Source organism: Paenibacillus woosongensis (assembly GCF_009725165.1).
Taxonomy (GTDB): domain Bacteria; phylum Bacillota; class Bacilli; order Paenibacillales; family Paenibacillaceae; genus Fontibacillus; species Fontibacillus woosongensis.
The window spans coordinates 1-98,484 of the sequence record NZ_WNZW01000017.1; the positions used below are offsets into that span (position 1 = coordinate 1).

Consider the following 98,484-nt stretch of genomic DNA (forward strand, 5'->3'; position numbering starts at 1 on the left):
CATGCGGCGAAATGATTTATCCGGTATTAGCTACCGTTTCCGGCAGTTATCCCAGTCTTACAGGCAGGTTGCCTACGTATTACTCACCCGTCCGCCGCTAAGTTATTTCGGAAGCAAGCTTCCAAAATAACTCCGCTCGACTTGCATGTATTAGGCACGCCGCCAGCGTTCGTCCTGAGCCAGGATCAAACTCTCCAATAAAGTTTGACTTGCTCATTTTGAATCTGACGAGATCAGATTTGCATCTGACTCTATTATTTAGATTTCACTTCCGTGAAACCCGCTCACTCGTTGTTCAGTTTTCAAAGATCAACCTTGTTTTGCGTGTTGCCGTTGTTTCAGTGGCAACTCTTATAATATAACACTTGCTGCGGATAATTGCAAGAGTTTTTTTAAAAAACTTTTTAGATTCTGAAATCTCTACTCTCTACTATCTCTGCAGCAAGTATTACTATATCCTATTTCCTATCCTAAAAGCAAGACTAGGAAAGAACTTCCTCAATATGCAAACTGGTGTCCTGCATCAAATTATAAATTTCACCGTTAACCGATACCATCGGCCGGGTAGGATGATTGCGGTCGGAGAATACAATTTCACCCGTTTTACCGTTGCTAAGGAGCACCTTCATGCCATTATGGAACTGCGTAACCTTTTCGACGAAGGTTTGTACGATACTCGGATCCAGCTTGCCAAATGCTTCAGACTTTAACTGCTCCAGAACCAAGTATGGGGATTGCGCTTTCCGGTACCTCCGGTTAAGGGTCATTGCATGAAAAATATCAGCTACCGCTACAATCCTCGCATAAATATGTATTTTGTCTCCCATCAAATGAAACGGATATCCGGAACCGTCCATCTTCTCATGATGCTGCAGCGCGGTGAGACGAACACCTTCATTGATGGCTGACGTTTTTCGAAGTTGTTGATATCCGTACGTCGTATGCATACGCATTTCTTCGGCCTCGCTCTCCGTAAGAGAATTCGGGTTATACAGAATGAGTGGATCAATCTTCGTGTTCCCGATGTCATGCAGCAGACCGGCAAAGGCGACCTGCATCCAATCCTTTTGCGGCAGGCCATGCCACTGGGCAAGCAAATAAGACGTCATTGCAGAAAGAATGGCATTATGGTACAGGTAATCATATTCATTTATATTACGCGGCGTAAACGTCAATACTTTATAATACTTCAATTGACTGAGTAAAACCTCCAACTGACGCCGCAGCTCATATATGGGAAGCTCGGCAGCCAATACGGACTGGAAGGCACTTTTCGTTAAGTGCAGCATCCGGTCATACTCTTGATGAAGCATGCTGATCGTATGTTCATTTTCTGACTCTCCAGGAGCCGAGGGGGCCTTTCCTGCCTTTCCTGCCTTTGCTCTCGCCTGAGCGGATTTATCCGTATTAGCCTCACTCAAGTTCGAGGACTCAAACGCTCCCTCGATTTCTACCGCCGAAATTAGGAACGCGCGTAAAATATCCAAATCCCTCGGCAACAGCACCTTCCCCTTTTGCAGTAATAATCCGCCTAAGGGACTGTATACGTTGTTTACGATTTTTAATCCGGGCTTCAGTTCTGTCACAGGGATCTTATTCATTACACATTCTCTCCTCAACTCTCTACTTAGGATATACTCCCTATGTATTTAGTAAGAAATACCAACAAAATAGTACTATTGTCATTATTATAGTATGGCTCGATTGCCCCAACAATCTCCTTTTCATAAAAGATATCTTAATAGGTTAATTATTTAAATTTAATGCGTAACAAAACATGGTTTTCCGCGCTATTTACCAAAAGGAGGGAATTGTTTTGGTTAAAAGATGGGGGATATCGGTATTTTTGATTTTGATCGTTGTTACGATGACGGGCTGTATGAAAAGTGCGGACAACCTGAGTAGCGAATCACAACCCTGGGAGGAAAGCCCGCTCTTTCAATCGAATGGCTACTCTATGATTGGAGAAGAAGGCCGAATTGGATTTCTATATGAGGATTCAGATGTTATGAGATTCAAACCTAATAAGGTCCAGAAATACATGTGGCATTTATGGGGCGATGAACAGGAACTGAACGGAAAATTCAAAGTGGTTGCACGCCCTGAAAACGGCGGTGAATCCGTAACCATGTTAGAGGATATTTCTCTGGGCTCAGCTAACAATGGGGCAGATCGTCATATTCCATCGCAAATGTCATTGCCCGCGAAGGGGATGTGGAAGTTGGACGCTTATGTTGGAGATTCTCTATTCGGAACGATATTTGTGCAAGTACATGAGAGTTAAATTGTTTTTATTGTTTTAAACACAAATAAGCGGCACCCCGTCGGGGTACCGCTTATTATAATTATGCTGCGAGAAGCAGCCTGTTTATTCTTCAGATGAATCCATATCGCCATTTGTATCTGCTGCGTCTAATTCATCTACCCCGCCATGATCTTCGGCGTTTGCCGTTTCTGGGCTTAATGCACCTTCCAGGCTATCCTCATCATTCTCATGACTGTCCTGCTCTTCGCTCTTGTCCGAGCGGCAGACGGTAGCAACAGCATCGTCCTCGCGAATATTGATCAGCTTCACGCCCTGCGTATTACGTCCCATGGTTGAAATGCCTTCCATGCTCGTGCGGATGAGCGTACCGCTGCTGGTAATAATCATCAAGTCCTCATCATTTTTAACAACCTTCAGGCCGACGACTGGACCATTCTTCTCCGTAACGTTAATCGTCTTGATTCCCTTACCGCCACGGCTCTGAATCCGATATTCGGAGACAGGGGTGCGCTTACCGTAACCTTTGGTCGTTACAATCAGGATATCCTGATCAGGGACGATAACATCCATACCGATTAGCGTATCTCCCTCATCAAGCGTGATGCCTTTCACCCCGGTAGCTGCTCTGCCCATAGAGCGGACATCGCTTTCCGGGAAACGAATGGACATCCCTTGGGCCGTCCCCATAATCATTTCTTGCTCGCCATCGGTAAGTCTTACGTCGATCAGCGTATCGTCTTCCCGCAGGTTCACGGCGATCAGCCCGCCTCTGCGGATGTTGACATAGTCCTCCAGTGGCGTCTTCTTGACGATCCCCTGGCGTGTCGCGAAGAAAAGGTACTTTTCCTCATCGAACTTCTCTACCGGAATAACTGCGTTAACCGTCTCCCCTTGTTCGATCTGGATTAGGTTAATGATCGGCGTCCCGCGAGCTGTCCGGCCGAGCTCTGGAATTTCGTAGGCCTTCAGGCGATACGCTTTGCCTCGATCCGTAAAGAACATCAAGTAATGATGCGTATTCGTTACGAACAGATGCTCCACGAAGTCATTATCCTTCGTATCCATGCCCACGACACCCCGTCCGCCGCGCTTCTGACTCCGATAAGTGGTCAATGGCAGACGTTTGATATAGCCGGTGTGTGTAATCGTAATGACGACATCTTCCTGCGGAATCAAGTCCTCATCGAGAATGCTCTCTGCACCGACCGTGATTTCCGTACGGCGCGGATCGGCAAAGCGTTCGCGAATCTCTTGAAGCTCGTCGCTGATGATTTGCAGAACGAGTGATTCGTTCGCAAGAATCTCGCGATACTCGGCGATTTTCTGCAGAAGCTCATTATATTCTTCCTCAATCTTCTCGCGCTCCAAGCCAGTCAGGCGTTGCAAACGCATATCGAGAATCGCTTGGGCTTGCTCCTGGCTGAGCCCGAACCGCTCCATTAACCCTGTACGGGCAATTTCCGTCGTACGCGATCCGCGAATCAGGGCAATGACCTCATCCAAATTATCAAGTGCAACTCGCAATCCTTCCAGAATATGAGCACGCGCTTCCGCTTTCTTCAGCTCGAATTCCGTCCGGCGGCGAATAACATCCACTTGATGCTGCAAATAATGATGAAGAACTTCCTTAAGGGTCAGAATCTTCGGCTCATTGTTTACAATCGCAAGCATGTTAATGCCAAAAGTACTCTGCAAGGACGTATGCTTATATAAATTGTTCAGCACGACATTCGGATTGACGTCACGGCGCAGCTCAATGACTACGCGCATCCCGTTACGGTCGGATTCGTCCCGCAAATCGGTAATTCCGTCGATCTTCTTCTCGCGAACGAGTTCAGCGATTTTCTCAACGAGTCTGGCCTTATTCACTTGGTAAGGAAGCTCGTCCACAATAATGCGTGCTTTATTGTTATTCTCTTCGATCGTCGTTCTGGCTCGCATGGTCACGGAACCGCGACCAGTGGTGTATGCCTGGCGAATGCCTGAGCGCCCCATAATATAACCGGCAGTTGGGAAATCTGGGCCTTGGATATAATCCATCAGCTCTAGCGAGTCGATATCCGGATTCTTGATCATCGCCTGAACTCCGTCGATGACCTCGCCTAGATTATGCGGCGGAATATTCGTCGCCATACCAACAGCAATACCGGACACCCCGTTGACGAGCAGGTTCGGATACCGTGCCGGAAGCACGACAGGTTCATGCTCTTCACCATCATAGTTTGGCATGAAATCGATCGTTTCTTTATTGATATCGCGCAGCATCTCCATCGCAATCTTGGATAAGCGCGCTTCGGTATATCGCATTGCCGCAGCAAAGTCACCATCTATAGAACCGAAGTTGCCGTGACCTTCTACAAGCATGTAACGCATAGAGAAATCCTGGGCCATCCGGACCATCGTTTCATATACTGCCGAATCCCCGTGCGGATGATATTTACCAATAACTTCGCCGACGATTCTCGCCGACTTCTTATACGGCTTATCGGGATACATCCCAAGCTCGGACATCGCATATAGAATACGACGATGCACCGGCTTTAAGCCATCCCTAACATCTGGCAGAGCACGGCTGACAATAATGCTCATCGCATAATCCATAAAGGATTCGCGCATTTCCACATTAATGTCCCGATCTATGATTTGCGAAAATTTTTCTTCCGCCATGCTGGACCTCCTTCAAATTCTATCCAAATGCCTATGTTCGGGAAAACCTTGAAAAAACCGGTAAGCCACTAGTACCTATTATATTACTTTCACATTTTAAGCACAATTAAACGTATTTGTTTTCCCGGTAATCTACCCGTTATGACTGAAAAATAGTGATGTGTCCACTCCCATTGCTGCTTTCGTTCATATACTACGGATATAGGCATTTTCTTTACACGCCAATGAACTAACAAGATTCCTACATCACATAATTATATCATTTTTTATCTCTTCTGTCCTATGTTTTCATCCATGAAGAAAATGTACAACAAACCTTTCAAGAAAGGAAGGAAGATGAATTGGCGATTCAGCGAGTTGCAAGCAAATGGGAAAAGACCAAAGCATTGAACAAAAAAGATCATATTCTGCCCTATATTCCGGAGACACGTAAATACTCCCTTGCCCACCTGCAAGACATGCTAGGCGCCTATAATATGGTGTACATCAAACCGGATTGCGGAACTTACGGCATTGGCGTTATGTGTGTAGAAAAATGGAAAGATGATGCTGACGAGAACGCTGCCCTGTCGTACAAACTGAAGTTTGAGACCCAAACCGAAACTTATCCAAGTATAGAAGCCCTTCATCAAGCCATCAAAAAGAAAATCGGTCAAAAAACATATTTGCTCCAAAAAGGAATTTCGCTATTAACCCATAGGCGCCGAAAATTTGATATCCGCGCCCTTGTGCAAAAAACGCCCCAGAAGACATGGGAGACTACAGCATTCATTGGTCGCATCGCCGCCCCCAATAAAATTGTTACCAATCATCATAGCGGAGGAACGGTTCTGCCGATCGAGGATTTGCTGGGTCCTTATTTGACGCCTGCACAGTTCAACAACCTATACAAGGAAATGAAAGCTCTCGGAGTTAGCGCAGCATCGCAGCTATCGCGCAAATATCCCCGCCTTAAGGAGATTGGCCTTGACCTTGCCATCGATGAGAATTTCCGGGTGTGGATACTGGAGGTCAATACGAAGCCTGCACTATTTCCCTTCAAATGGCTGCAGGATAAAGGGATTTACAAAAAGGTTCGGCGATATGCAGTAGCCTACGGAAGGCTTAAATCCGCAAAGTAAGGCATGGCAGAGCGGCTAATAATCACGACCACCTATCCACCTAAAAAAGGTGCTGTCCATGACAAGACAGCACCTTGTATTCTGCTTATATATCCAGATTCGTCACGTACTTAGCGTGCTCATTAATGAAATCACGGCGAGGTTCAACGTTATCGCCCATCAGCGTATCGAAGATCGCATCGGCCTGAATCGCGTCGGAAATGGATACCTGCTGCATCGTACGGCTCTCGGGATCCATCGTTGTCTCCCAGAGCTGCTCAGCATTCATCTCGCCTAGTCCCTTATAGCGCTGCACGTTGACTTTGGCATTCTCACCGAACTCAGCAATGATTTCATCGCGCTCCTGTTCCGAGCCGGCATAGCGTATTGTTTTGTTCCGCTCAATCTTGAAGAGCGGTGGCTGTGCGATATAAATATAGCCAGCCTCAATCAGCTTTCGCATGTAACGGAAGAAGAAGGTTAAGAGCAAGGTACGGATATGCGCACCGTCAACATCCGCATCCGTCATGATGATCACCTTGTGATAACGAGCCTTGGCAAGATCGAACTCTTCGCCGATCCCCGTCCCTAGCGCCGTAACAATCGCCCGAATTTCCGCATTACCGAGAATACGGTCCAAACGGGCCTTCTCTACGTTAAGAATTTTACCTCTCAGCGGCAGAATCGCTTGGAAATGCCGATCCCGTCCCTGCTTGGCTGATCCGCCGGCGGAGTCCCCTTCGACGATGTACAGTTCGCTGATCGAAGCATCCTTAGAGGAGCAGTCTGCTAGTTTGCCTGGAAGTGCGCTTACTTCCAGCGCGCTCTTCCGGCGCGTCAGCTCACGGGCCTTCCGTGCCGCCTCGCGAGCTCTTGAAGCCTGCAGCGCTTTCTCTAGAACCCGGCGTGAGACGGCTGGATTCTCTTCCATGAACTCCTGCAGCTTTTCAGCAAATAACGATTCAACGATTCCCCGGACTTCGCTGTTCCCAAGCTTCGTCTTCGTCTGGCCTTCGAACTGAGGCTCAGGGATTTTGACAGAAATAATCGCCGTCAGGCCCTCGCGCACATCGTCGCCGGTCAGGTTGGAGTCGTTATCCCTGATCATATTGTTCTTACGGGCATAATCATTGATGATCCGGGTCAATGCGCTCTTAAAACCGGATTCATGTGTCCCGCCTTCATGCGTATTGATGTTGTTCGCGAAGGAGTGGATATTCTCCGTATAGCTGTCATTGTATTGCAGCGCTACCTCCACGACGATCATATCGCGCTGTCCTTCGACATAAATTGGCTCTTCGTGAAGAACTTCCCTGTTCTGGTTCAAATATTTCACATATTCGATAATTCCGCCCTCATAGTGGAACCGTTCGGATTGTCCCGTTCGCTCGTCCGTTAAAGACAGATTGATGCCTTTGTTCAAGAAGGCCAGCTCGCGAATACGGGTCAGCAAAATATTATAGTCATATACCGTCGTCTCTGTGAAAACCTCAGGATCTGGATAAAATGTCGTCTTCGTTCCGGTATGCTCGCCCGCTTCACCGATGATGCGAAGATCAAACTGCGGCACGCCGCGGTGATATTCCTGCATGTATACATGGCCGTCCCGCCGTACCTGGACGATTAGCTTCGAAGAAAGGGCGTTAACAACGGATACGCCGACGCCGTGCAGACCGCCGGACACTTTATAGCCGCCGCCGCCAAACTTTCCGCCGGCATGCAGGACAGTCATGACAACCTCAAGCGTAGAGCGCTTCATTTTCGGATGCTCCCCGACAGGGATGCCGCGCCCATTGTCCGATACGGTAATGCTGTTATCGGGATGAATCGTTACGTCGATCGTATCTGCATAACCGGCAAGCGCTTCGTCAATACTATTGTCCACGACTTCCCACACCAAATGGTGCAGTCCACGGGAGCTGGTTGAACCAATGTACATACCGGGCCGCTTACGAACGGCCTCCAGGCCTTCGAGCACCTGTATCTGACTCTCGTCATACGATTGTTCGTTCATCGACATGCCTTCATTCACCTACTTCTATAGATTCAAATCCCCGCAAAGCGGGGCAGTTAAATTGCAAAAGATATATTGGCCTTCTTCTTCAGCGTCGCGGAAGAAATTGGCGAATAATAGACCGTAGATTTCGTTACTACGATCGACTTGGCTTCTTCCTCTCCGATTCGCTGCACATTCTTCTCCTTGATCGCGTGGCTAACGAACTGCTTGGAAATCTTCGAGGATTTCTCAATGGAAATATCGAAGATGGCAACCAGCTCTGAAGAGAGAATTACTTTCTCACCACCTAAGTGAATGTACATCTCTTTCCCCCGCCCATTATGAATTGACTTGTCCTTCCTGCACATGAAAAATGCTGGCGTCCTGCAGCCGGCCCGCATTGATGCTCTCAATGCCCGTTGCCGTGATGAACGTCTGCACTTTACTCTGAAAAGTCTCGATCAATTGAGTCTGCCGATATGGATCAAGTTCAGACAACACATCATCGAGCAGAAGGATCGGATACTCCCCAATCTCTTCATGGATCAACTCGATTTCTGCTAACTTTAGCGACAATGCCGTCGTTCTTTGCTGTCCCTGGGAGCCGTATACCTGGGCTTCGTTCCCGTTGATATGAAACGCCAAATCATCGCGGTGCGGCCCGGAAAGCGTCATGCCACGGCGTATTTCCTGATCTTTCATTTGTGATAACTTTATCATAAATTGCTCCATTAGGACAGCTTCATCTTCTTCCTCGGCCTCTCCGAAGGAAGGCAAATAGGATAATTCCAGCTTTTCGAGGCCTCCTGTGATGCCTTCATGAATCTGCTCCGCCCATTTTTGCAGCTTTCTTATAAATTGTTTCCTTCTTTTGATAATTTTAACACCATGCTCCGCAAGCTGTTCATTCCAAATCTCCAGCATCGTCAGCATTTCGGGCCCGGCTCCATAAGCCTGCTTAAGCAAATTGTTTCTCTGCATCAGCACCTTCTGGTACTGCTGAAGATGGAACAGATAGCTTGGCTGAACCTGGCCGATTTCCATATCGAGAAACCGTCGGCGAATTCCTGGCGTTCCCTTGACGATCTCCAAATCCTCCGGAGCGAACATGACGACGTTCAAGGCGCCGATGAAGTCACTGAGCTTGCGCTGCTCCAGACTGTTTAGCCTGGCCCTCTTCCCCTGCTGAGACAAGCGGAGCTCTAGGTTCAGCGTGCCATATTTCTTCTCCACCTCTGCGGCGATGACCGCATGGTCGCTGCCGAAGGCGATCAGCTCTTTGTCCTTCGAGGTGCGATGCGATTTGGTCAATGCCAGCACGAAAAGAGATTCCAGCAAATTAGTCTTCCCCTGCGCATTGCGGCCAATTAGCAAATTGACATTACCGAAGCCGTTCAACTCAAGCGCCGTATAGTTCCGGTAATGCTCCAATCGCAGATGATTCACGTACATGCGGTCTTAAGCCCCCTTCCTTCCCGCTGCACCATATGAACGAATATGGCATGCAGTCAAGGGACTTTATTGCTTGGCCACCTGAAACACGCCGCATCCTTCTACATCTACCGTATCCCCGGGATACAGCTTGCGGCCCCGCCGATCCTCCGGTTCTCCGTTCACCTTCACGGCTGCCTCCTGCAGCAGTGCTTTGGCCATGCCTCCCGTAGGTACGCAATCCGCCAGCTTCAGAAACTGATCGAGCTTAATGTATTCGGTCGATATTCCGACTGTCTTCATGTCTAGGTTCTTCCTTTCTCTTCATCGTGCTTGGCGTTAAGACTTTGAAGGACTTTGAAGCCCGCCCTGATCAGCCATTAATTCGTCGTGCGGTAAGGAAGGATCAGGTACAGGCTTTGGCTGTCGTCCAAAGGCTTGATAATAATTGGGCTCATGGCGCCCGTAAAGCCGATATGCAGCTGCTGGCTCTCTACCACCTTCAGCACGTCGAGCATATATTTTGAGTTAAAAGAAATCCGCAGCGGGTCACCTTCAAATTTAGCAACATCTAGCTGCTCCGTAACTTTTCCGAGCTCGGACGAGCTGGAGGAAATTTCGATCGTTCCGTCATCCATCGTTTGCAGGCGAACAATATTCGTCTTCTCCTCACGGGAGAGCAAATAGGCGCGGTCGATAGAATCGCTCAATTTCTTCGTATCGAGAACGAGTTCTGTTTTATAAGTTGTCGGAATAATCTTGGAAGTATCCGGATATGTCCCATCCAAAATACGGGTATAAAACAATATACGGTCGATTTTAAACAGCACTTGGTTATCTGCGACGACAATTTCGATCATCGTGTTCTGATCAGGGATAATTTTGCTCAGCTCACTCAGCGTTTTACCCGAAATGACGATGTTGCTGAACCGGATATTATCAGCATCAGCTAACACAGCTGTACGGCTGGCGAGCCGATGACGGTCTGTAGCGACGAATTTAAAATGGCTGTCACTTAAGTTCCAGAGTATACCGGTCAAGATCGGCGATGTTTCGTTCGTTGAAATCGAAAAAGCCGTTTGCTTGATCATGTTCTTGAGCAGGTCGCCCGGAATCATAATGACTTGATCCTCTTCGATGCTTGGCAACACTGGGAATTCCTCGGGATCTAATCCAACCATTTGGATATCTGTGGAGCCTGAACGGATTAGGGTCTGAAAGCCCTCTTTGACCTCCATTTCAATTTCTTGGGAAGGAAGCTTCTTAATGATCTCTACGAAAAACTTAGCCGGCAAAACGACACTGCCCGGACGTTCGATTTGAACGATTTGCTTATCGTGATCTTCGGCTGGAATGAAGGCTTGAATCGAAATATCAGTATCGCTCGCAGTTAGAGTCATGCCTTGAAAATTTACCTCTAACTTGATGCCTGTCAATATGGGAATCGTTGTCCGGCTGGAAATCGCCTTGGAAACGTGTTGAATGGATTCGTTTAATTCATGTTTAAGAATACGGATTTTCATAATTTCAACTCCTAACAAAATTTTATGTAGCCAGTCATGTCATAAAAGTTGTCCCCAAAGCATACATTTTCAATATATATCGACAAAAAGGGTGAGAAATTTGCGGAGCTTTGGTTAGACGATGAAGTTTTGGCTCTGTTTCGCTTGCGGCTTAAAGCCGCTTATTTATGATGATATATCTTTATAAATTAATAGAAGAAGTAGTAGGGGCACTGAATATGTGGATAACACCCTTACTTATATGAAATGAAGCCTATCCACATGTGCATAGAATGTGCATAGGCTTAAAGCTTATTCAGGATAAATTTTTAATTTTTTCGATCAGGTTGTTCACGATTTTGTATAACTCCTGGTCTGTCTTCAGAGCTTGGGAGATTTTGTCATGTGCATGGATGACGGTTGTATGGTCTCGGCCGCCAAAGGCGTCGCCAATTTTCGGCAATGAGAAATCGGTAAGCTCCCGCGATAGATACATGGCGATTTGCCTCGGAAAGGCGATCGCTTTGGTTCGTTTACGCGCCTTGAAATCTTCGATTTTCAAATTGTAGTATTCGCCGACTTTTTGCTGAATGTCTTGAATGGTAATCATTTTGGGACGACTGGATGGGATAATGTCTTTCAATGCTTCAGCGGCCAGATGGGTGGTCACGTCCTGGTTAATCAGGGAAGAGTAGGCAACAACCCGTATTAAAGCTCCTTCAAGCTCCCTAATGTTCGTGTCGATTTGATTGGCGATGTACATCATCGCTTCATTCGGAATGTCTAAATTCTCCGCTTTCGCCTTCTTGCGCAGAATCGCAATCCGCGTCTCCAGATCCGGCGGCTGAATATCGGTGATTAATCCCCATTCGAACCGGGATCTTAACCGTTCCTCCAGCGTAGGAATTTCCTTTGGCGGCCGGTCACTGGAAATGATAATCTGCTTGCGTTCTTCATGCAGTGCGTTGAAGGTATGGAAAAATTCCTCCTGCGTAGATTCCTTGCCCGCCAAAAATTGAATATCGTCAATGAGCAGAATGTCGATATTCCGGTATTTATTGCGGAAACTCTCGGCTCTGTTGTCCCGAATCGAGTTGATGAATTCATTCGTAAATTTCTCCGAGGAGATATAGACCACTTTGCTGCTGGGACTATGCTCCAAAATATAGTGGCCGATGGCATGCATCAGATGGGTCTTGCCGAGACCAACGCCGCCGTATAGGAAAAGCGGGTTATAAGCACGGGCTGGCGCTTCCGCAACGGCAAGGGAGGCGGCATGAGCAAAACGGTTGCCCGATCCAATCACGAAGGTGTCAAACGTGTATTTCGGATTAAGCATATGGGAAATGGGCTCTTCCATCGCGATCGGTGCCGGCGTCTCCTTCTGCTTCTGGGTCTGCTCTGCAGGGGCCGATTCCTCAATGACAAAGGAGACATCGACCTGCCTGTCGAGATATTCATATACAGTTGTCGCAACCAGCTTGGTATACCGGCTTTCCAGCCATTCTACGGCAAACGTCGTCGGGGCGGATATTACGATCGAGTCGTCGGTGAGAGACACCACCTTCGTTGCTTTGAACCAGGTGTCGAAGCTGGGTTTGCTTAGCTTGGAATTGATAATAGATAAGATATGCTGCCATATTTCGGAGGTATGGCTGTCCACAGACTGTCACTCCTTTTAAATCTCACATTTGTGGCTTGAGCCATGCAGAACGAGTCGAAAAAAAGCATAAATAAAGGGGACTGTTATCCCCATTAGTCAGAAGGCTATAATAATTATAAACGTGGATAATTTAAAATTGTTCACAATGTTATCCACAGTCTGTTGATAATTATGTTGTTAACATATAGATATTCACATCAAAAGCAATCTAATCATAGCAAAATAAGCCTTGTATTTCAATGTTCAGCACCAAATTATCCACAAATTCAATAACTTGTGTATAATTTTAATCCACACCACTACATATTGTTTATAAATTGTTCAGTATTCGACATAATGAGTGAATTATCGCTAAAAATTATGCACAAGTTGTTAAATAAAAGGTTGGAATTTGTGGAATCAATTTCTGGGGAACTTGTGAGTTACTTTAAATGATCCTCTTTTACATATGAATGTCGGGGAAAAAAATAGGGAATGAGCAGGGGGGAACCCTGATTCATTCCCTATTTTGCGTGTACTGGTTTTGTTAGCTATCAGACGGGTTTGAAGAGCAATTTCTTTGAAAACGGGCGATCGCCTCGTAATCCTCCTCCAGCTTGCGTGAAATGCGGATATAGATCGGCAGCAGCTCCTTATACACGGCAGCATGGTCTCTATTAGGCGCATGTTCATGCGTGTCACCGATCATTTCTTTGACGACGTCGAAAGAATCGATTTTGCCCAGAGCATATAAACCGAGAATTACAGCGCCCAGGCAGGAGCTTTCGATGCTTTCCGGGATAACAACCTTCTGGTCAAAAATATCGGCCATCATTTGCCGCCATAGTGGAGAACGCGCGAACCCGCCAGTGGCCTGAATTTTCTGCGGCTGGCCGATTTGTTCTTCCATAGCGAGCAGAACTGTATATAAGTTGTAAATAACGCCCTCTAGTACGGCCCGGATCATATGCTCCTTCTGATGATTGAGCGTTAGGCCAAAGAAAGAGCCGCGGGCGTTCGGATTCCACAGCGGAGCCCGTTCCCCGGACAGGAAAGGGTGAAAGAGCAGCCCGTTTGACCCTGGACTTACCCGTTCGGCAATTTTCGTCAAGACATCGTATGGGCTGATCCCCAGCCGGTTGGCTGTTTCGATTTCCGAGGCGGCAAACTGGTCGCGTACCCAACGGAAAATGACGCCGCCATTGTTGACCGGGCCGCCGATGACCCAATGTTTGTCCGTCAGCGCATAGCAGAAAATCCGTCCTTTGGGGTCCAACACAGGCTGATCGACAACGGTGCGGATGGCTCCGCTTGTGCCGATCGTAACTGCTACGACCCCAGGGTCAATCGCATCGACGCCGAGATTGGACAATACTCCATCGCTTGCGCCGACAATAAATGGGGTAGAAGCGGAAAGGCCCATCTCCTGTGCATAGGCTTCCGACAGTCCCTGGACCACATGCGTGGTCGGCACGAGCTCGGAGAGGCGGTCGGCCGTAATTCCGGCCAGGGCAAGTGCTTCGGCATCCCAGTCCAGCTTGTGCAAATTCAGCAGTCCTGTTGCCGAGGCGATGGAATAGTCCACAATATATTGATTGAACAGCTTCTTAAATACATATTCTTTAATAGAAATAAATTTATCGGCCGCTTGAAAAATTTCCGGCATATCATGACGAAGCCACATCAGCTTTGTCAGCGGCGACATCGGATGAATTGGTGTTCCGGTACGCATATAGATGTCGTGACCGCCTAGCTCGCTCTTCAGCTTATCGGACCAAGGCTGGCTGCGGTTGTCAGCCCAGGTCAAGCAGCGCATAAGCGGTTTACCGGCTTGATCTACCGGAATAACGCTGTGCATGGCTGAACTGAACGAGACGAACATGATCTGATCGGAGGAGATTTGACTGTCCGCCATAATTTGCCTGACGGATTGAATGACAGCCGCAAAAATCTCCTCGGGATCCTGCTCTGCGACGGAAGCGGATGGGGTATAGAGGGGGTACCCCTCGTTGCTGGAAGCGGTAATCCGGCCATTTTGCTCGAATAAAACAGCTTTGGTGCTAGTTGTTCCGATATCTATACCGATCATATACAAGGGATGATCCATAACTATTACCTACCCTCTATTATTAATGACTTCAAAACTGGAAAATCAGTTCTTTCTAATTAGTATTCCCCTTAATGCTAGCCTGCAAGGTTCGCCGCGAATCTGCGAAATAGTCCTCAATGCCGGACTGAATGACGGACTTGTCCCGGGTCTGCAAGCTGCTTAGCAACTTCCGGTGCTTGCCGATTACATATTTCGTCTGTTCTTCGCCGCGCGAGAGTACTTCCTCATTTGTGATCAGCATGACCGTAAGGACGATAGGGCGAATGCTCGCCCATAAGTGCATAATTCGGGCATGCTGTGAAGCCTGAATCATCGTCTCATGGAAGCTGATATCCTGGGAGGTAAATTCTACGTAGTCCTGGTGCTTTGCCGCAAGCTCCATTTTGTCAATCATTTGTGCCATGCGGGACAGAAGATCCGCGGAATTCGTCAGGTCCGGCTGCTGCCAGGCAAAGCTCTCGATCAAGTAACGCACATCATACAGCTCGATAATATCTTTGAGCTGAAGGCCCGCAACGACGGCACCCATCCGCTGCAAGGCAATGAGGCCTTCTGCGGATAGCGTCCTTAATGCTTCACGCACCGGGGAGCGGCTCGTTCCGAAATCGGAGGCAATGCGGTTCTCGGATAGAATCTCGCCACTTTTGATTTGCCCCCGGATAATTTGCAGACGAAGTTGGCTGGCGATGGATTCGCCCAGTGAATTTCCTTTTAACCAAGCAGCAGGATATTTCATCATACATTTAACCCCTATCTTAAAGAGAAAATTTCCATTTTAAGCATTCTTAAGCTTAATCATAGCATGGTTTTCCTTAAGCGGGCCGGCATATTTATGGTTTGTCGGCGGTTATTACTGCATGTCCACCGAATTCATTGCGGAGTGCAGCTACTACTTTGCCATGGAACGCATCCTGATCAAGGGAACGGTAGCGCATAAATAGGGACAGGGCGATGACGGGTGCGCTTGCCTGCAAATCCAGGGCGGTTTCGACCGTCCATTTGCCTTCGCCGGAGGAGTGCATGATGCCGCGGATATTTTCAAGTTTGGGATCTTTGGCAAAAGCTTGCTCCGTGAGCTCCATCAGCCAGCTGCGGATGACCGAGCCGTTCGACCAGACTTTGGCGACTTGTTCGTAATTGAATTCGAAATCGCTTTTGTCCAGAATTTCGAAGCCTTCGGCGATGGACTGCATCATTCCATATTCGATCCCGTTATGCACCATTTTGAGAAAATGCCCGCTGCCGGCTTTGCCGGCATATAAATAGCCGTTTGAAACGGCAATATCTTTAAATATTGGTTCAATATTGCGAAAAATCGCTTCATCGCCGCCTATCATGAAGCAAGCCCCGTGCTCGGCGCCATCCACTCCGCCGGAAGTGCCGACGTCGAAGAAATGAATTCCGTGCTGCGATAGCCTGGCGGCTAGCTTTACGGAATTTTTATAATGAGAGTTACCTCCATCGATCACGATATCTCCTGGACTCAACAGGGGAGTTAGCGCAGTAATGGTAGATTCCAGCGGATCGCCGGCGGGAACCATAATCCAAATAATGCGCGGAGTCTGAAGAGAAGCGACCATATCTTCTAAAGCAGACGCAGGAATAGCTCCATAGTCGGCCGCTTTTTTAACCGCCTGTTCATTTACGTCGTAGGCTACAACCTCATGCTGATGCCGCAGCAGATTAAGCACCAGATTATATCCCATTTTGCCAAGACCGATCATGCCAAGTTTCATTGTTGTATTGCTCCCTTCCTCAATTGGTATACTTGTATACAACTTGAATCTGATTATACTTCTCCATCTGCGAAAGTGTAAACATCATTTCAAAATAGTTTTCCACATGTGCATAACTATTATTCTAAAAATGGAGGATTTGAAGCTGTGGACAAGAATTTTTTGTTTCGGGCTTGGGGATTGTGCATAATTAAAAAATAGCTCAAAAAAGATGATCAAAAAGAAATGCCGGGCCCGGTTGACTTTACTCAGGGTTTTATGGTTAAATGAAAAAAGGCATTTTCTGTGGATAATGAAAATGGTGAATATAGAAGTTAGACCTGTAAGGGGGTGCAATAAATGAAACCGACTTTCAAACCGAATGTGAGCAAACGTAAAAAGGTTCACGGTTTCCGTAAGAGAATGAGCACGAAAAATGGCCGTAAAGTTCTGGCTGCTCGTCGTCAAAAAGGCAGAAAAGTACTCAGTGCGTAATGACAGCGTGAAGACCACTACGGTGGTCTTTTTTTAAAATTTAATGCGCTGGATCGCTGAAGAGTTTATGGTGAAGTATATTGCTCGTTAAGGCTCCCTGCAGTGAACGTTCCGCTTGTTCGTTTCCGTCCTTCGGTTGTGGTACCGCATGAATTTGCCGGAAGTGATTTCGAAGCGCTTGTTACTGCGGGGTATTTTTGTTGCTGCAATCTCGCACATAGACATATGATACTTCCTTCGGGATCCTTTGGCATTTCGATGAACGTTATGATTTTCACGTGCAGGAATCAGGAATATGGTTTATTCATGGAACGGGACACCTATTTCAAAATGAGGTTTACCGTTTTTGGCGTTGGTTTATAATACAAAGAAAGTGAAGCCCTGCATTCTCTTTCGCAGGGTTCAAAGCAAGGAGATTGTCGTGCATAAGAAGCTGCGATTAAGGAACCGGGCTGATTTCAGCCGAGTGTATCGGTTCGGGAAGTCATTTGCGAACCGCCAGCTTGTCGTTTATTGGTCGAACAAACCGGAGGTAGAGCGATTTCGGCTTGGCGTCTCAGCCAGCAAGAAAATCGGAAACGCGGTCGTCCGCAATCGGATGCGCCGTTTGATCAAAGAAATCGTTAGACTGCATGAATCAAAGATCAGGGATCATGTGGACATTATTTTCATCGTGAGAAAAGGCGCTGTCGGAATGGAGTATCAGGAACTGGAGAAAAGCGTGCTTCATGCTCTGCGTAAAGCCTCGCTGCTCAAGCCTTTCAGACCTTAGGGATGCTTGTTTATTTGTCCTTTTAAATATGTTATGATTTACGATGAATGGATAGGTTAAGAGAGGGGTTTTGAAGTGTCGCGTTTTAACAAGAACAGAAGCAAGTGGCTTCTCCTCATTTTAGCGATCGGCCTGGTTGTCGTGCTTGCCGGTTGCGGACAAGTTACGAATAATGCTACGACGACTGAAAATATGCGTACCAGCGGTTCCTGGTGGACGGCGAATGTCGTTTATTACTTCTCGCTTGCTTTGGATACGTTTGCGGATTGGTTTGGCGGGGAATACGGGCTAGCGATTCTCGTTCTTACTATTATTGTACGTACGCTGATTTTGCCGCTTACGCTCAAGCAGGTCAAGAGCTCGAAAGCGATGCAAGCCATTCAGCCTGAATTGACGAAGATTAAGGAAAAGTATAAAGATAATCCGGAAATGCAGCAGCAGGAGACGATGAAGCTGTTCCAGGAGCATGGCGTTAACCCGATGGCCGGCTGTTTCCCTTTATTGATCCAAATGCCGGTATTTATCGCGCTGTATAATTCGATTTACAATAACTCGGCGATTTCGACACATTCATTCTTGTGGCTGCAGCTTGGGGAACCAGATAAATTATTTATTCTGCCTGTCATTGCAGCATTAACGACATACATCCAAACGAAAATGATGTCGAGCATGAACCCAGCAGGCATGCAAGGGCCGATGCAGTTCATGATGCTGGTCTACCCAGTGTTGATTTTCATCATGGCTTATAACTTCCCTGCAGCACTCCCTCTTTACTGGGTGTACAGTAACCTATATACGATTGCGCAAAACTATTTCATTTATCGCAAGAAAGACCCTGTCGTTGCTACAGCGGGTAATCAAGGCGGCGGCGGAACGAAGTCGAAAAAGGGCGGTTCCAATTTGAAAGCCGGTCATCCCGGCAAAGGAGCCAAGGAGGCCAAAAAGTCGAAATGAATAAAATTGTGACGTCGGGAAAAACCGTTGAAGCAGCTGTAAAACAAGGATTGGCCAAGCTCGGCACTACCGAGGATAAAGTCGCCGTGAATGTGTTGGAGCAGCCGTCAAAAGGATTCCTGGGGCTGATCGGTGTCAAGGAGGCCAAGGTAGAATTGACCTTGCTGGAGGAGACCGTTTCAGAACCGCTTCAAGGAAGCCGTTCAAGCCATACTGTTCCTGTAGCTGCTCTAGAGGATGAGGTTAGCAACGAACGGGATCCTTATGAGGAGGCGGCGTCATTTGTTCGAGACGTCGGCGAGAATATGGGTCTTCAGGTAAATGTGGAAATTGAACATAAGAAGGATAACACCGTATTGAACATTTCCGGCAGTGACTTGGGATTACTGATCGGGCGGAGAGGACAAACCCTTGATGCCCTGCAATATTTGGCGAATATTATCGCTAACCGTTATTCCGATAGCTTCGTTCGTATCGTGCTTGATGCGGAGAATTTCCGGGAACGCCGGAGAAAGACGCTCGAAGATTTGGCCGTCAGGCTTGCTGGCCGGGTGGTTCGAACCCGAAAAGAGCTAGCGCTTGAACCGATGTCGCCGCAAGAGCGCAAAGTGATTCATTCCAAACTTCAGGACCATCCGGAGGTTAAGACTTACAGTAAAGGTGAGGAGCCTAACCGGCGTGTGGTGATCGCCCTGAAGCAGAGCAAATGAATGGGGACGCAATGACGTTGTTTCGGCAAATGTCATTGCGTCTTGTTTTTGTCTCAACCCACCCAAACCCTCCCTTACCGTAAGGGAGGGCCCCCAGGGCTTGGCAGCCCTCGGGACTCCCGCAAACTGGAGTAACGTGGAAGGTACAGAGGCGCTCCTGCATCGCTGTTCCCTTCGGGAATGCGCTTAGGTTTGTTCGAGGCACGCTTTTCCCCCTTCGGGTACGTCTTACTTTTGGAGCACCTGGGCAACCTGAAAACACACTGCAGGCACTACTGCTGTTGGCACACCCGAGTAGAGGTGGTGGGAGGATTCGCTTTCGCCCTAACGGGCACGCTCTACTTGAGGCGCAGCGGGCGGCGGGCGTGGGAGTGGGGTTGGTGGTGTATGTGGGCAGTGCGTGCAAGGAGACGCTGTTTCCTGCGGAAATGCGCTTAAGCTGGTGCAAGGCATTGTTGGGGAGCATTTATTGTTGTGGGCTGCAAGGAGACGCTGTCCCTTCGGGATGCGCTTGAGTTGGTACGGGAATTATAGTGTTTGAATGTGGTAGGTGAAAAAAGTAGCAGAGCTGGCCGTTTGAATTCGGAGAAGCGGTAGCGGTCGCCTTTGTCGGCGGACTATAACCTCTTACGAATTTATCAGATCATCATAATCAGGCGACAACAGCGATTGAAGGATCAAACGGAATGCGGCACGACTGAAATTTTTCACCACGGGTTTTAAATTTTATTCTATAAATCATGAGGTGAATGAACCATGTTGAGCGATACAATTGCTGCCATATCGACGGCAGTAGGTGAAAGTGGGATTGCGGTAATCCGGGTCAGCGGGCCGGAGTCGATTGCTGAAGTGGGAGCATTGTTTCGCTCCAGGAAGCCGCTGACTGAGGCAGAAAGCCATACCGTTCATTATGGATTCATTATCAATCCCAAAACACAGGAGAAGCTGGAAGAGGTGCTGGTTTCGGTGTTCCGTGCGCCTCGCTCGTTCACGACGGAGGATGTCGTGGAGATCAGCACGCATGGCGGGATTATTTCCGTGAAACGGGTGATGGATCTGCTTCTGCTGCAGCCGAATATCCGGCTGGCCGAGCCAGGGGAGTTCACGAAACGTGCATTCTTGAACGGGCGGATCGATTTGTCGCAGGCAGAAGCGGTCATCGACTTGATCCGCTCAAAGTCGGATCGGGCGTTCTCGCTTGCTCTCAAGCAGGTGGAGGGTAATCTGTCCCGGAAAATTACGGCGCTGCGCCATACATTGGTGGAGACGCTGGCACATATCGAGGTGAATATTGATTATCCCGAACATGACGTAGAGTCGATGACGACGCAGTTCATCAAGTCGAAATGCGCGGAAGTGACGGAGGGGATCGACGAGCTGCTGAGGACGGCCAACCAGGGTAAAATTTTGCGGGAAGGTATTATGACAGCGATTGTCGGACGGCCCAATGTCGGCAAATCATCATTGCTGAATGCATTGGCTAGAGAGAATAAAGCAATTGTCACCGATATTCCGGGGACTACCCGGGATGTGATTGAGGAGTACGTGACGATTAACAATATTCCGCTGAAGCTGCTGGATACGGCGGGCATCCGCGAAACGATCGATGTTGTCGAGCAAATTGGGGTGGAGCGTTCTCGGGCTGCGGTGCATGAAGCAGATTTGATTTTACTTGTACTAAACAATGCTGAGCTGCTGCATGAGGACGAGATCCATCTGATGGAGCAGCTTAGAGGGCGGCAGACGATCGTGTTAATCAACAAAATTGATTTGCCTTCGCAGTTGAACAGGGAAGTAGTCAACCGATATTTTCTGGAGGAAGCGATCGTAGAATTGTCAGTGAAGACGGAGGAAGGCCTCAATCACCTGGAGGATGCCATTTCGAAGCTATTCTTCGGCGGACAGCTGGAGTCGGGAGATTTGACCTACGTCAGCAATGTGCGTCATATTGCGTTGCTGAACAAGGCGAAGCAATCGCTTGCGGACGCTTACGAGGCAGCTGATACGGGTATTCCGATTGATATACTGCAAATTGATGTGCGGCTGGCTTGGGAGCAGTTGGGTGAGGTGATCGGCGATGCTGCACCGGATGCGCTGATCGATCAAATTTTCTCCCAATTTTGTCTCGGAAAATAAGTTCACTTACGTATGGACGGCGTTCATTCATGGTATGATGAAAAAGAACGTTTTAAATAGTTAAAATTTTAATGAATATGACGTTTCTCTACTATATAATCATGGATTTTAAAGGGGGTTTTAGGATGGGATTTGAAGCAGCAGAATACGACGTCATCGTCGTCGGTGCTGGACATGCGGGCAGTGAATCTGCCTTGGCCGCAGCACGCATGGGCTGTAGAACATTACTGGTGACGATTAACCTGGATATGGTGGCATTTATGCCGTGCAACCCTTCCATTGGGGGGCCGGCCAAAGGCCATGTCGTTAGAGAAGTGGATGCCATCGGCGGGGAGATGGGCCGCAATATCGATAAGACATTCATCCAAATGCGGATGCTGAATACGGGAAAAGGTCCCGCTGTTCATGCGCTTCGCGCACAAGCGGACAAGGTGCTGTATCAGCATACGATGAAAGAGACGTTGGAGAAGCAGGACAACTTGACGCTGCGTCAAGGCATGGTTGAGGATTTAATTGTAGAGGATGGCAAGTGCGTTGGCGTCATTACCCAATCGGGGGCGAGATACCGCAGTAAGGCAGTCGTCTTGACGACGGGAACTTATTTGCGCGGCAAAATCATCATGGGCGAACTGGCCTATGAGAGCGGGCCGAACAATCAGCAGCCGGCCGTAACGTTGTCTCATAGCCTGAAGAAGCTTGGCTTCGAGCTGGTTCGCTTCAAGACGGGAACGCCGCCGCGGGTTCATCGCGATTCGATTGATTTTTCCCAGACGGAAATCCAGCCGGGGGATGACAATCCTAAGTTTTTCTCATATGAAACGAAAAGCTCGGATAATGAGCAATTGCCATGCTGGCTGACGTATACTTCGCCTGAGACGCATGAAATCATCAATGCCAATTTGCATCGCGCGCCGATGTTTTCGGGGATTATTGAAGGAACGGGAGCCCGGTATTGTCCGTCCATCGAGGACAAAATTGTTCGATTTGCCGATAAGCCGCAGCATCAGGTTTTCCTTGAGCCAGAAGGCAAGAATACGGCGGAATACTATGTTCAAGGTTTGTCGACGAGCATGCCGGAAGAGGTGCAGGAGCAAATCGTTCGCTCGGTTCCTGGGCTGCAGAATGCCAAAATTATGCGAAACGGCTATGCGATCGAATATGATGTTATCGTTCCGACGCAGCTATGGCCGACGATGGAGACGAAGCAGCTTCCCGGTTTGTTTACAGCAGGACAAATTAACGGAACGTCAGGTTATGAAGAGGCGGCAGCTCAAGGCGTCATGGCGGGCATCAACGCCGCTCGCAAGGTTCAAGGCAAGGAAGGCGTCGTGCTAGATCGCTCCCAAGGCTATATCGGGGTGCTGATCGACGATTTGGTGACTAAAGGCACCAATGAGCCATACCGCCTGCTTACCTCGCGTGCAGAATACCGTCTCCTGCTTCGCCACGATAATGCGGATTTGAGATTAACGCAAATCGGCTATGAAATCGGATTGATCTCACCGGAGCGGTATGCGGCATTCCTCGACAAGAAGGAAAAGGTAGAGCAAGAGGTAGAGCGTCTGCGGACGAGCAAGGTACGCCCTGCTGATATCAATCCTTTGTTGGAAGCAATCGGTTCGGCGCCAATTCAGGATGGCAGCAATTTACTGGCGATTTTGCGCCGTCCAGAAGTGACCTATGATCTGATCCATCAATTTTCCCCAGCCGGGGTGGACTTGGATGAGGAGATGAGGGAGCAGGTCGAGATTCAAGTGAAGTATGCCGGATACATCGAGAAACAGCTGCTTCATGTTGAAAAATTGAAGAAAATGGAAAAGAAAAAACTGCCTGAAAATATTAAATATGAGGATATTCAAGGTTTGGCCATCGAAGCTCGCCAAAAACTGGCCAAGATCCGACCGCTTTCCATCGGGCAAGCCTCACGAATTTCCGGAGTTTCGCCAGCTGACATTTCCATTTTGCTCGTCTATTTAGAACATTATAATCGGGTTACCGCTGCAGGAGGATAAGTGATTGGATCAAGTACAATCTGAATTTCAATCCATGCTCCGCGATCATGGGATCGAGGTGAATGCGGAGCAGTTGACCCAGTTTGAAACGTACTTTAAGGAATTGGTGTCTTGGAATGAAAAAATGAATCTGACGGGAATCACCGAACGTGAACAGGTATATGTGAAGCATTTTTATGATTCGATATCCTTGGCATTTCATATGAATATGAGGGATATTCAATCTTTGGCAGACATCGGTTCTGGAGCAGGCTTTCCAGGCATTCCTTTAAAGATATGCTTTCCTCAATTGAAGCTGACCATCGTAGACTCGCTGAATAAACGAATTCATTTCTTGCAAAACATCGTGGATCAGCTGTCGTTAGATGGTGTAGAGCTCATCCATGGCCGGGCTGAGGATATTGCACGAAAACCACAATATCGTGATCAATTCGATTTAGTTACAGCCCGTGCTGTTGCTAGGATGGCTGTACTAAATGAGTTCTGCCTTCCCTTTGTTAAGGTGGGCGGCGTATTTGCAGCAATGAAGGGAAGCGATCCCCGAGAAGAGGTAGAGGAAGCAGCGCGAAGCATGAAGGTGCTTAACGGGAAATTGATTGGCAGCCACCACTTTACGTTGCCCATGGAAGACTCTGACCGCCATATTATTCTCGTCAAGAAAACTGCTGCTACACCAAAGGCTTACCCTCGGAAGGCAGGCACACCTTTAAAATCACCGATTGTTTAGTTTAATTGGTTTTTTATTACGTATTTTGATCCTTCCAGTGAATTGTTCCACGTGAAACAATCTATGCTGGGGGATCTCTTATTCATGTCAAGAAGAGCAAAAAAATGCTGAATAAGAGAATAGGATTATAGAGAAAAAAGTGGTAGAATAGATATATCGATCATCATTTGCCCGATGTAGTTGAATTCTATGATCAAGCACCATTCTATCTGTTTATTGTAGATTGAATTTTTCTGAGAATGTTGCTCGAGAATTCATCTTGAAATATAACCAGCTATGAGATAATTCACCTTGAAGGTATACATAGGTGATCGATTTTCTCGGTGGGACTATTTCAAGAAGAAAATTACCGTTACTTGCGGTTCTGTCTTCTTAGAGAGTACGTCGATAGACGTTTTTCTCCGTTTATTGTGCAGCTTTCCCGTTATTTTTGAAGATTATAGAATTAGCAGCTTAGCAGTTATACTAATCCTCTATGATCGAAAGGAACACAACCGCAGTAGCGGTCTGTCTTCTTAAGCAAGGAAATGCAGCCCATAAGGCTTCGCCTTATGACACTATCAAATTAGGTGGTAATTTACGGAATGAAAGAACAATTTTCGAAATTGTTTGGTTTTACCGAACGAAGCAGCGGAGATGAAGTGAAACAAATTCCGGTTGGTGAAATCGTAAGCAGTCCATACCAACCCCGGACTATTTTTGACGATGAGAAAATCGAAGAGCTGTGCCAAACGATCAAGACGCATGGGGTAATTCAACCTATCGTAGTTCGTTACCGAAATGATAAATATGAACTGATCGCAGGGGAGAGACGCTGGAGGGCAGTCATAAAGTTAGGCTATGAAACAATTCCGGCTATTTTGCGGGATTTCAATGACTCACAAGCTGCTTCGATTGCTTTGATCGAGAATTTACAGCGGGAAGGGCTCACATCAATCGAAGAAGCTCTGGCTTACCAGAATTTGATTGATCTGCATCAGCTCACCCAAGAGAGTTTGGCTCAGCGGCTGGGGAAAAGTCAATCGACGATTGCCAACAAAATTAGGCTGCTTCAATTGCCTGAACAAGTAAAAACTGCGCTAATGGAACGTAAAGTTACAGAGCGTCATGCACGGGCACTATTGTCTCTGGATACCGAGGAACTGCAATTGAAGGTATTGGATGAAATCATCAGCAAAGAGTTGAATGTGAAGCAGACCGAAGCCCGGGTAGCCTTTTACAAAGAGGTTGCCAAGAATAAGAAGTCGCCAAGACGAATTTCGTTCTCGAAGGATGTCCGGCTCGCTCTGAATACGATCCGCCAATCCATTGATATGGTGACCGGATCGGGAATGGAGATTAAGACTTCGGAGAAAGACCATGAAGATCACTATGAAATCGTGATTCAAATTCCTAAAAGATAATGTATGTTGCTCGCTGACCATGACCGCGAGGTTAAGAGGTCAGCTTCTTTTTCGGCAAAATGGCTTGAGTCTTCCAGGGTCATTTCCATCTAACCGAACTCGCAGCTAGCGGGAATGATCATTCATGCAGAGTGCATGGCATAGGATGACTTTGTTGTCTTTTTGTAGCTTCAGCTTAGTTGTAACTGCCTAGAAATACACTACAAGAAGATTTTTAACGGATACTGAGGTGAAATAGATTGTCTAAAATCATTGCCATTGCTAACCAAAAGGGAGGGGTCGGTAAAACGACGACTTCCGTCAACCTCGGGGCAGGACTTGCTGCGATCGGTAAAAAAGTGCTGCTCATTGATATTGACCCACAAGGAAATACGACAAGCGGTGTCGGGATCAATAAAGCTGATGTTGCCAATTGTATTTATGACGTGCTGATTAATGAAGTGAATCCAAAGGAAGCCATCGTTTCGACGGAGGTTGAAGGATTGGATATCATTCCTGCTACTATTCAACTAGCAGGGGCGGAAATCGAGCTTGTGCCTACGATCTCGCGGGAGGTCCGGCTTAAGAAGTCGATTCAACAAGTGAAGCATATGTATGATTATGTGCTTATTGATTGCCCGCCATCGCTTGGTATTCTGACCATCAATTCGCTTACGGCGGCTGACTCTGTGTTGATCCCGATTCAATGCGAATATTATGCCCTGGAGGGTTTGAGCCAACTTTTAAATACGGTTCGTCTCGTTCAGAAGCATTTAAATACGTCTCTGCAAATTGAGGGTGTGCTGCTTACGATGTTTGATGCCCGTACTAATTTGGGGATTCAGGTCATTGAAGAGGTCAAGAAATATTTTCAGCAAAAAGTTTACAAAACAGTTATTCCACGTAACGTTCGCTTAAGTGAAGCGCCATCGCACGGTCAATCCATTATAACCTACGATCCCCGGTCTAAGGGAGCGGAAGTATATTTAGAGTTGGCAAAGGAAGTGGTCTCTTATGAGTAAACGATTGGGGAAAGGTTTGGATGCGCTGATACCATCGCTCTCCATTCAAGAGGATGATAAGGTGGTAGATATTCCACTGAATCAGCTCCGTGCCAACCCGTATCAACCACGCAAAACGTTTGACGAGGATGCAATTCGTGAGTTGGCGGAATCGATTCGCCAGCATGGTGTAATTCAGCCAATCATCGTTCGCAGTGTGTTAAAGGGATATGAAATTATTGCCGGTGAGCGGAGATTTCGGGCTTCTCAATATTGCGGCAATGAAACGATTCCGGCTGTTGTAAGATCTTTTTCCGATCAACAGGTTATGGAGATTGCTTTAATAGAGAACTTGCAACGCGAGAACTTGAACGCCATGGAAATAGCGGTGGCTTACCAAGGGTTAATGGATCAGTTCCAGCTTACCCAAGAAGAACTGTCGATGAAGGTTGGCAAATCCCGTTCTCACATTGCAAACTTCCTAAGGTTGTTGTCTTTGCCGGAGGAAGTGAAGGAATATGTTTCACGTGGAACATTATCTATGGGACATGCCCGGGCTTTGGTTGGATTGAAGGATTCGGCAATGATTAAGGACCTTGCCAAGCAATGTATCGATCATGAGTGGAGCGTAAGAGAGCTGGAGGATGCTGTCCAACAGCTGGATCGTAAGAAAAAGGACAAACAGAAGCCGGCAACGCAAAAACGTGATCCTTACATTGAAGAGGTTGAAGGAAGCTTAAGAGAAAAGTTCAAGACAACAGTAAAAATCAAAGCGAGTAAAGAAAAAGGTAAAATAGAAATCAACTATTATAGTCAACAGGATCTGCAAAGATTACTTGATTTACTCTCTTAATTCAGGGTTCATTGCGAATGACATATTCGTCTTGCCTGAGGGATGATTAATCTCTGCAGCAGAGGGATATGTCATTTTTTGATCTATAGGAAAATATTAATTAGATGGTGAATGAACATATACAGCTTGATTTAGGAGGGGAGTTCACTGAAAAAGCAAACCGTCATATATTTGGATCATGCGGCAACGTCGTGGCCTAAGCCGCCAGCCGTAGGGGAGGCCATGATGTCGATTCTAAATGGCCAGGCCGCCAGTGCCGGGCGAGGAAATCATAATATGGCGCTTCAAGCAGGGCGGATTATGTTTAATGCTAGGCAAGCACTGGCGACGTTGTTTCATGTTTCTAATCCAAACGATATCGTATTCACCTCCAATACGACATCCGCTTTGAATTTGGCCATCAAAGGATGGCTGAAACCCGGAGATCATGTAATTGCAACAATGGTGGAGCACAATTCGGTTAGAAGGCCGTTGGAGTTTTTGAAAAGAACCATCGGGATTCAAGTGGATTATATAACAATAAATGAATGGGGACAGCTTGATTTGAACGAGGTAAGGAATTCGTTCCGCCCGGAGACGACGCTGGTTGTTTGTTCACATGGATCAAACTTGCTGGGCAGCATCTTGCCGCTGCAGGAGCTTGGGCATCTTGCTCACGAGCATGAGGCGATTTTTCTAGTTGATGCAGCTCAATCTGCAGGGACGTATCCGATTGATATATCCGAGATGGGAATTGATTTGCTGGCTTTTCCTGGACATAAAGGTTTGCTCGGTCCACAAGGCACAGGAGGGTTATACATCTCTCCCCAGGTAGAATTGGAGCCTTTGCTGCATGGAGGGACAGGAAGCCAATCCGAGGAGCTTGAACAACCTGCTGTGCGTCCTGATCGCTTTGAAGCCGGGACGGCAAATACGGTCGGCATAGCGGGGTTAGCTGCAGGTGTACATGCTGTGCTTGAATATGGGGTAAAACAAATTTATGAACGGCAATGGATGCTTATCCAGACGATGATGAAGGGATTAGCAGAATTGCCAGGTATGTCCTTGATTGGGCCAAAGCTTGGAGAGCCGCGAATGGGGCTTGTGTCCTTTAATTTGGAAGGCCGGGATGCTGCGGAGATTGCTTTTTTATTGGATAGAGAATATGGAATAGCTGTGCGCGCCGGTTATCATTGTACGCCCTTAGGACATATGACAGCGGGGACATCGGCCGGCGGGGCGGTTAGAGCCAGCGTAGGGTTTGATACGACGGAGGAAGAGGTTGAGTCATTCGTACTAGCCATGCGGCAAATTTCGGCTCAATGATTTGAACATAGGGGAGAGGAAGCATGCAGGAATGGAATGAGCTCATTCTGGAGCAGTTGGTTTGGGTTGTAATCGGGTTAGTTATCGTCGTGGTTTGGCTGCTCATATGGAATTTGCTTCAAGGCAGCAAGCTCCGGAAGATCCGTCGGAAATATGAATTAATGATGCAGGGAACAGGTGTTGAGGATTTAGAGGGCTTGCTCATCGATTTGAAGCTGCAGCAGGGCAAGCTGGAGGATGCACAGGAACAGCAACAACAGATACTCAAAAAGCTTCAAAGTCTGGTGCCAAAACAAAAGGCAAAAATCGGCATAAAGCGTTACAATGCTTTTGCCGAGCGTGGAAATGACCTGAGCTTCTCCATCGCATTTATCAATGATGAGAAGGACGGGGTGGTCCTTACTGGTATTTATAATCGGGAAGGCTCTTATGTATATGCCAAACCGCTGACCAAAGGGGAATCTCCGCATGCTCTCTCAACGGAAGAGCTCGAGGTTATTGCTCTTGCCGCGCAAGGGGAATAAACCCTTTGTTCCACTCTTTAATAGCGGAATAGAGGCTGCTGGCAATGATCTCAGATAAACGCATGACCAGGCTGAGCCTTGTATTCTGTAATACAAAATATTCCATGAAACCGCCGACGTTAACGATGCCTGTCAGATGGATATCGCCAACCGGCGGTAATTCTTTATTTACGCCCGCACCAGGGCGAAGCGGCCCTTGAACGACTTGAATGGACCCTACGCTGGTCGTCTGGCCAAGGCAAGCGTCAATGCCAATGATATAAGGGTCTATAAATGTGGTATTAATTTGGTGGAGGGTATCCTTCAAATTCATGGCATGGACCGGATCTTCCAATGTACCATACAAGTGAAAGTATGGGCATTTGTATTTAGCTAAGGCAGTTCCTACAAGAGGACCAAGGCAATCGCCGGTTGACCGGTCGGTGCCAATACAAACGACAACGATTTCTTGACCAGGCTCGACCTGGGCTAGATGAAGCAGCAGTCGATGAATAATGGCGGAATGTATGCCCGGTTCGGTATGGGGTATTTTTAAATAGGGAATTTCTTGTCCTGAGAAAGAAGGGTTTAGCTGAGACATAGAAATCTTCCTTTCCGCTTGAAATTATCGTTATAGCTGCCGGGTTCGGTATATCTGCTATAAGGAATAATAGATAGTATATGGAAAAAAGGGCATTTCTATACTCCGACTAAAGTATCGCTTATATATTAGGGGAGGGACTAAAAGCTGTGGACGCATGGTTAGTGATGGCATTTGATTCGACGCAGCAAGCATTGCGAGCTGAGATGCTGCTGGAGTATGCAGACATAGAAATCGATTTGTTTCCAACGCCGAAGGAAATCACGGCAGGCTGCGCTCTATCGATTCGTTTTCCTGAGGAGTCCTTATCCGCCGTAAAGGGGATTGTGATTCAGGAGAACGTAGTCATTCGGGGGATCTACTCCCAATCGGAATCAGGTTATGATAACATCGAATTATAGGAGGGAGCAGATGACATTTCTAACTATGGAAACAGATAATGCTATTGATTCCCCCGAAGATGCAATTAAAGCCGCAATAACCTGGAAAGATAAGCTGTGGGCGTGGGTGACGAACATCGATATGTGGGAAATGGTCATGTTCTCGGCCTTGCGGATCATTCTTATTTTCATCCTTACTCGAATATTTATAAAAGTCATATATCGGATTATCGACCGTTCTCTGGAGAAGAGGGAGAAAAGCCGCTTAAAGGTTAATCCTCGGAGGTTCATAACCGTAGGCGAGCTTCTGAAAAATGTTACCTGGATTACTAGCAACTTCATTATGGTGATGCTCGTGCTAGGTGAAGTTGGCTTCCAGCTTGCGCCGCTGCTTGCTGGGGCCGGGGTGCTGGGGCTGGCTATCGGTTTTGGCGCTCAGAGCCTGGTGAAGGATGTGATAACAGGGTTCTTTATTATATTGGAGGATCAGTTTGCAGTAGGCGATGTTATTCAAACCGGCAGCCTCAAAGGCACGGTCGAGATGATCGGACTCCGTTCTACGCGGCTTGTCAGCTGGACAGGGGAGGTGCACATCATTCCAAATGGCATGATCACTAATGTGACGAACTATTCGTTGAACAATGCGATGGTCGTTGTGGATTTTCCATTCAGCAATGCTAAGAAATTGGAAGAAAGTATTGGCTTGTTGAAAAGGGCGATGCTAAAAATGAAGGAGGATCATCCCTATTATCCGGAAGTGCCGCATGTGCTTGGCATTCAATCGCTGTCAGCCAGCGAATTCGTCATCCGCATAGCGATGGAATGTCTGCCTGCGGCCAGGGAAGAAGTCGAGCGGCGAATACAAACTTATGTTAAGCAGGCACTGGAAGAAGCTGAAGCGGATAATCCGGCTTTGACTGAGGGCGAATAAATCACAGAGTTAAGCTGTTATGCAGCATGGGAACGATTTAGTCAATCCAAATTGACTGATGGGATAGAATAATTATGGAAGAAGTAGGAGAGGGATATACATGGAGCGTAAATCGTTTGGGCTGGGCGATATTGTATTGATGAAGAAAAATCATCCTTGCGGCAGCAATGAAATGGAAATCATCCGAATGGGTATGGATATCCGAATTAAATGCGTGGGCTGCAAGCATAGCGTACTCGTTCCAAGAGTAAAATTTGAGAAAAATATGCGAAAGGTGATTCACTCGGCAGCATCAGCCGGGGAAGAGGCCGCGGACACGTAGAACCAGTCAAACCTGTGAAGTGACGGATAACTCGAATAGCTGACCATGTTGAGGCTCAGCATTATACCGATCAAAGGAACGTAAGTTCCCTTGATCGGCGATGTGTTTTATGATATACTCAATTGTGCTGTGGAAAGGTACCCAAGAGGTCCAAGGGGGCTGACTCGAAATCAGCTAGGCGTGTCAAAGCGTGCGTGGGTTCGAATCCCACCCTTTCCGCCATCATAGTCCAATGACTATGATTAGCCGGGATGAGAACCCACGAGAGTGGGGGCGTCGGAGCCTAAGCTTCGATAGCATAATCATCGCAGTCCCGTAATGAAATGGAGGGTATCACACCCTTTCCGCCATCATAGTCATCAATCGAAAACAAGAATAAATCCAAGAATCCCCTGATATATGTAAGGGGATTTTTTTGATGTTAAATTTAGGACTGTAGACCTGTCTTAACAACAAAGGAGAACCCATTCGGGTTCTCCATTTGCAGACGGGATGCGGATTGGAATTCTTCTCTCACGACTAAGAAACATCTGATCTTCGCCTAGGCTTTAACGAAGTGATAAAGAGGGGTCTTTCTCAATTCGCGATCGTTTGCTTCTAACGGGTAGTGAATAAGACTCCAGGCAGCTGTGTTGCTCGTGGATGATCCAACGGAACCACACCTCTCTTTGCATCGCCGTCTGAGTGTATTATGTGCAAAGACTTGTGTTTTATACACCGGATTTGTAATTAATATTTCCGTGACTAAGGGCTGGTACGATTGGATTAGTGAACGCGGGCTTTTTCGGCTTTTTTCCACTTGCGGTTTTTGTTCGTCGTTTCGGGGAATGTGTCGCCGCGTTCCAATTTAACTCGCTTGGGATTGTTGATTTGCGTATGGAAGCTGCGCGCCTCGCCTACCTCCGTATAGATGCCGGGATTTGGCGCTTTGTCCCCAGGCTCGAATTCGGTTTGTTCACCCATGGGTAAGGCCTCCTTTCGGTTTAAAATGGGGAAGCTGCGATAAAAGGCATGAAGCACGTTTATTGTATGGAGTTCCTTTAGGTTTCATACTTGCAGGGAGTACGCGGATTTGATATAATATTTTGGTGCGAGTTGAAGCTCGCTCCTTGCTCCCATGGGTAAGAAGGTGGGGGCCATAGTCCAAGAGGAGGTGACATATATGCGCAAATATGAAGTGATGTACATCATTCGTCCTGAACTTGAACAAGAAGCTGTTCAAGCCGTAGTTGACAAATTCCAAGGCATCATCCAAAACGGCGGTGAAATTACAAAGCACGACCTAATGGGCAAACGCCGGCTTGCGTATGAGATCAACAAAATCCGTGACGGTATCTACGTCCTGGTGAACTTCACAGCGACTCCTGACGTCGTTGCTGAGCTCGAGCGGATTCTGAAGATTTCCGACGAGGTTATCCGTTATCTCATTACGAAAGACGTAGCCTAATTTTAGGGAGTTCAAGAGGTCTTTGGGACTTGTTAGAACTCTGAGTACTTTGTAAGCATTAGCCCGGAGGAGGGGATTGGATTGTTGAACCGTGTCATTCTGATCGGACGTCTAACTAGAGATCCCGAGCTGCGTTACACGCCGTCTGGCGTAGCGGTTACTCAGTTCACGATAGCCGTGGACAGACCGTTTACATCGCAGGGAGGAGAACGCGAAGCGGATTTTATTCCGGTCGTAACTTGGAGACAACTGGCTGAGACGTGCGCGAATTACTTGCGTAAGGGCCGCCTCACAGCTGTTGAAGGACGCATTCAGGTACGGAATTACGAGAATAACGAAGGCAAACGTGTATACGTAACCGAAGTCATTGCTGATAATGTCCGTTTCTTGGAGTCTAATCGTGAAGGTGGCAGTGGTGGCGGACAGCGCGAGGAGAATCCATTCGGTGGAAGCAGCGCGGGCGGCAATAGCAACCGCAGCAACAGCAACTTCTCACGCAGCCAAGATCCATTCTCTGACGATGGGAAACCGATCGATATATCGGATGACGATTTGCCATTTTAATATAGGAAGGACTGAATAGCATGAGCTTCAAGCAAAGAGAAGGCGGAGACGACAAAAGACCGGCACGCCGCGGCGGCCGCAACAAACGTCGTAAAGTATGTTTCTTCACTGTAAACAAAATTACTCACATTGACTATAAAGATACTGAACTGCTTAAGAAATTCATCAGCGAGCGGGGCAAAATTTTGCCACGTCGCGTGACAGGAACAAGCGCGAAGTATCAACGTCTCTTGACGATTGCGATCAAACGCTCCCGTCAAATCGCATTGCTTCCGTACACTACGGAGTAATCGCCAATCATTAATAAAGCCAGTTACCGAAATTTGTCGGTGACTGGCTTTTTTGTTATGAAATGAAGCAAATTGTCCCTTTGGGGACAATTGACTTGATAGAGTACCTATGATAAATTTTGAAACGAGAGATATATGCATATATTTCCATATAAACCAATAAGGAGGTGTTTTTATGTTTGATATTATGGCTTATTTAAGTATCGATAAGTCGCTTGCGACACAAATTGTAAATCTGATCGATACTTTTGGTTATGCGGCAATTGCAGTATCTGCAATTATGACTCTTCTATCTGCTGGTTCGCTTGCCGTAACTAGCGTGATGATCGACGCTGCAATTCTTTATGTAAAAGACCTCCTGAAGAAGAACCTGAAGGCTCAGGCTATCGCTTGGTAATATATTGAAGGACGGAAGAGACTGGCCATCTCTTCTTTTCTTTCACTACTAGAACTTTATGTTGCTGATATACATAAATTAGAGGTGAGTTCGTGCGTAAATCCTTTGGCATTTTATCGAAAAGTATGATCCTTGATCAATTTAGACAGGATTTTGCAGGTGTCACTCAGAAAATCAGGGAGAACCTGGGCATCAAGCTTCCTAATGCGCTTTGTTGGGTCATTGCAGGAATTCTTCAGTTAACTTTACTATTTTTATTTGCCATTTTTTTAGAGAGCATTTCTCATGAGAAGATCCGAAATATTATTATTTTTTTTGTACTTTTATTCAATGTATTACTACCTCGAGTGATGGCCCGACAAAACTCGAGCCGAGTCAGCAATCACCCGATTCAGGAATTACTTTGGCAATCCGGACGCAATGGGCATCAGCTCTTAAATGTCGTTTTAGTCACAGAAACCATCATGTTTTGGATCCATGAATTTATGTTTGAGGCAATCGCCATTTATGCTATTCTTAAATCTCCTCTTCATTGGGCGTCTTCCTTACTGCTAATTGCATTGTGGATACTACTGGTATCGACGATTTATTATACAACTCTGAAAAGAAATGTATTGAGAAATTGGGGAGTAACGGCTATGCCGGCATTTCACCAAAACTTCCCGCTATATATCCTGAAGGTGGTATGTTTGACGGTACCCATTTATTTTATAAGCAAATTGCTTTTTTCACCGTTAATCAATCATCCCATTCCCGCTGAGCGCCTTGGACAAGGGTTAGGTGCAGTAATGCGTGAATTCTCGGCAAATATCAAAGCTACAATAACATCACGTTTTAATCATATACTGGATTGGTTTCAGTATGAGTGGATCTATATCATTTTGGCAGCCTCCTTGGTCGTTTATGCCATGTTTACACTGGGTTATCTTTATTATTCGTCAAAGCTATCATTCCATCGAAAGAGACTTTCCCCTCAACTAGACAATACTAGAAGCTTATATTTTAAGTTTTATCATGGAATCGTTAATATGCTTTGGCGTAAAAATCCTTGGCTCAGCAGAGACTTAATGATTATGGAAAGAACGATCGGACAAACAAAGCTGCCACAGAAATTTATTCTTGTATTTCCTCCGGCGATCAGTTCTATTGTGGGGCTATCTTTCTTTTTAATCTATGGGTTAGGGTCGTTCACTAATTTTGTTCTTGCCTTTTGGTTCATTTGCTGCTTTGCGTTATACCAGACCGCATGGCTATGGGTATGGAACTATCCGATTCTTCATCCTTCCAGTGAATTAAGACAGATTGACTTAGTGAAGTTGTCTGCGGATTATTCTGTTCAGAATTATATGCGCAGCAAGACGTTGTTGCTGCTAGTTCTGTTAGTTCCACTTCAGCTTATTATGAACCTTATTCTGATAGTTGGGGCGATCAAGCTTAAGGGAAGTCTGCCTGAAATAATAGTAGGAATTATAGGGACATGGCTGCTGTTTGTCATGATTGGCATAATGTCTTCATATTGGCTAAAATACTGCAGCCGGTTTGACTATGCGAACATGTTTTTAATTCGGATGGACACTTATGAGACTAGAATCGTTCAACAGTTCTATACCATTCCCAAAAGGTTTATCACGGGAGCCATGTTTGTATTGTTCTTTGTTGCCGTTTTCTTTGAAACCTCAGTTGGCCAAAAGCTGGTATATGACGCATTCTTAGTTTTTGTAATTGTAACGGGATTTACTCTGTATTTTTTCTTTAAAAATAAAAAAGGAAAGCGAGCGTCTTTAGTGAGTGAATAATTTAATCATTAGGCCATTTCGGCACACGATATTTAATTTGTATCGGGGAAAATTATTATTTATATCCTTGATATTTCTGGCATCTGTTGTTTTCGGATTTATTGTCCAGAGTTATGATAAACCGCTCCCTTTTGAGGCTTCAGGCATTGTGTGGTGGAAATATCTTTTTCAAAACTTAAAGCAGTCTGTAATTGTTATATTAATTGGAACGGCCACTTACGGGATTGGGAATATTATTTTATTAGCTTTAAATGGGATGGTTGTAGGGGTTGGGCTGGAGTTAACCATTCAGAACGGACGGGCTGACACGATCATCACTGCTTTCCTTCCGCATGCGGTGTTCGAAATACCCGCCATACTCTTAGCCTGCATTTGCCCGTATATTATTTGGGGAATAATAAAGGAGTCTATTCGACAGCATAGGATACAGACCCATTTAATTAAAAGCCAGCTTATGCCGGTGCTATTAGCAATTATCGTTTTTTTGGTAGTCGCTGCTGTATTGGAGGATATATTTAGTTTGTAGAAGAGGTGAGATGATGCTGGCAGTACGCAATTTGAATTTTGGCTACGAGAAAGATAAACCCCTTTTTAAGGGAATATCCTTTGAGGCTCATGAGGGAGATATTATATGGCTAAGAGGACCGAATGGATGCGGCAAAACGACCTTATTACGAATCATTGCCCAGCTAATCGAAGCGGATTGTGAAATATATTATGAGGGCCGTAAATTAACGGATGGAGGACAAATTTTATCACAGTTAAGTTATATTCCTGTGGAGCCTTACTTATTCGACTATTTAACAGGTCAAGAGAATGCTAATTTCATTCGGGCATTGTTCGATATACCCGAGGAACAGTTCAACCAGGAATTTGGCAGAATGATTGACGGGTTCCAGATGAACCATGCCCTTAAGCAGTTTGTTCAAGAATATTCGTTAGGCATGCGGCATAAATTGTATTGGTCCTCCGTATTGGCCCGGAAAACGTCCGTCATTCTGTTGGATGAGCCTTTCTCTTCCTTTGATCCAGAAGCTCAAGCCATGGCCAGCCAAATGCTTACCGACCGGGCAAAGGCTGGAGCACTAATCATATTTATTTCGCATCTTAAGGATTTAAGCCGTGAAATTGCAACCCGCACTTTAGAAATACAAAACGGTCTATTATATGAGTCATCTAAAGAATACGCCAAGAAAGAGGCAGAAAATTATGTTTAAAATGAAACAATGGATTGGATTACTTGCTGGATTGATTATGCTGTTAGCCGTCTTATCCAGTATAAAAATAGGCGAGGACCGATATATCGCCAGTTACGCTTTTGATTTGCTTGGATTAACCCATAACCGATTCGTCATCATTCTGATTTTTATAGCAGCCTGGTGGGTATGGGGAAGGACGATGAAGGATGTTAAGGCCATATGGCTGAATTGGTCGCGGCTTTTGCTATCGTTCTTGTTTCTCGTTGCCTTTATATCATTTTTTATTATGTAACTCCATATAGCACCAAACGGTGCTTTTTTAATTTAGGCGCCTAAATTTACTGACTTTGGAAAAAATGCTTGGAAAAAAAGGCTCAATAGGATATATTTATAGAAAATAAATTATTTTCCATTAAATCCACTTTATATACATTATTCTCACAGAGGACAAAAAATAAAACCGAGTAAATATATGTGTTTTATTTGCGATGAATACCATTCTTATAATGTCATTAAATAACTTGACAGGGTGATGAGTGTGAATGAAGAACTCTTGAAAATCGAGAATTTATCGACCTCATTTCGCATATCCGATGAATGGTATGCCGCTGTAGATGACCTTAGTCTAACGGTTAAGAAAAATGAAATATTGGCAATCGTCGGTGAGTCTGGCTCGGGTAAAAGCGCGTTGGCTTTTTCCATTATGGGGCTGCATACGCGTGCTCGTATGGAGGGCAACATTTATTACCATGGCCAGAACCTCGCAGCAATGTCTCCTGCCAAACTGAACAGGCTTCGTGGTAACGAAGTCAGTATGATCTTTCAGGATCCTCTATCTGCACTCAATCCTCTAATGATTATTGGAGAACAAATTGAAGAAGTACTGCTTCTTCATAATTCCAACCCATCTTCATCAACTAAGAAATCCAGAAAGCACAGAAGAGAACAAGCTATCGAATTATTGCATAAAGTAGGGATTCCCCGCCCGGAATATACATACGGGCAATATCCTCATGAATTATCCGGCGGCATGCGGCAGCGGGTAGTCATTGCGATCGCCATCGCAAACGAGCCGAAGCTGTTAATTGCCGATGAGCCGACGACGGCCCTTGACGTTACGATTCAGCTGCAAATTTTAGAACTGATCCGGCGCCTTAAAGAAGATATGGATGCAGGAATTATTCTCATTACGCATGATTTGGGCGTTGTGGCGGAGATGGCGGATCGGGTAGCGGTCATGTATGCCGGCCAGATTGTTGAAATCGCTTCAATTTATGCGCTGATGACAAATGCGAAGCACCCCTATACCCGTTCCTTAATGAGCTCCATACCTACTGCGAGCGACGAGAGGATGAAGCTGCATGTGATCCATGGCGTGGTGCCATCACTGAAGCACTTGCCCCGTCAAGGCTGCCGTTTTAGATCACGTATTCCATGGATCAGCGAATCGAAGCACGAGGCAGATCCTCAACTGCATGAGGTCGAACCGGGCCACTATGTACGCTGTACATGCTATAAGGATTTTCACTTTCTCGATCACTAAGGAGGAATATGTATGGCACTTCTTGAGGTTAGAGATTTGAAGGTGTATTTTCCGGTCTACGGCGGGGTGTTCAGAAGGGTCATCGATCGGGTAAAGGCAGTGGACGGCGTCAGCTTGAGTATAGAGGCTGGGCAGACCTATGGTCTCGTTGGAGAGTCCGGCTCAGGGAAGACAACGACGGGGCGGGCGATTATCGGTTTGAATCCGGTCACCGCTGGCCAGATCTTATTTCAAGGGGAAGACATCGCCGAAGGCATGCGCCGAAGCCGTTCAAAGTTCCGCAGAGACATTCAGATGATCTTCCAGGATCCGTATTCGTCATTGAATCCGAAGAAGCGGGTGCTGGATATCGTGGCGGAGCCGCTGCGCAATTTTGAGCGATTGTCAGCTGGGGAGGAGAAACGCCGCGTACAAGAGCTTTTGACCCAGGTCGGCTTAAGCGCGGAGACGATACATAAATATCCGCATGAATTTTCCGGAGGACAGCGCCAGCGGATCGGTATAGCCCGGGCGATCGCTTTGAAGCCTAAGCTCATAATAGCTGATGAACCAGTATCTTCGCTGGACGTCTCCGTGCAGGCCCAGGTGCTGAACTTCATGCAGGACATCCAGAAAGAGCTTAATCTCACCTATTTATTCATCAGCCATGATCTCGGGATAATCCGTCACATGTGCGATTACATCGGCATTATGTACAAGGGACGGCATGTAGAACAGGGCACTACGAGGGATATTTTTGACAATCCTCAGCATATTTATACGAAGCGTCTGCTGGCAGCCATTCCGGATCTGGATCCGAGGCAGCGGGAGAAGCGTCAGCGGCTGCGTCAAACGATCCGTCTGGAATATGAGGAGGCGTATTCCCGTTATTTTGATCAAGAAGGACTAGCTTATGATTTAAAACCGCTCTCTACCACTCACTTTGCCGCATTGCCCGAAAGGGGGTGAAGCTGATGTGGAAAACAATTCTGCGCAGGCTGCTGATCATGATTCCGCAAATTATCCTGTTGAGCGTTCTTGTTTTTATTCTTGCGAAATCATTGCCGGGGGATGCATTGACCGGAATGCTTGATCCTAGCGTCGATCCATCGATGTTAGCCGAGCAGCGGGAGAAGCTGGGACTGAACAATCCTTGGCATATTCAGTATTGGGATTGGGTCAAGAGGGCAGTTCAGGGCGACTTTGGCCAATCCTTCCGGTTCAAAATGCCAGTGACAGATTTAATCGGACAACGGATCAGCAATACGATCTGGCTGTCTATGGTTACGTTAGTAATTACTTATCTCATCGCCATCCCGCTTGGAATCATTAGCGGTCGTTATAACGATACTTGGGGGGACCGGATTATTACCGGCTATACCTATTTGGGATTCGCTGCACCTTTGTTCATTTTCTCGCTCCTTATGCTGTGGATTTTCGGATTTCATTTCCGGGCGTTCCCTACGGAAGGAAGCGTAACTCCCGGGCTTGTTCCGGGCAGCTTCGACTACATGGCCAGTAAACTATATCATTTACTGCTCCCCGCATTATCTATGGCTTTGATAACTACCGTGTCTACTGTACAGTATTTGCGCAGCGAGATTATTGATACGAAGCAGAAGGATTTCGTTTTGCTGGCTAGAGCGAAGGGAGCATCGGAATCTCGCGTTTATACGCATCATATTTTGCGAAACTCCCTTTTGCCAATCGCCGCATTTTTTGGTTATGAAATAACGGGACTCATCGGGGGAACTGTGTTCATCGAATATATCTTTAGTTATCCGGGGATGGGACAGCTGTTTCTTAATTCTATTTTGATCCGTGATTTTAGCGTCGTTACCGCCCTGGTTCTTCTATATGGCATTGCTTCCATTTTAGGTTCTTTAATTTCCGATATCATTCTTGGCATCGTGGATCCTCGCATTCGCATTAAATAATGCTTAGAACGCATAGGGGTGATGATGAGATGAACAAGGCAAGCAGGCTAGCGGAGGACGGAGCCTATGAGCCAGCGGCCAGCCCCTCAAGCTGGCAGATTTTATGGCGGGAAATCAAGCGGGATAAGCTGGCTATGGGATCCTTTATTTTATTGGGGCTCGTAGTCGTTGCGGTCTATGGCATATCTTTGATCCTGGATCAAAAACAGATTGTTACGGTTGATCTATTTGCATTGTATCAGCCACCGTCCTCCAAGTTCTGGTTAGGCACAGACTATGGCGGGCGGGACGTCTTCGGTCAATTGATTATCGGTACGAGAAACTCGCTATCAATCGGGATTATCGTAACGGTGCTAACCGGGATCATTGGCATTCTGGTGGGACTTATATCGGGTTATTTTGGCGGAACGGCAGATAACATATCGATGCGGATCGTTGATTTTTTTATGATTCTGCCTACGCTGATGATCGTCATTGCCTTTGTGGCTGCAGTTCCGAAATACAGCATTATATCTTTCTCCTTGATCATGACAGCATTTCTATGGATGGGAATAGCCCGTCTCATAAGATCGAAGGCATTGCAGGAGAAGGAGCTTGAATACGTGAAAGCATCTAGGACGCTCGGTTCATCCCATCTAAAGATTATGTTCACTCAGGTTCTGCCCAATTTAAGCTCCATTATCATTGTGACGATGACGTTGAATTTAGCGGCTAATATCGGCCTGGAGTCAGGTTTGTCTTTTTTGGGATTCGGATTTCCGGAAAGCACCCCCAGTCTTGGAACCCTGGTCAGCTACGCCCGGAATCCGCAGACACTGGAGTATCGGTGGTGGATTTGGTTGCCGGCATCACTACTCATTCTTGTATTGATGCTTAGCATAAACAATGTCGGTCAAGCGCTAAAGCGTGCGACAGATGCAAGACAAAGAAGAGGATAAAAGGGAGGAAATTTGATGAAAAAAAGGGTTAGCTCCAAAATGCTGCTGCCGCTATTGTTTGCATTTATGATTGTTTTTTCCGCCTGCACATCCGGCAAAGGGAACGATGCGACCCCGCCCAGCCCGACAAATACGCAGAACCAGACGGACGAGAAAAAGCAGGCAGAGGAAGGTCTGTATTCCATTGAGGATTTCAGCAATGTTAAGACAAATGAAGGGGAGCCCATCCAAGGGGGGACAATTACGTATGGCCTTGTCACTGATACGGCATTCGAAGGCATACTCAATTATAATTTCTCCTCGGGTATTCCTGACGCTAAGGTTTTGCAGTGGTTTGACGAGTCGCTGTTAACGTGGGATAAGAACTATGTGTTTACGAACGATGGGGCAGCGACCTATGAGGTATCGGAGGATGGAAGAACCTTTACCTTCACGATTCGTGACAATGTCAACTGGCATGACGGTAAACCTGTAACCGCAGAGGACTGGGAGTTCGCTCATGAGGTCATCGCCCACAAGGATTATGATGGTCCGCGCTACGGCTCTGATTTCACGAATATTGAAGGGTTGGTTGAATACCGGGAAGGTAAAGCAGATAAGATTTCCGGCATCAAAGTACTGAGCGATAAGAAGCTGCAAATTACGTACATTAAATCCACGCCGTCATTATTGACGGGCAGCATCTGGACGTATCCGCTAGCGAAGCACATTTTCGGAAATATGGAGGTCGCTAAGATGTCATCCTCTTCCGCAGTGCGCGAGAAGCCGATCAGCTTCGGTGCCTTCAAGGTGGAGAGTATCGTACCGGGGGAATCCGTGGTTTTTGCCAAGAACCCGGATTATTGGCGCGGCGAGCCCCATCTGGATAAAGTCGTGCTCAAGGTGATCAATCCGACGACGATTGTACAGCAATTGAAATCGGGCGGGGTTGATCTGGTGGATTCGTTCCCGATCGACCAGTTCCCTGATAATGCAGACATGTCCAATGTAGAATATTTAGGAGTTGTCGATCGGGCATATACGTATATCGGCTTTAAGCTGGGCAAGTGGGATGAAACCAATAAGGTCGTCGCCCCGGACCCCAATGCCAAAATGGCTGATGTGAACCTGCGCAGAGCCATGTGGCATGCTGTAGATAATGACCAGGTGGGCAAACGTTTCTACCATGGCCTGCGCTGGAACGCAACGACGCTGATCCCTCCGTCGCATCCGGAGTTCCATGATGCCAGCAATCCAGGGATTGCGTATGACGTGGAGAAGGCCAATCAAATTCTGGATGAAGCCGGCTATAAGAAAAACGGTGAATTCCGCACGAAACCGGACGGCAGCGAGCTGGTGATCAATTTCATATCAATGACGGGCGGAGATATTGCGGAGCCGTTGGCCCGTTATTATGTGCAGTCCTGGAATGCGATCGGGCTGAACGTTAACATGGAACTGGCTGAATTCAACTCATTCTATGATCGCGTAGGAAACAACGGAAAGGATGATCCAAACGTCGATGTTTATATGGGCGCATGGAGCGTGGGCATCGACGTTGACCCGACGGGACTGTATGGGCGGGATGCGCTGTTCAACTTTCCGAGATATGCCAGCGAAGAGAATGACCGCCTGCTAGCAGAGGGGGTCTCCGAGAAGGCCTTCGATGTGGCTACTCGCCAAGCCATCTATAAAGAGTGGCAGCAGTTAATGGTCAATGAAATACCTGTATTCCCAACGTTATATCGTTCCGAAATCGTACCTGTCAACAAACGAATACTAAATTATGCGATCGGCGATGGCACCGGCATCTATCTCCATGAGCTTGCGGTATCGCAGGATAAGCCGTTTGTAGCGGAGTAGGAGAGTTTACGGCTAGAAGTTATGCAATGAATCAATCCCCCCGTGCAGGGGGGATTTTTTTGATGCTCTTCCAACAACATATTTGTGCGGAAAAACCCGTTTATGGTATAGTACGAAGCGATAGAGTTATTTATTTTGTCTCTGTTAAATTACTATTTTGTAGTTTTTTGCCGAGGGCTACGGTTTACAATTAATTGAAGACGCCTGGTATTGCGGCTATTTACCGTAAAGTGAAAGACACTTCGAAGGAGAGCCGTATAGTACAAACCATGGGAGGCATATGATGTTAGAACGAGGAAATAGAAATAGAGTAAAGAATATAAAGAAGAAGCGCAGCAGACTTAAAGGCCTGCTCATCACGCTGCTGGTTCTGATCATTGTCGGAGCCGGCGCATATACATTCCGCAAGCCATTGGCCCTGATGGCCTTCGATTTGTTCCTGTCAGGGCAGGTGGAGGAGAAGCTGGAGAAATCGTATTCCCCTATCGACGGAGAGAAGCCCAAGCCTGTTGCAGCGAAGCAAACGGAGCCGTTCACTGCTTTGCTGCTGGGAGTTGACCAGCGTGACAACGAGCCGGCCCGGTCCGATACACTAATCTACGCCGTCGTACGCCCGGCAGATTCCAAAGTCCTGCTGGTTTCGATTCCGCGGGATACGTACACGGAAATCGTAGGCAGGGACAGGAACGATAAAATCAACCATGCCTATGCTTTTGGCGGGGCCAAAATGTCCAAGGATACGGTGGCCAATTTCTTAGGATATCCTGCTGACTATTATGCAGCTATCAATTTTGAGGGGCTTCGGGAAGTCGTCGATGAACTGGGCGGCATTGAGCTGCCGATCGATAAGGATATCGTCAATAAACACAAGGATCACGAGAAATTCACCATCAAGGCAGGCAAGCCGTTGTACGATGGGCAAGAAGCGCTTAACTTTGTCAGATACAGGGAGGACAGCGACTTCAACCGGACGAAGCGGCATCAGATTTTCTTGAGTGCGCTGGTAGACCGCATGCTGAAGCTGGATCAAATCGGGAAAATCCCCGATCTGATGAATATGCTGGGCGAGAACTTCAAGACAGACATGACCCCTAGCTTTATCATCGATCTCTCCAAGCAGCTGCTGACCAATCAAGCACCGCAAATCAGCGGGTTTACCATTATGGGTGAAGGGATGCGCAAAAACGGAGTCTACTATATTCAGGCGAATGAAGAAGATGTGACTTTTGCCGAGCAGCTGATCGAGAACTGGTCGGATCCGAACACGAAGACGGAGGATTTGTTGAATCCTAATACACAGTCCGCCCAAGAGGGGCAAAATAGCGAGCAGCCTTCGTTATAAAAATATTATATATGTCCTTATTAAATCCTTACTAAACTTTATTCGGCAGTCCGGTTTCCGGCTGCCGATTTCGCACCTGTAGTGGAACAAAACCTTCTTTGAATCGTAGTCAAATAGGAGAGTCTGAAAAGGGCAGAGGAGGACTTTTATCTATGAATATCGCGTTTTTTTTACTTCCCAAAAAGGATGTCGTTTCCGTAACCTTGGATTCTACATTAAGACAGACCTTGGAGAGAATGGAGTATCACAGGTATACGGCTGTACCGATTATCGGCAAGGACGGGGTATATGTCGGCACGGTAACTGAGGGAGATCTCCTATGGTATATGAAGAATTCTGGAGGCAGGGTCTCTTTTGAGAACGCTTCTAAATATTTGCTCAAGGACGTTCCGCTCAAGATGAACATTAAGGCGGTATCGATCGATGCGGATATGGAAGGCTTAATCAATTTGGCCAAAGTGCAGAATTTTGTGCCTGTAGTGGATGATATGGGCCGATTTATCGGCATCGTGCGCCGCAGCCAGATTATTGAGTATTGCGAGCGTTTTGTGACGCGGGATGTATCCGTTCCCAAAAATTAGACGCAAGGTTTGCTTCAAGGGAATGAATTGCTTTATGCTATAATGAAGAATAAAGCCTTTTTCAGGGAGGGTGGAAGCTGTCCGCCATGCAGAAAGAAATGGATGTGGCCAAACGCGCCAAAGTGATTGAATGGCTCAAAACGGAAGTGGTCGATCACGTATCCCGTTTATTCAAGGCATTGTGGGAAGGCAGCACGACACGGGTAAGTGATAGTCTTGCCAGTCTGGTCGTCAGTTGTTACATATTGGGACGCAGGCTTGGCATATCCTATAAGGATATGGACGATCATATCTTGGAAAAGCTAAAGAAACACGAGCAAGAAGGACACCAGTTGGAAGATTGGTATCAGGATATTTCTACATTGCAAGAACATATGCGCAAGAGGTGAATCCATTTGAATTTACGCTGGACCTCGGTGGCATGGAGCGTAGTCTATCTGCTGCTCCTGCTGTCGTTTGCAACGCCTTTTTCTTTTATAACTATTTTCGTTCTGCTATTGCCCGGCGTAATCCTCTACGCAACGTTATCGGTGAGAGCATTTGCACTTCACATCGCGATCGTATGGATCGCAGCGGCTCTGCTCCTGTCTAATCCCGTGATTATTCTCTTGGCCGTATTTTTTATGGTTCCGGCCTTGGTCATGGGGCATTTCTATAAGACGCGGGCCTCTGCGCTCAAGGTCGTTGTGATGGGAACGGGAACGCTTCTGCTGGAGTTTCTGCTGGCTTTTCTCGCTGTTACTGTTATCTATGACTTCAGTTTGGCCTCTTCGATTGAAGAGACGCTAAATACGATGATGTCTCTGATGCAGAACATGGCTGACAATGAGTTGATTGCTTCGGATCTAGTCTGGTCTCCGGAAATGGCCCAGCAGCTTTCCAGCCTGGCAGCCAGAATGACGCCATTTACGATGATCATGTGCTCGTTTCTGCTTGCAGCCGTAACGCATCTGATTGCCCGGCCGACGTTGAACAGTCTTGGACATTCGGTGAGAAGCTTCCCGCCGCTGCGCGACTGGAGACTGCCGAGAGCGCTGATCTGGTATTACCTGGCTACGGTATTGATTATGCTGTTTGGCAGCGCCGCAGTCATGGACAGCTTCGTCGGGACGGTACTGCTGAATTTGTCGCCGCTGCTCAATTTCTTGTTTATGATTCAGGCAGCCAGTTTTTTCTTCTTCTTGGCTTATCAGAAGAAGTGGAATCCGGCGATTCCGGTGTTGCTGATCATAGCGATGCTATTTATTCCGCCTCTGAAAATTGTGGGAATCCTGGATATCGCTATGCCGCTGCGTGAGATGATTACGAGATCAAGACGATAGGGTGAGAAATCATGCCTAATTTACTTCAAAAACGTTGGCACGGCTATCAGACCGTGTGGGTGTTCGCGCTGCAGCTTCTGCTCGTCATATTCATCTCCTATTACAATTGGGTGCTCGGCCTGATCAGTTTATGCCTGGTCTGCGGCTTAACTTATGTAATGCTTCAGGCGGAGCGGCGCTTCCGCAAGGAGCTCATTCGTTATGTGACCGATTTGACGTACCGGATTAAACGGGTAGAAGGCGAGGCGGTAAGCCGGCTGCCGTTCGGGATTATGCTGTATAGCGAAGAACGGACGGTAGAGTGGCATAACCGCTTCGTGAACAAAATGTTCGGCCAGGACTCTGTCGTTGGACAACCGCTATCGGAGCTGCTTCCGGCGCTGCCTCCCTATCCCTCCCGGGATAAGAAAGACACTGCTGCAAATACAATCTCTACGGTCGAAGCGGCCGTGGCAGACCGGCATTACGAATTGACGGTGCTCCATGATGAGCGCCTGATTTACGTTCATGACATTACGGAGTTCGCCGTTCTGCGCGACCGGTACGAGGACGAGAGAGCCGCGCTGGGTATCGTGATGCTCGATAACCTGGACGAAGCGACCCAGGGGATGGACGATCAGCAGCGTACCGCGCTCATCGCGCGTGTGGCAACAGCTCTGACCGAATGGGCGAAGCAGTACAGGGTCTATCTGCGCAGGCTATCCTCAGAGCGATATTTGATGATGCTGAATCAAAAATCGCTGAACGAACTGGAGCAGAGCCGGTTCGTGATCCTGGACGAGGTCCGCGAGATGACCGCGGACCTGAAGGTGCCGATGACGCTGAGCATCGGCCTCGCCTTCGGCACCGAGCGCTTCAGCGAGCTGGGCGAACTTGCCCAGTCGAGTCTGGACATGGCGCTCGGGCGCGGGGGGGACCAGGCCGCGGTGAAGGCCGGTCAGCGGCTCTCGTTCTATGGCGGCAAGTCGGGCGCCATAGAGAAGCGGACGCGCGTGCGGGCGCGCGTCATCGCCCACGCTCTCCGCGATTTGATGCAGGAGAGCGATAGAGTTATAATTATGGGCCACCGCATGCCAGATTTGGACGTCATCGGGGCCTCCATCGGCGTGCTGAAGGCCGCTGATATGTTCCAGGTCGAGGCGCATATTGTGCTCGACGACAAGAATCCGGGCATCGACCGGTTAATGGAGCGGATCGAGAAGGAAGAGCCTTTGCGGCGCCGCTTCATTATGTCGGAGCATGCGCTTGATTTGATGACCGAGCATACGTTATTAATCGTTGTTGATACGCATAAGGCGTCGATGACGATGGAGCCGAAGCTGGTTGAAGAGGCCAGCCGGGTCGTGGTCGTCGACCATCACCGGCGGGGCGAGGAGTTCATCAATGATGCGGTGCTTGTCTATCTGGAGCCTTATGCCTCCTCGGCCAGCGAGCTCGTTACCGAGCTAATTCAGTATATCCACGAGAAGGTGGAACTCAGCCCGCTGGAGGCGACGACCCTGCTTGCAGGAATTACGGTGGATACGAAGCATTTCGCGCTCCATACCGGATCGCGTACGTTCGAGGCCGCGGCATTTCTGCGGCGCATCGGCGCGGACAGCGTCATGGTGCAGCGGGTTCTGAAGGAGGATCTGCAGGAATATATCGCCAAAGCCGATATTATAAAGCATGCGCGCATGATTCATAATCATATCGCGCTTGCGGTGACGGAGCCGAACCGCAAAATTCCGCAGCTGCTGATCGCCCAGGTGGCGGACACGCTGCTGAACATGACGAATGTGCTGGCATCGTTCGTGATTAGCGAGCGGCCCGATGGCCTCATCGGCATCAGTGCCCGTTCCTTGGGGAACATGAATGTGCAAATCGTAATGGAGCGGCTTGGCGGAGGCGGCCATCTGACGAACGCTGCGGTACAATTGGAAGGAACCCAGGCGGAGGCGGAGAGAAGGCTGCTTGAAGTACTGGATGAAATAGAAAAGGAAGAGGGGTTATTCGAATGAGAGTCATTTTCTTAAAGGATGTAAAGGGTCAAGGCAAAAAAGGGGAAATTAAGAACGTATCCGAGGGCTACGCACAGAACTTTCTGATTCCGCGGGGGCTGGTTCGTGTAGCTACCGAAGGCAACGTGAAGACGCTGGAGGTTCAGAATGCTGCGGAAGAGAAACGCAAGGCCCAGGAGAAAGCAGAGGCTGAAGAGCTGGGCAAAAAGCTGGAAGAGATGACGGTAACACTGCAAGCCAAAGCGGGAGAGGGCGGCCGCCTGTTCGGTGCAATCACGAATAAGCAAATCGCCGAAGCCTTGGCGAAAGCGGGCGTGAAGATCGACCGGCGCAAAATCGAGCTTGCCGAGCCGATCCGGACGCTGGGCGTCACCCAGGTGCCAGTGAAGCTGCATCCCGATGTGAAGTCGACGTTCAAGGTTCAAGTGACGGAGGAATAAAATGGCGGGAGATCAATTTTTCGACCGTATTCCCCCGCAGAATCTTGAAGCGGAGCAGGCGGTGCTTGGGGCAATACTGCTGCAGTCGGAAGCGCTGATTACCGCCATGGAGCGGGTGCGGACGGAAGATTTCTATGATCCTCCTCACCAATTGATCTATGAAGCCATGGTGCAGCTTGGCGAGGAAAGTCAGCCAATCGACCTGGTTACGCTAACCTCGAAGCTTCAGGATCGGGGGGAGCTGGAGGATATCGGCGGAGTCAGTTATCTGGCGAAGCTGGCTAACGCGGTGCCTACGGCGGCTAACGTCGACTACTACGCTCGCATCATAGAAGAGAAGTCCATGCTTCGCCGGCTTATCCGTACGGCTACGCAAATCGTTAGCGAGGGTTATGCGGGCGGTGAAGATGTCGGCGGCCTGCTGAGCGATGCGGAGCGGAAAATCCTCGAAATTTCCAACAGCCGATCCGGAAGCGGCTTTATTGCAATACGCGATGTTTTGATGGAAGTGTTCGAAAAAGTGGAGGAGCTGCACCAAAATCGGGGCAATACCACGGGAATCCCTTCGGGCTTCGTCGATCTCGATCGAATGACGTCCGGTTTCCAGCGGAATGACCTGATTATCGTGGCGGCTCGTCCATCTGTCGGTAAGACGGCGTTTGCCCTGAACATTGCCCAGAACGTGGCCGTTCGGGCCAAAGAGACCGTCGCCATCTTCAGTCTGGAGATGTCGGCGGCTCAGCTCGTTCAGCGGATGATTTGTGCGGAGGCGAATCTGGACGCGGGAGTCATGCGGACAGGGGACTTCAAAAACGACGATGATTGGTCCAAGCTGACGATGGGGATTGCCGCATTGTCGGAATCGGAAATTTACATCGATGATACGCCTGGGATAACGGTAGCCGATATTCGGGCGAAGTGCCGCCGGCTCAAGAAGGAGAAAGGCCTTGGCATGATCGTGATCGATTACCTGCAGCTTATCCATGGGCGCGGCAAACCAGGGGAGAACCGGCAGCAGGAGGTATCGGAAATATCGCGTACGCTGAAGCAAATCGCCCGTGAGCTTGAGGTTCCGGTCATCGCCTTGTCCCAGCTCAGCCGGGGCGTAGAGCAGCGGCAGGACAAGCGCCCGATGATGTCCGACTTGCGGGAGTCGGGTTCGATTGAGCAGGATGCGGATATCGTCGCATTCTTGTACCGGGATGATTACTACAATCAGGAGACGGAGAAAAAGAACATCATCGAGATTATCATTGCCAAACAGCGTAACGGACCGGTCGGTACCGTAGAGCTGGTGTTCTTGAAGAACTTCAATAAGTTCGCGAATTACGAACGCGCGCATACTGACGCGTTTGCGGGGTAAATTATAAACTAAATAACGGCATTGTCCTTATATTAGAGATTTTTATGCCAGAACCCGAACAATCACGTATTTCGATGCGTGATTGTTCGTCTTTTAATTTGACATTGAAAATCGCGCTTGTTACACTTGTATTGCTGCTGCGCTGGATGGAGCAGATCCACAGTGGCTGAAGGCAAAAATGAATCTGACGTATGGAATCCGAGCAAGGCAAATTAAGGTGCCTTACGCACCGACGGGGGAATGTACATGTCAACAGTAGTCGTTGTCGGAACGCAATGGGGAGACGAGGGTAAGGGCAAAATCACCGATTATCTGGCGGAAAGCGCAGAGGTGGTGGCGCGATACCAAGGCGGAAATAACGCCGGTCACACCATACTTATTGACGGGAAGAAGTACAAACTGAGCTTAATTCCATCGGGTATTTTTTATAAGGACAAAATATGCGTTATCGGTAACGGGATGGTCGTAAACCCGGCAGCCCTTATCGAGGAAATCCATTATATTCATGACAACGGATTTACGACGGACAATCTGGTGATCAGCGATCGCGCGCATGTCATCATGCCTTACCATACGGTCCTGGATGCGCTGGAAGAGGACCGCAAGGGGCCGAACAAAATCGGTACAACTCGTAAAGGGATTGGCCCGGCGTATATGGACAAAGCCGCGCGAAACGGCATTCGGATCTCCGACCTGCTTGATCCCGAGGAGTTCGAGACGAAGCTGCGCCATCTCATGAAGGAGAAGAACCATATTATCGAGCAGGTATATGGGGCTGAGCCGCTGGACGTTGAGGAAGTGCTGAAGCAATATTTGGAGTATGCGGAAATCGTCCGGCCGTACGTCCGGGATACGTCAGTCATTCTGAATGATGCTATCGACGCGAAGCGCAAAGTGTTGTTTGAGGGCGCCCAAGGCGTCATGCTGGATATCGACCAGGGCACGTATCCGTTCGTGACTTCCTCGAATCCGTCGGCAGGCGGGGTTTGCATTGGCTCCGGCGTTGGCCCGTCGAAGATCGATCAGGTCATAGGCGTGGCGAAAGCCTACACGACCCGTGTCGGCGATGGTCCGTTCCCAACGGAGCTAAACGACGCCGTCGGCGACTCGATCCGCGAGGCTGGGCATGAGTATGGCACCGTAACGGGACGGGCGCGCCGCGTTGGCTGGTTCGACAGCGTCGTCGTACGCCATGCCCGCCGGGTGAGCGGCCTGACCGGCCTGTCCCTGAACTCGCTGGACGTGCTGACCGGCCTGGAGACGGTCAAGATCTGCACCGGTTATAAGTACCGGGGCGAAATAATCAGCCATTACCCGGCCAGCCTCAAGATGCTTGCAGAGTGCGAAGCGGTCTACGAGGAACTGCCAGGCTGGTCCGAGGACATCACCGGGGTAAAAACTCTCGATGATCTGCCGGAAACGACGCGGAATTACGTAAAGCGTGTATCCGAGCTGACAGGCATTCCGATCGCGATCTTCTCCGTGGGACGAAACCGCGATCAGACAAACCAAGTGCTGCCGATTTATGAATAAGGCTTGCTGCATGATGGATTCGATAGCGTCATAACATTTAGCCGTTTGGAGCGTTCGTGGAGAACGTCTGCTCCGGGCGGCTTTTTTTTGCTGTTCTTTTCTTTGCATCGGGAGGTTGAATCGGCCTTCTATCGTCCATACTAGTAGGTAGGATAAGTAGAAGGAGGAATAAAATGAGATGGGCTGCCTGGCTGGCGAAGCTATCGATTACGGTCGTCATCGTCAGCATGTTAACCGTCGCAACGACGGGTTATGTCGTCAATTGGTATATTCAGTCACTGCTGAGCAGTTATAACATACCTCTCGAAGTGGAATCGTTAAGCTTGGGAAGCATGATGAAGGGAATGCTGGGCTTTGGAGGCAAGGGGAGCACAGGCAGAGGCACAGGAAGCAGGACCGCGGGCGGTAATGGCTCGGACAACGGTTCGGGCAGCAGTTCGGATAATGGAAAAGAGAGCGCCAGGGTCAATCCAGGCATCGGCAGCAGCGCCGGGGAGAGCGAGAATGGGGATCCTGGCACGGATGAAGCTGCTGGCGGGCAAGGCAATGAGGGTGTAAACGGCAATCGCGGCGGATCTGACCGTGGTTCGGGCCGCGGATCTGAGCATCCTGATGACAATGGCGTGAACACGGGGGAAGGTATTCCCGAGGACGCGCTTCCGGTGATGGGAGGGATGGCTTCCGGCCAATCGCAACAACAGTCGCAACAACAATCCCAGCAGGATGCGCTCAGGAACCAGGATCAGGCGGTCGTCATCTCCCCGGATGATTTGTTGGCTAAAAAGGATGAGCTGCCCGACCAGCAGAAGGAAGAAATATTCAATATCCTGATGTCCAAGCTTCCGGAGGAAGAAATGCAGAAGATGACTGCGGCAATGGAGGGCGGGTTGACCGAATCCGAAATGATAGAGATTCAGCAAATTTTGTCCAAGCATTTAGATAAAGAACAGTATGCCAAGGTCATGAATATGCTCAAAAAATAATGGAAAGACTTTCTACTAAATCACCATGATAGCGGTACCATTCACAGGATTGTAAATAAAATACTCCCTGGATATTTTAGCAAAAACATGTTAAACCCGCTCCCGCAGCGGGTTTTTGCCATTTGTGAACAGAGTTGAAATTCGGGAGGGTCGTATGCTAAAGTAGACGATAGCGACCAAAGGTTAAAATTTTGAAACTATTTATTGTCGAATAGAGTCAATATAAAGGAGATTTACCATGAAGGGTTTCAGGGGAAAACTTGGGCTTGATTGGCTTACGGAGCGTTATCAGTCTGCAGTTCAGCGCATCAGGCCAAGCCACAATCTACCGGAAAATGAACAAGATGATATAGATAGCACGGATATAGAGCGGAAAACGCGATCACGCAGAGTCAGAATTGGGGCAATCGCTGCCGTACTTGCAACAGGCATGTTATTGGCAGGTTACCAGTATGCGCAGGCGCATACGGTGACCTATTATCGCGTCATGCTCCATGATGAGGAGATCGGAACGATCGATAGCGAGGACCAGCTGCAGGCGCTCTACAAGCGCAAAGAGCAGGAGTACGCCGAGAAGTATCCACAGGCGGATATGGTAGTTAATACGAAGGGCATAACAACGGTCGAGGCGAAGAAGTATAAAGCCAAGATCGATACGGAGGCTACTCTGGACAAGCTGTATGAGAGGCTGACGGGTTATTCCCGCGGGGTAGAGCTGAAGGTCGACGGCAAGACCATTGCGGTCGTGAAGGATCAAGCAACGGCAGACGCGATTCTGGAGCAAGTGAAAGGGAAATACATACCGGGCACTTCATCCAATCCTGCGGCTTCTAGAATTAAATTAGTGAGCAGCAATCCGAACGCGGCCAAGAAGCAAAACGGTGTCTCCGTGGAATCCGCGGAGATCGTGGAGGACGTAACGCAGGTTGCCGTAAAGACGGATCCGAACAAGGTGCTGAGCGCCGAGGAGGCGGTTCAGCGCATCGTCGAGGGCAGTGAGGCAGCGATCACTTATGTCGTTCGCGAAGGGGATACGATCTCATCCATTGCTAAGCGGTACGGGGTGACTCAGAAGGAATTGTTCGCGAATAACCCTGGGGTTCAGGAGAAGACAATGCAGATCGGTACAGAACTGAACGTAAAGGCGTTGAAGCCTGCTCTGACCGTAAAGACGGTTGAACTGGTATCCGAGGAAATCGTCACCGAACCGGAAGTGATTATTCAGAAAAATGCGGATATGAAAGCCGGTCAGTCCAAGGTTGTTGCGGAGGGGCAAAGCGGTCTGAAGATTATGGAATATCGGCTGACCAAAGAGAATGGCGAGGTGGTCACCGAGGAATGGCTTGGCCATGAGGTCATTAAGGCATCGTCTCCGCGCATCATTATGAAAGGAACGAAGATCGTCGGCGAGGGCAGCGGCCAGTTCGCGTGGCCGGTATCCGGCGCACGAATGACGAGCAGCTACGGCGAGCGTTGGGGCCGAACTCATAAAGGCGTTGATCTGGTCTCCTCGAATCGGAACATTCTTGCCGCGGATGAAGGAGTTGTCAGCTTCGCAGGCGTCAAATCCGGCTATGGCAATGTTATTATTATTAATCATAATAACGGATATGAGACGCTGTATGGGCATCTGAGTAAGATCAGCGTAGAAAAGGGCGACATCGTAGAGAAGGGCAGCAAAATCGGGGTTATGGGCAGCACGGGGCGTTCTACCGGGACGCATTTGCATTTTGAAATTCATAAGAATGGCAACGTGCAAAATCCGATGAAATATCTATAGTATAAGGGTAGTTAAAAAAGTCATGCTCAAATAAAAATGGCCCGCGCGGCCGGTGTTCCTGATGGAACATCGTTGCGCAGGGCCATTTTTTTATATTAATTCGCCGCAAGGGCTTCGACCTCTTGATTGTCTTTCAATTGGTGTTGACCCGATACCACGATCTGATCTCCCGCGGCCAAGCCTTCGATGACCTCCTGATACAATTCGTTGAGGCGTCCGAGTTCCACTTGCCGCTTCTCGACTTTGCCACCAGAGAAGAGATAGACGTAGGTGTTGCTCTCTTCCCGGATAATCGCCGTAGTTGGGATGGTGAGCACTTCCTGCTCTGCTTCATCGGTCAGCCGCAGCTGCACTTTGGTTCCCGGTTTCAGGGCCAGACTGGCGTTATCGGCTTGCAGCTCCAGCTCATAGGTTCTGTTCATCGTGTCCATGATGTCGGCGAAATAGACGATTTTCCCTTTGAACAGCTGGTCCGGCCGGTCGGCCGCATAGAACGATAGCTCGGTTTTACCTTTAAGGAGCTTGGCGTTTTCCTCTGTGATGTTCGCCTTGATTTTGACCGGGTTGATCTGCTGAATTTTGCCAACGATTCCTTGGTTTATGGTCATGCCGGGCTCAATCGAGAAATCGGTCAGAATGCCGCTGATTGGAGCGGTCACTTTATAATTGTCCAAGGTGCGGTTGATTTGCTCGATATCGATTTGTGCCATTCGAATTTGATCTTTCAGCGGCTGGAGGGCATCCGGATCGTCTTGCGCAGCGAACTGGCCCTCTTTCAAATTATTCTGGGCCGTGCGGAGCCCGATTTCGGCCTTTTGCTTCTGCAGCAGCACATCGGCTGGATCCAGTTCAAACAGCAGTTCCCCCTGTTTTACCTGATCACCACGCTTTTTCAACGCTTTAAGCACGTCGCCGCTTGCTTTGACCACGACATCTCTTTCCGCTGAAGCTGTCACTTCGGCTACCGTCTCCTGAGGAGCGCCAATGCTTCTCTTTTGAGCTTCACTGATCTTGACAGCGGGCTTCTGTATGGCCTTCTGCACTTCCATTTGCGTTTCCTGAGGGGCATTGCAGCCGGCCAGGGCTGTTCCGCCCACGGCCAGCAACGCGCTGCCCATTATAATTTGTATCCATCGTTTGTTTCTCATTGACTTACCACTCCCTCACTGATGTCGTCGGATGATTTATCGACTCGGCCCCTTCTTCGGAACAGACGGCCCATCCGGTTCTTGAATGATTCCAGTAATTCGTAGACGACCGGAACGACGACCAATGTCAGAATCGTTGACGTAACGAGTCCGCCGATCACGACGACGGCCATGCCTTTCGAAATAATGGCTCCACCTTCGGTAAACCCAAGCGCAAGCGGCAGCATGGCGACCATCGTTACGACCGCTGTCATGATGATCGGTCTTAGGCGAAGCATGCCCGCTTCAACCAAGGCGTGGCGAACGGTGTAGCCTTCGTCGCGCAGCTGCTGCGTCCGGTCGATAAGCAGAATTGCGTTGGTCACGACGATTCCGATTAGCATCATGAAGCCGATCAGCGAGGTGATGCTTAGCGCTTCGCCGCTGATCAATAGACCAAGCAAACCGCCGATTACGGCAAGCGGCAGCGAGAATAGGATGACAAACGGTGCGCTCAGATTGCCGAAAGCAATAACCATGATGAGATAGACGATAAATACGGCTGCCCCCATGGCGACAAACAGCTGGGAGAAGCTTTCTCCGATATCTTCATTAATCCCGCCGACTTCGCGCGATACGCCGTCAGGAAGCTCAACCTGATCCAGAGCCATCGCGACTTGACCGGCAACGCCGCCCTTGTTTTGGCTGTCGATTTTGGCGGTAATGTTCACGACCTGTTCCTGGTCGTTACGCTGAATGCTGGAGGCGGCGTTGATGATGTTCAGCTTCGCCACCTCTTTCAGATAAACGATGGAGCCGCTCCCCGTACGGAACGGGATATCCCCCAGCTTGGACAGCGTATCAATGCCCGATTTATCCAGTTGGACCGTTGTCGTGTAAGTGATGTTATCCAGCTTGACATCACCGATTTCATCCTCGGCCAGCCAACCGGCGACGGTCTGCTGTACCGTAGAGGCGCTCAGTCCGTATTGCCAAACTTTGTTCTGATCGACTTCGATCTCAAGCTCCTTCTTGGCATCGCTGAGGGAGTCCTCCACTTCCTTGATTTCTGGAAACTCCTTCAGCTTCTCCTTCAGCAGCGAAGAAGCTTCAACCAACCGGTTGAGGTCATCCCCTTTCAGGGAATATTGGAAGTCGGTGCCGCCCGCCGAATTACCCTCCAGGGATCTAACGTCCAATTCAGAGTCTACCGGCAATTCGGCCATCAAAATATTTTTGTATTGCTCCTGAACAGTTTTGACATTGCTGCCTTCGCTAACTTCGGTAAAAATCTGCGCCCGGTAAGGCGTTGCCTCCGTGGAGCCGTCAAATCCGATCAGCGCTTCAGTAAAGGTAAATTGCGGCTGGCCATCGGCCGTCTTCGCAAGATGCAAAATCTCTTCCATATCTTTGATTTTGGCATCCATAGTTTTCAAAGAAGTTTCGTACGGCATCTTAATGACGAAGTAAAACTGCCGCGGAGGCTCTTCCTCCGGCATCAAGGTGACCGATAGAAACGGCAGCGTTCCGATAATTGACGCGATAAACAGGAATCCTGCTGCCAGCAGCGTTTTGATCCGGTGGCGCAGCGACCATTCCAGGACACGGCGGTAAAAAGCCGTCGAGCGTCCTGCCTTCTCTTCATGATGCTTGATCTTGGCTCCGCGGAGCACCAGTACCTTCGCCAGCATCGGGATTACCGTCAATGCTACTAGCAGCGAAGCTAACATGGCGGTGGACAGCGTAATCGCGAACGGCTGGAACAATTGCCCGACCATACCGCTGACAAATGCGAGCGGGGCGAAGACCCCGACCGTCGTCAGTGTGGATGACGTAATTGCTGCGCCGACTTCACGGGTAGCCAGCTTAATGACCGATTCGCCGCGCTCCTGCGCTTTCTGCAAATGTGAATATATATTTTCGATAACGACGATACTGTCGTCCACGACCCGTCCAATCGCGATGAACATACCGCCGAGCGTCAGAATGTTCAAGGAAATGTCCAGGGAATTCATAACGAGCAGTGTTATCAGGATCGAAAGTGGAATCGAGACCAGAACGATCAAGGTCATACGTAAATTCCGCAGGAACAGCAGGATGACGAGCGCTGCCAGCAGCGCGCCGGTGAGCCCCTCATGCACCATTCCGCTAATGGAGGAACTGACTAATTCCGAAGTGTCATAAATCGTCTTAAAGCCGATATCGGGAAGCTGCTGCTCCCATTTGGCGAACAGGGACTCGACTTCCCTGGCGAAATCTACGGCGTTGGCCTCGCTCGTTTTGTACAGCTGGATGCCGATGGCTGGCTGCTGATTCAGTCGAGCTACAAAATCGGATTCCGAGATCGATTCGATCTTGCCCAGCTGATTCAGGCGAACCCGGGTGCCGCTCTGGGTCAGCAAGTCCATATTTTCCAAGTTATACACACTGTTGGTGTCGCCCTTTACACGGGCCATCAAGGAGCTGCCATCGAGATCGACGGCTCCTGCCGGCAGCGAAGTGAGGTTTTGGCGCACCTGGCCGGATACTTGTCCGGGAGTAAGGCCGAAATCATTCAGCTTCCCGGCATCAAGCTTGATGGTAAGCTTCGTTTCCCGCGCTCCGATTTCGTCCATGTGGTCGTAGCCAGGGATCGATTCGAGTTCGGGTTTGATCTCGTTCGCATACCATTGATCCAGCTCTGACTGGCTCATGCCATTTTGGCCATAGATGGCGAAGTAATAAGCCGGAATTGAGGCGAAACCGAAGGTGGCCACCTTCGGAGTGCTGGCCGAAGCGGGAAGATTGACCTCTTGCAGCAAGCTTTCAATATCCTGCTTTTTCTTTTCGGGGTCGGCCTTATCAGTCAGCATGACTATAATGGTCGCAAAGTTGTCGCTTGACGTAGAGTCCAGCGAGGTAACTCCCTCCATGTTGGCTATCTTTTTCTCTATCGGCTTGGTTACTTGTTCCATGACGTCGCTGGGAGACCCGGGATATTGGGCCGTTATGTATACCATGGGAATCGAGATGTCCGGCATGATCTCCGTCTTTAAATTCCCAGCCGCATACAGGCCGCCGCCAAACAACATGATGATCATAATAAACAAGGCGCCTATATTCTTCATGGAAAAACTAGTTAGTTTGTTCATGGTAATCCTCCTATCTTAAGAAAGATTACCTTATAAATGTGAACTGAATATGAATAAGAAGCCAAATTTACAATTAACTTCGCAGGGCAAAACTAAATTGTTCAAGAGGGCAGGGTCACAGTGATTTCCGTTCCGGTTCCGGGCTCGCTGCGCACTTCGATATGGCCGTGATGCAGGTCTACGATTCTTTTGACGATCGCCAGGCCCAGACCGTTGCCATTATATACCCGGTTGCGGGAGCGGTCCGCCTTGTAGAATCGTTCGAATATTTGGGCCTGATCCTCCGGCGCAATGCCGATTCCCGTATCTTTGATCGTCACGGAAACCTGGTGGATGCCCCGCTGAACGTCAATGGCGATTTTGCCGCCTTCCGGCGTAAAGCGGATGCTGTTTCCCAGCAGGTTGATCCACACCTGGTCCAGCTGGTCCCGGTCACCGCAAACTTTGACCACAGGCAGATCCAGATCGATCGCAATCGATTTGGCGGCCCATTGCGGCTCCAGAGCAACAGCCGTTTGCCGGATCTGTTCATCGAGCCGGAATGTGACGGGATGGAACGGATGGTGCTTCGATTCAAGCGAGGCCAAATGCAGCAGGTTGTCGCTCATTCGGGACATTCGCTCGCTCTCCGCGATAATGATGTCCAAATAACGATCCCGGTTCTTATGGTCGAGCGTATCGTTCTCCTTCAGCGCCTTGGCAAATCCGCGGATGGACGTAAGCGGCGACTGAATTTCGTGCGAGACGTTGGAGACGAAGTCCTGGCGCATCTCCTCAATTTGCTGCAGCTGCCGCCGCATTTCGTTAAAGCTCTGCACCAGGACGCCCAATTCGTCTTTGCGCCGCGCTTTCAGCTCGCTGCTGAAATCGCCTTTGGCCATCCGCTTCGTCGCTTCCGTCATTTTGCGCAAAGGCTGGATCAAAAAGGCGGCTTCCACAACGAAAAACAGGCTGCCGCCCACCAACAGGACAGTGATCCCGGTGAGGATCATGCCGCCGATCGGATAACCGACCTGGCTGTTCGAGCTTGGCTCGATAAACATGGCATAGGTTTGGCCTTGATGCCCGAAAGGCAGCCCTACATAGGTATGTCCTTCAGAGGTAGTGCTCTTCAATGTCTCCCCTTGAAGCACGCGTTCGACTTGCTCCCGGCTTACTTCGATTAGGGAATCGGAGCCGTATTTCTCCTCGGACAGGGAGCCGTCGAAAATTTGCATGCTGACCATATTGGCCAAATCCTTGATGTCGTCCATGACCAGGGCTCGGCGGTCATACCCGACCCGATCAAAAATCCGGATTAGGCTTTGGCCCAGTGTAATCATGTAGTCCTGGGTTTGATCCTGGATCTGACGCTGGTATAAATAGCCGATAACCATCGTAGAGGTCAGCAGGCTGACGAGAATGGCTACCAGAAACATCACAACAATACGGACATATAGCGATTTGATCATTTGTCCACCACAAGCCGGTAGCCGAGCCCGTATACGGTGGCGATATGAAAGGAGTGAGCCTCCTCATCGCTTGCGGGGAAGCGTTCGCGCAGCCTTTTGATATGGACGTCGACCGTACGGTCATCCCCTGTATAGTCGGGACCCCAGATTTGTTCGATGAGCTGCTCGCGGGTAAAGATTTGCCCGGGATAGCTTCCAAGCTTGAACAGAAGCTCGAATTCCTTGGGCGGGAGCATGAACTCTTCGGAGCCGCGGATCACTTTGTAGCTTTGGCGGTCCAGCAAAATGTTCCCGAGATGAATGCTTTGGGAAGAAGCGATTCTGTAGCGCTTGAGCAGCACTTTGATCCGGGCTACCAGCTCGAGCGGCTCAAACGGCTTCACGACATAATCGTCGGCGCCCAGATCAAAGCCCTTGATTTTTTGCCCAGTTTCACCCTTCGCAGTAACCATGAGCAGCGGTGTATCCGGGTACAGGCGACGCAGCTTAGCGCACAGCTCCCAGCCGTCCATGACCGGCATCATGATGTCGAGTACAACCAGGTCGGCGATTTCCTGCTCCATCATTTTCAGCGCCACGGCGCCGTTTTCGGCCTGGATGGGGCGGAATCCTTCCTTCGATAAATAGAGACAAATCAGTTCGCGTATATGGGGATCGTCATCGACGAGCATAATGGTGGCCATAGGGTTAATTATCCTCCTTAAGTGACTGGTAAAAACAAGTAAATGTATGTATGATCTAAAGCGAACGGGAACTTCACCGTCAATGATAGAGTAACAGTTTTAGGCGGGGGCATTCAATACTTGCCCTAGGCTTCCCGATAGCTGATGCTGCTTAGGATATGGTAAGATAGAGGGAGATCAAAGCCATGATCGAAAGTTTGGGGTGAATCGCAATCATGCTAGGTAAAATTTTAGTCGTGGACGATGAACGTCCAATTGCCGATATTTTGAAGTTCAATCTAGAAAAAGAAGGGTACGAGGTAATCCTTGCTTTCGATGGAATCGAGGCTGTAGAGCTGGCATTCAACGAGCAGCCGGATCTCATTCTGCTTGATTTGATGCTGCCCGGCAAGGATGGCATGGATGTGTGCAGAGAGGTTCGCGCCAGACTGCAGACGCCGATCATTATGCTGACCGCCAAAGATGGCGAAATCGATAAGGTGCTTGGGCTGGAGCTTGGAGCCGATGATTATGTGACGAAGCCGTTCAGCACGCGGGAGCTTCTTGCCCGGGTGAAGGCGCAAATGCGGCGGCAGCAGAAGCCGGCCCCGCTGGAAAGCGCCGAGGGCAAACAGGGAATCAGCTTGTTTGAGCTGTTTATCGATACGGATATGTATACGGTATACAAAAATGGCGAACCGCTGGATTTAACTCACCGGGAGTTCGAGCTGGTTCATTATCTGGTGAAGAATGCTGGAAAAGTGATGACCCGAGAGCATCTGCTGCAGGCGGTATGGGGTTATGACTATTTCGGAGACGTGCGGACGGTGGACGTGACGATTCGCCGGCTGCGGGAGAAGATTGAGAGTGATCCGAGCAAGCCCGAGTATATTTTGACCCGGCGTGGGCTTGGCTATATGATGCGCAGCTCCAAGGCGGGTGGATTCTAGGATGAATCTGCCCTCCTTCTTCCGTACGATCCAGGCTAAGCTGATCATGATTTATGTGCTCCTGATCCTGATCGCGATGCAGTTGATCGGGGTCTATTTCGTGAGCGCCATGAAAACCTCGCTGACAAGCAACTTTACGAAGGAGCTTCAAGAGCGGGCGGCATTGCTATCAGTGCTGGCTGCGCAAAACTTGGGGATTACCGGAGAATCGGCAGATGCATCGCTAGACAATTTAAGTGTCCTCGTCAACAATTTATTCAATATTAACGGCGCTGAGATTCAGGTGCTGGACGCGAGCGGCCGGGTTCTGACGACCTCCAAGCCATCGCATGCCGATTACGTCGGCACGAAGAATACGCAAACGGTAGTCAGCCGGGCATTGCAGGGCATACGCGACAATGAAGAGTATATGATCGATGAAGATAACGTTCGCAAGAAGGTGGTAGCCAAGCCGGTCGTAAGAGACGGAAAGACGGTTGGCGCCATTTATATCGCGGCATCGATGACCGAGCTCTACGATACGATGGAGCGGATTAATAGCATATTCATTTCCGGCTTATTACTGGCCCTTGCTTTGACTGCCGTATTAGGCGTTATCCTCGCACATACAATTACATCGCCGATTAAGGAGCTGACCCGGCGGGCGACGGCGGTGGCGGAAGGACGGTTCCATCAGAAAATGCCGGTGCTCGGCAACGATGAAATCGGCCAGTTGAGCAAGGCGTTCAACTATATGACAAGCCGGCTGCAGGATGCGCTGGCTCAGAATGAGGAAGAGAAGGAGAAGCTGGCCTCTATTCTTACCAATATGAGCGACGGCGTTATCGCCGCGGATGAGAAATATCAGGTCATTCTGATGAACCGCAGAGCCAGCGAGATGCTGCGGGTTCAAGAGGAGGCAGTTAGCGGCAAGGATATTATGACGCTGCTGCATCTGCCGCTGGAGGAACGGGCCGTACTGGAGCGGGGAACGATGCACTCGGCTATTCTGGAGATCGATTCTCCGGAAGGGGACATGTTTCTCATCCGCGTAACGTTTACGCCGATTCACCGGAGGGAATTTGGCATCAGCGGGACGATTGCCGTACTGCAGGACGTGACGGAGCAGGAGAAACTGGAGGCGTCCCGGAGGGAGTTCGTCGCGAACGTCTCCCACGAATTGCGGACGCCGCTCACGACAATTAAGAGCTATACCGAGGCGCTGGAGGACGGCGCGCTGCAGGACCCAGAGCTTGGTCCGCGGTTCGCTTCCGTCATTCAGAATCAGACGGACCGGATGATCCGGCTTGTTACGGATCTGCTTCATTTATCCCGTCTCGATTCGAAAGAAGCTCTGCTGCGCAAGCAGTCGATCGGCGTTCTGGAAATGCTGGAAGAGGTCGTGGATCGATTCTCCTTCCAAATGCAGGAGAAGGGAGTTCATCCGGAAATCTTTATCGAGAAAGGTGTCGATACCGCCTGGATGGACCGGGATCAAATCGATCAAGTGCTGGACAATTTAATATCCAATGCGATGAAATATACGCCAGAAGGCGGAAAGATTGCTTTTGAGGCGCGCCGGGTGGATGACGGCATGATTGCCATATCGATCCAGGACAACGGAATCGGTATTCCGAAGCGCGATTTAGAGCGTATTTTTGAGAGATTTTACCGAGTGGACAAGGCTAGAGCCCGCAATATGGGTGGAACCGGCCTTGGCCTGTCCATTGCCCGGGAAATTGTGAAGGCCCATGGCGGTACGATTACTTTGGAATCCGAGCTGGGGGAAGGCACTAAAGTAACCTTTACACTGCCTACACAGGAGCAAGGAGGCGAGGGACGGTGAAGGAAACGGTGAAATCTTTCCTGCTTACTTTGCTTGTAGTCTGCAGTCTGGTGCAGAGTTATTTTCTGATTTATCGGCTCCCGGGCAGCGATCCAGTGGTCAAGACGGAGAATGATTATATCAAGACAGAGAATATGGGGGCGGAGATGCGGGCTGAGGAGCTCATATTTCCGGCGCAAATATCCGTTCACATGGGCGAGAACCAGCATACGGTGTTTTACCCGGATTCGATGTTCTACGATTTGATATATTCCCGCCTGAAAGGGCGGATGTTTGAAGGATTTCAGCGCAACGGCGTAGACAATATGAACTGGACGGAAATCCGGAGTAAATATCCGGGCGTAGAGCTTCAGTTCGGCAGCGGCGTGCCTGTATCGCTTCTGCAAAAGGTGATGCAACTATCCGCTGATCCGCTGTTTGAGGAAGAGAGTATTCACCGGATATTGATCTATACCGGGGAAAATGAGGAACGGGCGCGCGTCTTCTTCTTCAGCTCGCATGGGGATGTCGTGTATGAGGCAACGAAGGCCGATTTGACGGTGCAGGACGTGAGGCAGCAGGTCGATTTCGGCAAGGACTGGATTCCGTACACGCTGAAGGATGGTTATTATATTCCGGAGAAGCCCATTGATATGGTAGAGACCCTGCTGAAGGTAGGCGTGTTCTCGACCGAGCAGATTCAGGGCAGCCTGTTCTTTGACCCGAGTATTACGAGAATCATACGCGAGAAGGACGGTTCAGAAATTTATACGGACAGCAAGCGGAGCCTGCAGGTAAGGCAGGATGGGAACTGGATTAACTATACCGATCCGGCGGCGCCGTCTGCAGGCGAGAACAGCCCGGCAAGCAATGCATTATCCTCGATCGATTTCGTGAACCAGCATGGCGGCTGGAACGGCAGCTACCGCTTGGAGCAAATGGACGGTTCGGATGAGATGGACGGGGTGGTATTCCGCCAGTACTTCGGGAATGGGCAGTTCGGGGCTTTTCCGATCATGGATTTCCGGTCGTTCCGTTTCGGAACCATTTCGCTGGCCCTGCGGCAAGGCACGATTACAGGATATGAGCGTTCCTTGCTATATGTCAAAGCGGGAGACTGGGACAAGCAGGTCGTTCAGCTGTCCGGCGGCCAGGAGCTGAGGGACAAGATCGAGAAGCTGTCTGACGTCATCAACCTGTACCCGGCGTATTTGCCTTCGCTGAGCCAGGAGGGGCTGCTGCTGAAGCCGACCTGGATCGTCGAGCTGAGCAGCGGCGCTGTACATGAGCTGAATTAGGTTATAGGCGAAGGGTAAGGCAGGCTGCGGCACTTCATGTGCAGCAGGAAAGAACAAGTGCCATTTATTTATTAAAGGAGGTCGCGGAACATGGATTGGGGCAGAGCCAAAAATGTGCTTATTTACGCCTTCTTGCTGCTGAATTTAGTGCTTGGCTACCAGCTCTGGAATGACCTGAGGGAGCAGGCCGACTCCAATCCGGACCTTACTTCCCTGGAAGGCGGCACGCAGAAGGTGATGGAGAGCAAGCGAATCAAGGTGCTGGCGCAAATTCCGAGCGATTCGCCACAGCTGCGCAAGATATCCTACCGCTTTGTGAACGGGCAGCAGAGCCATAAAGTAACCGATCTGCCGGTTCCTGTGGACAGCAAGCTGATCTTTACACCGAAGGAGCTGGCCAATGCGCTGAAGCCGAGCCTTCCCGACATCGGAAATTACCGTTATGACGAATGGGCGGGAAACGAGAATGTATTCGTCCTCCATCCGCTTGTGGACGGGAAGTGGCCGCTCTTCAAAATCAATTTAGAGCTGCATTACGCCAACCAGAAGATCGTGTCTTATCGTCAGGACATTATTGAAATTAACGAATCGGCCGATGAGAAGGAGCAGCAGGTGCTGTCTGCTTCCAAGGCTCTGGGCAATCTTATTGAGAACTTCCTGCCGGAGGGCTCGGTAGTAACGAGCATTGAGCTTGGATATTATGGCCAGGTGTTCGATTCGGACGCCGACCTGCCGGCATCGCCGGCATGGCGCTTCTTGCTGGAGAGCGGAGAAGAGTATTACGTGCAAGGCATTAGCGGGGACGTCATCAGTCCTAACACGAAGGAATCGAAGGAGTAATGGGGAACATGGGTTTACGATTTACGGTACTGTCGAGCGGATCTACCGGGAATGCTACGGTAGTGACGGACGGAGAGATTACACTGATGATCGATGCGGGGTTCAGTGCCCGCCGTATAGATGAACTGCTGCTGGAGCGCGGTTTGACCGGTGAGAATTTGACGGGCATTCTGGTGACACATGAGCATTCCGACCATATTAAAGGGCTTGGGGCCGTAGCGAGAAAATATAACTTGCCCATTTATGCCAATGAGAAGACATGGCAGGCGATGGAGAAGTCGATCGGGAGCATTCCCGAGGAGAACCGCTGCCTTCTGGGAACCGGGGAGGCGCGCGATTTCGGGTCAATGCGGGTAGAGTCGTTCGGGATTTCGCATGATGCGGCCGAACCTGTCGGTTATACCTTCAGCGATGGCCGGGAGAAGCTGAGCGTTTGCACGGATCTGGGCTACGCAAGCGATAAAGTGAAGCAAGCAATCGCCGATTCGGACGTGCTTGTGCTGGAGGCCAATCACGATATCGAAATGCTGCGGATGGGGCGTTACCCATGGAATATTAAGCGGCGCATTCTTGGCGATATGGGGCATTTATCGAATGAAGCCTCGGGCGAGGTGCTCAGCGATCTGCTTAACGGCCGTATGAAGCGCACCTATTTGGCCCATCTCAGCAAGGAGCATAACATGCTGGATCTGGCCAAAATGTCGGTTCGGAGCGCTATGGAGGACCGCGGCTGCTTCTATAAGGACAGCGAGTTCCGCCTGTGCGACACCTATGCGGATCGTCCTACGCCGTGGGATAGGGTGGGCGAGCCTTAGAGCAGTCCAGTTCAGAAGTCTTCTGGGCAATCTCTTCGCGGCTGAGAACGCCCTTCTCAATGAGCAGCTCCATCATAGCACTCAGCGCTAGCAGCTGATGATAGTGATCTTCCTTTAGATCGGCCAGCTTGGCCAGGATATTCACCTCGTCCATCGGGGAGAAGTAATCCATAATCATCCTCCTTAAGTTGAAATTCCCGGTATTTCCCTCAATGGAAAAACCTTCAGGAACGCTTCGTATATGGTAAAATGAATCTATGAATCTATCGCTTTATCATTAGTGTAGTCTTTTATGAGCAGAAACATTCCTAACACTTTGAAAAATAAAAATTTACAGGAAGCCAGCAACTTCATACTGAACCATCTCGTTAAGAAGTAAGGGGTTTGTACGGACATATGGCTTTGCCTACCGGGAATAAGGTGAAGTAAGAGCTTCGCTTTAATTGCAAGCATGAGACGAGTCGGAAGCGAGTAGCCTAGGAGCAAGTCACGGAGGGAGAGAGTTCGGATGGGATTGTTTGATGACGATTTTTATTCCACGAAAATATCGCGGCGGCATGATCGGAGAGCGGAGAGCCGGCGCGGGTGGAACAGAAGAAAGCGCGGCTCGGGGTGGTCCACCCTGCAGGTGTCGATCGTTTCTTCCGTGCTGAGCGCGATTGTTGCAGTGCTGCTCTTCAGTTTCATTACGGGGCTTCCCTCTTCCAAGGCCAGATTTGCTGCGGGGGGTACCGTGTTTGGCGGAGATCTTGACCCGTTCAGCCGGATCAGCACGGCGGCCGCAAAGGTCGGGCCTACGGTCGTTAGCATTTTGAACCATAACGAGCTGTCAGGCGGAGATCCGGAGCAGGCGGCGCTTGGATCTGGTGTTATTTTTAAGAAAGAGAAGGGCAAGGCCTTCATCATTACGAATGCGCATGTCATTCAAGGAGCCAGTGATTTGGAAATCTTGACGAGCAGCGGGGATTCGAAGGAAGCCTCGGTGGTAGGTCAGGACGTCATCAGCGATATCGCTGTTCTGGAAGTGGATGACAGGGGGATTACCTCCGTGATATCGCTTGGGGATTCCACGAACCTGCGTCCGGGAGAGACTGTACTTGCCGTAGGCAATCCGCTGGGGCTTGGAGGGACGCTGACCTCGGGCATCGTCAGTTATACGAGCCGGGTAATCCCGGTATCGATCAACCAGGACGGCAATTATGACTGGGAGCAGGAAGTTATTCAGACTGACGCGGCGATCAACGACGGCAATAGCGGCGGAGCGCTGGTCAATCTGAACGGCGAGCTGATCGGCATCAATACGATGAAAATTGCCGATATGGGCGTAGAAGGCCTGGGATTCGCCATTCCGGTCAGCGAGGTCATGAAGACGGTTGACGATTTGATGGAGCACGGAAAGGTGGCTCGTCCGTACTTGGGCGTCTATACTCTTGACCTAAACAATCCGTTCTCCATATTTAGCGACGAGGATCACCGGGAATTGATGCTCCCGGAGGATGTGAAGGATGGCGTTATCGTGCTGGAAGCACACGGCCCGGCAAAATCGGCAGGGCTGAAGCTCAATGACGTCATCGTTAAGCTCGACAAGCAGCCGATCCAATCGACGCTTGATCTGCGCAAGTATTTGTACGGACACAAGAAGATCGGCGAGGATATGGAGGTCAGCTTTTATCGGGAAGGCGAGCTGCAGCGCGTGAAGGTCAAGCTGGAGGATAAGCCTGAAGATGCAGAGCTGGAGGACGATACGTACGATATGCCTCGTGGGGAGCATGATAACGGGGAGTCTGGCTTCGGCGAGTTTGAGCTTGATCATTAGGGTGGTCAGAACCGCTGGAAGGCCATTGGGAAGCTATAGAGATCATAGTCTGAATTGAAGCAAATGAAGTCAATACGCAGGGGAGCACATTACAAGGCAGCCGAGGGGAAACGGGTGAAGGGTAATTGTGCTCCCTTTCTTGCAATAAGAGGAGGTAGACGAAGATGACAGCTCCGTTTGCAAGCAGGATGAGAATGCATTTACTTCAAGAAATGGAACAGGCTCCGCTTGATTTGTTAATCATTGGCGGCGGAATTACAGGCTCTGGCATTGCTCTGGATGCGGCTGCCCGCGGAATGAGAGTCGGGCTTGTCGATATGCAGGATTATGGGGCAGGCACGTCCAGCCGTTCAACGAAGCTTGTCCATGGCGGGCTGCGTTATTTGAAGCAGCTCGATATCGGCGTCGTGGCCGAGGTGGGCAAGGAGCGGGCGATCGTATATGAGAACGGGCCGCATGTGACGACGCCGGAGTGGATGCTGCTGCCGATTTATAAGGAGGGCACCTTCGGCAGATTCAGCACTTCGCTTGGGCTGAGGGTCTATGACTTTCTAGCCGGCGTGAAGCGGGAGGAACGGCGCCGGATGCTGAGCGCCACACAGACGCTGGCAAAGGAGCCGCTGCTTCGCCGCGAAGGGCTGCAGGGCGGCGGGTATTACGTGGAATATCGTACGGATGACGCCCGGCTAACGTTAGAGGTTCTTAAAGAGGCCGTGGCCCATGGGGCGCTTGCGGTGAATTATGCGCGGCTGGAGCGGTTCGATTATGAGGCTGGACAGATTGCAGGGGCAGAAATCGTCGATGTACTCAGCGGCAGGCAGTATACGGTAAAGGCCCGGTGCATCGTCAATGCTGCTGGCCCCTGGGTTGATACGCTGCGGCAGCTTGATGGGTCTCAGCAGGGCAAGCGGCTGCTGCTGACGAAGGGGATCCATCTTGTGGTGGATCAGAGCCGGTTTCCTTTGCGGCAGGCGGTGTATTTCGATACGCCCGACGGTCGCATGCTGTTTGCCATCCCCCGGGATGGCAAGACCTATGTGGGCACGACGGATACGGAATACACCGGGGATATGGCGCATCCCCGCATGATGGAGCGGGATCGGCAGTATGTTCTCGATGCCGTTAATGGCATGTTCCCTGAGCTGCGGATTACGACGAAGGATATCGAGTCTAGTTGGGCGGGCATTCGTCCCCTGATATACGAGGAAGGGAAGGGTCCTTCGGAAATTTCCCGCAGGGATGAGATCTGGCAATCCGAGTCCGGTCTGATCACCATTGCCGGCGGAAAGCTGACGGGCTACCGGAAGATGGCGGAGACGGTGGTGGATCGGGTTGCGGCTAAGCTGGAGGAGAGGGCTGGGCACGGCAGCGGGACGGACAGGGATGGAAATGGGAGTGTTGAAGAAACTGGAGGTTTCCGTAAGAGCGCTTCGGGCAGCGGGGGTGAGACAGGCGGCGTTGCTGTACCTGTTGTGGGTGCCGGTGGGAGATATCCGCCGTGCCGGACGAAGGAGCTGCCGATTTCGGGCGGCCATGTGGGGGGAGCGGCCTCTTTTCAAGATTATGTAGCGAAGAAGACTTTGGAAGGGGCCGGCCTCGGTTTGCCTCGTGAATTGGCTGGACGGTGGGCAGCTTGCTATGGGTCCAACGTGGATCGGCTGTTTGAGCTGGTACGGGAAATGGGGAATGAGCCTAAACTTCCCAGGGAAGTCAGCGTCCCGCTGAGGTATGCGATGGAGCATGAAATGGCGGTGACGCTGGAGGATTTTTTTGTCCGCAGGACGGGGGCGCTCCTGTTCGATATCGACTGGGTAAGGAAATGGAAGGGACCCGCCGCCGCATATATGGCTTCCTATTTGGGCTGGAGCGCGGACGAGCAGGCTCGTTATGCGGAGGAGCTGGAGAAGCGGCTGCATGAGGCTATTGTGCCGGAGGATGCTGTAGACGGTTAAGAAAGCGGGATTTTGTGAGGAAGATGGTTCCTTTTTGCCCTGGAGTGTGGTAGAACTGAAAAGGGTATACTGTGTTTATCGTGGAACCGAGAGTCGGATCGTGAGACGCGTTAGAGAAAGGATGCTTTTATTTTATGTATGTAGTTTGCAAAGATCATGTGGAATTAGCCATCGATATGTTCGTGGACGAGTTCGAGGAGGCTCCGGACATTGTCGATTTGGACCAAACGAAGTTTATCGAGTGGGATCCTCCGGTGACCTGCCAGGAATGCGAGCAGCGGGCGAAGTTTTTGATTTTATGACGTGCAGCTAACCTGGAGTGAATTGTGGCCATTTCGGACGGCTAAGCAAGGTGCATAGGGTTAGAGTCGATGGCACGGACTTATTGGAATGATAGATTAAGTGTAGAGGGCGGCGTCTTCATCCTTGGATGTGGAGAGCGGCCTTTTTGCGTAGATTAGCGATGATGGGTAAAATGAGTGGGAAGCTGAATTACTTAGGGGATGCAGGTTCAATAGGAATCAAACCAATCAGGGAGTTATAGGGTGTTATAGAGTGTTAATGGGAAATTATGGGGAAGTTACATAGACAATATACGTATGTGAACAAGCGTAATGGATTTCAAAAATGAGGTGCCGCTCTTCTCAGAGCAGGCTGAATAGGAGTTGCTCAGGATGTTCATTCAAATTATGGCCGTCGGCAAATTGAAGGAGAAGTATTTGGTACAGGGGATCGCCGAGTATGCGAAGCGGCTGACCCCGTACGTGAAATTTCAAGTCGTGGAGGTGCCCGACGAGAAAGCGCCGGAGACGATGAGCGAGGCGGAGGTGCAGGCGGTGAAGGCACGCGAGGGTGAGCGCGTGCTGGCCCAGGTGAAGAGCGATGCGCATGTCATCGCTCTGGAGGTCGGCGGCGAGCTGTGGAGCTCGGAGGAGCTCGCCGCCACGTTCGACAGGCTCGGCACGTATGGGACGAGCCATGTCGTGTTTGTCATCGGCGGGAGCCATGGGCTCGCCGATGCAGTGCTCCGCCGCGCGCAGCAGCGGTTGTCGTTTGGGCGCATGACGCTGCCCCATCAGCTCATGCGCCTGGTGCTGGTGGAGCAGATTTATCGCGCGGTGAAGATCAATCGGGGGGAACCGTATCATAAGTGACGGCGAAAAATTGGGGTTTTCTTTCCCCGGCTCGGGTTTGGGATAGTTCTTACTCGGCGGAAAAACATGGGGTCATGGCGTCGGGGTATTACTAGACGCTGCTCACCCATTTTTTAATCTGTCCGCTAGCTTCGTAATCGACTCAATGTCAAGATCGGTTAACTGATCAAGGAAATGTTTGCGTATGGCCATGGAGACAATGGGCCGGGCATCATCTAATGCTGACTTTCCAATGGGAGTGATGATGACTTGAACACCGCGATCTGAGTCTAATGGCTTCCTCATCACAAGGTTGCGTTTTTCCATTCGCGTCAGATGATGTGACAATCGGCTCTTATCCCAGTCCATAGATTTGGCCAACTCTTGTTGGCGAAGGCTCCCGTTCCCCAAAAGGTCTAACCGATCCAATACCCCATAATCGCCCTCGGATAGTCCGGTGCGCTCGGACATCTCTTTAATTACGCGACCGAAGATGCTTTGAAAGGAGCCTTTCCACTTATACCATAATTGAATTTCTTCATCGTTAAGTTTGTTCTTATCCATGGGAATATCATAGCATTGTTGACGTGACAACTTCAACGTGCTACATTTAAGTACAGGTTGATGTGTCAACCAAGCCTTAAATTGAAAAGACCAAGAAAGGAACATCAATTATGAAAATGCACGTAAGTACGTCTTCTCCAGTCATCTCGATAAAGCCGATTGTGCTGTCAGCCCCGGGCCGCGGTGAAGATTTGCAAGTGCGGGTATCGGCGCCAGCGACGGGTAGCCAAGTACCTATTATTATTTTCTCGCAAGGCTTTGGTTGGTCGATGGACAGCTACGGTCCGTTAGTCGACTACTGGGCTGCTCACGGCTTCGTGGTCATTCAACCTACCCATCTTGACTCGAGGACGCTGAATCTTCCTCCTGACGATCCCCGTACACCACTGATCTGGCGTTTCCGCGTCGAAGACCTGAAGCGCATCCTTGACCAACTTGATCTTATTGAAGCTTCCGTTCCAGGCCTCAGCGGACGTCTCGACCGCAACCGAATCGCCGCAGCCGGACACTCCTGGGGAGGCCAAACGGTGAGCATGCTGCTTGGTGCGAGAGTCCTCGATGCCAGTGGCGAACCGGGAGAGGACATGTCCGACTCGCGAATCAAGGCGGGCGTATTGCTTTCCACGACTGGCCTTGGCGGAGCTGATTTGAGTCCGTTCGCGGCAGAGCACTTCCCATTCATGAACCCGAGCTTCTCCGATATGAGGACGCCGACTCTCGTGGTCGCGGGGGATCATGACCAATCTCACCTGTCCAATCGGGGGCCGGACTGGTTCACAGACCCCTACTTCCTAAGCCCGGGCAGAAAGAGCCTGCTCACCCTCTTCGGGGCAGAACATATGCTTGGCGGAATCTCCGGGTACAATGTCGCGGAGACGACGGACGAGAATCCGGAACGAGTTGCTTTGCTCCAGCAGCTCACGTGGTCTTATCTTCGAGAGGCGCTCAATCTCGACGATTCAAGCTGGTTGGCGGCCCGGAAGGATCTGGAGAAGAGTGCCAATCCATTAGGTCGCATCGAATCTAAGTAAGAACCTAAAAGGCATGATCAAAGTAAAGCAAAGTAAGGGCCATATGTACCTTATATTCTCCTATCCTATAGAAAATCCATTCAAGTAATCGAAGCACAGAGTTTGAAGAAAAAATTTGTTGCTGTTGCGTCGGAGTGAATGAAATATTATCAACTTTAATAGCTTCACTGACAGCAGATGTCAGTGAAGCTATTTTATAATGATGATAATCAATGGTCACCGATGGATAGTTGGTATCACTTGATGAATTGTAAATAAGGAGAACTTGCAAATGAATAATACGGTATATCTTTATGTGTTTGACACAATGGCAGACTGGGAAATAAGTTATGTAACTGCCGAGCTGAACTCGGGAAGATATTATAAAAAGGGGCTGGCCCCATCAAAAATAGTCACCGTTGGAATTGAAAAGACCCCTGTAACTACAATGGGTGGATTGAAAATACTGCCTGACATTAAACTGGATGAGTGCAACATTGAGAACACAGATATATTGATTTTACCCGGTGGAGATACATGGACAGAATCCATTCACCAGCCCATCTTGAAAATCGCCCAGAGGTGTGTAAAGGATGGTATATTGGTTGCAGCGATTTGTGGTGCTACAATGGGACTTGCCCAGACAGGATTGCTGAATTCACGCCTGCATACAAGCAATGATTTGGAATACCTTAAAATGATCTGTCCCACTTACAAGGGCGAAAAGTATTACAAAATGGAGTCTGTTGTAACTGATGGAAAACTGATCACTGCATCTGGAATAGCTCCGTTGGAATTTTCTGTACATGTCTTGAAAGCTCTGGGCGTGATTTCTCCACAAACATTAGATGCCTGGTATAGTCTTAATAAGACTCAAGAACCCAAATATTTCCATGAGTTGATGAATTCAATCCAGTAAAGGTATAAGCATAGGATTGAGGACTTTTCAGAAGTTGTGTAATATCTATTTTTCACATAATTACGCAAAGCTCAAATCAGTTTCATTTTCTTGAGAAAAAGAGGGTGCCTCCGATAGCGAAATGGGATAATATGCTTTCGATGCTTTGGATACTTAGAACCGGAAAGAAGCTCACCGCCACACAGATCGCGGACAGTTTGGAGATCAGCGTTCGCACCGTGTACCGATATATCGACGCATTATGCGCCAGTGGTGTGCCGGTCGTCGCGGAATCGGGCCATGACGGTGGCATTCGTATTTTGGAAAGCTTCAAGGAGACGCCATTGTTCTTCAACTCCTTAGAGGTGAAGGCGCTCGTGGATGCGTTTAAATTTGCGCAAGGCGCTGGTTATCCATATACAGAGGAACTGGAAAGCGCGCTGAAGAAGGTGGAGAACGGGCTGCATGAAGAGCAGCGCCACGATCTGTCTCATCAGTCGAATGGCTTGGATGTGATCACTCCGTCGCGTCTACCTTCCGTCGTTCCGTTATTACGTGACCTAGAGCAGGCGGCGAAGGACGGGCTGACGGTTCGCATCACCTATCGCAAAGCGAATGCGGAGCAGGACGACGGACGAGAAGTTGATCCGTACGGGTTGGCTTACGACCGAAACGAATGGTACGCTGTCGCGTTCTGCCATCGGTCGCAGGCGGTACGGACGTTCCGCGTGGACCGCATCACACGGCTGGAGCCGACTGAAGCGCGGTTCGAAAAGCCGGAGCGTTTCTCCGCGTCCGTCTATTTCCGCGACCAGTCCGAGCGAGAACGGGAGGCAGACGGACCACTGACGGTCATCCGCATTGAGGGAGAGCCGGACACGCTGAACGCGGTTTGCCGCCACTGGCATATGCGCCACTATTTGACGGAACGGACCGATCGAGAGGTGCGGTTTCTACTCGACGTCCCGACGATGAACAAGCACCTTCCGATGTATCTAATGACATTCGGCACAGCCATTCGCATTCGGGAGCCACTGGAGCCGAAGCGTCGGATCCAGGAAGTGGCATATGGGATCGCCAAACATTATGACGAAGATTCCGATTGAACTTCACTGACAATGGTTGTCAGCGAACCTGGTACACGGTAGAAACAAGGCTGCGTCAGTGGTAGCCAAACGACCGAGTATTTGAATTGCTTAAGCGATTATTCGAGGTTTTTCCAACATTAGGATATGGGGATTCACAATATTTGAAGTGATCGATCAAATATTGTGAACCGTATCATAAGTGACGCCGAAATTGTTACTGCTTCAATCCACGCAACAAAACGAGTTTTCATACAACTCATAAACGGCGAGCAGCTGCTCCGCAAGACTTATCTCAGCGTTTGTAATCCATTTATTATATGCCATGTGAAAAATTTCGACTGCAAATCGCGCGGCCAGCTCCGACAGATTGCTATCATATTTGGCAGATAACGAGCTTGTGATAGACGCAATGAGCACTTGCCCCTTCAACAGCTCTCGTTCCTGCAGATCAGAGTGGCTTTGAATAATTTGATTCCGCGCTAGTACTCTCTCTCGCGAGCTTTCGAAAAACTCGGAATTCGATACAAAGCCTTCAACCGCTAGCTTCAGCGGTTTTGTCTCAATGTTTAAATTGTCAGTGATAAAAGCCGCGACCCACTGCCCCAGCTCATTGTTCGTGTCAAAAAGCACGTCCGACTTGTCCTTGAACTGACGGAAAAAAGTTCGCTCCGTCACACCCGCAAGACTCGCAATCTCCTGTACAGTCGTGTTTTCATAGCCCTTTTCCATAAATAATTTAACGGCCGCCGCCTGTAATTTTTCTTTGCTTTTCATTTTCATTTTCATCATTCCTATTTATGTGGTTAATGGAATAAAAATAAAATAGTCAGTCTCTGACATTTTTTCTTGACAATAAAAAACCCGCAGGTATACAATAATTTCAAATGTCAGTTTATGACACTATTTTATCAAAAAGAGGGTGAATACACAATGAAAATAACAGTACTCGGCTCACTTAGCCATAACTAATCGTTACTACTTATCGCTGACGGACACGACTAGGCTTCCACGAACACACTGCTAACCGTCTTCGCCGGAATGAGCCACCTATTACCACCTAGGCAGAGTCAAACTTGTAGGTTCGCGAAGGTTTTTACTGTTGCATATAAGGGGGAGAGACGATGAACGAAACACGGACGGATATTGAAAACAGAGTATTTTTAATTTCTGGGGGAACATCCGGAGTAGGAAAAGCAATCGCAACGGGACTAGCCAGACTTGGCGCCAAGGTCGTGATCATCAGCAGAAGTGCGGAGCGTGGGCAAGCTGCATTAAAGGATATTTCGGAAGCCACAGGCAACAACAGGGGAGATTGGGTGGCGGCAGATCTTTCCCTACAGTCATCGATCCGGGAAGTCAGCGACGTATACAAGCGGAAGTATGATCAATTGCACGTGCTTATAAATGCTTGTGGTGCAGTCTATTTTAAGAAGGAATTGACGGCTGAGGGGATTGATCGTATGTTCGCGGTCAATGTGCATAGTCATTATCTGCTGACTAACCAGTTGCTCGACATTCTCCAAGAAAGCGGTCCTGCGCGCGTCATCACAGTGTCGGGTAACCCTAGATTTATGAAGAATCCCATCATTAACTTCGATGATATTCAAATGGAGCACCAGTATAACACGATGCGTGCAACCAGCCAGTCGCTGTTCGCCAGGACATTATTTGCTTTCGAATTGGCAAAGCGTTTGGAAGGAACGGGAGTGACCTCCAATGCTTTTTACCCGGGATTTGTGAAATCCAATCTTGCGAGGAACGCGCCTTGGTATTTGAGGGTCGCTGCACCTCTCATGAACGCAAGTGCAAAGCAGAAATGCGAGATCGGGGTTTATCTGGCGTCTGCGAAAGAAATAGAGCGCGCAAATGGCGTGTTCTTCGATGATAAGAAGCAGATCGTACCGATTCATACCAAGTTTGAGGATGGAGCGGGAAAGAAACTGTGGACCTTGTGCGAAGGGCTGACAAATTACTAACCGAGCCGCTTGTCCAGCGATTAAGAATACTTTGTTAATATCTGATATATTAACAAACCTCTCGAAAACAAGAGTACAGTTGCAAATCCTTCCTTTGTCTCCCGGTACACTTTAATAGGAGTCTGTCTTTCAAGGGGATGAAACATAGAAAATTCGCCGTTACAGACAGCACGGTGAACCTTATCATAAGTTAGGGCGAAAAATGGTATAGATGTTTTTATCTTTGGACTAAGGAGCAACCGCTATGACGAAAGGCCATTCGACTATCTAGAGCAAATCGAGATCCTGCTGCACTCATAGCCAACCAGTGCGGCTGCGGAAGACATCCCCGCAGTTTCAAATTGTTAACACATGTAGAATCGTTGTTTAGAAGCAGATTAGATAAATTCATAACGAACACGAGAGCAAACAAAATGTACGGTCAATGGAATGATTTTGGACGTCTGCTCAATTATTAAGATGCTTTATAATATTCAAATAAGCATTTGGCGGCCCTATAGGCCGCCATTTGTTTGAATTGGAGTCTCTGCGGGCATCAATACTCGCGGAAACCGCGAAACACTAGAACTTCGCGTTGCTAAAAGTCCGATCATGCCCAAGAGGTAATCGTATCTACTGGTAATCGGTAAGAAGGATAGCCTTCTTTGCTCGCTTTACCGATCGAAAGCAGCATGACCGGCTGGAACCGCTCCTTGTCCAAGTGAAAGACCTCCGCGATTCGATCCTTGTCATAACCCGCCATTGGGTTGGTGTCATAGCCGTGGGCGCGAGCTACAAGCATTAGTTGCATGGACACAAGGCCCGAGTCCAACATGTTTATATCGCGCAAGGCGGATGGAGTCAGGCTTGCATAATACGGCCTTGCCTGTTGCAATTGCATATCTTTGATGTCCTGAGGCATGTAGCCAAGTTCTACTGCTTTATTAAAAATTTCGTCCATATATTCAATATTGTTGGAGTCATAAAACACCGCAATAACAGCTGAGGATGTCAAAACCTGTGTCTGGTTGAAGGAGGCCAGTGATGCGAGTTTTTCTTTGCCTTCGAGGCTGTCGATCACAAGGAAACGCCAGGGTTGCATGTTAATGGCAGATGGGGCGCGGGAAGCTTTCGCTAAGATCTCGGTCATTTCTTCCCGACTGATTTTCACTTCGGGATCGTAAACTTTAACGGAGCGACGTTCCAGTGCGATTTTGTTGAAATCGTTTGTTTTCTGGTAGTTGCCTGTAAGGATGCTCATACATGTTTCTCTCCTTTTTCGGTTGAGTTTGGAAATGATGTTGTTTACCAGTACCACTAAGATGGTAAACTATAAAGTACACTTTATAGCAAGCGCTAAGACTGGGGGATGGTCATGAGGATAAGTGAAGTAGCGAAAAGTACGGATCTCCCGATTTCAACGATCCGTTATTATGAGCAAATAGGCATTATCACGGATGAATATGTATTGAGGGATCAAAATAACTATCGGATTTATGCGACAGACGTCATTCATCACCTGAATGTTGTAAAGCATTGTTTGGCAGTTGGCTTTTCCATTCAGGATATTAAATCAATGATCTCGAAAAACGGAATGTCGAAGGAAGAGCATGTAAGCTTGATACAAATGAAAATTGCGGAAATTGAAGCAGCTCAAAAAAAATTAGATGAATCCAAGCAAAACCTGTATGACATTCTCAAGTTGGACATTACTTGCGAAGAGGGTTTCGGAAAATATTAACTCAACTTTCGCAACATGAAATAGGCAGATATGCCTTGATGTAATTGGACAAACCAGCGATCGGATTGCTGTAATTGACGTTGAATAACTGTTGTTGAGTTTTAAGAATTCTGACCGTTTAGCATCTGTAATCTTGACCAACCATTTGAGAATCTTCACCCTCCAACACGTTCCGTTTGTCAAAATAAAAAGCCGCTCCTGGAAGGAACGGCTTCGATTTTTATACTGAATTATTATACAAATAGAACAGTTGTAGCACTTCGGAAAATTGCTGTAACCATAAAACTGACCTTTCGCACTATTGTTGAACGAATGAATCCACCATCCACTTGGAAAATGTCTCTTTCTCTTCAAATTGTGGATAATGAGCAGATTGCTCGTATGTTATAAATTCCTTTGAACTCGCCTCAATTTGATCGAAGTATGCTTTGGCCGATTTTGCGGAAGTCATGTAATCATACTGTCCCATGATAAAATATACTGGTATCTCAAGTTTCGTAACGATTGTAGGCAGAGGCTCTGCCAGGGCTTGCCGAATTAAAATGCCTTGTGAGTAAGCTGCACCACGGTTATAACGGATGCGATCTAATAAGTTATACTCAGGTCCAAACCATAACCCCTGTTCCATATCCGCCTCAGCATCGATCAGTCTTGCGGCACCTCCATATTTGTGAACATATTGGCGAGGTACTAACGCAGTGCCGTTTCGGACTTGTTCGGTTAACCCTTGCAAATATTGAACGTCGGTCGTATTACCGCTTTGTTTCGCTTGATCAATCACATAATTCATACTATCCCATTCGCTATCAACAATATTAGACACCTGTCCGATGCCAATATAGGCTTCGTATTTATCTGGAGCTTGCTGTGCCGCCTGTATGCCAATATACGTTCCGGAGGAATGTCCGACGAGGATGACCTTCTCTTGATTCAAACGAGCCGAAATGTAATCCGTCAAAATCAATAAATCCTCCACTAATAGATCTGTCGAAAGATTGGAATAGTCCTCTCCAAAGTGATAAGATTTTCCGCTGGCTCGTTGGTCATATCGGACAACCGTAAAGTCCTTCTCCAGCAGGTCTTGGTACTTGGTGGCATAGGGGATTTCTGAAACCGCCGGACCTCCGTGTACAAAAATAACAACCGGATTGCTCTTATCCTGACCTCGTATCAGAAGTTCATGACCTGTGCCATTAATTTCGACTTGCTCAAGTATGCTTATGCTGTTTTTGCCCTCTATCTTGGGAGTCCAAGTGGGAAAAAACAACGCTAACCCAACAAGCAATATAATAGTTGCCCCCGAATATACCAACATTCTTCTTACCTTTTTGATAATCTCACCTCATTAATAAGAGTAGTTTTATGAACTCAACTTTCGCAACATGAAATAGGCAGATATGCCTTGATGTAATTAGGCAAACCAGCGATCCATTGCTGTAATTGACGGTGAATGATTGTTGTCATCCGCTTACCAGCTCTCGAAGCAATTTCATTGATCATATCGACCAATTGCTGAAGAGCAACTGCCCAATCGATTGTACCAACTTCATCGCAAAACAAATAAAACAGTCCGCCAAAAGATCGCTGATCCGTACTCTGCCGGTGCTGCCAAGCAAGCAGGATGTAACGTGAAAAAACAATTGTCGGTAGTTGATCGAGAGGTGCGAAAGTTGAGATATTAAATATAAGGCTTTTCAGACGACGATACCCGATTCCGTGCAGCGCCAATCAGCATGGGAATGGCAATCAGAAGGCTGATCATAACCGGAACGATAGAGCCCTCGAGTCCAAAATCTCCCCCTGTGAGAATGGCTGCACCGTTCACTTTCACAGTAAACAGACCCGCTGAAGAGTGTCCGGAAACAGGAATACCAAGTAAAGCCTCAAGTGCATTCCAGGCAAAATGCAGCCCCATGGCAAACCATAGGTTCCGTCGCCACAAGAATGCGGCTCCAAGCAGAATACCTGCTTCTATGGTAATGGCAAACCCGCTCCATAGGGTTGCCCCTGTATTTCCAAGATGGGCTACTCCAAAGAATAGTGAGGTTATAGCAAGTGCGACCCCGTTTCCCGCCAACTTACTAATTGCTTGAAGCATAAGCCCGCGAAAGATAAGCTCCTCAATAATAGCTGCGCTTAAAGCTGGTGTAACTGAGGATATTAGAACAGAACCCGTGTCCGCAGTACTCGCCCACTGAAAGGAATAACCTCCCGCAGCAACAATAATAGAAGTGGACACTGTAATAAAAATGGCTCCAGTTAGTAGTCCCATGCCAGCTTCAATTCCTGCGTGTTTTCTTGTAATCTCAGGAATTGACCGACGAGCCAGGTATTTCATCGTCAGCCTATAGACGATGATGGCCACAATCCCAGCCGTTAGTGTCAAAAGAAGAGAAGCAACTCCCCGCGTTTGCTCTGCTAATGGCCGGAATAGAGCATCCGCAAAAATAATGCCGATGGTCCCCACAATCATCCAGACGATTGGAAAGCGCCAAAATAAATCCCATTTACTTATTTTCCCACCAATATGCTGCTTCTCTTTATGTGCAGACATTTTCTTCATGTCCTGCTTCAGCCTCCTCTATTACTTGATAGACATGAGTATAGGTTGAAAAAGTCATAAAGAGAAAGTACGCTTTGGTCATGATTTGGTCATATGAACATGCTCAAAAAGCTGGCGACTATTATAAGTTGCCAGCTTCTTGGTATCGGCTTCTTAGTGATCCATGAATCCCGAATCAACCGGAAAAATAAACCAGTTTTAGTAAATCCAGTGTATCATTATAGTTTTCCTTCAACAATTGCAGGGGGACCTAAAAATAGGTATACAAACCATGTAATGCTTGCTGTTAATAATGTCGACGAAATCAAAGCTGTAAGAACACTATATGTTCGCCAAACAAGTATCGTTGACCAATCTAATGCACAGCACATTATAAACTGGACAATCGTAGCAACCAGCAAAATAGCTGTTACGATTATTCGCTTTTTTGTCATTGGCTGCCGCTCATTCGTTTTCCTTCTGCGTAATCCTAAGAGAAAGAACAGAACAGCCAAAAGGCAAAGAATAATTGTGGTAGACGACAAAATGATATCCAAAAGCTGTGTGCCGCTTATTCTATATGACTGCGTCAGATTGCCGTCTAATATATCTTTAACTTTTAGTACCATGCTTCTATTGATATTTGCGCCGTTGGTCAGCAAGCAGATGGCTATTCGTTCATTTGGCAGTATAACCACTTCCGTTCCGAAATTGGGATTGCCCCCTGGGTGCTCTATAATCGTTTGGTTGGCGTTTACCGACCAGCCCGCCGCATAATACATTTCGTTGACAGCCGGAACAGACATATCACCTTGATGTGATTTTTCGATAACCGTATGGAATATTTCGGGTATGTCCTGCACAATACCCATCTGTATGCCCATCCAACGCGCCATATCTTTTGTACTAGAAATGATGTAGCCTGCGGGTTTATTCCCGGAATAATCCGGCGCGTTATACGGTGTTGTCATAAAAAAGGAAGAACGGTAGCCCTGTGCCAACTGTCCGGTGGCTTGAGCATCTTCTTTATAAACATACGTCTGGTGAAGACCCAACGGCTGAAATACCTGTTCCCTCATAAAGTCTTCATAGCTTTGTCCCGACACCATCTCAATAACCAGACCTAATACGTCATAATTAACAGTTCCGTAATTATACTGCTCACCAGGATAGAACGACAATTCAGAATTTACGAGCATTTCTACGGTTTTTTGCAACATATCCGGCGTATTGCCTTGTGGAATGTTTTGACTGTGACTGCTATTTGTTAAGCCGCTAGTATGGTGTAAAAAGTTATTGAGTGTAATACTTTGCATATCAACGTGTTTCCCCTGATACTTTAACGTAAACCAAGGCAAATATTTCTGGATAGAGTCTGACATTGACAGCAGTCCTTGTTCTTCCATCAGCAGAATACCCATGCCGGTAAAAGCTTTACTTACCGAAGCCAGCTCATATAGAGTATTTTCACTTGCCGGCAGTCCCTTTTCACGATCTGCGTACCCGGAAGAAAAGTAGAGCACTTCATTGTTCGCAAGTATTGAGATTGATATTCCCGGTACACCTGATATACGGCTTGCATCATCCAACAATGTTTGTATTGAATCAGATTGCGAATCTGATAATGCATAACTTGGTGTTGCGAATCCGGTGAACAGTATAAGTAATGCAATCATAAAGACAATAATTCTTTTCATAGTCTCTCCATTCCCAAAAAACTCCCGTATGGAAAATATAAATAATCCGCAGTACGCCTGATTCCCCAAAAGTGTAATAAGATATATATTATGAAGCTTATATTTGTAAAATCTTATTGTATGTGAAGAATCATACGATATAAAAAATTAGATTGCTACCATAATCTTCTACTTACTACGAACTATTTTGCTAGGAACACAAAAGCCCCCTCTGCTTCATTAGCGGAAGCTGTGCGGCACAGGTCGTCGCCTCTTAGCTCTGCGAAGTTCAGGTTGCGCAAGTCATCTTCCGCTTCCAACAAGATGATTGGTCCGTGTTGATCAAGACGGAATGGGTCTTCCTCATCATCGACCAACTCGGTCTTCAGTTGTCGAAAAAACTCCGCGATGTTTTCGGCCAGCGCTGCGGGTGCTGTTCCGTCCCGGAGAAGGTCGTCTACGTCCTGCGGAGTGTTGATGGTTCGCATGTGTATCCCTCCGTAAAATGAAATACCCATTAACAAAGGGGCATTGGATCAAAATTATGATATATGTCAGAGAGTTGCTTCGATTCGGTAGTAGGGTATATAAGTCAGAGGTAAACCGTATAATAACCTTGACTTCGGAAATGATGTTCAGTATAATTTCCAATAACTTGAATACTCTGAAAAGCTAAGAAGAGAAAGAGTACCTTGGCGACGTCTTTTTACAGAGAGCTCCGGTAGCTGAAAAGGGGTAAAGAATAGCCTAGGGAACATGGTCTCAGAGCTGCGCATCGAAACCTCATGTGGTTGTAGGCTGCGCCGGAACCCGCATCCGTTACTGTGCTAGGGTATAAACGCGAATAGCGTCGTACCTGAAGAGGTGAATGCTGTGAGGCATTTTATAAAATTGGGTGGTACCACGTGAGCACAACTCTCGTCCCTTTGGGATGAGGGTTTTTTTGTGTGTCAAAAATAAGGGAGGGCATTTCATGGCGAAAATATTTATTGGTGGAGCATGGCCGTATGCGAATGGTTCATTGCATCTGGGTCGATTGGCAAGTGTGTTGCCGGGGGATGTATTGGCACGTTATTTCCGTGCGAAGGGAGATGACGTATTATACGTGTCAGGCAGCGATTGTCACGGAACTCCTGTCGCTGTTCAAGCTATGCAGGAGGGAGTCTCGCCAGGTGATATTGCAGATCGGTTCCATCAGGAATTTGTCGAATGCTTCAATCGCTTGGGATTCACTTATGATTTGTACACACGTACCGATCAAGAATTTCATCATCGTGTAGTTCAAGACTTATTTTTGAGACTTTTGGAAAATGAACATCTGTATAAAAAAACTATCCTGCAGACGTACTGTGAAACAGATCAACGATTCTTGCCAGATCGATACGTTGAAGGGAATTGCCCTGTTTGTGGAAATCGTGCCCGAGGAGATCAATGTGACTTTTGTTCAACATTGCTCGATCCAGCGGACTTGTCAGAAAAAACATGCAAAATTTGTGGAAATCCACCTATCGAGCGACCAACGGAGCATTATTACCTTGCACTGTCTCAATTTCAAGCTGAATTGTCCCAATATGCAGAAAGGGCTCAGGGATGGAAAGAAAATGCTATCCATTTGACTCAGAGGTACTTAAATGAGGGGCTTCAAGATCGTGCGGCGACTAGAGATTTAACATGGGGTGTTGAAGTTCCAGTTGAAGGATTCGACGAAAAGAAAATCTATGTCTGGGTTGAAGCCGTTAGCGGGTACCTGTCTGCAAGTAAGCAATGGGCAGTTCAGACAGGTGGTAGTTGGGAATCCTTTTGGTCGGACGAAGAGAAGAATCTAACCGCTTATTATGTTCATGGAAAGGACAATATACCTTTCCACACACTTATTTGGCCTGCTCTGCTCTTGGGAGTAGGAGGGCTGCATTTACCGGATCGAATTATCTCATGTGAGTACATGACACTAGAAGGGGAAAAGTTTTCAACAAGCCGTAACTGGGCAGTCTGGGTGCCAGACATTCTGAAAAGGTACCAACCGGACTCCATTCGTTACTTTCTGATTGCAAATGGACCAGAGAAGCGCGACACTGATTTTTCATGGAGGGAATTCATTTACAGTCACAATGGGGAGTTGCTTGGCGCGTTCGGAAATTTGGTCAACCGCACGTTGGCCTTTATCGACAAATCATTTGGAGGACGTGTTCCTTCAGGTGAACTTAGTGAGGAATGGAAAAGGGCAACCGAAAATATATATCGAGATGCTGGAACGCTAATTGAAGAAGGCCGTCTAAAAGAAGCGATTGAGTTGATTTTTACCTACGTTCGTCAAGTCAATAAATATTTTGATGAACAAAAACCATGGGTGCAAATCAAGGAAAATCGAGAGGCATGTGGACTTACACTATATTCTTGTGTACAGATTATCGCCAATCTCGCAAATTTGCTGGAGCCCTTCATTCCCTTCTCTTGTGAGAAAATAAGAACATTTCTTACGCTGGAAAGATCGAGCTGGCAGTTAATTTTTGTTCCAGCTGACTTACAAATTCAAAAGTTAGAGCTTTTGTTCGAGCGCATTGACGTCAGTCGGATTGAAGAAGAGCTAAGTTTGTTGGAGAAGCAAAAAATGTAGTCTAGAAAGGGCCGAGCGCAACTCGTAGTGGGGGTTCCGCTGAGTCCACGATCTTGAGAACGGCTTCTGCAGTCGCTAGAGGGTTGCCGCGTTTTTCGTTTGATAGACGCGTGAACACCTGCTTCCGCACATCGGCATAGACGTCCATTTCCGGTACTTGAGCTTGATCTCTTGCCCGATACGGAAACCTTGCGCAATGATCTGCTCGCGCTATTGAAGCCGCAATCGATCGAAGAAGGTGAACGCAAACTTCGAGTACTCGCAGGCAGGGGCTCCTTTTTTTCGTAGAATCCCGAATCGGTTAACGGAGAGATTATCGAACCGTGGGCTGTAGTGAATCGTGAGCTCATGCACCGGGCCGTCGGCCGCGGTGAAATCTCCACCCATGCGGACATTGAGATGGCTTGCCAGGTTATTACTTCAATGGCTTCTTATCGCGGACTGGTATACTGGCTTCCGCGCAGCACCGATCAGCATCGGAATGGCAATCACAAGTCCTAGGATCACCGTAACAATAGAGCCCTCCAGGCCAAAATCTCCCCCCGTGAGCCATGCTGGGCCGTTTGCCTTCACAGTAAACAACCCGGCCGCAGGAAGCCCGGACACAGGAATGCCAAGCGCACCTTCGAGTGCATTCCAAGCAAAATGCAGCCCCATGGCAAACCACAAATTACGCCGCCACAAGAATGCAGCTCCGAGCAGAACCCCTGCTTCCAGGGTGATGGCAAGTGCGCTCCATGGTGTTGCTCCTGGATTGCCCAGATGGAAGGCCCCAAAGGTAAGCGAGGTTATCGCGAGTGCAATCCAGCTGCCCCCTAATTTCTGTATAGCTTGAAGCATCAATCCACGAAACACCAGTTCCTCGACGATGGCTGCGCTCAGCGCTATTTCAATGGACTTCAAGAGAATAGAACCCGGGCCTGCAGCCGCCGCCCATTGAAAGGAGTAGCCGCCGAGCATAACAATAATAAGCGTGGACACTGCGATAAAAATCGCTCCCGTGATTACGCCCCGGAAAGCTTCCACCCCTGCGCGCTGCCCGGACAGCTCTGGAATAGGCCGCAAAGCCACGTATTTCATAATAAGCTTATACACCAGGATGGCTGCAAAGCCCAACAGTAGTGTTAAGAGCAGGGAACCGGCGCCTTCTACTCGCTCGGTCAGCACAAGGGATAGCCCCTGTACAAGAATAATAGCGACCGCACCCACAAGCATCCAGGTTATTGGAAAGCGAAGCAGCCTCTCTATGTTATGGGACCTTATTTTCTTCATGTCTTTCATCAGCTCCTATAACGTTTGGTAGTTATGAGTTTATGCTGAAAAAGTCATAAAGACACAGTGCGCTTTGGTCATGTCATGGTTACTTGTGATCCAATATGCCCGAATCTCGGGCTATGCGGGCAGCTTCTCGCCTTCCCTTGACATGAAGCTTCGAATAAATCGTTGAGATGTAATTCTTAACTGTCCCTTCACTAAGAAAAAGCGCCTCAGCAATGTCTTGATTGCGCAGGCCGGAAGCCAGCTTATGCAGCACTTCGAGTTCACGGGGGCTGAGCCCGTATTTATTACTTTTTACGGTGGAGGAATTGTTCATGCTCATGCTTTTAATCATTTTGCCCGCCATCTCTTGTGTTATTAAGGTGCCTCCCGCATGAACCACGCGTATACCTGCAGCCAGATCCTTGGGATGGATGGCCTTGAGCAGATAACCTTCTGCGCCATGACTTAACGCCGCAAGCACATACTCCACTTCCTTATAAGAGGTCAGCATAATAATCTTGATGTCAGGGAATCGCTTTTTAATCAGGGCCGTTGCAGCCACGCCGTCCATGACAGGCATATTGATATCCATCAGCACAATGTCGGGCTGAAACTGCTCGCAGTCATGAATGGCTTCCTCCCCGTTTTTTGCCAATGCGGCAATTTCGATATCTTCCTCCATGGACAGCACGATATGTAAGCTTTCCAGGATTAATTCTTGATCATCAGCAATCAGCACTTTAATGTTCGACATGCAGCAGCACTCCCTTTAGCGGAATTTCACATCTGACTTCGGTCATCGCCTCAGCTTCCTCCTTGGAATCCACGGACATGCTGCCTCCCAATTGCTCGATTCGATGCTTCATCGTGGTCAAGCCGAAGCCATAATCCATTTTTTTAATCGGTATGCCGTTATTTCGGACAATTAATTGCAGCGTGTTCACGGCAAACTCCAGCTCCAGGAACAATTGAGATGCTTTTCCATGCTTTAACGCATTCGTAAAAGCTTCCTGAATGACACGGAGGACCGTTTGCCGCACTTCAAAATGCACCCTGGGCTCTGTCCCCAGCAGATTGACGGTTAGTACAGTTCCCGTGTGCTCTTGGAAACGAAGGACAAGGTTCTCCACCTGCTGTGTAAGACTCGCCCCCTCTTCTTCTCCCATCTCATGAACAATGTTTCGCATGTCGTCCAAATTTTGTTCAGCGAGTGCCCTTAAACGGATTAAACGGCCTTTGACCTCTTCCGGCTTCCGATCCAGAAGGGCAATCGAAGCATCAAGGCCCATAATCAGTGAGATAAAGGAGTGCCCCAATGTATCATGAAGCTCCTTGGACATACGGTTGCGCTCTTCCTGAAGCGTCATTGTCTCGATTTCCGCAGTGTAGAGGGTTAGCAGCTTATTTTGCCGTTCCACTTCTAGTGCTAGTTTATTCTTCTCTTCATATGCTTTGGCTACGGAGCTCGCCCATATGCCGATGAAACAGAACAGCAAATTGTCTGATGCGAAGCTAAACGCCTGCTCCCAAGGCAAATGCATGTAAGTCTGCGACAAAAAAGGAATGAAAGCCACCACAGGAATAACCCAGATCGTCTTCTTCGTCATTAAGTATCCCATGATAAGGCTGAGCAGCAAATAGTCCGCCCTTGAAGTCAAATCCGGATGGATGGCAGAATTCACATAATAAGAACCGCCCAGCAGCAGCTCCAGTATGCAGAACCAAGTCTTGTTATTTCTAAACCCGGGGAACCAGAACAGCATAGGGACGACAGACGCTAGAATCAGCCAAAAGATATTAACTACCGTTAGGATCGAAAATTCACTTACTTCCAATAGACGGGACGCTAGCAAAATATAGTGATACAAACGAAGAGCAAATAGGCCCCAATCCATGAAAGATAATATTTTTTTCATATCGACATCCCACTTTTCCAGTAAAAATATATCAGCACCAGTGCATCCAGTGTATCAATTATAAGGGAAAAATATGTTAATTGGCACTTTCTGTTTTCTGCCGCCGAATGAATAGTTGACTCTGGAGTTTAATCCAATGTTATGATTTTACTGGAAGGGAGGCCGACAATGAAAATCAAGGATTTTGCGAACAAATATCAAATTCAAACCGATACAATTCGTTATTATGAGAAAGAAAACTTATTGAATCCAGTAAGACGAGAAAATAATTATCGGGAATTTGATGAAGAATGTGAGAAGCAGATACAGCTTATCATCGTATTAAAGCAATTAGGATTTACAATAAAGGAAATTCAACAATCACTTTTACTACGAGACAGATCCATATCTACGGAATGTAAGGATGCAACAGTATTATTGTTGAATCAAAAAATAATGAATCTTGAGGAAAAAATTCGGTTTTACCAACAAGCATTGATAGTGGTCCAAACCATTAAAGAACTTGCGAGTGAAGTGGAGTATTCAGAGAATATTGAAGATATCGAAAACTTATTGCTTGGTTTATTTCAAAAGGATTTAAAGGGAGAAATATGATGACAAATAAACAAATCATGCATGTTGAATATGCAATTGCCTTTGCACTTTCCTTTTTTACTTACATGCAGCTACACTTTCCCATATGGTTGTTCGTTGTTCTTTTATTCGTTCCTGATCTTACAATGCTTGGGTACACAATGAATAAGAAAATAGGTGCGATTGTTTATAATTTAGGACACACCTTTATTTTCCCCCTGCTTTTTGCATTAGGTTACTTATATTTTTCAAACGATTATCTATTATTAGGATCGATCATTTGGATCGCTCATATATGTATGGATAGAGCAATAGGTGCTGGGTTGAAATATCAAGACTCTTCATTTACTAATACACATATGCAAAGGCTTTAACGTAACAAATTAGACAGAAGGTTCTTGGATCTGCCTAAACTTCCGGAATAGCTAATTTTCTGGATTTCTATATTTAGAGAATCTAGAATGATGGGGTGAATGAAATGAACGGAATAGTAAAAATATTGGTCGTTGAAGATGATAATGAAATTAATAAATTACTGTGCGAAATTATAGCCAGTAGTGGTTATGTTCCGCAGCCGGCTTATTCTGGCACAGAGGCTTTGTTGTATTTGGCCAATAAGCGGGAGTGGAGCATGGTATTGCTCGATCTGATGCTTCCCGGTCTTAGTGGCGAAGAAATACTTGAGCAGTTAGGACCGGATCGTCAACTGCCGGTGATCATTATATCGGCCAAAGGGGAACAGCAGTCAAAAGTCGCCGTTTTACGAATGGGAGCAGACGACTACATTACAAAACCTTTTGATATTGAAGAGGTATCGGCAAGGATCGACATCCATCTTGGGAGATATAGACGTGTCGTGGAACCCGATCCGGTCCGACAATTGACGTACAAAGATATTGTTTTGAACATAGATACTAAGATGGTGTCGGTCAACGGTTTCGATGTGATCTTGACCGCGAGGGAGTTTGCAGTGCTGGAACTTTTAATGTCTTACCCTAAGAAAGTATATACAAAGAAAAATCTATTTGAAGCGGTATGGGGAGACAATTACTTGGGTGATGACAATACGATTACCGTACATATGAGCAATTTAAGGAAAAAATTGGCGCAGGCAAACCCGGAGGCCGAGTATATTGAGACCATCTGGGGAATGGGCTATCGACTGAAAGGATGAATTAATAGTTTCTTAATGTTTTAATTAATCTTCTATTAGGATTTGATGATTAGAATGATGTACATCAGATGAAATAGGAGAGTGCAAAATGAGAAAACTTTTACTCGCAGTGATGACGATAGCGCTACTCGCCTCATTTCTTTATCTTCCTCAATCAACCTTTGCTGCGGCGCCTGTACTCGACAAGGATGCTGTAGACGACTATGTTAAGCGTTACTTGAGACGGAATGGACTGCCAGGTGCTTCAATTGTCATCGTTAAGGATGGCGAGATCATCCACGCGCAAGGCTATGGGCATGATTCCGAGGGTAGCCCCATAACGGAACATTCCTTAATGAGAATTGGTTCTGTGTCTAAAACATTTACCGCATTTGCCGTACTGCAGCTCGTGAATGAAGGAGCCATCCAACTGGATGACCCGGTCATCCGCCATTTGCCTGAGCTAACGATGGATGATAACAGATTTGGACAAGTGACCATCCGCCATCTGCTTAGCCATACATCCGGAATTCCCAACCCAACCATTGTGCCTAAGGCGGATACCTTGGAACAAGGCGTTAAGCGTCTTCACTCGTGGAAGCTTCAATCCAATCCCGGGGAGCAACATTCGTATAGCAATGCGAACTATTGGATCTTGGCATGGCTGGTGGAGAACGTAAGCGGCATGGAGTTCGCTGCGTATCTTGACACGAAGCTGTTCTCCCCGCTCGGTATGGACGACTCCCTCTCGCCTGTGAACGCTGGAGATGCGATTCCAGGGTTGCCTCGCGGACATGTCACAGCCTACGGAACAGCAATTCCAATATCAGAGATGGAGCTCATGTTCGGTGGAGCAGGGGGAATCGTTACTACAGCTGCAGATATGGGAAAATGGCTCTCCATGCATACCAATGATGGAGTAAGCCCAACAGGAATTAGATTATTGTCTTCATCCTTACTGGAAGAATCTTATTCCCCGCAGCCTGGAAGTGAACATTACGGTCTAGGCTGGTCGCTTAGCTCTTCGGATGTTGCGCCGCAACGAATACAGCATAGTGGCGCATTATCAAGCTATCATGCCCAACAAAGCATCGTAACGAGCAGCGGCTATGCAATAGCTGTAATCCTTAATAGCTTCACAACGACCTTCGAGCATGCATACGAGATGAGCTCAAGGATTATACAGTTGACCGAGGGAAAAGAACCTGAACTGAAGGCACCCGTACCTACAATTATTGATTTCTCGCTTGGATTTCTTACATTGCTATATGCAAGCTTGGGAATCAGGGGAATCCTGCGCAGTAAAAGGTGGTCTGATCAGCGCCAACACCATTCAGCTTTACGTTACTATCTGCGGTTAATCCCTCAAATGATTCCTATTGCGGGAATAGGATGGTTAATGTTTATTGTTCCGGGGCTGCAGGACAATAGCTCAACGGCCCTGGATGTGTTTCGACTATGGCCAGCTTTGGCAATCTTGTTATCCATCATCTTCTTATGTGCGGTGTTCATGACAGGGAAGAGAATTTATTATCGGCTTAAAGGGGGTAGGACCTAGTGGAACAGGCTGTTCTGACAACCATCAATTTGACGAAGAAATACAAGGAACAGGCTGCCCTGGATCATGTCAACTTGGTCGTGGAAAAGGGAGATATATACGGTTTTATCGGGCAGAACGGAGCAGGAAAAAGTACGTTGCTGCGTATCGTGACTGCACTGGCCCGGCCAACGAGCGGATCTGTCAGCTTGTTTGGATATAGCAGCGAGGCGGGGTTGATTGAAGCTCGGAAGCGCGTAGGGGCAATCATTGAAAGCCCTGCATTATATCCTGATATGACAGCCCGCGATAATCTTGAAGTCCATCGGCTGCTCCGAGGCATCCCGGGTAAGGCATGCATCTCGAAGGCGCTTGCCCTCGTCGGACTACAGGATACAGGGAAGAAGAAGGCGAGGAACTTCTCACTCGGCATGAAGCAGCGTTTGGGCTTGGCCATCGCCTTGCTGGGCGACCCGGAGCTGCTTATACTCGACGAACCGACGAATGGCCTTGACCCTGGAGGTATCGTGGAACTTAGAGAACTGGTCAAGAAGCTGAATCGCGAGTTGGGATTAACGATTCTAATCTCCAGCCATATTTTGAGCGAGCTTCATCAGATGGCAACGAAGTACGGCATTATCCATAGAGGTAGACTGCTGGAGCAAATGACCCGTGAACAATTAAATGAGAAGTGCAGGCAGCATCTACGTATCCGAGTGGATGATCCAAGCAAGGCCGCAACTGTTCTTGAGATGGAGCTGGGCACCCAGGATTATGAAGTTTTGCAGGATGGTACAATCAAGCTTTACAACCTCTATCATGATGTCAGAAGGGTATCTATGGCTTTGACAAGCAGCGGTCTGGTCATTGAATATTTTGCGCCAGGCGGGGATGACTTGGAAAGCTATTTTACTAAACGGGTTGGGGGCGGATTCCATGATTAATTTATTGCGCATGGAGCTGTTCAAACTCGGCAAAAATAAAGTGTTTTGGACACTGACGGTCATTGTAACGGTTGTTTTTACCCTCCTGCACTATCTAATTACCATCGGATGGTGGAAGATGGATAATATGTTTATGGGGGCGGGTCTGGAGATGTTCTCTTCGCTTGCACTTGCTACAACCCCATTCTACTTCATGTTATTCTTGAGTACGCTTGCCGGATTTTTTATGGCGAATGAATTCACAATAGGGGTTGTCAAGAACATCGTTATGAGCGGGAATCGCAGAAGTCATATCTTTTTAGCTAAGTTCATCGTATTGGCACTCGGTTCCGTGTTTCTAGCTGTAGTGTGTCCGTTAATTGTAATCATAGGCGGGAAGCTATTATTCGCATTCGGCGAAATGACAGACCCGTCGGCATTGGGCTATTTGGCAAGAGCATTGGGCTTGTTCCTCATTCATATGCTGGCCCTCGTTGCCTTATTGATACTGATCGCGGTGCTTGCGGAAGATAGCGGGAAAACCATTATTATTTCCGTTGTAATCGCATTGTTAATCTCCGTAGCAGAAGTTCTAAGACCGTTGCCAGGGGTTCTGGAAACGTTGTACCGCTACACGATATTCCATCATCTTATCGACTCCTTCCGAGTCAGGATGACCTACGCTGATGTGATCCAGTCTTTGTCGGTTGGATTCAGCGCCATTCTAATTTTGGTGTTCTGCGGGAATCTAGTGTTTAAGAGGAAAGAGATGAAATAAAGATAATGAAGGGGGAGGGAACGTGATCTATATAGCGATCGCTGCGGTTCTGCTTATGTTCATTTTTCTCCTTCGCCTGGTGATGATTAAGAAGGAAATGAGACGCTTATCCAGCCAGGTCGAACGCTTTCATAAAGGCTTAAGCGGGAAGAAGGTTGATATTGCTTTACTGGACAAAGATATCGAAGAGCTTGCCGGAAATATTAATCAATTGATGGATCTGGCGGTCCAATCGAACAGGGATCGAATACGCAGTGATCGCGAATTGAGACAAGCGATCGCTAATATGTCTCATGATTTGAGGACGCCGCTAACGGCCATAATCGGGTATACCAAATTATTGGGAGCCAGTTCTGTTACAGAAGAGAAACGGCAGGAATATATGTCCATCATCAGAGCAACTGCCGATCGCTTACATATATTACTTCAGGAATTCTTTGAGTTGTCTCTCGTGCAATCTACGGATTATGAACTTAAGATGGAACCGGTACAAATGAATGCATTGTTGTGGGAAGTGTTGACCGGATATTATGATCAATTTAACGAGCGTCGCCTGGAACCGGATCTGCAAATAACGGATGAAGTGCTGATTGCCAACGTGGATCCGTCGGCGGTTAAACGTGTATTCGAAAATTTAATCAGCAATGTGATCCGACATGCGACAGGCCATGTAACGATCAGCTTGAAGGAAGCAGGGGGCAACATCGTGCTCATCATCAGGAATGAAGCAGACAACTTGAGCGGGCAAGACATAGACAGGCTGTTTGATCGCTTCTATACAGCGGATCGATCAAGATCAAGACGAAGAACAGGCTTGGGTTTATCCATTGCCCATAGTCTCATGTTAAAGATGAACGGGCAACTGTCTGCAGAGCTTAATGATGGGTACGTGGAGATGAGATGCGAGTGGAAAAGAAAATAAATGCGCCGTGAGGCTGCTGCTGGAGCATTATTATGATCCGGAGCGAAGGCTAGGATAAATGACCTGCTCTGCAGCCCGGAAAGCACAAGCACCTCCCAATGTTATCAGGCATGTCAGGGTACGATCATTGTCGATGAAGTCGGATCTGGGTTAAAAAAAGGTAAAGAATAGGAATCATTTAAAGCGGGGTGATGGCGTGGCGAAAGAGGGAGCAGACCACTATTCAGAAATCGATGAAGTTATTGCCTATATTCACAAGCATATTGACGAACCGCTTGAGCTTTCGCGTCTGGCCAACATTGCGCTATACAGCCCATATCATTTTACGCGCATCTTCAAAGAGAAGATCGGGCTTCCGCCCTTGTATTATGTCTCAGCTCTCCGATTGCAGAAGGCCAAAGACCTGCTGCTGCAGACAAACTTGACCATTCGCGATATCGGGCTCGAGATCGGGCAGCAGAGCCTTGGCACGTTCACTACCCGGTTTACCGAGCGGGTAGGCGTGACGCCGTCCGAGTTTCGCCGATCCGCGCAAGAAGCGGATGAGCACTTCAAGTCGTTGCGGAATCTCAGCGACTGGGAAACGATGTCTGTGTCTTCTATTCTACTTCCCGGCAACTCCACGATAGAAGGAAGGATCTATTCGGCAGTTCCGTTTGATGGCTTCATCCTCATTGGCTTGTTTGCCAAACCGATTCCCGAAGGGCTTCCGTTATACGGGACACTGCTTCCTTCATTGGGGCGCTTTCGTTTTATGGATGTCAAGCCTGGCACTTATTATTTGATGGCAACGTCCGTCTCTTGGGAGATGCAGACGAAGGATTTCCTACTACCTCATGCTACCTTGCGTACCCGGTCGCACGCGCCGATTATCGTTCAACCTCATACACCTGTCCTTTACCAGGAAGTCATGCTTCATCCTGCCCGGCAAGATGATCCCCCGATTCTGGTATCTTTGCCGTTGCTTATGCAGAATTTTCTCAATCTAAAAAATCAATCCTGGCAGCGGAAGTAGATTTTATGGTCTTGAAAATATAAAAAGGTCAGCCTGTGTAATAGGGGAGTGGACGTGCTATCTGTCTAGCTCGGTTTTACCTCGTTGGAAATCATCCACAGCACGCCGAATTTGTCCTCAAGCTGTCCGTGCAGGGCGCCCCAGAAAGCAGGTTCTAAGGGGTACTTCACCTTGCCGCCTTCCGCGAGCTTCGTGAAAGCTTCACGGGCTTCGTCCTCCGTTGCGAACTCGAGTGACAAGTTGATATTGTTCCCACATTGAATCGGTTCGAAAGAGTCAGACATGAAGAGATTAACTCCGCCCGCCACGAGGCTCAGGTGAACGACTTTGTCCTTGATAGCGTCATTTGAATCGGGCAGTTGTCCGTACGTCATGATGGAGAGAACCTCTCCTCCTAGTGCTGTCGTGTAAAACTCAGCTTGCGATCTTGCATCCTCGGATAAAATGTAGGTTGTGTGTTTAGCCATTGTTCGTACATCCTTTCTTCGTCATATTTGAATTTTTATAAACTCAGTATAGCATTCGATCCACAAGTGGATTTCTTCTGAATTGCTACGATTTCGCTCAGTAGATGTTATGGAGGGCCGGATCAAAAGTAGCGCAAGTTTCGCCTCAGAGCAGCTGCAGCGAAGCGAATACAAATACTTGTTTAAGACTCTCTCATTCATGACTTGACACTGACCTATACTGGAGGGTTTATAGTCAGGGTGTAGGGGGGATCACAAATGAAAAAATGGATGAACAGGGAATTCGAGAAGGACGTACATTATAGTAAAGGGCTAACCGTCGTATTTCTAGGCTGGGCGTCTATGGTAATTGGACTTTTTACAGCGACCTTGATAGGACAACAGATAGAACAAGCGGGCGGCCCAATTTGGGTTTCACAAATAACCCGAGGTTTAGTCGTCTCAATAATAGTTGTTTCTTTAGTATTCTGGATACAAAGACGCTACCGCATTCAGCTTAGGTTGATACCACTGTCCAGAGTCGGTATGTTCCATTTGGTGGGTGGTGCGGTGCTTCCTTTATTGTTGGTAGTTTGTGGTTTTATTGCAGCTAGTCAGTTGAACTGGATTGATATTGTGGAGTGGCATTTCTCGTTTCAGCTATTTTTCAGCATTTTTGTTAATGTATGTTTTGCTTTCCTATACGAAGCACTTCCTGAGGAATTGACTATGCGCGGCTTGGTCTATAGCGGCTTGCGGGCAAAACTCCCTGCTTTCTTGGCTTATGTAGGACAACTCCTGCTGTTCGTGTCTGTTCCAGTGACGGTAAATTTATTACAGCAGCTTGTTGGCATGGAACCTGGAGTTGTGATCAATACAGACTATGTCATACTGTTGCTTGCCTTCGGAACAGTACTGCAACTGTTACGCAGTGTTACAGATTCTCTTTGGGCATCTATAGGATTTCATCTTGGTTACTTGGAGATATCGAGATTTATGGTCGCGCAGAACGATCTGCGTCTATTCACGTATTCTGAGCGTTATGAGGGGACTGGCAACCTTTTTATATTATTTACAATGGTGAACTTGGGCGGAATTTTTGCCGTAGGAGCACTCTACCTCTGGCAGAGAGCGAGGCGGAAGAAAGCAGAACCGTGAAAGGGCGGGAGTTAAGATTGTATTCTGTAGGACAGTTATCGAAGCTGACGAAAGTATCGATTCGAACGTTGCATTACTATGAGAAACTTGGGCTGCTCAATCCGGTTCGGGGCGAAAATAACCAATATAGACAATACGGCGATTGGGATATTTTTAGACTTCAACAAATTGCAATTTTAAAAAGGATGAATTTTAAACTGAGCGAGATCGCGGTGATTCTCGAACTGAACGAACATGCGGTTGATGAATCATCCCATCATGCTGCGGCCGCATGGACACGATCGTTAGAAGAACAACTCTCAATTGTAAGAAAGCAACAGGAGGATTTGAGGAGGGTAGAACAACTGCTGTTCTCTGCCATCTATTCCATACGGGTTACCGGACAGGTTAATCTCGATGAGATGCTACATTTTATCAAAGAACTGGATCAACCCAAGGACCTTTCCAGAAGTGACCTTCTAAAGCAAGTTTTTTCACCGGAGGAGTTAGATGTTTTGCCGATAGGCAAATCGGGGTCTGCCGAATTGGAGTGGGCGGACATCCTAAAAGAAATCAATAGCCACTTGCACGAAGCCCCGGATTCGGATGCTTCTCAAAAGCTGGCTAAGAGAATCATCGATTATGCTTCATTGTTATTTAATGGCGACGAACAACTTGGTGAGAAGTATTGGGAATACATTGCTCCGGAGGATGGTCAGTCACCTCGAGTATACGGGATGTCTTCGGAAGTGATGCTGTATATTGAAAAAATTTTGGAGCAATGGGGTTAGAATAGACGATTCCGTAAAATCCAGTAAAACAAAAAGGCTTCCCTTACCGGCAATGTCATTAAGATAAGATCAAAGACAAGACCGGGAGTAAAACTGAAATGCAAAACGGCATAGGAAAAGCCCTGTGCCGTTTGTTTTTTGGTTCAAGCAAGAAAAAAGCGTACAGCAAACAAAGCG

The 98,484-nt window shown here is 48.2% G+C and carries 94 protein-coding genes, 1 tRNA gene, 1 rRNA gene, 2 pseudogenes and 1 other annotated feature; of the genes and pseudogenes, 67 read left to right on the plus strand and 31 right to left on the minus strand.

What is annotated here, in order from left to right; translation table 11 throughout:
* Both GNP95_RS23340 and GNP95_RS23345 read right to left on the minus strand, forming a co-directional pair.
* Positions 1-201, minus strand: a 16S ribosomal RNA gene (locus GNP95_RS23340); the annotation flags it as partial.
* A gap of 281 nt (positions 202-482) precedes the next feature.
* Positions 483-1,601 carry an HD-GYP domain-containing protein gene (locus GNP95_RS23345; protein ID WP_155613238.1) on the minus strand — a complete coding sequence of 373 codons (1,119 nt, stop codon included), beginning with the start codon at positions 1,599-1,601 and terminating at the stop codon, positions 483-485.
* Positions 1,602-1,816: 215 nt separating this feature from the next.
* Between GNP95_RS23345 and GNP95_RS23350 the strand changes: the two genes are divergently transcribed.
* Positions 1,817-2,284, plus strand: coding sequence for a DUF4871 domain-containing protein (locus GNP95_RS23350; protein WP_230873978.1), 468 nt, complete (start codon positions 1,817-1,819; stop codon positions 2,282-2,284).
* An 84-nt stretch (positions 2,285-2,368) separates the two neighbouring features.
* Here the strand turns inward: GNP95_RS23350 and gyrA are convergent, their stop codons facing one another.
* Positions 2,369-4,933: a DNA gyrase subunit A gene (gyrA, locus tag GNP95_RS23355; RefSeq protein ID WP_155613239.1), complete on the minus strand. Its 2,565-nt coding sequence runs from the start codon at positions 4,931-4,933 to the stop codon at positions 2,369-2,371.
* Between the two features lie 341 nt (positions 4,934-5,274).
* Here gyrA and GNP95_RS23360 point away from each other — a divergent pair, with 341 nt between their 5' ends.
* Positions 5,275-6,054, plus strand: a complete 780-nt coding sequence (locus GNP95_RS23360) for a YheC/YheD family protein (RefSeq protein WP_155613240.1) — start codon at positions 5,275-5,277, stop codon at positions 6,052-6,054.
* An 85-nt stretch (positions 6,055-6,139) separates the two neighbouring features.
* On the opposite strand, the gene gyrB is transcribed toward GNP95_RS23360, so the two are convergent.
* The 9 genes from gyrB to gnd all read right to left on the minus strand — a co-directional run bounded on the left by gyrB (position 6,140) and on the right by gnd (position 16,450).
* Entirely contained in the window at positions 6,140-8,053 is a 1,914-nt protein-coding gene (gene gyrB, locus GNP95_RS23365; RefSeq protein WP_155613241.1) for a DNA topoisomerase (ATP-hydrolyzing) subunit B, read from the minus strand.
* 50 nt (positions 8,054-8,103) lie between these two features.
* Positions 8,104-8,352, minus strand: a complete 249-nt coding sequence (remB, locus tag GNP95_RS23370) for an extracellular matrix regulator RemB (protein ID WP_155613242.1) — start codon at positions 8,350-8,352, stop codon at positions 8,104-8,106.
* A 16-nt stretch (positions 8,353-8,368) separates the two neighbouring features.
* Positions 8,369-9,481, minus strand: coding sequence for a DNA replication/repair protein RecF (gene recF, locus GNP95_RS23375; RefSeq protein WP_155613243.1), 1,113 nt, complete (start codon positions 9,479-9,481; stop codon positions 8,369-8,371).
* Between the two features lie 66 nt (positions 9,482-9,547).
* On the minus strand, positions 9,548-9,763 hold the full coding sequence (gene yaaA, locus GNP95_RS23380; RefSeq protein ID WP_155613244.1) for a S4 domain-containing protein YaaA: 216 nt from the start codon (positions 9,761-9,763) through the stop codon (positions 9,548-9,550).
* Positions 9,764-9,840: 77 nt separating this feature from the next.
* On the minus strand, positions 9,841-10,983 hold the full coding sequence (dnaN, locus tag GNP95_RS23385) for a DNA polymerase III subunit beta (protein WP_155613245.1): 1,143 nt from the start codon (positions 10,981-10,983) through the stop codon (positions 9,841-9,843).
* A 295-nt stretch (positions 10,984-11,278) separates the two neighbouring features.
* On the minus strand, positions 11,279-12,625 hold the full coding sequence (dnaA, locus tag GNP95_RS23390; RefSeq protein WP_213591803.1) for a chromosomal replication initiator protein DnaA: 1,347 nt from the start codon (positions 12,623-12,625) through the stop codon (positions 11,279-11,281).
* A 526-nt stretch (positions 12,626-13,151) separates the two neighbouring features.
* Positions 13,152-14,693 (minus strand): gluconokinase, encoded by a 1,542-nt coding sequence (gntK, locus tag GNP95_RS23395; RefSeq protein WP_330163594.1) that lies wholly within the window; start codon positions 14,691-14,693, stop codon positions 13,152-13,154.
* A 73-nt stretch (positions 14,694-14,766) separates the two neighbouring features.
* Positions 14,767-15,450: a GntR family transcriptional regulator gene (locus tag GNP95_RS23400; RefSeq protein WP_155613318.1), complete on the minus strand. Its 684-nt coding sequence runs from the start codon at positions 15,448-15,450 to the stop codon at positions 14,767-14,769.
* 94 nt (positions 15,451-15,544) lie between these two features.
* Positions 15,545-16,450: a phosphogluconate dehydrogenase (NAD(+)-dependent, decarboxylating) gene (gene gnd, locus GNP95_RS23405; protein ID WP_155613247.1), complete on the minus strand. Its 906-nt coding sequence runs from the start codon at positions 16,448-16,450 to the stop codon at positions 15,545-15,547.
* A 339-nt stretch (positions 16,451-16,789) separates the two neighbouring features.
* On the opposite strand from gnd, the gene rpmH reads away from it, so the two are divergent.
* The 12 genes from rpmH to GNP95_RS23465 all read left to right on the plus strand — a co-directional run bounded on the left by rpmH (position 16,790) and on the right by GNP95_RS23465 (position 29,300).
* Complete coding sequence (gene rpmH / locus GNP95_RS23410; protein ID WP_040735642.1) at positions 16,790-16,924, plus strand: 50S ribosomal protein L34; 135 nt, start codon at positions 16,790-16,792, stop codon at positions 16,922-16,924.
* Between the two features lie 421 nt (positions 16,925-17,345).
* Positions 17,346-17,696, plus strand: a complete 351-nt coding sequence (gene rnpA, locus GNP95_RS23415; RefSeq protein ID WP_283928545.1) for a ribonuclease P protein component — start codon at positions 17,346-17,348, stop codon at positions 17,694-17,696.
* Between the two features lie 75 nt (positions 17,697-17,771).
* Positions 17,772-18,650 (plus strand): YidC/Oxa1 family membrane protein insertase, encoded by an 879-nt coding sequence (locus GNP95_RS23420; RefSeq protein ID WP_330163595.1) that lies wholly within the window; start codon positions 17,772-17,774, stop codon positions 18,648-18,650.
* A complete protein-coding gene (jag, locus tag GNP95_RS23425; RefSeq protein ID WP_155613248.1) occupies positions 18,647-19,360 on the plus strand; it encodes an RNA-binding cell elongation regulator Jag/EloR in 714 nt (237 codons plus the stop codon). Before GNP95_RS23420 ends, jag begins: the two co-directional genes overlap by 4 nt.
* A gap of 756 nt (positions 19,361-20,116) precedes the next feature.
* Positions 20,117-21,496: a tRNA uridine-5-carboxymethylaminomethyl(34) synthesis GTPase MnmE gene (gene mnmE / locus GNP95_RS23430; RefSeq protein ID WP_155613249.1), complete on the plus strand. Its 1,380-nt coding sequence runs from the start codon at positions 20,117-20,119 to the stop codon at positions 21,494-21,496.
* Positions 21,497-21,621: 125 nt separating this feature from the next.
* Positions 21,622-23,508 carry a tRNA uridine-5-carboxymethylaminomethyl(34) synthesis enzyme MnmG gene (mnmG, locus tag GNP95_RS23435; protein ID WP_155613250.1) on the plus strand — a complete coding sequence of 629 codons (1,887 nt, stop codon included), beginning with the start codon at positions 21,622-21,624 and terminating at the stop codon, positions 23,506-23,508.
* A gap of 4 nt (positions 23,509-23,512) precedes the next feature.
* Positions 23,513-24,235 (plus strand): 16S rRNA (guanine(527)-N(7))-methyltransferase RsmG, encoded by a 723-nt coding sequence (gene rsmG, locus GNP95_RS23440; protein ID WP_155613251.1) that lies wholly within the window; start codon positions 23,513-23,515, stop codon positions 24,233-24,235.
* Between the two features lie 584 nt (positions 24,236-24,819).
* A complete protein-coding gene (noc, locus tag GNP95_RS23445; protein ID WP_155613252.1) occupies positions 24,820-25,638 on the plus strand; it encodes a nucleoid occlusion protein in 819 nt (272 codons plus the stop codon).
* Positions 25,639-25,877: 239 nt separating this feature from the next.
* The gene (locus GNP95_RS23450; protein WP_155613253.1) at positions 25,878-26,639 is read left to right on the plus strand and encodes a ParA family protein; all 762 of its coding nucleotides are present in this window, start codon (positions 25,878-25,880) and stop codon (positions 26,637-26,639) included.
* The gene (locus GNP95_RS23455) at positions 26,632-27,471 is read left to right on the plus strand and encodes a ParB/RepB/Spo0J family partition protein (RefSeq protein ID WP_155613254.1); all 840 of its coding nucleotides are present in this window, start codon (positions 26,632-26,634) and stop codon (positions 27,469-27,471) included. The genes GNP95_RS23450 and GNP95_RS23455 overlap by 8 nt, the downstream gene beginning before the upstream one ends.
* 171 nt (positions 27,472-27,642) lie before the next feature.
* Complete coding sequence (locus tag GNP95_RS23460) at positions 27,643-28,776, plus strand: aminotransferase class V-fold PLP-dependent enzyme (protein ID WP_230873979.1); 1,134 nt, start codon at positions 27,643-27,645, stop codon at positions 28,774-28,776.
* Positions 28,777-28,799: 23 nt separating this feature from the next.
* On the plus strand, positions 28,800-29,300 hold the full coding sequence (locus GNP95_RS23465; RefSeq protein ID WP_155613256.1) for a DUF4446 family protein: 501 nt from the start codon (positions 28,800-28,802) through the stop codon (positions 29,298-29,300).
* On the opposite strand, the gene yyaC is transcribed toward GNP95_RS23465, so the two are convergent.
* Positions 29,272-29,880 (minus strand): spore protease YyaC, encoded by a 609-nt coding sequence (gene yyaC / locus GNP95_RS23470; protein WP_155613257.1) that lies wholly within the window; start codon positions 29,878-29,880, stop codon positions 29,272-29,274. The two genes, GNP95_RS23465 and yyaC, sit on opposite strands and share 29 nt — an antisense overlap.
* Positions 29,881-30,029: 149 nt before the next feature.
* Here yyaC and GNP95_RS23475 point away from each other — a divergent pair, with 149 nt between their 5' ends.
* From GNP95_RS23475 to GNP95_RS23490, 4 genes are all read left to right on the plus strand, one after another.
* Positions 30,030-30,281 carry a DUF3343 domain-containing protein gene (locus tag GNP95_RS23475; RefSeq protein WP_330163596.1) on the plus strand — a complete coding sequence of 84 codons (252 nt, stop codon included), beginning with the start codon at positions 30,030-30,032 and terminating at the stop codon, positions 30,279-30,281.
* Between the two features lie 10 nt (positions 30,282-30,291).
* Positions 30,292-31,191, plus strand: a complete 900-nt coding sequence (locus GNP95_RS23480; protein WP_155613258.1) for a mechanosensitive ion channel family protein — start codon at positions 30,292-30,294, stop codon at positions 31,189-31,191.
* Between the two features lie 100 nt (positions 31,192-31,291).
* Positions 31,292-31,513 carry a DUF951 domain-containing protein gene (locus tag GNP95_RS23485; RefSeq protein WP_155613259.1) on the plus strand — a complete coding sequence of 74 codons (222 nt, stop codon included), beginning with the start codon at positions 31,292-31,294 and terminating at the stop codon, positions 31,511-31,513.
* Between the two features lie 131 nt (positions 31,514-31,644).
* A tRNA-Ser gene (locus GNP95_RS23490) sits at positions 31,645-31,735 on the plus strand.
* Between the two features lie 543 nt (positions 31,736-32,278).
* On the opposite strand, the gene GNP95_RS23495 is transcribed toward GNP95_RS23490, so the two are convergent.
* Positions 32,279-32,476 (minus strand): YjzC family protein, encoded by a 198-nt coding sequence (locus tag GNP95_RS23495; protein WP_155613260.1) that lies wholly within the window; start codon positions 32,474-32,476, stop codon positions 32,279-32,281.
* Positions 32,477-32,675: 199 nt separating this feature from the next.
* Between GNP95_RS23495 and rpsF the strand changes: the two genes are divergently transcribed.
* From rpsF to GNP95_RS23610, 23 genes are all read left to right on the plus strand, one after another.
* The gene (gene rpsF / locus GNP95_RS23500) at positions 32,676-32,960 is read left to right on the plus strand and encodes a 30S ribosomal protein S6 (protein ID WP_155613261.1); all 285 of its coding nucleotides are present in this window, start codon (positions 32,676-32,678) and stop codon (positions 32,958-32,960) included.
* Positions 32,961-33,041: 81 nt separating this feature from the next.
* A complete protein-coding gene (gene ssb / locus GNP95_RS23505) occupies positions 33,042-33,524 on the plus strand; it encodes a single-stranded DNA-binding protein (protein ID WP_155613262.1) in 483 nt (160 codons plus the stop codon).
* Between the two features lie 20 nt (positions 33,525-33,544).
* The gene (rpsR, locus tag GNP95_RS23510; protein WP_018750422.1) at positions 33,545-33,814 is read left to right on the plus strand and encodes a 30S ribosomal protein S18; all 270 of its coding nucleotides are present in this window, start codon (positions 33,545-33,547) and stop codon (positions 33,812-33,814) included.
* 175 nt (positions 33,815-33,989) lie between these two features.
* Positions 33,990-34,211 (plus strand): uberolysin/carnocyclin family circular bacteriocin, encoded by a 222-nt coding sequence (locus GNP95_RS23515; RefSeq protein WP_155613263.1) that lies wholly within the window; start codon positions 33,990-33,992, stop codon positions 34,209-34,211.
* Between the two features lie 92 nt (positions 34,212-34,303).
* Entirely contained in the window at positions 34,304-36,007 is a 1,704-nt protein-coding gene (locus GNP95_RS23520) for a hypothetical protein (protein ID WP_155613264.1), read from the plus strand.
* 67 nt (positions 36,008-36,074) lie between these two features.
* Entirely contained in the window at positions 36,075-36,533 is a 459-nt protein-coding gene (locus GNP95_RS23525; protein WP_196427301.1) for a stage II sporulation protein M, read from the plus strand.
* A gap of 10 nt (positions 36,534-36,543) precedes the next feature.
* Positions 36,544-37,224 (plus strand): ABC transporter ATP-binding protein, encoded by a 681-nt coding sequence (locus tag GNP95_RS23530; protein WP_230873980.1) that lies wholly within the window; start codon positions 36,544-36,546, stop codon positions 37,222-37,224.
* A complete protein-coding gene (locus GNP95_RS23535) occupies positions 37,217-37,498 on the plus strand; it encodes a hypothetical protein (RefSeq protein ID WP_196427302.1) in 282 nt (93 codons plus the stop codon). The genes GNP95_RS23530 and GNP95_RS23535 overlap by 8 nt, the downstream gene beginning before the upstream one ends.
* 246 nt (positions 37,499-37,744) lie before the next feature.
* Positions 37,745-38,749, plus strand: coding sequence for an ABC transporter ATP-binding protein (locus GNP95_RS23540; protein ID WP_330163597.1), 1,005 nt, complete (start codon positions 37,745-37,747; stop codon positions 38,747-38,749).
* A gap of 12 nt (positions 38,750-38,761) precedes the next feature.
* Positions 38,762-39,697 (plus strand): ABC transporter ATP-binding protein, encoded by a 936-nt coding sequence (locus GNP95_RS23545; protein ID WP_155613269.1) that lies wholly within the window; start codon positions 38,762-38,764, stop codon positions 39,695-39,697.
* Positions 39,698-39,702: 5 nt separating this feature from the next.
* Positions 39,703-40,665 (plus strand): oligopeptide ABC transporter permease, encoded by a 963-nt coding sequence (gene opp4B / locus GNP95_RS23550; protein ID WP_155613270.1) that lies wholly within the window; start codon positions 39,703-39,705, stop codon positions 40,663-40,665.
* A 29-nt stretch (positions 40,666-40,694) separates the two neighbouring features.
* Positions 40,695-41,603: an ABC transporter permease gene (locus GNP95_RS23555; RefSeq protein WP_155613271.1), complete on the plus strand. Its 909-nt coding sequence runs from the start codon at positions 40,695-40,697 to the stop codon at positions 41,601-41,603.
* A 15-nt stretch (positions 41,604-41,618) separates the two neighbouring features.
* Entirely contained in the window at positions 41,619-43,445 is a 1,827-nt protein-coding gene (locus GNP95_RS23560) for an oligopeptide ABC transporter substrate-binding protein (RefSeq protein ID WP_155613272.1), read from the plus strand.
* Between the two features lie 283 nt (positions 43,446-43,728).
* Positions 43,729-44,787, plus strand: a complete 1,059-nt coding sequence (locus tag GNP95_RS23565) for an LCP family protein (RefSeq protein WP_155613273.1) — start codon at positions 43,729-43,731, stop codon at positions 44,785-44,787.
* Positions 44,788-44,939: 152 nt separating this feature from the next.
* Positions 44,940-45,368: a CBS domain-containing protein gene (locus GNP95_RS23570; RefSeq protein ID WP_155613274.1), complete on the plus strand. Its 429-nt coding sequence runs from the start codon at positions 44,940-44,942 to the stop codon at positions 45,366-45,368.
* 86 nt (positions 45,369-45,454) lie between these two features.
* Positions 45,455-45,757, plus strand: a complete 303-nt coding sequence (locus GNP95_RS23575; RefSeq protein ID WP_196427303.1) for a MazG-like family protein — start codon at positions 45,455-45,457, stop codon at positions 45,755-45,757.
* A 6-nt stretch (positions 45,758-45,763) separates the two neighbouring features.
* A complete protein-coding gene (locus GNP95_RS23580; protein ID WP_155613276.1) occupies positions 45,764-46,690 on the plus strand; it encodes a DUF2232 domain-containing protein in 927 nt (308 codons plus the stop codon).
* Between the two features lie 11 nt (positions 46,691-46,701).
* Complete coding sequence (locus GNP95_RS23585; RefSeq protein ID WP_155613277.1) at positions 46,702-48,690, plus strand: DHH family phosphoesterase; 1,989 nt, start codon at positions 46,702-46,704, stop codon at positions 48,688-48,690.
* Complete coding sequence (gene rplI / locus GNP95_RS23590) at positions 48,687-49,130, plus strand: 50S ribosomal protein L9 (RefSeq protein WP_155613278.1); 444 nt, start codon at positions 48,687-48,689, stop codon at positions 49,128-49,130. Before GNP95_RS23585 ends, rplI begins: the two co-directional genes overlap by 4 nt.
* Before the next feature lies 1 nt (position 49,131).
* Positions 49,132-50,493 carry a replicative DNA helicase gene (gene dnaB / locus GNP95_RS23595; protein ID WP_155613279.1) on the plus strand — a complete coding sequence of 454 codons (1,362 nt, stop codon included), beginning with the start codon at positions 49,132-49,134 and terminating at the stop codon, positions 50,491-50,493.
* A gap of 246 nt (positions 50,494-50,739) precedes the next feature.
* Complete coding sequence (locus GNP95_RS23600; protein ID WP_155613322.1) at positions 50,740-52,026, plus strand: adenylosuccinate synthase; 1,287 nt, start codon at positions 50,740-50,742, stop codon at positions 52,024-52,026.
* 173 nt (positions 52,027-52,199) lie between these two features.
* Positions 52,200-53,009, plus strand: a complete 810-nt coding sequence (locus GNP95_RS23605) for a hypothetical protein (RefSeq protein ID WP_155613280.1) — start codon at positions 52,200-52,202, stop codon at positions 53,007-53,009.
* Positions 53,010-53,247: 238 nt separating this feature from the next.
* Complete coding sequence (locus tag GNP95_RS23610) at positions 53,248-54,789, plus strand: M23 family metallopeptidase (RefSeq protein ID WP_155613281.1); 1,542 nt, start codon at positions 53,248-53,250, stop codon at positions 54,787-54,789.
* 95 nt (positions 54,790-54,884) lie between these two features.
* On the opposite strand, the gene GNP95_RS23615 is transcribed toward GNP95_RS23610, so the two are convergent.
* The 4 genes from GNP95_RS23615 to GNP95_RS23630 form a co-directional block, all read right to left on the minus strand.
* Positions 54,885-55,937 (minus strand): efflux RND transporter periplasmic adaptor subunit, encoded by a 1,053-nt coding sequence (locus tag GNP95_RS23615; RefSeq protein ID WP_155613282.1) that lies wholly within the window; start codon positions 55,935-55,937, stop codon positions 54,885-54,887.
* On the minus strand, positions 55,934-59,047 hold the full coding sequence (locus GNP95_RS23620; RefSeq protein WP_155613283.1) for an efflux RND transporter permease subunit: 3,114 nt from the start codon (positions 59,045-59,047) through the stop codon (positions 55,934-55,936). Before GNP95_RS23620 ends, GNP95_RS23615 begins: the two co-directional genes overlap by 4 nt.
* 101 nt (positions 59,048-59,148) lie before the next feature.
* Positions 59,149-60,498, minus strand: a complete 1,350-nt coding sequence (locus tag GNP95_RS23625; protein WP_155613284.1) for a sensor histidine kinase — start codon at positions 60,496-60,498, stop codon at positions 59,149-59,151.
* Complete coding sequence (locus tag GNP95_RS23630) at positions 60,495-61,181, minus strand: response regulator transcription factor (protein WP_155613285.1); 687 nt, start codon at positions 61,179-61,181, stop codon at positions 60,495-60,497. Before GNP95_RS23630 ends, GNP95_RS23625 begins: the two co-directional genes overlap by 4 nt.
* A 215-nt stretch (positions 61,182-61,396) precedes the next feature.
* On the opposite strand from GNP95_RS23630, the gene yycF reads away from it, so the two are divergent.
* From yycF to GNP95_RS23655, 5 genes are all read left to right on the plus strand, one after another.
* The gene (gene yycF, locus GNP95_RS23635) at positions 61,397-62,110 is read left to right on the plus strand and encodes a response regulator YycF (protein ID WP_155613286.1); all 714 of its coding nucleotides are present in this window, start codon (positions 61,397-61,399) and stop codon (positions 62,108-62,110) included.
* Between the two features lies 1 nt (position 62,111).
* Positions 62,112-63,935: a cell wall metabolism sensor histidine kinase WalK gene (gene walK / locus GNP95_RS23640; protein WP_155613287.1), complete on the plus strand. Its 1,824-nt coding sequence runs from the start codon at positions 62,112-62,114 to the stop codon at positions 63,933-63,935.
* Entirely contained in the window at positions 63,932-65,212 is a 1,281-nt protein-coding gene (locus GNP95_RS23645; RefSeq protein ID WP_330163598.1) for a YycH family regulatory protein, read from the plus strand. Before walK ends, GNP95_RS23645 begins: the two co-directional genes overlap by 4 nt.
* A 90-nt stretch (positions 65,213-65,302) precedes the next feature.
* The gene (gene yycI, locus GNP95_RS23650; RefSeq protein WP_155613288.1) at positions 65,303-66,052 is read left to right on the plus strand and encodes a two-component system regulatory protein YycI; all 750 of its coding nucleotides are present in this window, start codon (positions 65,303-65,305) and stop codon (positions 66,050-66,052) included.
* Positions 66,053-66,060: 8 nt separating this feature from the next.
* Complete coding sequence (locus GNP95_RS23655; protein WP_155613289.1) at positions 66,061-66,867, plus strand: MBL fold metallo-hydrolase; 807 nt, start codon at positions 66,061-66,063, stop codon at positions 66,865-66,867.
* Here the strand turns inward: GNP95_RS23655 and GNP95_RS23660 are convergent.
* Positions 66,836-67,039 (minus strand): hypothetical protein, encoded by a 204-nt coding sequence (locus tag GNP95_RS23660; RefSeq protein WP_155613290.1) that lies wholly within the window; start codon positions 67,037-67,039, stop codon positions 66,836-66,838. The genes GNP95_RS23655 and GNP95_RS23660 overlap by 32 nt on opposite strands.
* Positions 67,040-67,375: 336 nt before the next feature.
* Here GNP95_RS23660 and GNP95_RS23665 point away from each other — a divergent pair, with 336 nt between their 5' ends.
* The 4 genes from GNP95_RS23665 to rlmH all read left to right on the plus strand — a co-directional run bounded on the left by GNP95_RS23665 (position 67,376) and on the right by rlmH (position 71,789).
* The gene (locus tag GNP95_RS23665) at positions 67,376-68,683 is read left to right on the plus strand and encodes a S1C family serine protease (protein WP_155613291.1); all 1,308 of its coding nucleotides are present in this window, start codon (positions 67,376-67,378) and stop codon (positions 68,681-68,683) included.
* Between the two features lie 164 nt (positions 68,684-68,847).
* Positions 68,848-70,635, plus strand: coding sequence for a glycerol-3-phosphate dehydrogenase/oxidase (locus GNP95_RS23670; protein ID WP_155613292.1), 1,788 nt, complete (start codon positions 68,848-68,850; stop codon positions 70,633-70,635).
* 134 nt (positions 70,636-70,769) lie between these two features.
* Complete coding sequence (locus GNP95_RS23675; protein ID WP_155613293.1) at positions 70,770-70,937, plus strand: CxxH/CxxC protein; 168 nt, start codon at positions 70,770-70,772, stop codon at positions 70,935-70,937.
* 372 nt (positions 70,938-71,309) lie between these two features.
* Positions 71,310-71,789, plus strand: coding sequence for a 23S rRNA (pseudouridine(1915)-N(3))-methyltransferase RlmH (gene rlmH, locus GNP95_RS23680; protein ID WP_155613294.1), 480 nt, complete (start codon positions 71,310-71,312; stop codon positions 71,787-71,789).
* A 102-nt stretch (positions 71,790-71,891) separates the two neighbouring features.
* On the opposite strand, the gene GNP95_RS23685 is transcribed toward rlmH, so the two are convergent.
* Complete coding sequence (locus tag GNP95_RS23685) at positions 71,892-72,332, minus strand: MarR family winged helix-turn-helix transcriptional regulator (RefSeq protein ID WP_155613295.1); 441 nt, start codon at positions 72,330-72,332, stop codon at positions 71,892-71,894.
* Positions 72,333-72,442: 110 nt separating this feature from the next.
* On the opposite strand from GNP95_RS23685, the gene GNP95_RS23690 reads away from it, so the two are divergent.
* The 3 genes from GNP95_RS23690 (at position 72,443) to GNP95_RS23700 (ending at position 75,346) form a co-directional block, all read left to right on the plus strand.
* A complete protein-coding gene (locus GNP95_RS23690; protein ID WP_155613296.1) occupies positions 72,443-73,363 on the plus strand; it encodes an alpha/beta hydrolase family protein in 921 nt (306 codons plus the stop codon).
* A gap of 271 nt (positions 73,364-73,634) precedes the next feature.
* Entirely contained in the window at positions 73,635-74,261 is a 627-nt protein-coding gene (locus GNP95_RS23695; RefSeq protein ID WP_155613297.1) for a type 1 glutamine amidotransferase family protein, read from the plus strand.
* A 140-nt stretch (positions 74,262-74,401) separates the two neighbouring features.
* Positions 74,402-75,346 (plus strand): helix-turn-helix transcriptional regulator, encoded by a 945-nt coding sequence (locus tag GNP95_RS23700; RefSeq protein WP_230873981.1) that lies wholly within the window; start codon positions 74,402-74,404, stop codon positions 75,344-75,346.
* A 204-nt stretch (positions 75,347-75,550) separates the two neighbouring features.
* Here GNP95_RS23700 and GNP95_RS23705 read toward each other — a convergent pair whose 3' ends face one another.
* Positions 75,551-76,108 carry a TetR/AcrR family transcriptional regulator gene (locus GNP95_RS23705; RefSeq protein WP_230873982.1) on the minus strand — a complete coding sequence of 186 codons (558 nt, stop codon included), beginning with the start codon at positions 76,106-76,108 and terminating at the stop codon, positions 75,551-75,553.
* Positions 76,109-76,449: 341 nt separating this feature from the next.
* Here GNP95_RS23705 and GNP95_RS23710 point away from each other — a divergent pair, with 341 nt between their 5' ends.
* Both GNP95_RS23710 and GNP95_RS25865 read left to right on the plus strand, forming a co-directional pair.
* Positions 76,450-77,304 carry an SDR family NAD(P)-dependent oxidoreductase gene (locus GNP95_RS23710; RefSeq protein ID WP_155613300.1) on the plus strand — a complete coding sequence of 285 codons (855 nt, stop codon included), beginning with the start codon at positions 76,450-76,452 and terminating at the stop codon, positions 77,302-77,304.
* A gap of 362 nt (positions 77,305-77,666) precedes the next feature.
* Positions 77,667-77,762, plus strand: a pseudogene (locus tag GNP95_RS25865) (YdeI/OmpD-associated family protein); the annotation flags it as partial.
* 131 nt (positions 77,763-77,893) lie between these two features.
* Here GNP95_RS25865 and GNP95_RS23715 read toward each other — a convergent pair.
* The gene (locus GNP95_RS23715) at positions 77,894-78,544 is read right to left on the minus strand and encodes a nitroreductase family protein (protein ID WP_155613301.1); all 651 of its coding nucleotides are present in this window, start codon (positions 78,542-78,544) and stop codon (positions 77,894-77,896) included.
* A gap of 114 nt (positions 78,545-78,658) precedes the next feature.
* Here GNP95_RS23715 and GNP95_RS23720 point away from each other — a divergent pair, with 114 nt between their 5' ends.
* A complete protein-coding gene (locus GNP95_RS23720) occupies positions 78,659-79,024 on the plus strand; it encodes a MerR family transcriptional regulator (protein WP_230873983.1) in 366 nt (121 codons plus the stop codon).
* Between the two features lie 298 nt (positions 79,025-79,322).
* Here the strand turns inward: GNP95_RS23720 and GNP95_RS23725 are convergent, their stop codons facing one another.
* The 5 genes and pseudogenes from GNP95_RS23725 to GNP95_RS23745 form a co-directional block, all read right to left on the minus strand.
* On the minus strand, positions 79,323-80,357 hold the full coding sequence (locus tag GNP95_RS23725) for an alpha/beta fold hydrolase (RefSeq protein WP_330163603.1): 1,035 nt from the start codon (positions 80,355-80,357) through the stop codon (positions 79,323-79,325).
* 35 nt (positions 80,358-80,392) lie between these two features.
* Positions 80,393-80,668: pseudogene (locus GNP95_RS23730) on the minus strand (IS4 family transposase); the annotation flags it as partial.
* 34 nt (positions 80,669-80,702) lie between these two features.
* Positions 80,703-81,587 (minus strand): CPBP family intramembrane glutamic endopeptidase, encoded by an 885-nt coding sequence (locus tag GNP95_RS23735; RefSeq protein WP_196427304.1) that lies wholly within the window; start codon positions 81,585-81,587, stop codon positions 80,703-80,705.
* A gap of 218 nt (positions 81,588-81,805) precedes the next feature.
* Entirely contained in the window at positions 81,806-83,263 is a 1,458-nt protein-coding gene (locus GNP95_RS23740) for a serine hydrolase domain-containing protein (protein WP_155613304.1), read from the minus strand.
* A gap of 182 nt (positions 83,264-83,445) precedes the next feature.
* Positions 83,446-83,730 carry a hypothetical protein gene (locus tag GNP95_RS23745; protein ID WP_155613305.1) on the minus strand — a complete coding sequence of 95 codons (285 nt, stop codon included), beginning with the start codon at positions 83,728-83,730 and terminating at the stop codon, positions 83,446-83,448.
* A 177-nt stretch (positions 83,731-83,907) separates the two neighbouring features.
* Positions 83,908-84,171, plus strand: a binding site (T-box leader).
* Positions 84,172-84,215: 44 nt separating this feature from the next.
* Here GNP95_RS23745 and metG point away from each other — a divergent pair.
* Positions 84,216-85,856, plus strand: coding sequence for a methionine--tRNA ligase (gene metG, locus GNP95_RS23750; RefSeq protein WP_155613306.1), 1,641 nt, complete (start codon positions 84,216-84,218; stop codon positions 85,854-85,856).
* A 420-nt stretch (positions 85,857-86,276) separates the two neighbouring features.
* On the opposite strand, the gene GNP95_RS23760 is transcribed toward metG, so the two are convergent.
* From GNP95_RS23760 to GNP95_RS23770, 3 genes are all read right to left on the minus strand, one after another.
* The gene (locus GNP95_RS23760) at positions 86,277-87,128 is read right to left on the minus strand and encodes a CPBP family intramembrane glutamic endopeptidase (RefSeq protein WP_155613307.1); all 852 of its coding nucleotides are present in this window, start codon (positions 87,126-87,128) and stop codon (positions 86,277-86,279) included.
* 88 nt (positions 87,129-87,216) lie between these two features.
* A complete protein-coding gene (locus GNP95_RS23765) occupies positions 87,217-87,870 on the minus strand; it encodes a response regulator transcription factor (protein WP_155613308.1) in 654 nt (217 codons plus the stop codon).
* On the minus strand, positions 87,857-89,032 hold the full coding sequence (locus GNP95_RS23770) for a sensor histidine kinase (protein WP_155613309.1): 1,176 nt from the start codon (positions 89,030-89,032) through the stop codon (positions 87,857-87,859). The genes GNP95_RS23765 and GNP95_RS23770 overlap by 14 nt, the downstream gene beginning before the upstream one ends.
* A gap of 168 nt (positions 89,033-89,200) precedes the next feature.
* Between GNP95_RS23770 and GNP95_RS23775 the strand changes: the two genes are divergently transcribed.
* From GNP95_RS23775 to GNP95_RS23810, 8 genes are all read left to right on the plus strand, one after another.
* Complete coding sequence (locus GNP95_RS23775; protein WP_155613310.1) at positions 89,201-89,626, plus strand: MerR family transcriptional regulator; 426 nt, start codon at positions 89,201-89,203, stop codon at positions 89,624-89,626.
* Positions 89,626-89,979, plus strand: coding sequence for a DUF4260 domain-containing protein (locus tag GNP95_RS23780; RefSeq protein WP_155613311.1), 354 nt, complete (start codon positions 89,626-89,628; stop codon positions 89,977-89,979). The genes GNP95_RS23775 and GNP95_RS23780 overlap by 1 nt, the downstream gene beginning before the upstream one ends.
* A gap of 104 nt (positions 89,980-90,083) precedes the next feature.
* Positions 90,084-90,779, plus strand: a complete 696-nt coding sequence (locus tag GNP95_RS23785) for a response regulator transcription factor (protein WP_155613312.1) — start codon at positions 90,084-90,086, stop codon at positions 90,777-90,779.
* Between the two features lie 88 nt (positions 90,780-90,867).
* Positions 90,868-92,316, plus strand: coding sequence for a serine hydrolase domain-containing protein (locus GNP95_RS23790; RefSeq protein WP_155613313.1), 1,449 nt, complete (start codon positions 90,868-90,870; stop codon positions 92,314-92,316).
* Positions 92,316-93,239: an ABC transporter ATP-binding protein gene (locus tag GNP95_RS23795; protein WP_330163599.1), complete on the plus strand. Its 924-nt coding sequence runs from the start codon at positions 92,316-92,318 to the stop codon at positions 93,237-93,239. Before GNP95_RS23790 ends, GNP95_RS23795 begins: the two co-directional genes overlap by 1 nt.
* The gene (locus GNP95_RS23800; protein ID WP_155613314.1) at positions 93,232-93,996 is read left to right on the plus strand and encodes an ABC transporter permease; all 765 of its coding nucleotides are present in this window, start codon (positions 93,232-93,234) and stop codon (positions 93,994-93,996) included. The genes GNP95_RS23795 and GNP95_RS23800 overlap by 8 nt, the downstream gene beginning before the upstream one ends.
* A gap of 22 nt (positions 93,997-94,018) precedes the next feature.
* A complete protein-coding gene (locus GNP95_RS23805) occupies positions 94,019-94,918 on the plus strand; it encodes a sensor histidine kinase (protein WP_330163600.1) in 900 nt (299 codons plus the stop codon).
* A 196-nt stretch (positions 94,919-95,114) separates the two neighbouring features.
* A complete protein-coding gene (locus GNP95_RS23810) occupies positions 95,115-95,933 on the plus strand; it encodes an AraC family transcriptional regulator (protein ID WP_330163601.1) in 819 nt (272 codons plus the stop codon).
* 65 nt (positions 95,934-95,998) lie between these two features.
* On the opposite strand, the gene GNP95_RS23815 is transcribed toward GNP95_RS23810, so the two are convergent.
* Entirely contained in the window at positions 95,999-96,400 is a 402-nt protein-coding gene (locus tag GNP95_RS23815) for a VOC family protein (protein WP_155613315.1), read from the minus strand.
* Between the two features lie 258 nt (positions 96,401-96,658).
* Between GNP95_RS23815 and GNP95_RS23820 the strand changes: the two genes are divergently transcribed.
* Both GNP95_RS23820 and GNP95_RS23825 read left to right on the plus strand, forming a co-directional pair.
* A complete protein-coding gene (locus tag GNP95_RS23820) occupies positions 96,659-97,537 on the plus strand; it encodes a CPBP family glutamic-type intramembrane protease (protein WP_155613316.1) in 879 nt (292 codons plus the stop codon).
* Positions 97,534-98,307, plus strand: a complete 774-nt coding sequence (locus tag GNP95_RS23825) for a MerR family transcriptional regulator (RefSeq protein WP_330163602.1) — start codon at positions 97,534-97,536, stop codon at positions 98,305-98,307. Before GNP95_RS23820 ends, GNP95_RS23825 begins: the two co-directional genes overlap by 4 nt.
* Positions 98,308-98,484: the final 177 nt, after the last annotated feature.

What these genes read in the sequence shown, in the direction of transcription:
- GNP95_RS23345 (WP_155613238.1), bottom strand. Translation starts at nt 1,601, where the DNA reads ATGAATAAGATCCCTGTGACAGAACTGAAGCCCGGATTAAAAATCGTA.
- gyrA (WP_155613239.1), bottom strand. Translation starts at nt 4,933, where the DNA reads ATGGCGGAAGAAAAATTTTCGCAAATCATAGATCGGGACATTAATGTG.
- gyrB (WP_155613241.1), bottom strand. Translation starts at nt 8,053, where the DNA reads ATGTCGATGAACGAACAATCGTATGACGAGAGTCAGATACAGGTGCTC.
- remB (WP_155613242.1), bottom strand. Translation starts at nt 8,352, where the DNA reads ATGTACATTCACTTAGGTGGTGAGAAAGTAATTCTCTCTTCAGAGCTG.
- recF (WP_155613243.1), bottom strand. Translation starts at nt 9,481, where the DNA reads ATGTACGTGAATCATCTGCGATTGGAGCATTACCGGAACTATACGGCG.
- yaaA (WP_155613244.1), bottom strand. Translation starts at nt 9,763, where the DNA reads ATGAAGACAGTCGGAATATCGACCGAATACATTAAGCTCGATCAGTTT.
- dnaN (WP_155613245.1), bottom strand. Translation starts at nt 10,983, where the DNA reads ATGAAAATCCGTATTCTTAAACATGAATTAAACGAATCCATTCAACAC.
- gntK (WP_330163594.1), bottom strand. Translation starts at nt 14,693, where the DNA reads ATGATCGGTATAGATATCGGAACAACTAGCACCAAAGCTGTTTTATTC.
- GNP95_RS23400 (WP_155613318.1), bottom strand. Translation starts at nt 15,450, where the DNA reads ATGAAATATCCTGCTGCTTGGTTAAAAGGAAATTCACTGGGCGAATCC.
- gnd (WP_155613247.1), bottom strand. Translation starts at nt 16,450, where the DNA reads ATGAAACTTGGCATGATCGGTCTTGGCAAAATGGGATATAATCTGGTG.
- rpmH (WP_040735642.1), top strand. Translation starts at nt 16,790, where the DNA reads ATGAAACCGACTTTCAAACCGAATGTGAGCAAACGTAAAAAGGTTCAC.
- jag (WP_155613248.1), top strand. Translation starts at nt 18,647, where the DNA reads ATGAATAAAATTGTGACGTCGGGAAAAACCGTTGAAGCAGCTGTAAAA.
- mnmE (WP_155613249.1), top strand. Translation starts at nt 20,117, where the DNA reads ATGTTGAGCGATACAATTGCTGCCATATCGACGGCAGTAGGTGAAAGT.
- mnmG (WP_155613250.1), top strand. Translation starts at nt 21,622, where the DNA reads ATGGGATTTGAAGCAGCAGAATACGACGTCATCGTCGTCGGTGCTGGA.
- noc (WP_155613252.1), top strand. Translation starts at nt 24,820, where the DNA reads ATGAAAGAACAATTTTCGAAATTGTTTGGTTTTACCGAACGAAGCAGC.
- GNP95_RS23455 (WP_155613254.1), top strand. Translation starts at nt 26,632, where the DNA reads ATGAGTAAACGATTGGGGAAAGGTTTGGATGCGCTGATACCATCGCTC.
- GNP95_RS23465 (WP_155613256.1), top strand. Translation starts at nt 28,800, where the DNA reads ATGCAGGAATGGAATGAGCTCATTCTGGAGCAGTTGGTTTGGGTTGTA.
- yyaC (WP_155613257.1), bottom strand. Translation starts at nt 29,880, where the DNA reads ATGTCTCAGCTAAACCCTTCTTTCTCAGGACAAGAAATTCCCTATTTA.
- GNP95_RS23480 (WP_155613258.1), top strand. Translation starts at nt 30,292, where the DNA reads ATGACATTTCTAACTATGGAAACAGATAATGCTATTGATTCCCCCGAA.
- GNP95_RS23485 (WP_155613259.1), top strand. Translation starts at nt 31,292, where the DNA reads ATGGAGCGTAAATCGTTTGGGCTGGGCGATATTGTATTGATGAAGAAA.
- GNP95_RS23495 (WP_155613260.1), bottom strand. Translation starts at nt 32,476, where the DNA reads ATGGGTGAACAAACCGAATTCGAGCCTGGGGACAAAGCGCCAAATCCC.
- rpsF (WP_155613261.1), top strand. Translation starts at nt 32,676, where the DNA reads ATGCGCAAATATGAAGTGATGTACATCATTCGTCCTGAACTTGAACAA.
- rpsR (WP_018750422.1), top strand. Translation starts at nt 33,545, where the DNA reads ATGAGCTTCAAGCAAAGAGAAGGCGGAGACGACAAAAGACCGGCACGC.
- GNP95_RS23515 (WP_155613263.1), top strand. Translation starts at nt 33,990, where the DNA reads ATGTTTGATATTATGGCTTATTTAAGTATCGATAAGTCGCTTGCGACA.
- GNP95_RS23530 (WP_230873980.1), top strand. Translation starts at nt 36,544, where the DNA reads ATGATGCTGGCAGTACGCAATTTGAATTTTGGCTACGAGAAAGATAAA.
- GNP95_RS23535 (WP_196427302.1), top strand. Translation starts at nt 37,217, where the DNA reads ATGTTTAAAATGAAACAATGGATTGGATTACTTGCTGGATTGATTATG.
- GNP95_RS23545 (WP_155613269.1), top strand. Translation starts at nt 38,762, where the DNA reads ATGGCACTTCTTGAGGTTAGAGATTTGAAGGTGTATTTTCCGGTCTAC.
- opp4B (WP_155613270.1), top strand. Translation starts at nt 39,703, where the DNA reads ATGTGGAAAACAATTCTGCGCAGGCTGCTGATCATGATTCCGCAAATT.
- GNP95_RS23555 (WP_155613271.1), top strand. Translation starts at nt 40,695, where the DNA reads ATGAACAAGGCAAGCAGGCTAGCGGAGGACGGAGCCTATGAGCCAGCG.
- GNP95_RS23560 (WP_155613272.1), top strand. Translation starts at nt 41,619, where the DNA reads ATGAAAAAAAGGGTTAGCTCCAAAATGCTGCTGCCGCTATTGTTTGCA.
- GNP95_RS23565 (WP_155613273.1), top strand. Translation starts at nt 43,729, where the DNA reads ATGTTAGAACGAGGAAATAGAAATAGAGTAAAGAATATAAAGAAGAAG.
- GNP95_RS23570 (WP_155613274.1), top strand. Translation starts at nt 44,940, where the DNA reads ATGAATATCGCGTTTTTTTTACTTCCCAAAAAGGATGTCGTTTCCGTA.
- GNP95_RS23575 (WP_196427303.1), top strand. Translation starts at nt 45,455, where the DNA reads ATGCAGAAAGAAATGGATGTGGCCAAACGCGCCAAAGTGATTGAATGG.
- GNP95_RS23585 (WP_155613277.1), top strand. Translation starts at nt 46,702, where the DNA reads ATGCCTAATTTACTTCAAAAACGTTGGCACGGCTATCAGACCGTGTGG.
- rplI (WP_155613278.1), top strand. Translation starts at nt 48,687, where the DNA reads ATGAGAGTCATTTTCTTAAAGGATGTAAAGGGTCAAGGCAAAAAAGGG.
- dnaB (WP_155613279.1), top strand. Translation starts at nt 49,132, where the DNA reads ATGGCGGGAGATCAATTTTTCGACCGTATTCCCCCGCAGAATCTTGAA.
- GNP95_RS23600 (WP_155613322.1), top strand. Translation starts at nt 50,740, where the DNA reads ATGTCAACAGTAGTCGTTGTCGGAACGCAATGGGGAGACGAGGGTAAG.
- GNP95_RS23605 (WP_155613280.1), top strand. Translation starts at nt 52,200, where the DNA reads ATGAGATGGGCTGCCTGGCTGGCGAAGCTATCGATTACGGTCGTCATC.
- GNP95_RS23610 (WP_155613281.1), top strand. Translation starts at nt 53,248, where the DNA reads ATGAAGGGTTTCAGGGGAAAACTTGGGCTTGATTGGCTTACGGAGCGT.
- GNP95_RS23615 (WP_155613282.1), bottom strand. Translation starts at nt 55,937, where the DNA reads ATGAGAAACAAACGATGGATACAAATTATAATGGGCAGCGCGTTGCTG.
- GNP95_RS23620 (WP_155613283.1), bottom strand. Translation starts at nt 59,047, where the DNA reads ATGAACAAACTAACTAGTTTTTCCATGAAGAATATAGGCGCCTTGTTT.
- GNP95_RS23625 (WP_155613284.1), bottom strand. Translation starts at nt 60,498, where the DNA reads ATGATCAAATCGCTATATGTCCGTATTGTTGTGATGTTTCTGGTAGCC.
- GNP95_RS23630 (WP_155613285.1), bottom strand. Translation starts at nt 61,181, where the DNA reads ATGGCCACCATTATGCTCGTCGATGACGATCCCCATATACGCGAACTG.
- yycF (WP_155613286.1), top strand. Translation starts at nt 61,397, where the DNA reads ATGCTAGGTAAAATTTTAGTCGTGGACGATGAACGTCCAATTGCCGAT.
- walK (WP_155613287.1), top strand. Translation starts at nt 62,112, where the DNA reads ATGAATCTGCCCTCCTTCTTCCGTACGATCCAGGCTAAGCTGATCATG.
- yycI (WP_155613288.1), top strand. Translation starts at nt 65,303, where the DNA reads ATGGATTGGGGCAGAGCCAAAAATGTGCTTATTTACGCCTTCTTGCTG.
- GNP95_RS23655 (WP_155613289.1), top strand. Translation starts at nt 66,061, where the DNA reads ATGGGTTTACGATTTACGGTACTGTCGAGCGGATCTACCGGGAATGCT.
- GNP95_RS23660 (WP_155613290.1), bottom strand. Translation starts at nt 67,039, where the DNA reads ATGGATTACTTCTCCCCGATGGACGAGGTGAATATCCTGGCCAAGCTG.
- GNP95_RS23665 (WP_155613291.1), top strand. Translation starts at nt 67,376, where the DNA reads ATGGGATTGTTTGATGACGATTTTTATTCCACGAAAATATCGCGGCGG.
- GNP95_RS23670 (WP_155613292.1), top strand. Translation starts at nt 68,848, where the DNA reads ATGACAGCTCCGTTTGCAAGCAGGATGAGAATGCATTTACTTCAAGAA.
- GNP95_RS23675 (WP_155613293.1), top strand. Translation starts at nt 70,770, where the DNA reads ATGTATGTAGTTTGCAAAGATCATGTGGAATTAGCCATCGATATGTTC.
- rlmH (WP_155613294.1), top strand. Translation starts at nt 71,310, where the DNA reads ATGTTCATTCAAATTATGGCCGTCGGCAAATTGAAGGAGAAGTATTTG.
- GNP95_RS23685 (WP_155613295.1), bottom strand. Translation starts at nt 72,332, where the DNA reads ATGGATAAGAACAAACTTAACGATGAAGAAATTCAATTATGGTATAAG.
- GNP95_RS23690 (WP_155613296.1), top strand. Translation starts at nt 72,443, where the DNA reads ATGAAAATGCACGTAAGTACGTCTTCTCCAGTCATCTCGATAAAGCCG.
- GNP95_RS23695 (WP_155613297.1), top strand. Translation starts at nt 73,635, where the DNA reads ATGAATAATACGGTATATCTTTATGTGTTTGACACAATGGCAGACTGG.
- GNP95_RS23700 (WP_230873981.1), top strand. Translation starts at nt 74,402, where the DNA reads ATGCTTTGGATACTTAGAACCGGAAAGAAGCTCACCGCCACACAGATC.
- GNP95_RS23705 (WP_230873982.1), bottom strand. Translation starts at nt 76,108, where the DNA reads ATGAAAATGAAAAGCAAAGAAAAATTACAGGCGGCGGCCGTTAAATTA.
- GNP95_RS23710 (WP_155613300.1), top strand. Translation starts at nt 76,450, where the DNA reads ATGAACGAAACACGGACGGATATTGAAAACAGAGTATTTTTAATTTCT.
- GNP95_RS23715 (WP_155613301.1), bottom strand. Translation starts at nt 78,544, where the DNA reads ATGAGCATCCTTACAGGCAACTACCAGAAAACAAACGATTTCAACAAA.
- GNP95_RS23720 (WP_230873983.1), top strand. Translation starts at nt 78,659, where the DNA reads ATGAGGATAAGTGAAGTAGCGAAAAGTACGGATCTCCCGATTTCAACG.
- GNP95_RS23735 (WP_196427304.1), bottom strand. Translation starts at nt 81,587, where the DNA reads ATGAAGAAAATGTCTGCACATAAAGAGAAGCAGCATATTGGTGGGAAA.
- GNP95_RS23740 (WP_155613304.1), bottom strand. Translation starts at nt 83,263, where the DNA reads ATGAAAAGAATTATTGTCTTTATGATTGCATTACTTATACTGTTCACC.
- GNP95_RS23745 (WP_155613305.1), bottom strand. Translation starts at nt 83,730, where the DNA reads ATGCGAACCATCAACACTCCGCAGGACGTAGACGACCTTCTCCGGGAC.
- metG (WP_155613306.1), top strand. Translation starts at nt 84,216, where the DNA reads ATGGCGAAAATATTTATTGGTGGAGCATGGCCGTATGCGAATGGTTCA.
- GNP95_RS23760 (WP_155613307.1), bottom strand. Translation starts at nt 87,128, where the DNA reads ATGAAGAAAATAAGGTCCCATAACATAGAGAGGCTGCTTCGCTTTCCA.
- GNP95_RS23765 (WP_155613308.1), bottom strand. Translation starts at nt 87,870, where the DNA reads ATGTCGAACATTAAAGTGCTGATTGCTGATGATCAAGAATTAATCCTG.
- GNP95_RS23770 (WP_155613309.1), bottom strand. Translation starts at nt 89,032, where the DNA reads ATGAAAAAAATATTATCTTTCATGGATTGGGGCCTATTTGCTCTTCGT.
- GNP95_RS23775 (WP_155613310.1), top strand. Translation starts at nt 89,201, where the DNA reads ATGAAAATCAAGGATTTTGCGAACAAATATCAAATTCAAACCGATACA.
- GNP95_RS23780 (WP_155613311.1), top strand. Translation starts at nt 89,626, where the DNA reads ATGACAAATAAACAAATCATGCATGTTGAATATGCAATTGCCTTTGCA.
- GNP95_RS23785 (WP_155613312.1), top strand. Translation starts at nt 90,084, where the DNA reads ATGAACGGAATAGTAAAAATATTGGTCGTTGAAGATGATAATGAAATT.
- GNP95_RS23790 (WP_155613313.1), top strand. Translation starts at nt 90,868, where the DNA reads ATGAGAAAACTTTTACTCGCAGTGATGACGATAGCGCTACTCGCCTCA.
- GNP95_RS23800 (WP_155613314.1), top strand. Translation starts at nt 93,232, where the DNA reads ATGATTAATTTATTGCGCATGGAGCTGTTCAAACTCGGCAAAAATAAA.
- GNP95_RS23815 (WP_155613315.1), bottom strand. Translation starts at nt 96,400, where the DNA reads ATGGCTAAACACACAACCTACATTTTATCCGAGGATGCAAGATCGCAA.
- GNP95_RS23820 (WP_155613316.1), top strand. Translation starts at nt 96,659, where the DNA reads ATGAAAAAATGGATGAACAGGGAATTCGAGAAGGACGTACATTATAGT.